The sequence below is a fragment of the Niastella sp. OAS944 genome (genome assembly GCA_024809215.1).
Classification (GTDB): Bacteria; Bacteroidota; Bacteroidia; order Chitinophagales; family Chitinophagaceae; genus Niastella.
In genome coordinates this window covers 404,636-507,066 of record JANUBW010000006.1, presented here as the reverse complement: position 1 = coordinate 507,066, position 102,431 = coordinate 404,636, and the positions used below count along the sequence as shown (strand labels likewise).

Below are 102,431 nucleotides of genomic sequence, written 5' to 3'. Positions count from 1 at the left end.
TACGCTCCGCCTCACTTCGCTTCACCTGCCCGGGGGATTAATCTCTCTAATACAGTTACTTATATTTTATTTACACAAAGAATTAGACACTTCCAAATTATATGAACTAAGTGAATTAATAATTAGTTGATTGATATCAATTTATATCCTACCCCTTCCTCCAACTCATTATTTGACAGGCCCGTTAAGGTTATTGCCTCCACTGATTCATTTTTTGAAAGCTTTGTTCAGGTTGAAGCTTACCCCAACTCATTATTTGAAAGGTTTTGCGAAATGCTTGACTTCATAAGTTATTTTTTCACGCCACCAACTTAGTTTTGACCTCCACAAAGTTTGTTTTCACCTTCCCCAGGTTATTTTCAACTTACAATAACTCATTTTTTACCTTCACTAACTTACTTTCAGCGTTCACAGAGCTGGTTTACCTCAATACTAACTTCATGCATGGGTAAACTTGAGTTGTGGACGCCTAAACCTGATTCATGCACGCCCTATTTTGATTAATGGTCACCTAAAGTTGATTGGTGATAGCTTTAAATCGTTTGATGATGGCCTTCAATTATTCGGGGACGGTCAAAAACAAGTTGCTGACGCCAAAAATAACTTTTGGCGCCACAAAACTAATTAAGGGAGGCATGAACCTGAGTTGTGAAAGCAAAAACAAACCTGGTGAGGTATTAAATTGAGTTAGGGAACCGTGAAAATGAGTTGGAGAACACACATATTGTGTTGGAGAAGCCAGAAAAAGAGTTATGGAAGTCAAAACCTGCGTCGGGCAAAGCAGAAAATGAGTTGGGCAACCCACATATTGCTCCGGGGAGTAGAAAATGAGTTATGGGAAGCAAAAAATGCGTTGGCAACTCAGAAAAAGAGTTGGGCAGCTCATATATTGCGCTGGCGAACCCGGAAAATGAGTTGGGCAATTCACATAATGCTCTGGGACATTCAAAAATGAGTTATGAAAAGCAAAACCTGCGTTGGGCAACTCAGAAAAAGAGTTAGGCAGCTCACATATTGCTCTGGGCAACTCAGAAAAAGAGTTTTGGAAGTCAAAACCAGCGTTGGCAGACCTGGAAAAGAGATATGGATGGCAAATTCGCAATACACCCATGTCATATAATAAAAAAATCCATCTAAAGAAAACAATAGTCCATCTACAGCTCGCCACAACCCGGTAAATTTGTTATTGTTACATTTACACTTAACGATTACTGTTTCCAAAATACGAGAACATATGAGAAAACAACGACAGCTTTCCATCTGCCGGTTGGCAACATTTCTATTCCTATTTATTTCTTCTTCACTGATTGCCACGGCACAGCAAAAAACAATTTCCGGTAAAATTACCGATGCCAAAACAAATGATCCGGTAACCAACGCTTCCATCATTATTAAAGGTAAAAAAACCGGTACCAGTACCGATGAGAACGGCGCCTTTACCATTACCGCATCACCCGGCGACCGCTTGCAAATCACCTCTACCGAATACACAACGGTTGAAGTAGCAGTGGGCGATGCCAATACCCTTTCCATTACAATGAACCGCCTTGTTTCGAACCTCAATGAAGTGGTGGTGATAGGCTATGGTACAGTGCGTAAAAAGGACCTTACAGGCGCCGTGTCTTCATTAAAAGGCAGTGACCTGAAATCTGAAGGCATTATTAACGTAAGCCGCGCCATGCAGGGAAAAATGCCTGGTGTTACCATTGAATCGGCTGGCGGCGACCCCGGCAGCGGAACACGTATACTCGTAAGAGGTGTGGGAACCATGAGAACGCAAAATCCGTTATACATTGTAGACGGCGTACAGGTAGGAGGTATCAATAATATTTCACCAGCCGACATTGAATCAATTGATGTACTGAAAGACGCTTCTGCCGCCTCCATATATGGTAGCCGCGCAGCCAATGGCGTAGTGCTCATTACCACCAAAACCGGAAAACCCGGTAAACCCATCATAACGTTTAACACCAACCTGGGTGTTCAAAAGCTGGCTAAGAAATACGATGTACTTAATGCCGAAGAATGGGCTAATGTAAGCAATGCAGCGCACGATGCGGCTAAACTGGCCCGCTTACCCATGGCGGCCAATCCTTCACAACTGGGCGCTGGTACCGACTGGCAGGACGCTATTTTTAGAAGCGCAACCATGCAGCAATATAACTTATCGGCCGGCGGTGGCACTCAAAACAGCCGGTACAGTATTTCGGGCGAATACAACGACCAACAGGGTATTGTTGATATCACCGGTTATAAACGCTATGGCATGCGCGCCAAATCAGAAACCACATTGGGCAGGTTGAAGGTTGGCGAAACTATAATACTTAGCCGCGAAAAGTTCACCAGGATGCCCGGTGGCTGGGGCGGACAAGGTGGTAATCCTGTTGGTTCTGCGGTAAAAATGATACCGGTGTTTGATATATATGATACATCTGCCATTGGCGGTTATGGCGGCGCCTATGGCTCTGTGGTAAACGTAGCCAATCCGGTAGCGCAACTGAACCTCGAAAGCATTACGTATGAGCTCACCTCGTTACTGGCCAATGCATATGCAGAAGTTACCATTCTGCCTTCGCTGAAATATAAATTTAACCTGGGTTATACCGGATCGTTCAGCGAAACCAATGATTATTATAAGCGGCACAAAACAGGGGGGCTGTTTTCTCATACCACCAACGACCTGAGCCAGGCCAAAACCCGCGATCTGCTGGCACAACTGGAAAACACCCTGCATTATAACCACGATTTTGGTAAACACTCCGTGCAGGCGCTGGCCGGTTATGCCTATCAACGATATAAATATTATTACTGGAATGCCGCCAAAACCAATTTACCCGATGGCCTGCAGGTGCTTGATGTTGGTTCCGGCACTGCTACGGTAAACGGCAACCGCACAGAGAATGTGCTTTTATCCTTACTCGGTCGCGTTATATATTCATACGATAACCGTTATCTGTTAACGGCCAGCTTCAGACGCGATGGTTCATCGCGCTTTGGCCGGGCCAACCGTTTTGGTAATTTTCCATCAGTAGCATTGGGCTGGAACATCTCGAACGAATCATTCTTTAAAAACGCCCCCAAAGTATTGTCAACATTAAAGCTCAGGGGCAGCTTTGGTGTTTTGGGTAACCAGGAGATCCCCGATTATATGTACAGCGCAGCCATTGCTTCCAATATAAATTATGTGACCGGTGAAGACCAGCAAAAATGGTTTGGCGCCATTCAAACTGCGTTCGCTTCGCCCGATATTAAATGGGAAAATACGGAAACATATAATGTAGGCATCGACGCCGGTTTGTTCAACAACAGCCTGAATATTACAGCAGACTATTTCATAAAGAAAACAACCGACGTATTACTTGAAGTACCGGTACCGGGCTCTGCCGGCTCCGCTACAAGCCCTACTGTAAATGCCGGCACCCTGCAAAATAAAGGGCTTGAGCTGGGTTTGAATTACAGCAATTCGCTGGGTAAAATTAACTATTCAGTATATGGCACGTTTACCGCAGTAAAGAATAAAGTATTAAAACTGGGCACTGGTACGCAACAGATCTTTGGTGGCCAGCCAACGCACCACGGCGCACAAACCACCCTTACCCAGGCCGGTGGTGAAGTAAGCGGCTTCTATTTGATAAAAGCATTAGGTATTTTTCAAAGCCAGCAGGAAGTAGATGCCTATGTTGATAAGAACGGAAAGAAAATACAGCCTGCAGCCATGCCCGGCGATATAAAATTCCTCGACGCCAATGGCGACGGTATGATAAGTAATACCGATCGTGTAGATGGTGGCAGTCCCTTCCCTAACTTCGACTATGGTTTCGGAATAAAAGCCAATGCCTACCACTTCGACATCAATATGTACCTGCAGGGCACATCGGGTAACAAGATCTACAATGGCTTACGTCAGGATATGGAAGGCATGAACCTGGAGATCAATTACAGCAGGGCTACACTCAATGCCTGGACACCGCAAAACCATTCTAACATACCCCGTGCCGTTATCGACGATCCAAACTTTAATGCACAAACCTCAAGCCGGTTTCTTGAAAACGGCTCTTACCTGCGGATGCGCACGTTACAAATAGGTTATACCATACCCGAAACACTGGTACAGAAATTAAAGATCACTTCGCTACGGGCTTATTTCAGCGCCGACAACTTATTTACCATTACCAACTATAGTGGGTTCAATCCGGATATTGGACGTTCAGGCAGTATTCTTGACCGTGGTGTTGATTATGGTCACGTAGCCTACCCTATTGCCCGCACATTGTCGGTAGGTATTCAATTGTCGCTGTAACGGTGTTTTTTATTCAATGAAAAAATGTAAGCCAAATGAAAAAGATCATTATTCATACAACCATATTATTGTTGCTGGTAAGCTGTTCGAAAAAGAACCTTGAATTAACCAACCCAAATAACATTACCACAGATACCTACTGGAAAACAGAAGCCGATGTACAAAGCGCACTAGGCGCAACGTATGGCCTGCTTAAAAATGTAGATGGCGGCTTATGGGGCGTACGTGGGGTTGAACTCTCAAACGGCCGGGGCGATGATTTCTTTATCCGCAATGATGTTTCGTATTTATACCAGCTTTCTACCTATACCAATACCCCCGATAATTCGGCGGCCACCAACTTATGGAACATTGCCTATCGCGCCATCTTCAGAGCGAACCAGATACTGGAGAACATCGATAAAGTAACCTCGCTGAGCGACCAGGCAAAAAAAGGCTATATAGCTGAAGCAAAGTTCCTGCGTGGACTGAACTATTTCACCCTGGTTACCAATTTTGGCGATGTGCCATTGCGCAACACGTTGCCCAAAGCAACAGATGATTATTTTGTGCCCAAATCGCCGGAAGCAGATGTTTGGAAGCAGATCATCCAGGATTTTCAGGAATCCCAGGCAGACCTGCCTCTTTCTTATGAGAAAAAATGGGTTGGGCGTGCCACCAGGGGCGCAGCCATAGCGTATTGGGGAAAAGCTTATTTGTATACCAAAGATTATGCAAAGGCCGAGGCAACGCTGTTACAATTAACACAGGCGCCGTTCAATTACCAGTTGATGACCGATTATGGCGATAACTTTATGTCGGCCAAAGAAAAAGAAAACAACCAGGAGTCGGTTTTTGAAATACAGTTGAGCGATGTAGGCGGCACCAACCCCTGGGCCGGCGAAAATACCAATGAAAGCCTGGGTGTTACTACCGCACAGGAATTTGCACCATCGGAGGTGGCAGGTTGGTTTGAAGTGAGCCCCACCGACAAACTCTTTAATGAATTTCAGGTAGAAAAGACCGTTAGTAATGATTTTGACCCGCGCATGTACGCTACGCTGGTATGGAATTACCCGGGCGCTACTTTTTATACCAAACCATTCACAGGGTTCGCATTGCAATTTGGCTATAAATCAATGTACAAGAAATACCAGAACTACTGGCAGGCCAATGAGCTAACCGGCGCCAACGGGGGCAGCTACACCTCCAGCAACAACGAAAGGGCCATGCGGTATGCCGATGTGCTGTTAATGCTGGCCGAAGCCATCACCATGCAGCAACGGCCGGCCGCAGCGTATACGCATGTTAATGCCATTCGCAGCCGGGCGCAATTAAGTCCTTTAACAGCAGGTTTTTCCACTACGCAAATGATGGCGGAAATAAGACACCAGCGAATGCTGGAATTTGCCCGCGAAGGTTTACGATTTTACGACCTCAAAAGATGGGGTTTGTTACAACAGGAAATTACGAATAGCGACAAAGTTGGAAAACAATTCTATAACCCAACCAAACATGAATACTTTCCAATACCACAGTCGGAGCTAAACGCTAACCCCAAAATGGTACAAAGCGATCCATGGAAATAAAGCTAAGGGGGAGCGCTCTTGCAGAGCGGCTCCCCTTTATTTCACTGCAGGGCGAGCACCCTTTGACAAGGGTACCCGCCCTAAATATAAAAAAGGCACCCCGCGGAATTGCGGGATGCCTCTCTTTTCAACATAATCCTAAAAATCGATAATTAGTTTTGCGGCTATGCCTTGCAGTGCATTAACGTTACACCGTGTTATTTATTACTAAAAATTATTGAGCTAATGGTTTGCCTGTAGAAAGTATTGTCTGAAAACAAAACCGCCCCCGTATTTACCCCAACGGTTTGCAACCAGGCGGCTTGTTTTCAGAACAATGTGATCCTTAGTTTCCTGTACCTCCCAATAAGACGTTGGGACTACCCGTATACACTCTTCACAGGCCGGGGCCTGAATTATATTAGTATTTTTACTTGCCGGTAGAATGGTATCAATTGAGCGAGTGTGAAATTAATAGTCAAATCATATACCTATGGTACAGGAACGTATAATTGAGGGTATCAAAATGTTGACGGGGTGTGATCAAATGTATTTTTAAAGGGTATAATTTGTCAACTTAAGCCTTTTTTTATCTCAGCCTGAAAAGCAGAGGGCAGTTTTCCGTATTCTGCCTTGAAGTATTTGGAGAAATATTTAGGGTTGTTAAAGCCGGTTTCATACGCCACCTCAGCAACGGTCATATTTGACTTTTCCAATAATTGTGCCGCTCTTTGTAAACGCAATTGTCGTATAAATTCTATCGGAGTTTTCCCCGTAAGCACAAACAGCCGTTTATATACTGCCGCCCGGCTCAGTAATAATGCCCGGCTTAATTCCTCTACCGAAAAATCGGCATTTGAAATATTGCGTTCTACTATAGCAAGCGCTTCCTGAACAAACCGCTGGTTGGGGTCTTCTACCTTTATATCGGTGGTTTTTACCGCCACCTGTTTGGTAAAAGCCTGTTTAAGCGATTGCTGCTGCCGCAACAGGTTCTTTATTTTACTTACCAGTATTTCAAAATTGAACGGTTTGGTTATGTAATCGGCGGCGCCCGTTTCAAGCCCGCGCAATTGTTGCTCTTCGCAAGTAAGCGCGGTAAGCAAAACCACCGGTATGTGTTTGGTGCGTGGGTCCTGTTTTATTTTTTCGCATAGTTCTATCCCATTCATTACAGGCATACTTATATCACTTACGATAATGTCGGGATGTGCCGATAATGTTTTTTGCCAGCCTTCTTTGCCATTCACGGCGTCAACAATATTGTAATACTCGCGCAGATTCTCTTTTAGGTAGAACAGAAAATCTTCATTGTCTTCGACCAGCAGGATCGTGTGTTCTTTTTTTCCGGTTGTTACCGGCGTTATGGCTGCCACCTCCTGTATGGCAGGCTGTACAATACAAGGCACAGCCTTTGTAACAGGCAGTATTACAGTAAACACCGATCCCCTGCCCTCTTCACTCTCCACAACAATAACACCCTCCATAAGGCTTATAAACTCCCTGGTGATAGCCAGTCCAATACCACTTCCCTGGTTCACCATTGTGCCCGGTAAATCGTGCTGAAAGAACCGTTCAAAGATCTTGTCGTGCCGGTTGTACGGGATCCCAATACCGGTGTCGCGGATCTTTATTTCAAGTGCGGTGCCTGCCTCACTTGTGGTAGTGCCTACCTCAACGGCCACCTGTCCTTTTTCGCCCGTAAACTTAAAGGCATTGGAAAGCAGGTTGAAGATAATGCGTTCAAGTTTATCGTGGTCGAAATGGGCGTACAGGCTTTTTAAAGTAGCGGAATACGAGAATTTGATCTGTTTCTTTTCGGCGATATCGGTAAACGAGCCGGCGGCTTCTTCAATGAACTGAACAATATCGCCGTCGGTGGCATGCAGCTTCAGCTCATTCACTTCCATTCTGCGAAAATCAAGTAGTTGATTTACCAGGTTCAACAAACGGCGGGCATTGCGATGAATTAACTGGTATTGCGAACGGCGCGCCGGTTCTTCTGCCGCTGCTATCATTCGCTCAAGCGGGGTAAGTATAAGCGAAAGCGGGGTGCGAAATTCATGGCTCACATTGGTAAAAAAACGGGTCTTCATAAGGTCGAGCTCGCGGGCCTGCTCCAATGCAAAACGCATTTTTGCTTGTTGAATAACCACCCGCCGCGCAAAGAAGAGGATAGCCAACCCCGCTAATACATATATGAAATAGGCCAGCGGCGTACGCCAGAACGGGGCCATCACAATGATCTTTACGGCTAAAGGTTGTTCGTTCCAAACACCCTGATCGTTCGATGCTTTTACATAAAAAGTATACGTACCGGGGTCCAGGTTGGTGTAAGTCACTTTGCGTGTACTTCCATCGGTGATCAGCCAGTTCTTATTAAATCCTCCAAGGCGGTAGGCGTATTTTATCTTTTGTGAATTGGTATACCCAAGCGCTGCAAATTCAATAGAGAAAATATTTTCATCATAACGCAGCCTGATGTCTTCCGTTTCTGCAATTGCCTTTTGCAGTATCACCTGGCTGTTGAGCTTATCGCCGGGTGCAATGTGCTGGTTAAACACCTGTAAACCGGTAAGCACTACCCGGGGCGCGGGTGTCCTGAATTTTAAATTTGCCGGGTTGAACAGGTTGAACCCATTAGGGCCGCCAAAAACAATTTCACCATTCCTTGTTTTTAAAGCTGCATTTTCATTGAACTCTTTGCCCTGCAACCCGTCGAGGCGGTCGTAGTTGACGCAATTGATGCAAATACCTGTTTTCAATGTACCGAAACAGCTTACACGGCTGATGCCATTGGGCGTACTGATCCACAGGTCATGCGCATTGTCTTCCACAATATTCAGGATCGTATTGTCGGGCAGGCCTTCTTCTTTTCTGAAAACCTGAAAGGTTTTTGTTTGCGGGTTGTAAATATTCAACCCATCGCGCGTACCCACCCAGGTATAACCACGGCTGTCGTTACATATGCTTATGACATTGTCATTGCTGAGTTTTGTTTCGCGGCCCAGCAGCTGATTAAATACACCGGTATTTTTATCGCGTACATCTATGCCATAAGAAGTACCTACCCATAAATTGCCCTGTTTATCTTCCTCAATGGCTGCTATATAATCCATATGCACCGAGTTGGGCGCCATTGGTTTGAAATGAATGAACCGGTTGCCGGCGCGATCGTATTTTTCCATTCCGTACCCCAACGTTCCTACCCATAAGTTTTTATTATGGTCTTCATAAATTTCCCAAACCCGGTTATCAGCAATACTGTTGCTGTCTTTTTCATTATGCCTATGATGGGTAAACGACCGGCCATCGTAACTATCAAGACCGCCAAAATAAGTACCGATCCATAAAACATTGGCATGGTCAATAAACAGGCTTACAATAACATCATTGGCCAGGCTGTTGTCGCTGGCCGGGTTATGCCGGTATTGTTTAAACGTATTATTTGCGCGGTTGAAATAAATAAGTCCGCCCCCATTGGTGCCAATCCATAAATTCCCTTTCGCATCTTCTACAAACCTGTTCACATCATTATAGGGCAATGTGGCATTATTGGTAACATCGTGGCGGTATATTGGGAATTGAATAATGCTTTCGTGATAATAGTTGATGCCCTGCTTAAACGTTCCTACCCATATAATACCCAGATCATCTTTGTACAGATCAGTTAAACTGTTTTGGGCCAAACTGCCGCTGTTGGCGGCATCGTTCAGCAGCACCTGCACCTTCATAGTGTTTTTGTCAAGAAGGTTAATGCCGCCATGATCGGTAGCGATCCACATCAGCCCTTTATTATCCTGTACTATGCTTTCAATGGTGTTGCTGCTGAGAATAGCCAGGCCTTCATTATTCGCTATTTGCTGCAGCGAATAACCGGCAGGGTTAAAGCGGTAAACCCCATTAACGATGCCGCTGCCATACACCCATAATTCGTTTTGCGAATCGATGTACAGCTGGTACAGGTGTTTATTTACGCCTTGTTTTATTTGTACCAAATTGCTGCGACTGATGGCTTTCTTCGACCTGCCATCATATTGCTCCATTAACCCATTACAATAAACCACCCAAAAATTGCTATTCGAATCTGCTTTCACATCGGCAATCACATTCACCTCGCGGCTGGTGTTATTGATGACAGGTATCACCGGTTTGTTTTCTTCGAAATAGAAAATACCCTGGTCGCGGTAAACGAATAAAAAGCCTTTGTCCAGGGGAACTATATCGGTAAGATCATACCCGGGCATGCCCAGCTTTTGTAAATATTTGGGAGCTGCCCGATCAAATTTTTCCGTAGCAGGATCGTAAATATTGAAACCTAAGCGGGTTTCGATCCATAATTGGTTGAAAGGGCCTGCTACGATCTTTGAAATATAATCATCTATAAGAGAAGTAGTATCCTGAATAGAATGGCGAAAAGATCTTATTGTATAACCATCGAAACGGTTCAGTCCGCTCATAGTACCAAACCACATAAATCCTTTGGTCCCTTTGAAAATGCAATTTATTTGGTTGTTGGAAAGTCCCTGATTAAAATCGAGGTGAGCAAAATGATAAGGTATTGATTGTTGTGCCTGTAAAAGAACAACAAAAAAAATACAAACAGGCAGTACAACCAGTTTTCTGGTAACAGATTTCACAAACAGTAGCATAGGAATGGCAAGTATAGTAAAAGAACCCCGGCATTAAAAACTTTTATAAAGTTAAGTTTTTTTCCACCCAGGCAATAAAAAAGGTGGGCCACCCTCGATCGCGTCGCTTTCGAGGGTGGCCCACCTTATATTCCGGCTATTTTTTTACATTTTAAAAATTTCTGCCAGTTTTTTGTTCAATTCTTCACCGCGAACGTTGGTGGCGATGATGGTGCCTTTGGGATCTAACAAAAAATTCTGCGGAATGGCGTTGATGCCATACAGCTTTGCCACCGCATTGTCCCAGAATTTAAGATCAGAAACGTGTGTCCAGGTAAGACCGTCTTTGTGAATAGCTCCAAGCCAGGCGTCTTTTTTATCTTCCTTATCGAGCGAAATGCCCAGCACGGTAAAACCTTTGTCTTTGTATTGGGTAAATGCCTTAACCACGTGTGGGTTTTCCTGGCGGCAGGGCCCGCACCAGCTTGCCCAAAAGTCAACCAGCACGTATTTACCACGGAAGTCAGACAGTTTTACCATATTCCCCAGCGTATCGGGTTGTTGAAACTCCGGCGCAGTTTTTCCTATAGCAGTTATTTTCGCCGACTGAATTTTATCGGCAAGGCGTTGGCCAAAACTGGTGGTTTTATAACCGGCGCCAAGCAACTCGTACATTGATTCAAGTTTTGCCGCATCGAGACCATTGGCAGAAACAGATAACACGTACAAAGCTGCGAATGAGTTTTTATTGGTTGAAATAAACTGCTCAAGCCGTGCCTGATCTGCAGGTTGATTTTCTTTTGCCAATGCCTGGTAATCGGCTACCAGCTCTTTATACCGTGGATCTTTTGCATCAGGACTGTTCACGAAATCGGCTCCATACTTTTCACTCAGCTTACTCATGATCTTTTTCATGGCTTCATTGCTGGCTGCAGCATAGGAATTGTACAACTCATTTTCGGGCGCACCGTTTACAACGGTTGCCTGTATGCTATCCATGGCCATTTTCAAATTCACATCACCGGCTTTTGTTATCAGAATGCCCCAGGGGCTGTAGCCTTTCTTTTTCTTTGCCTCAGCCTTGCTATAAAACATATAGCGGTTGGGTTCTTTAAAGGGTGCGGTAATGGTGAATTGGCCGTTTTGTACGGTAACAGAATCGTAAACGCCTATTGCACGGTTGTAAATAACGATCTCCTCGCCATTAAATGCCGGGTCGGTAGTACCGTTGAATTTTATCAGTGCTACATCTTTGAACACTTCAGCCAGCTTTGTATCCATTGCTTTAACAGAAGCAGCCCCCTCATCGTAACGGCCAATGATCTTACCGGTTGGGTCAATGAGTATTTGTGTAGGCAGTGAATGAACACCAAACAGATCGCTGATATCATTGGTGCGGTCGTACCCTTTTACGGGATCGAATTTCATACCACGCAAAACATGCCGCCAGGGAAGCCCGTCTTTTTCAACGGCTTTGCGCCAGGCATCGTGATCGCGATCGTCGTCGGAGATGCCAATGATCTCCAAACCTTTGGGTTTGTACATCGCATACAGTTCTTTCAGGTGTGGGTTGCCTTTACGGCAAGGCACACACCAGCTGGCCCAAAAATCAACCAGCACGTAACGGCCTTTAAAATCGGTCAGACTTAACTGTTTGCCGTTGATATCGGTTGTGGTAAAATTCTTTGCCATGCTGCCGGGCGAACCGCCTTCCAGTTTGGCTATTTCACTGGCCAGCAGTTTTCCATAACCTGTTTGCTGCGTTTTACCCAGGCGGTTATAAAACAGTTTTAATGAATCGAGCGACAGGCTGGTAACATAAAAGCGCAAATAGAACGCTGTTACAACGGATGCCGGATGTTTTTCAAAGAACCGGAGGGTACAGGCCTTCATGCGTTCATTATATGGTGTGAACAGATCATGGATGGCCGCCGCCCTGTACTTGAGCGTATCGAGTTCATTTTCGGGTGCATTGTTCTTTTTCGCATCGTTGTATGCCTTTGTAGCCACACTGTATTGTGCCGATAATGGCTCCATCTGTTTTCTGATAGGTTCCTGCTCGGCCTGTAACTGTTCATATTCTTTTTGTGTGGCCGAACCGGTTACTACAGGTTTATTGAAATCGCCGTTTATTTTAACCGTAATGGTCTTTTGTGGCTCTAAAAAAAACTGGGCGCTGCTGCGGGCGTTACCCGACGCTTTGGGGTATAGATAGCCCATGCGAGGTTCGCTAACTGACCCTTTAAAAGTAAATGCGCCGTTTTTTAATACGCTGCTGTCCTTTACCTGCTGATCGTTATCATTAGTGTAACCAAAGTATACTACATCAACGGCAGGGCCGCTGTATTTGCCGTTCACTACAAACTCCCCGGGCTTTGTTTGCGCCCGGGCCTGCAGCAACGAAGTTGCTGCCAGGCTCAGTGCTATAATTCTTTTTTGTAACATCATAACAATAATGGTTATTGGTTGTTTTGAGTAATATTTCCGTTTTCTATCAATATATCGTCTGAAATGCGCAACACTACTTTGGGGTCGGTTGGGCTAATGGTCAAAGGCGCCGAATTGAACGAGCTGTAACTGCGTACCATTGGCAAACCGTTACGGAAATAATCGTAACTGTTATGGCCTTCAAATGCCAGTTCCAGGCGGCGTTGTGTAAGTATTTCATCAAACAATGCCTGGCCGCTCAACCCTAATGCAGGCAGTAAACCGGCCCGTTGCCTGATGATATTCACATCGCTCAACGCACCGCCGTTATCTCCTGCTTTTACTCTGGCCTCTGCCCTGTTCAGGTACATTTCGGCCAGGCGCAGGTAATGAATGGGTGCATTGCTGGTATACACCGCCGTGTATTTATACATGTATTTTCGGCAGCTCAACGTATCGGTATTATTACCGGGATATTTATCTTTTACGTAAAAGCTTAACCGCAGATCGGCAGCGCTCATTAAACTCAACAGATCGGGTGATGGTTTAACCTGCCCCGTTGAATAGCTTGAACTACCTGTATATTGCCCGGTTGGCTGATACAGCAGAGTTGGCAGACTGGTAACTATATTGTCGTGGTTCACCGCCCAAATGGTTTCGGCATTGGCCTGGTTGCTGTTGTTATAATAGGCAGTATATGTCGCTCCCTGTAACAAGGAGTAACCGCCGTTTACAATAACCGAATCGGCATATTGGGCAGCCAGCTGCGCATATTGCGTGTTGGGTTGTGCAAACGGCCCGCTCATATAAAGGTATACCCTCGAGAGCAAGGCATAGGCCGCATACTTGCTGGCAAAGCTGTTTACCTTGGTATAGCGAAAATTCTTTATCGACTCTGTTAAATCGGAAATTATCTGCTGGTAGGTTTCCTCTACCGTTGCTCTTGTTGGTTTATCGGCCGCGGTCTCAATGGGCTTCAGGATCAATGAAACACCCAAATTACTGGTTGGCGATTGATAATAAGGCCGGCCATACAACCGAATAAGATTAAAGTACACCACGGCCCGCAGGAACAGGTTCTCTGCTTTTGCCTGCAATATAGTACTGTCAGATTCGGTATCATTTATATGCTTTAACACGATATTGATGCCCAACAGCGCTTTGTACGATGCTTTCCAGAATGCATCGGAACGGCCAAAATCCTTTGAACTGGAGTTAGTGAAATTAAAAGCGTCCACATCTTGCGAAGCTGTCAGGTTCGCGGAGCTGGTATTATCTATTGTACGAACGTTGTTGCCCCTGAATTCGCTTAAGTTAAACCAGTTGTAATCATAACCGCCGGTGGCACCCGACGTGGTTAAACTGTTGTAATTGGCAATGGTTGCTTTTGTATAACCAGCCGGTGTACCAAATTGCTGATCTTCGAACAACACATTATGGGGTTTTATTTCATCGAGCTTTTTGTTGCAGGCCCCCAGCAATGCCCAGGTAAGAAAGATAACAGTTCCTTTTATATAGTTTGTTGTGTTTGGCATGTTGTTGATTTTTCAATTAAAACCCTACGTTTACCCCCGCCATGAACCGGCGCGGCTGCGCGCTGTAAATTCCTGTACCGCCATAGGAGTTTGCTGTGCTGGTACCAACCTGTGCGCCTTCGGGATCGGCCGCATACAGATCCTTGCTCTTGATCACAAACACATTATCGGCACTCACATATACATTCACCGAACGTACTTTCACTTTGCTTACCAGGTTAGTTGGCAATTCGTAGCCCAAGCGTGCATTACGCAGGCGAATGTAGCTGGCATCCTGGTAAATCAATGAAGAGTTCAGGTTGGTGGCACCTCTTGTTCCCCAGGTGCTTCCCCGCGCATCTATCTCGTAATAGTTGGGGTAGTTTGCTTTGGTATCGCCAGGCCCCTGCCACAAACGGACCGCTTTATCGGGCTGCACCGTGTTTTGACCAAAAGTCCACGTATCGGGTGAAATAAAATTGCGCAGGGCGTTATTGAAGATCTTATTGCCATACACAAAATTAAACAGCACACTTAAAGTAATATTCTTATAGCTGAACGTATTGGTAATACCACCAAAGAATTTGGGCGTGGCCGAGCCTACATTCCTGTAACTGCGTAACCCATCTTGTTTTACCAGGGGAATACTGTCAACCAGTACTACGCTTTTATCGGCCAGCACCCGCTCAAACAGGGGGCGTCCATTATCGGGGTTCACACCTGCATACGTAATGGCGCGCAGTGAGTTTACATCTTCGCCTTTGTAACGGTAATAAGAATTTGTATACGCATCTATCAGCGAATCACCATAAATTTTTGTGAGTTTGTTTTTATTGAAGCTGATATTGAAGTCGGTAGTCCAGGTGAAAGCGCGCGACTGAATATTTACCGAGCTCAATTGCAGATCGATGCCCCTGTTAGTGAGTTCGCCCACATTTCTTATCTGCGACAATGAACCCTGGTAGCTCGGCAAAATAGTATTTTGTAACAAGCCGGAGCTACGTCGGTTATACAAGTCAATAGTCAAATTTATCCGTTTCCATAAGCCAAGGTCCAAACCAATATCAGTGGTGTAGGTTGTTTCCCAGGTTATTTCGTCATTGGCCAGGCGTTGAATAGCGGCGCCGGTTGTGGTAGCCGTATTATAACCGTAACTGATGCTTTCCTGGTATACCGTAAAGTTGAGGTTATCGGCGCCTGCTTCGCGGCCCGACGTTCCATAAGAGGCACGCAGTTTCAGGTTGCTAATGGGACGTACGGTGTTCATGAAACTTTCTTTGCTGATAAGCCATGCGCCACTCAATGAATAAAAATTACCATAGCGCTTCAACCGGCCAAAGTTGGTACTTGCATCGCGGCGTAGCGACAACGAACCAAAATATTTGCCTTTATAATTATCATTGAGTTCGGAGAACAATGAGAACGAAGCTTTGTCAATTGCGGGTGGGGTGGTTTGCGGCAAAACCGATCCGCTTCTTAAATAGATCCACGTATTTGGGCCATTACCGTAATTGGTAAAGGCGCCCAGGTTCCGTTCGCCGGGATACGGCGTATTATAACCTGAAGTGATTATTGTTTCAGCATGGGTCTTACTATACTCCTGCCCTGCCAGTGCCGACACCTGGTGATTGCCAAATTGTTTATTGAAGGTGATAAGGTTTGAAGTAAGATAATACGTGTTCTTTGTATCGGTAAGGAACAATTCCCCATTCATATAAAACGGACTGCTGGCCGGCCCGTTGTATTTACCGCGATAAGTTCGGGGATCGCGATACGTGTTCACATTATTATAAACGTAGTTAAAGGTGTTTGTGCTTTGCAACGACAACCAGGGTGTAACTGCATATTTAATTACACCGGTACCCAGGTAACTGTGCCGTTGGGTAATGGTTGTGTTCCATTCATGATGGTACAAAGGATTGCTGTACCAGCTTTGTGAACGTGTTCCCGCTGCTCTGTAAGTATAGTTGGGGATAGAATCGGCCAATTGTCCGTCGGCTTTATACGGACTTACAAATGGCAGGATAACATACGACTGGTTTTCGCCGCTTGAAGAAGTGTATTTATCGAGAAGGGCATTCGCATTGATGCTTACAGATAATTTATTATTTATCTTCTGATCAATATTAAAACGAATGTTCTTCCGGTTAAGGTTATCATCGAGCAGTGTGCCATCCTGTTTAAGCCAGTTTACCGATCCGTAGAATTTTGTTTTATCGGTTCCGCTGGCAAGTGAGAGATTGATATTGCTTTGGCGGCCATCGGGGAACAGCGCATCGTTCGACCAGTCGTAGTTTGTATTGGCTTCATCGTCGGTAAAGATGCGGGTGGTTTTATAATAGTTATCGAAGCTGCCATAAGTTGTTTGCAGGGTGGGCGTAGCGTTGTACAGGGCCTGCATGTATTTGGTCATATGATCAATCAGCTGCGGTGTATTCATGTAGCCCACAAGCCGGTTGTTCTGCACTTTGCCATGACTCATGGCCAGGTTTACCGACAATTTACCTACTGCTCCACGACGGGTAGTAACTACTATAACACCCTGCGCAGCTCTTGAACCATAAATGGCGGTAGAAGCTGCATCTTTTAATAAAGTGATGCTTTCAACATCGCTGGCGTCAACAATATCCTGTAAGTTGGAGGCTGTGGTAATAACGCCATCGAGCACAATCAATGGACCGAAATTGGCATTGTTGGGATCGGGCAAACTGGCCTGGCCACGCATGATCACCTGGCCGCGGTTAGCCACGCTACCCGCACTGCTGGAACTTTTATTTATATATAACCCACCTATTTTGCCTTTCAACATGGCAAGGGTGTTGGCGGTTGAAATACCGCTCCGCAGATCGTTGCCGCTAAGGGTTTGTACAGAACCGGTTATTTCTCTAACTCTTTTGGTTGAATAACCGGTGATCACCAGTTCGTCGAGTTTGGTTTCTTCAATAGACAAAGTAATACGCAGGTTTCTCGTTTGATCGTTGATGACCATTTCTTTGGTTGAATAACCTACTGATGAAACCGACAGGGTTACCTGGCCCGAAAAAAGCGGCAGTGTAAACTCGCCCTGCATATTTGTTTGTGTTCCTTGGGTGGGGTGCGTAACGCCGGTGGCATCGGCTTTAGACCATATTACAACAACAGATGCATTGGGAACCGGAGCGCCTTTACTATCAAGCACCATCCCCTTTATGGGATCGTTAAAAATAGTTACCCCCGCAGGCGCAGGCTTACGGGGAGGCTCCGGCGCTTTAGGACTGATGACAATGGTTTTTCCGAAGATCACATAAGTAAGCGGTTTGTCTTTCAGGCAAAGCCGTAGTACCTGATCGAGCGAAGCATTGTGAACATCTACTGTTACAGCGCCTGCATTTTGCAGTACTTCGGGACTGTATACAAAGTCGCAGGCTACCTGTTTTTGTATTTGTTTAAATACTTTTTGCAAAGGCACATTCTTCTCGGAAATAGTGATCGTTTGCGCTATTCCATTTGCACCCACCTGTAAACAGGCCACCACGAGTAAGAACGCAGTCAACTTCATAAATAGCAGTGTTTGAATGATCTTTCTGCCGGGGGCATGCCTCCGGCTAACAACAGCCAAAAAATGCATAGCTTTGTTTGTGTTTTGGTTAATAATTACAGTCTGTGCTGATTGTATATCTCAATTAGCCAAACATCCGCCGCTTCGTCTCTCACCACGAGGCGGTTTTTGTTTTTAGGTAATTGTCTAGTTCATTATTACTTCAACCGTTTTCCCTTCCACATTAAAATCGGCCACACCGGTTGTTTTAAGCAATTGTAACAGCAGGCCCAGGTTTACATTGCGCGATATGGTACCACTTATATGTTTATTGGTGGCGCCTTTATAAACCACATTCACATTATACCAGTCGGCCACCTGGTTCATTACACTATGTATATCGGCCGTTTCACCAAAGCTGAATTTGCCGTTCTTCCAGGCTACCGCTTGTTCCAAGTCTGGTGAATGGTCAATGGTCAATGGTGAATGGCCCACCGCCATTACAGCCTGCTCGCCTGGTCTTAGGACAACTGAACGCTCTGCATTATTTGCCGATTGCTCCCGCTTTGAGGCGGGACCGATTGCCGATTGACTCACTTTTACCGATCCTTCCAACAGGGTAACCCGCCGGGCATTTTCATAGGCATAAGCGTTTACGTTGAAGTGAGTACCAAGCACCGTTACATTTGTGCCATTTGCTGTTACCACAAAAGGCATTTTTTTATTATGAGTAACTTCAAAGTAGGCCTCGCCGGTTATTTCCACTCTTCTTTCTGTGCCGGTGAAGCTGGCTGGGTACGTGATCGATGAAACCGCATTCAGCCATACCTTACTACCATCGGGCAAAACCAGTTGGTATTGTCCGCCACGCGGGGTGGCTAGCGTGTTAAAAGCAAGTGGTGAGTGGTGAGTGGTGAGTGGGCCGCCCGAATTTTGAGTCTGTGCGTAAATCAGCTCTCCGTTCTTCGTTTTTTTAATTTGTGAATTGCCTTGTTGCGCAATGGCTCCATTGGCCGCACTGTCAAGTACGATCACCGAGCCATCGCCCAGGGTAAGGGTTGCCTTATTGCCACCAGGTAATATATTGGCAGCCGGTCCTAATGAAGCAACCGTTTCTTTCTTTACCGGTTTTAGCCAGCTATAGTACGCCACACTACCCATTAATAACAGTATGGCGGCAGCTGCTGTTATCTTAACCCAGCTTCGCCGTAAGAAATGTACCCGGTGAACGGGCCCCTGTGGTTTAACGGCTATCTTTTCAAAGATCAGGGTGTTCAAACGCGCTTTTCTTTCCGCTGTTTCGGTACCCTCAAACTCATCATCCATAAAGCTGCGTTCAAGCTCCGCTTCCAGCATAGCCTGGTATTCGGGCTTTTCCAATAGCATGGCAAACGTTGATTGGTTTTCATGGCTGAGCCGGCCAGTTATATACTGGTCTAACAGCTCTTTAAAGGCTTGTTCATTCATTCGTAAAAATTAGGATCATTAATAAAGACGCGGTACGCAGCTTGCCGGGACAGGGTAAAATGAAAATATTTTTAAAATAGCCAAACAATCAGCAACAGCCCGGGGTAACGTAAATATTCGCGCAGGAAATTGAGGGCCTGAACCAGGTGAAACTTCACCGTTCTTTTTGAAATACCCAACCGTTCGCCTATTTCGGCATGGCTCAGGTTTTCCATGCGGCTTAATGTAAATACCGCCTTCTGTTGCGGCGGCAGGCGATCTAACCCGTTTATAAGATGGCGATAGGTTTCTTTATACTCAACCTGGGTATCGGGCAGTAATAAGGTGCCGGGGATATCTTCTTCGTCATTATTGGAAATGGTATCCATCACTTTCTTTCTAATGGCCGATACAAGATGGTTGCGGCCGAGGATAAAAAGATAGTTCTTAAAATCTTTCACTTCGGGCAACCGGTGCCGGTTCGCCCATACTTTTACAAATATATCCTGGGTAATTTCTTCGGCCTCTTCGTAACTCTTTACAAACGTAAGCGCATGAGAAAACACTTTGTTCCGGTACAAATTCACCAACCGGGAAAAAGCCTCTTCATTGCCGGCAGCTACGCCAATAAGCAATTCTTTTTCTGTATGTGACGGGTTTTGGTTCAATAACTATTATAAAATAAAGACAACTATCACAGTACAAACATAAATAAAAGGTTATTCAATAAAGCAATTATTCGATCAGTGAACAATTTACCCTTCTTTGAACATGAGTGGTTGGTTCAAGAATGCATTTTAAAATTGAGCAGATAGTGCTATTATTGGAACTAAATTCTAAATATGCGGTCGCTTTTATTCGCCATGGTGGGCGGTTTGGTTTTATGGAGTTGTAATTCGGAAGATACAGATGCTGAATTTGGCTCAGCAGTGCCCGCCGGTACACCAGCCATTCAGTTTAGCGAGGAAAATTACTTCCTTCACGATAATTCACTGTACACCGAAGGGCTGTTGATGCACAACGGCCAGTTATTTGAAAGTACGGGTTCACCCGATACCAGCCGCAAATCACTTATTGGCATCAGCGATCTGAAAACCGGTAAATTCACTAAAAAGGTGCAATTGACAGATACAAGCTTTTTTGGCGAGGGCATCGTTTTCTTTAAAGACAAATTGTACCAGCTTACCTATAAGAACAAAACCGGGTTTATTTATGACGCCAACACCTTTAAACGCACCGGTGAGTTTACGTATACCAATAAAGAAGGCTGGGGACTTACTACCGATGGTACAAATTTGATCATGAGCGATGGTACCGATACCTTAACCTGGTTAAACCCCAATACGCTGAAACCCGTTAAAAGATTACCGGTAACAGAGAACGGCGCACGGCGCGACAGCCTGAATGAGCTTGAATACATCAAAGGATACATTTATGCCAACGTATGGGTAACAGATCATATAGTGAAAATAAACCCGGCCGATGGTAAAGTGGTGGGCAAACTCGATTGCAGTGCACTGGCCATGAAAGCTGCTATGGCAAAACCCAATTGTGGCGAAATGAATGGCATTGCGTACGACAGTACCAGCGGCGCCCTATATGTAACCGGCAAACACTGGCCTCACATTTACCAGATAAAACTTAAGCAGGAATGATCACTTTTTCGCCCAGGAACTTTGGCTTTTTACCCAGCAGGTAATCGACAAACACTTTTACCCGCGCAAATTTTTCGCGCATTTGAGTAACAAAGCCATAATGAGCGCTTACATCTTTCGCGTTAAAGGCAATAGCTGTAATGCCTTCTTTACGCGCCATATACAATGCCCGTTCGTTATGGAACTGTTGTGAAATAATGGTCACCGAATCCTGGCCGAAGATCTCCTTCAGGCGAACCATAGAATCAAATGTTCTGAACCCGGCATAATCGAGGAAGATCACAGTAGAATCGATACCGGCAGCTATAAGATCGGCACGCATATCTTCGGGCTCGCTGTATTCCTTGCGGCTATTGTCGCCACTGATAACAAGGTATTTTATTTTTCCTTCTTTCAACAATTGCGTAGCAGCTTCAATGCGATAGTTATAATACAGGTTGCCATAACCAGAGTGCAGCTTTTTAGAAGTGCCAAGCAGTAAACCCACTTTATTAAACGGAATTGTTTTGGCATCGGTAAACAACTTACCCTTTGCAGTTTTATTGATAATATAGTTACAGGCAATAACGGTTATTAGGCAAATGGGGATAAGCGCTAACAGGCTAAACCAAAGGATCTTTCTTTTACGCATGGGGTGAAATTACATTATTTGTAGTTGTCGTCATATTACAATCAGGCGTTAAGTGTTTGTATAACAATAAGCAACATCACATTAAAAGAGCTTTAAAAGCACCCATGATGGGGTTATCGTTCATTAAAAATACCTTTCTTTTGTGGATTTTTTTACCCGACATCCTGTGGAATGTAGATTGTACGAATATAAGCTATGTTAATACAAGGGACCGCAGGCAGGGTCAATAACATAGACCAAAAATACCTGTAGCTAACAGGGATTCCAAGCTCAAATAATAATTATTTTTTATAAACACAGGAATTGTTCATATGATTCAGCCCCGTAGTTTTTTGCTCGTTGATGATGACATTGACGACATTATTATTTTCCAGGAAACCCTGCGGAAAGTGGATGATAAAATTCAGCTCTTTTACGTGCATGACGGAAAAGACGCAATTGACTTTTTGAGTGGAAGCAAAGGTCATTTACCAAGTCTTATTTTTTTAGATATCAATATGCCCCGTATGGATGGCAAGGAGTGTTTGAGACATCTGAAAAATGATGAAAGATTAAAACAGGTGCCCGTGCTTATGTATACTACCTCATCGCAGTCGACAGATATTGAAGAAACGATGATGACGGGGGCGATGGCCTTTATCACCAAGCCCTGGGGCATTAATGAACTAAACACATTATTAACGGCCATTGCAAAAACACCTGTTGCAAAACTGCCGGCAGCTTTACAATCACTTCAAAAAAACATCAGCTGTTTTATCGTTTGTTAGAACATTTTGAATTGCTATGATCCTTATCGTTGATGATAAATATGAGAATCTGTTTTCTTTAAAATCATTACTACAATTATACGCTTATGAAACCGACACAGCCGCTTCGGGCGAAGAAGCACTGAAAAAGATCTTAAAGAATGAATATTCCGTAATAATCCTCGATGTGCAAATGCCCGACATGGATGGCTATGAAGTAGCGGAAGCCATTTCGGGTCTTAACAAAACAAAGGATATACCCATCATCTTCCTTTCGGCAGTAAACATCGACAAACGTTTTATTGCCAAAGGATACGATTCGGGCGGCGTTGAATACCTCACCAAACCATTCGACAATGAGCTGTTGCTGATGAAAGTAAAAACCTTTCACCGGCTGTATACGCAACGGCAGGAGTTGAAACAGGTAGAAGAAGCATTGCGCCGGGAAATTGAGATCAGAAAAAGATCGCAACAGGAAGTAGAGCAGATCAATTCGCTGCTGGAGTTTAAAGTAGAGGAACGCACCAGGGACCTGTTGCAACTAAACAAAGACCTGGAGAACAGGAACGCAGAACTGGCGCAATATGCGTACCTGGCCTCGCACGACCTGCAGGAACCACTGCGTAAGATCATCACCTTTATAAAGATCATAGAAGAAAAATACCTGAAAGACATTCCCGAAGCAAAACTCGAAATGTCGAAAGTGATCACCTCTTCAGAAAGGATGAGAAATTTGATCAACGCATTATTAAGTTACTCAAAACTATCTGCCGTTTCGCTTTATACCCTGGTAAATTTAAATGATGTAGTAAAAGACACGCTGGCCGATCTGGAAATAACCATAAAAGAAAAACAGGCCGTCATTAATGTAAGCCAGCTTCCCGAGCTGGAAGCCATTCCCGGGCAAATGCGGCAAATGTTTCAGAACCTGTTAAGCAATGCGCTGAAGTTCTCAAAAACCGATACCCGCCCCATTATAAATATATCAAGCGAGCCAGTGAACGAACTATTGCTGGAAGCTGTGCCCGATAAAAATGGAACATATGTACGCATCGATATTTCGGACAATGGCATTGGCCTCGATGAATCGTATATAGATAAGATCTTCGTGATCTTTCAACGTTTGCATGGAAAAACACAATATGAAGGCACTGGTATTGGCCTGGCTATTGTAAAAAAGATCATAGAAAAACACAATGGCATTATTGGCGTGAAAAGCAAAGAGGGCGAAGGCGCCACCTTCACCATTGTGCTACCGGTTAAACAAAGCAACAATACAACTGGCGTTTCAATAAATTAAAACATTTGGAATAAGATGAATGCTTTTAAGCGTAATCTCATCATTGGTTATGGTATTACTTTGTTACTGCTCGTTATAAGTGCTGTAGCGTCATATATCAGCATTACCAATTTGCTCAGCAGCGCCGAACTGGTAAATCATACCAACGAGGTGCAGAAAAAAGTGGAAAAGGTAATAGCCAGCCTGGTAGATGCAGAAACCGGTCAGCGCGGTTTTCTGATAACCGGCCAGCCCCAGTTCCTCGATCCCTTCAATAACGCCATGGAGCGCACCACCCTGCTGTTAAATGATGTAAAAAACCTTACTACAGATAATATTCTGCAACAACGCGATTGCGATCTGCTGAAAAGCCAGGCCCTTACCCGTTTGAATTTCCTGGGTGAACTGGTAAAGAAAAAAAAGAATAATGAGATCATCCCCGACAGCTTACTGGTAGTTGGTAAAGAGCATATGGATAGTGTGCGGGTAATTGTTAAACGTATTCAGGACCGGGAAGAAGGTTTGTTAAAAATAAGAACACAAAACCTGAACCGTTTTGCTACCAGCACTCCTACACTCATTATTGCAGCCTGCCTGCTGGGCATACTGGTAACCATTATCTCGTTTATGCGGGTGCTAAGCGATCATAATAAAAGAGACGCGCTGCAGAAAGAATTACTGGAAAAAGACGAACAGATCTCGCGCCGCATTGAGCTTATAAATGACATTGCAACGGAAATATCCGGCGGTAATTACGATGTGCAGGTAGAAGACACCGGTAGTGATGCGCTGGCCGGTATTGCCGGTTCACTTAACAGAATGACGCAATCGTTACACGTATCATTTAACCACCTGAAAGATCAGCAATGGTTGCAAACCGGGGTTGCGCAACTGAACGAGATCATGATCGGCAAAAAAGAACTGGAAGTGCTTAGCTACCATGTTATAGAGTTTGTGACCAGTTACACCGGTTCTATACAAGGCGCATTTTACCTTCGCTCAGATGAGGAAGAATTGAAATTTGCCGCCGGTATTGCCGTGAACCAACTGGCAAAAGAACGAATTCATTTTGGCGAAGGCATAGCGGGTCAGTGCGCAAAATCGGGCCGCCAGGTATACCTGGAAAATGTTCCCGAATCGCAAATACTGGTTGACTTTACAGGAGGATTAATAAAACCCGCTTCACTGCTGGCTATACCCATATTTCATGAAAGCAAACTGAAAGGTGTAATAGAGATCGCTGCACTTGATGCATACACCCAGGTAAAGCTCGACTTTTTACGTTTGGCCGGTTATAACATAGGCATGGCCATACACAGCGCCCGCGATCATCAGCGCCTGCATGAGCTGTTGGCTGAAACACAAGCCCAATCGGAAGAATTACAGGCACAACATACCGAACTGGAAAATATAAACGCCGAACTGGAAGCACAGGCCGAGAAATTACAAACCAGCGAGGAAGAGTTGCGGGTACAACAGGAAGAACTGCAACACGCCAACCAGGAACTGGAAGAAAGAAGCCGCCTGCTGGAAGAAAAGAATGAACTGATACTGGAAAGAAACCTCGAAATACAGGCCCGCGCCGAAGAGCTGGCCCAAAGCACCAGATACAAATCGGAGTTTCTGGCCAACATGAGCCACGAACTGCGTACACCGCTCAATTCAATTTTATTATTATCGCGGTTGCTTACCGAAAACCATACCAGCAATTTAAACAGCGAACAAATTGAGTATGCCAACGTAATTCAAAGCTCGGGCAAAGGATTGCTTACACTGATAGATGAAATACTCGACCTGTCGAAGATAGAGGCCGGTAAAATGGAGCTGGAGTACACCGATATTCGCATACCCGAACTGGCAAAAGAACTGCAATCACTGTTTCAACCGCTGGCAACAGAAAAGGGAATAGAATTCACTGTTGAGCAGGAGAACGACCTGCCACTTTCTATTGAAACCGATCGCTTACGACTGAATCAGATATTACGAAACCTGTTATCAAACGCATTAAAGTTTACCAAAAAAGGTTCCGTAAAAATGAACATTCAAAAGAAGGATGGCGATCTCTGGTTCACCGTTAAGGATACCGGCATTGGTATTCCCGAAGAAAAACAGGCCATCATCTTTGAAGCGTTTCAACAGGCAGATGGCAGTACACGCAGGCAATATGGCGGCACGGGGCTGGGACTTTCCATTAGCCGCAAACTGGCCCAATTGCTTAATGGTGAAATTATACTTACCAGCGAAACCGGTAAGGGAAGCGAGTTTAGCCTTATACTTCCTGCGGTAAAAAATAATAAGATCCAACAACCAAATGCTACAAACGATACCATACCTGCCAGGGAGCAGGCGGAAAAGCCAGCTATTACCATGCCCTTGCGCGATAGCGAGTTCCTGTCACCCGTTATTCCCTCCCCTGTTGAAGACGACCGCGGCAGCATAGAAGCTGGTGATAAAGTGATATTGATAATAGAAGATGATACCGCATTTGCAAAATCATTACTCGATTATACCCGCGCCAAAGGTTACAAAGGTATTGTAGCCGTGCGGGGCGATGAAGGCATTGCGCTGGCCAAACAATACATTCCACTAGGTATTTTACTCGATCTGCAATTACCGGTGCTTAGCGGCTGGCAGGTTATGGATGAATTGAAATCAGATGTAAATACCCGTCCTATTCCGGTGCATATTATGTCGGCCTACCAGGCAAAGACCAAGAGCCTTTCGAAAGGTGCCGTTGACTTCATTAACAAACCGGTAGCGTTTGAGAAGCTGGGCGAAATGTTCTCGAAGATAGAAAGCGCATTGAACCGTCATCCGAAAAAAGTATTGATCGTTGAAGAGAATACACAACACGCCAAAGCGCTGGCATTTTTCCTCAGCAATCACCAGGTAGCGTCTGAAATAAAAGACACGGTAGAAGAAGGAATAAAATCGCTTAACAAACAGGAAGTAGATTGTGTAATACTCGACATGGGCATTCCTGCTCAACGCTCATACGACACATTAGAAGAAGTGAAAAAAACGCCGGGGCTCGAAGAAGTGCCCATCATTATCTTTACCGGCAAGAACCTGTCGCAAAACGAAGAAGTAAAAATAAAACAGTATGCCGATTCAATAGTGGTGAAAACAGCCCACTCGTACCAACGCATACTCGATGAGGTTTCGCTGTTCCTGCATCTTGTTGAAGAAAACCAAACCGAAAGCCGTTCGTATCGCCGTACCCGTAAAGTAGAAACCGGCGAAGTATTGAAAGGCAAAACGGTGCTGGTAGTTGATGATGATGTACGTAACATATTTTCATTGAGCAAATCGCTTGAAAGCTATGGCATGAACGTTATTAGCGCCATAGATGGCAAAGAAGCGTTGCGCCAGCTGGAAGCCCATGCAAAGATCGACATGGTGTTAATGGATATGATGATGCCCGAACTGGACGGTTATGAAACCACCAAACAACTGCGCACTATGCCCAGGTTCCGTAACCTGCCGGTGATAGCAGTTACCGCAAAAGCCATGACGGGCGACCGGGAAAAATGTATTGCGGCAGGCGCATCTGATTATATTACCAAACCCGTTGATGTTGACCAGCTCATATCCCTGTTGCGTGTTTGGCTTTATCAATAACTTTAACCAATGATCAAAGAGCACGAGCTGGACCTGCTTATTGCCACCCTGTTTGAGCTATATGGCTATGATTTTGGCAATTACGCAAAGGCTTCATTAAAAAGAAGAGTGAACCGGGTAATGGTTATAGACCGCATTCCCAGTTTTGCAGAATTGTTATATAAAGTAAAGAGCGACGCAGGGTACTTCAATCATCTTGTACAGCAACTTACAGTAAATGTAACCGAAATGTTCCGCGACCCGATGGTCTTTAAGGCCATCAGGGAACAGATACTTCCAGTGCTGGCCACTCACCCGTTTATAAGGATCTGGCATGCCGGTTGCTCAACAGGCGAAGAAGTGTACTCTATGGCCATTATGCTGGAAGAAGCCAACCTGTTGCACAAATCATTGCTATACGCTACCGACCTCAACCCTGCTGTAATAGAAAATATAAACCTGGGTATTTTTCCGCTGTCGCAAATGAAACAGTATTCCGAGAACTATATTGCTGCCGGCGGTAAAAAAGATTTCTCAACTTATTATACCGCCAAATACGAATGGGCCAAATTTGATGACCGCTTTCGAACCAAAATGGTGGTGGCTACACACAACCTGGCCTCAGACAGATCGTTCAACGAATTCCAGATCATCATTTGCCGCAATGTGCTTATATACTTCGATAAAGTACTTCAGGATAAAGTGCTCACCTTGTTCGATAACAGCCTCGAAAAACTGGGCTATCTGATACTGGGCTCAAAAGAAAGCCTGCGCTTTTCAGCCGTAGCATCTAAATATACCCCGTTTGCGCAAAAGGAAAAGATCTGGCGTAAAATGGACCGTTAACATTACATGGTTGTTTTCTCCGGCGTTTGTGATCTTTGCTCAAGCATGGGACAATACTTATTTATAACCGCATATATTTCTTCCAGCTTGAAAGGTTTTGAAATATAATCGTTCATGCCCGATTCCAAACAGCGTTCTTTATCTTCCTTCATGGCATCGGCCGTTAACGCAACAACAGGTACATGTCGGTGATGCGTAGGTAAATTTCTAATATTCTCAGTTGCCATAAAGCCATCTACCTCCGGCATATTGATATCCATAAAGATCAGGGCCGGGTTATGCTCCAATAGCATATCTACCGCTTCGTTCCCATCACCGGCCGTTATAACCTCTGCACCCATTTTTCGCAACACTTCAGAGATCAGGAACAGGTTCACCGGCTCATCTTCCACTACCAGTATTTTTGTTGTAGCCGAAAACTCCTGAATGGCAGGAATATGTTCCTTGTGATCGCCGGCCCTGGCTTTGTTAAAGCTAGCAGCCAGCAGCTTGTTCAGATCATTCAACTTCACTGGTTTCGACAGGAACTTATCAATACCAATACTTTCCGCCTCATGCTGAAACACGGTTTTCTCCAACGACGATAACATTAAGATAAAAGGTTCAGTACGCCCTTTCAATAGCACCTTTATTTCTTTCACCAGGGTTATGCCATCCATTACCGGCATTTGGTGATCGGTAATAATGAGATCGTATGGCTCATTTTTATCAATAGCTTCCGCTATCAATAACAGGGCTTCGGGCCCGTTGGTACAAACTTTACAAGGTATTTGCAGGTGATCGAAAATACCCCGCATCAGTTTGCAGTTGGTTTCATTGTCATCTATGATCAACACTTCGCGTAACAATGGCTTCGATTCAAACGCAACCTGCGATGCTTCATTCATTACCTGCAGCGACAGGCTGAACGAAAATGAACTACCTACTACCGGTTCGCTTTCCACGCTTAATGCGCCACCCATAAGATCTACCAGGCTTTTTGAAATGGTTAACCCTAAACCCGTACCGCCATACTTGCGGGTGGTTGAATTATCGGCCTGGGTAAAACTTTCAAAAATAGCATCGAGCTTATCCCTTGCAATACCGATACCGGTATCTTTTACCGTAATACTTACATCAGTATAAGTAAGATCGTTCTTTATATACTTTGTGCCCGATTGCAAATGCACCACTACTTCGCCCTGGTTAGTAAATTTTACCGCATTGCCCATCAGGTTTGTCAATACCTGTTTTATGCGAATAGGGTCGCCCAGCAACTGTGACGGCAACAACGGGTCAACATAACAAACCAGCTCAAGACCCTTTTCCTCTGCTTTTATTGAAATAAGGTCAACGGTATCTTCTACCAGCTCTGCCAGGTTAAAAGGCACTTCATCTATCAACAGCTTACCCGCTTCAATTTTAGAGAAGTCGAGAATGTCATTGATAATATTCAACAGGCTGTAGGCCGACTTACTTACATTTCTTAAATACTCACGCTGCCCTTTTTGCAGATCGGTTGTAAGCACCAGATCGGTAAACCCAATAATACCATTCATGGGCGTACGCAGCTCATGGCTCATATTGGCCATAAATTCGCTTTTTGCTTTGCTGGCGGCTTCGGCATTGTCCTTTGCCACTATCAGTTGTTTTTCCATGCGAATACGCCCGATGGCTGTACCCATGGTAACGGCAAATGATTTAAGAATAGAGAATTCGGTTTCCGTCCACACCCGCTCATAATTATTGCTTAAAGCAATAAAGCCCCAAAACTGGTCCATTACAAAAACAGGCAATGCAGCTACCGACTTAATGTTCCTGCTTTCGAATAACTGACGCAAATCGTCATCATCCACATCCCTGGTAAGGCGCGAGAACACCTCATTATTGCCAAGTGCTTTTATGGCGTTGGGCATATGCCGGGTATCGTAATAAAAAGGCGATTTAAATTCAACTTCATCGGTAGTTTGCAACCAGCGCATAAACGAATCGGCATACAACTTATTTTCTCCATCATCAACACGAATGGTGTAGATGTTTATACCATCGGCATTGATGCCTTTACCCAATGAACGCATAGCCTTTTCAATGGCCTTATTGGGATCATTATTACTTATGAGCTCATGCGTAGCTTCAGCAACAGTTTGTAAAAGATGGTCTTTCTTTTGCAGACGCCAGTTGGCAGCCAGCAATTCCTTTTCGCTGGTCTTCAGGTTGTCGCGCATGGCAATAAGCGCCTTGCCCAATGTATCTTCTTCGCTCAATGGGTCAAAAGGCATATTAAAATTGCGCATACCTATTTCATGTGCAAACAGGCTGGTGACCTGTAATTTCTCCGACAGGTTGTTCACCGCCACCATCATTTCACCTATTTCATTATCGGCATTCTTATAGTTGAGTTTACTGGTTATACCCTTGCCCAGGTCGTTCACTATGTTGCGTATGCGGGCTATGGGCTCAATGATCTTTTTTGAAAAATACAGGGAAAGCAGAAAGCCGATCATTACAATGCACACGGATAATACTATAATAAACGCCCGCAAATTGTACCGCGACTCTGCCAGTTTTTTATTCTGCTGCGCCAGGTACATTTCGCCCATGGCATGAATATCATTAAGCGAATGCATAATAGCCGCAGATTGCGGCAGTACCTCGTCTTCTATCTTTCTTTCAGCTTCCAGTTTGGTCACAGGGTCGTCATAGTCACTAAACTTTTGCAGGGCGCTCATGATCTCCTTTTCAACAACAAGTAATTGTTCAAAACGAACAAACACCTTTTGCAGGCTGTCATTGATCTTTTTCTGCCCCCAGTTGCTGGTATAACTGGCTATCGTTTTCTTTATATCATAATATTCCGTTTCATGGATCTTTTTCAGCTGCGTTTTATCTTCCTGGCCCGATCGCAGGAACACCCAGTTACTGGTGTACATTTTCGACTTCAACAACACTGTATTGAGGTCTTCGATACTTTGCAGCCCAGGCAGTACTACATTCGATATTTTTTCAGAATGTTTATGGTTCCTGATAAGTGTAACGATGGTAATAAACCCGTTTATTATAAATATGCCGCCCAAAAACCAGAAACTAAAAGCTATTCTTTGTTTGATACTTAATTTCATAGGATCTTTCAATAGGATTTATGGCAACTTGTAACTAAAACCGCCCATCAGCATAAGCGGCACTTTATCGGTATAATAAAACTCACGGACAGTTTGATTCAATAGGTTCCTGCCGGCACAGAATAACATAAGCCCTTTAACCGGTTCATACGATACATTTGCATTCAGAATAAATTTCCCTGCTATCCTGTCGGTACCCTGTACTGAATTATTCAATAGAATTCCGGAAATATGATGATACTCCTGTTTGGTAAAGAAATAGGTGCTGAGATTTACATTCAGTTTTCTGGCTAATTTATAATCAACTGTTGCGCCTCCATATAATGCAGGTGTGCTATTAAGTACGCTGCTGTTACCAATACCTGAATAAATATCGGTTGCACCGGGTACCACGTTTGGCATAAGATCAGAAGCCACGAAATCTTTTATGATCGTTTGCTGCCAGGTTACAAACGGTTTTATCTTCAACTTGCGAACATCAATTGTAACAGACACCGTAACACCCGTTTGATTTAATTGCATGGGTAAATTGGTGGTCATAATAGGCGACATGTTCACCGTATCGGCGCCATAGATGATATCATAAGGATTGTGATAAACCTGTAAACTATAGTTATGTGAATGAATACGGAACAATTCTGCATCAACACTTACATGACGGCTAATTTCACTGCGATATCCCAGTTCGATCATTTTTGCAGTAAGTAATTTCAGGTCTTTGTTACCAATTATGGCCATTGATTCCCAGCGGTTAACTCCTGTTGGAATTGTATAAAAGGCCTGGGCCACATAGGTATTGTAAACAGTTGATGAGCGTGGCGCGCTTGAGAACACCGCCCTTACCAGGTTATTCTTGTTCAGCTTAAAGGTGGCAGCCAGCTGGTACGACAAATACGCCGTATCGGGATAATTGAATTTGCTTATAGCCAATCCGCCCACCAGCCTCAGTGCATTATTGAACAGTTTGTATTCACTGCGCAGGTAAGCCGTTGCTGTGGTGATCAGTCCGCGGGCATTGAACAAACCGTTCTTAAGCATTGTATCGGCATACTTTCCGTCATCATAAACCGCACTTTGATAGCTGAAGCCAGGTTTTATTGAAAGAGTTCTTTTTATATAATTGTATTCAACATTCCCATGAAAGATGCTGAAATCATATTTATTACCAGGCGTAAACTCAACGTTTTGTGTACCGCTGTTGTGCGACAGCTGAATGGAGAAATCTTTTATGTTCCCACGCAGGTCGGCATACCGGGTATCTGATTGTACAAATGACAGTGGTGTAAACCCGTTCTCAACAGAAACCCGTTGAGATATGGAGTGTTGCATACCGGTAGAAAGACTGAGTTTATCTTTCGCCGACAGACGATAATTCACAAATAAATTACCGGCAAGTTTCTCCATCGAGGTATTGTGATGGGGATAATGGGTCTGCAGGTCTTTTACCGTATCGGTTGTCATTTTGATCATATAGTCAGGATGCTCAAACCATTGATCCCTGTAATATTCATAGTAGCCAGATTGCGAGCGGTCGCGATGCTGGTAGTTACCAGAGGCGATAATGCTAACCTTGTTAAACTTATATCCAACTGAAGCATTGTTGAGGTAAGTATGATTAGTGCCCTGGCGATTGTTTACCGTTGCATACCAGCCCCGTTTATCAAGGTCCTTTGTAATGATATTGATAACGCCGTTCACCGCATTAGGCCCATATAAAGCCGCCGCGGGGCCGCGCACTACTTCTATCCTTTCTACATCGTTCATGCCAATGGGCAGGGTTTCCCAAAAGGTGCCGCCATGCAGGTAACTGTATATGGGGTGATTGTCGATCATTACCAGCGTAGTGGTATTGGAGGTAAGCGAAAAAGAGGCATAGGGCGGAACATTATCCATACCCCGCAAATGAATATCGTAATTGCCATTGCTTTGTTCCCGAACGATAAAGCCCGGCACCAGGCGCAATGCCTCCATAATAGAGGTGGCGCCGCTTTTCATGATATCCTCCTTCATAATTACTGAGGCCGACAATGGCGCATCGAACAACGACTCGGCCGATTTGGATGCCGAAACGATCTTTACATTCAACAGGTCCTTCAGGCTCATGCCATCATAGGTGTTATGGAAAGCAGTATCGGCCTGCCCCCTGGCAGTTATTATTAAACAACTTACAGCAATAGATACCGAAAATAATTTCCGGCTTACAGATTGTATCATGGTTTTGTTAAACTCTTTATTTTACTATAATACCCAGGCTCAAAAGTTCCGAAGCAATGTCGAGGCTGCGACTTTCAATATTGGTTTTATTGATCTCCAGCTTCAGCCGATCATCGACCAGCACAAAATTGATACAGGCCCCTTTGCGCGATAACCCTTCCGATTCGGTAACAAGCAGTGTAGGTGTATTGGCCGTAGTGGCGGCTATGCGTTTAATATTACTGCTCGATTCGTCGGCAACAAAAAGTATATGGCAATTGTAGAGTGAGGCGTTTGTTGAGAATCTTTTGACAACGATGGGCTGCCCGGCCGCAGATCTTTTAGAGGTGAAATTCTTCAGCTCGTCGTATAAAGGCGTATCCCCAACTACACCAATTACAAACTCGCCCGTTTTTCTGTCGTCGGGCCAGTTGATGTATTTGGTAAAGTGGTAAATTATATTGGCGTGAACGGCGTAGGCATTTTGCGCCCAGGCCTCGTACAGGTGAGAGAACAATAGAATGGTAACTATTATTATTGCTTTATAACGCCGTTTAACAAGTCGCTTTTGTTTATGCCTATCCGCATAATTTAATGACAAGGTTGTTGGCCCCTCATGTGCATAATGGTTGTTCATAGTACTGGACTTGGATATTTGACTGCCGGTATCCCCACTGGCAGGCTGTGCATTTTGAAATATGTCGCAATTACGTTTATAACAGCTGCAAGTGCCTGAGCAGGAATGAACTTAATTGTAATTATAAACAAATAACATATAAGAAATTTAAGGTATACACTTAGATGTTACCTTCCTAAAAAGATCGATGTTTATGGGGGGAGATTTTTAAATTTGCATATTATGTACAAACTTGTAATACTGTTTTGCCTCATTCAGGCTACTGACAAATGATAAAAAAAGTATTCATCCTCATTTTCTTCCTTATTGCAGTTACATTGCTGGCCTATATTTTACAACCAGTTAAAACAGGTAAAGGCAATGATACCACCCAATATGAACTTGTAAAGAACTGGCCTGCGCTGCCGCGAGAACTACTTTTGGGCAACCCCACCGGCATAGACCTAGACACTAATGAGAACATAGTTGTTTTTCATAGGGCAAACAGGAAATGGCCATTACTAGGGCCTATGCCTTCCGAAACAATAAAGACCAAAACGATATTGATCATTGACAGAAATACAGGAAAACTATTGAACAGCTGGGGTGACAGTCTTTTTATAATGCCGCATGGGCTTGCGGTAGATAAAGAGAATAACATTTGGGTAACAGATGTTGGCCTTCACCAGGTATTCAAGTTCAGTCATGAAGGGCAGCTGTTGATGAAACTTGGAGAAGCAAAAGTTTCGGGGAACGACAGCTCGCATTTTAATAAACCCACAGACGTAGCCGTTGCACGTGATGGCTTCTTTTATGTTAGCGACGGCTATGGCAATAACAGAGTAATAAAATTTTCGTCAACCGGTAGATACCTGTTTCAATGGGGTAAGAAAGGAAACGGCGAAGGCGAATTTGATCTACCACATGGTATTTGTTTGAACGAAAAAGGCAATGTATATGTGGCCGACCGCGAAAACAACCGCATACAGCAGTTTGATTCAAACGGAAACTTTATAAAACAAATAACCGACCCCTCCTTTGGAAACATTTGTGCAGTAAGTTTAAACAAGACAAAATTATATGCGGTTGATGATTTTTCCTTTTTGAAACTAAAGCACCGGGGATCAGACGTATTTATTTTCAATACAGGCGGTGATATTCAAACGAGATTTGGCAGAAGTGGTAATTACAAGGGCAATACCTGCTGGTACCACGATTTGGCCATAGATACCGAAGAAAACATTTACACTTGCGATATACTGGGTAATACCTTACAAAAATTTAGTAAGGTACCAGAACATTGATCTATTTTTGTCTATATGCAACCAACAAACGTAACAATACTCTATCGCCCGGTAGGACCGCAGGAACTGGTATTGATTGAACAATCAGGCTGGAAGGAATTTCCACCCCGGCTGCCGGAGCAGCCTATTTTTTATCCTGTAATGAATGAAGAATACGCCATTCAAATATCAAGAGATTGGAATGTACCTGCATACGGCGCTGGCTATGTAACAAAATTTGCAGTCAACAGCGACTATTTAAGTAAGTTCGAGATCCAAAACGTAGGTGGTGAAATACACGATGAACTATGGGTGCCTGCCGAAGAAATGGATGAGTTCAACAGTAATATAGTGGGGTTGATTGAGATTACTAAGGAGTTTAAATAGAAGCCATGAATTTAAAAGCACTTTTCACGTTTACGCTTATCTTGATAGCAGGGAGCGCCAGTATGCGCTTTTCAACCGGCCGGCAAGACAGCGACTTATTTGTAACTTATAACGTCGATGTAAAGAAAAGTGATCTGAGATTATATTGGAAAAACGACAAAAACGAACTGTTCAACAGTCTTGGCAACTTGAAAACCTGGGTTGAAAGCAAAAACAAGAAGCTGCTTTTTGCCATGAATGGCGGCATGTATATATGGAAGACCGCAGTCCCTTAGGGCTTTATATAGAAAATACAAAACAGTTAAGGCAATTGAACACGGCCCGGGGAAGTGGCAACTTTTACCTGCAACCCAATGGCGTGTTTTACATTACTACCGATAACAAGGCCGTAATTTGTAAAACCAGTGACTTTAAGAAAAGCAGTAAAACAAAATACGCCACCCAATCTGGCCCATTGCTTATTGTAGATGGCGCCATTAATTCAGTTTTTACAAAAGGCTCTTCTAATACGAACGTAAGGAACGGCGTTGGTATTTTACCCAATGGTGAAGTGGTATTCGCCATGTCGAAAGACAATGTCAACTTCTACGATTTCGCCAAATACTTTCAGGATATGGGTTGTAAATATGCCCTCTATCTCGATGGTTTTGTTTCCCGTACTTACTGTCCTGAAAAGAACTGGACACAAACCGATGGCGACTTTGGGGTGATCATTGGAGTGACGAAATAGAGATCCAACCTCTAATGCGTCCAGATCATACCCTGCGGATTGATATTCCAGTGATATTTTTGCGCCTCGCCAAATGAGGCAAAATCCATTCGTTCACCGAGAATAATTTCCTTATACGCCTGAAACATTTGGCGGGCGGCAATCATTGGTTGCATACGCCCTACGCCGGTACAAAGACCGGGAATGGCAACCGATGATATGCGATCATCGCCTTTTGCCTTTATCAAAATGGCCTTCATGGCCAGATAGGCATTTACCGAAGTATCTATATTGAAATTGGTGGGTATACGCATAGTTGGGGCCGAAATAAGCAAGCGCACCATTTTATCACCCGTTTCCAGCACCATAGCCTGCCCTACCAGCAATTCACCTTCCGGCAGGTCTTTGATCATTTGTTGAAGCTGTTTTTCAAGGTCCCACCCAAATCTTTCTGATAGCGCATAGTCGAGCCCGCCATCCATAAACCCAAATGAATTGGCCGGACTAACAATAGCATCACACGCCACCGTTGTAATGTCGCCTTCCAGTATTACAACATCCTTTTCTTCGGAAAAAAATTGACGCCAGGCCTCAACCAGTTTGGCTTCCAGCCCACACAGAATGATCTTCATACAAACGAGATAATTAGTTTAACACCTAAGGCGATCAGCGCCGGCAGCGCCTGTATAAAAAATATCTTTTTACTGGCAGTAATGGCGCCATACACTCCGGCAACAATAACGCAACTTAGAAAGAAGATAGCCACATTATTACTCCAGGCCTTATCAGTTATAAAAAACGACCAAATAAGACCTGCGGCCAGAAAGCCATTATATAAACCCTGATTGGCTGCCAACGTTTTGGTGGGCGCAAATAACTCCGGACGCAATGAACCCTTAAATGCTTTTTTGCCCATTGTTTCCCAGGCAAACATTTCGAGGTACAAAATAAATAAATGCTCAAGGGCAACTACGCCCACCAAAATGTTAGCTAATACTTCCATATTTAAAAGGTTTCGTCAACCAGTTCTTTATTGATGAACGCGCCCGCTAAATTACCTGCTGAAACTGCCAGTGCAACCGATCGCATCATATTTATATTATCGCCGGCGGCAAAAACGCCAGGCACCGTTGTTTTGTAAAAATTATCTACCGAAAGATACCCCTGTTCATTTAACGCACAGCCCAATTGCATCGGAATATCGCAATGCTGTACAAAAGGCAGCTTCGAATATACAGCTTTCATTGGCATGGCGCTGCCATCTTTAAACAATACTTGGTTTATATAACCGTTTGTATGATCAAATGCAGCAATCTCCTTCTCTACAATGGAAATATTGTGCTTCGCCAACTTTTCGGTTTGCTCAGGCGTTAAGGTCGATTTACCATTAGTGAAAAGGGTGAGCTCTTTCGTCCAGTTATTAATGAGTTTGGTATATTCATACCCAAGGTCTCCATTAGTTATGACACCGGTTTTTTCATGTCTTACTTCATAACCATGACAATACGGACAATGTATTGCCGTAATACCCCAACAGGCGGCAAAACCGTCAATTGCGGGCATCTGGTCCTTAATACCGGTTGCAAATAATATTTTCTTTGCTGAGAATGCTTCGCCGGCAGCAGTTTTTACTTCAAAACCATCGTTGAGTTTGGTAGCCGACACAGCAATTCCCTGTAAGAATGACACGGTATCATATTTCGACACCTGTTCTTTGGCCTGCAGGGAAATCGCTTTTGGCGTATTGCCGTCGTGCGTAATAAAATTGTGCGAATGCGGGGTTTGCCGGTTACAGGGTTCGCCCCCATCGATGATCAGGGTTTTTCGTAAACTCCTGCCCAATGCCATGGCGGCCGACAAGCCTGCATAGCTGCCGCCTACAATGATCACATCGTATTGCTTTTCCATATATGTCTTTTTTCGTCTGAAGTAATGAAGCAAATGTAAGGAATGTTTTACATTTGCAACAATGTTGCATGCAATTGCAAGTACAATAAGACATACCAATAAACTTCCATGTTTGCGGTTTTAATTGGCTCTTGGATCTTGGGATTTAGATTTTCGTATACGCGTTATGTTACTGAAATCGTAAATCAATTTCCTGATCGCGTAAGCAAGTTTTTGCCGCCAACACTTTTCTTTGCACTTCAATTTTTTTTCTCCTTCCATTGTAACAATTAGTATTTGATATTCAATTAATGGCCTGTGATGAAGAGGTAAGTGAACAAAACTGTTACAAACCTTTTCCAACTTTTTACCTGTTTATCGTACCTGCGCTGTAACGGAAGGAGAACCAGACACAGCGCAGTGCCTAAACAGGTTCTTTTTATTGATACTATACGATTCCCTGCCAGTACAACAAGTCACTTTAAATAAAATCGACATACTATAGCACTTTGCATTTAATAAATGAAAAACAATGAAAATTAAGCTTCGTCTTACACTGTTATTAATCCTGACCACCGGCTTTCAAATTGTTCTGCAGGCACAACAACAAAGCGCCTTGCAGGGAAAGGTAACCACTGCCGATGGCCAGCCGGCCGATGGTATTACGGTTACGCTTACCAACACAAAAAAAACTACAGCAACCAATAAACAAGGGGAATATAAGATCACGGGCATAAAACCCGGCAGTTATACCATACGTGTAACCGCTGTTGGACTAAAACCAGTTGACAAAACCATTACTATAAACGAAGGTGAGATCATAGTGACCGATTTTGTGCTCACTGAAAACCATTCGGAGCTGCAGGAAGTAGTGATCGCAGCCGGAAAGAACAAACCAGCAGCCAGCAGTGAAACCGTTGCCAAAATGCCATTGAGCCGTTTGGAAAACCCACAGATGTATACTACGTTGGGTAAAGACCTGATAGAAGAACAGGTAACTACCGATTTTGGTAGTCTTATAAAGAACACGCCCGGTGTATATAAAATTCAGGGTAACCGTGGAATAAATACCGATGGCGCAGCTGTATACAGCATTCGTGGTTTTCGTACTGAAGTATCGATGATCGATGGAATGCCCGGACAAACAAATGGCGAAATGGACCCTGCGAATGTAGAAAGAGTTGAAGTGCTGAAAGGCCCATCTGCTACTTTATTTGGAAATGTGGTAACCTCCCTGGGTGGGGCTGTTAATATTGTAACTAAAAAACCTATCGACACGTTTGGCGGCCAGGTAGCATATACCATGGGTAGCTATAACCTTAACCGTGTTACCGCCGATATTTATGGCCCTGCCAATAAAGCGGGAAATGTTTTGTTCCGGTTGAATGCCGCTTACCAAAACCAGCAAAGTTTTCAGGATGCCGGTTTTAGAAAATCATTGTTGCTCGCTCCCGCCCTTGAGTTCCGCGCCAGCGATAAACTCAAGATCAATTTGAACGCTGAGTTTTATAATGCAGAAATGACCAGCCCATCGACCATTTTCCTGAACCGTACCCGTCCCTTTATTTATGATTCACCAGATAAAATGGGTTTCAACTGGAAACGGAGTTATACTACGAACGATATAACCATGAAAATGCCTACCACCAATGTGCGGGCCGTTGCCACCTATAAAATTACCAACAACTGGACCTCACAAACCATTGTTAGCAACAATACCCGCAAATCTGATGGATATTATCAATACCAGTTCGTACGTATGGCAAAATCAGACGATACGCTGGAACGTAATTTCTCGCTGTACAACACTATAAATTCAACGTTGGGTGTTCAGCAAAACTTTACCGGCACGTTTACTACCGGCGCCATCAAACACCGTTTACTTGTAGGGCTCGACTATGTTCGTTTTACAATGAACAACGACATTTCGAACACCGGGCTCGACACCATAAATGGCACGTACTTCGACGACCGCAACTATGCAAAAATATCCCGCGCTATAGTTGATCAGAAAATACTGGCCGGCAAATCGGGCGCCGTACACAATCATACTATAACTGAAGTGTATAGCGCATACGCATCGGATGTAATAAACATTACCGATAATTTACTGGCTATGCTAAGCCTGCGTGTTGATGGTTTCGACAGCAAAGGTACCCGCAACCATATAGCCGATACCATTGCCGCTTTCACCAGCTACCACCAAACAAGTGTATCACCAAAACTGGGACTGGTATACCAGGTAGTCAAAAATAAAGTGTCAGTGTTTGCAAACTATATGAATGGTTTTATTAACGTAGCGCCCGTTTCACAGCCAACAAACGAAGTATCGGGTGTATTTAAACCACAACAGGCTAATCAAGTTGAAGGTGGAGTAAAAGCTACCCTGTTCAATGATAAGCTGAACTTTACCGCCAGTTATTATGACATCAGGCTTACCAATGTAACGCGTCCCGGAAGTTATACTTCAGAAAGAGATGGCAAAACATATAATGTAACGGTGCAGGATGGCAGCCAGACAAGCAAAGGTTTTGAACTGGATGTACAGGCCACGCCTATTACAGGTTTGAACATTTTGGCCGGCTATGGCTATAACGACAGTAAATTTACAAAGTCCACAGCAGCCTTAGAAGGAAGACGCCCACCAGCTGCCGGTCCCCGCAACCTGTTCACTAGTTGGTTTACCTATACATTACCAAAAGGTAAGTTGAAAGGCTTTGGCCTCGGTGCAGGTGGTAATTATGTTGATGAGCACATGACCTCAAATGCACTGGCTACCGGTGTATTCACCCTGCCTTCATATACATTATTGAACGGTACCATTTTTTATGAAGCCCGCAGTTACCGCCTGGCTGTAAAGGTCGACAATGCCACCAACGAAACATACTTTGTTGGCCAGGGAACATTAACACCGCAAATGCCACGTAGCATTTCGGCTAATGTAACCATTAAGTTCTAGTCTCTTTTTCCATGTGTTAATAAAGCAGCATTTTCATTGTCAACGGCTTTCCCATAAAACGGGAGAGCCGTTTTTATTTTGTAGACCTGTAAGGTCCATCATAGGGTGCTGCGCTATTATTAAGTATAATTGGACCTGACAGGTCTGCTTTTATTGCCGACCTGTCAGGACCGCATTTACCACTTGTGAATGCCAGCTCAGATGGCGTACCTTACAGGTCTGTGATTAAGTGAAAATTATTTTTCCTCATCGCGTAACCTAATAATTGATTTAGTTTATAAATTGCGTACTCATTTTACTTCTCCTTCCAATTCACCCAATGCTCGCATATGCAGAGCATTATGTTCACACTGTTAATGGCCGATCTTGAAACGCGTAAAACCTAACGCAATTCTCTAAAACTGTTTTTAGCTGAATGATCTGTGCTGTACACGAATGCCGTTGCAGCATAAAGGAATGCTATTGCCTTAGCGAAAAGCATATTGCAAAACGCACTGATCTGGCGTATAGGGAAACCTATGCCTCTACCGAAAAGCAACCTTCGGATGGAGATGAAAATATATTGCCCAAAACGTAAAGAACAACCTTAATATAAAACCATTAAACTATCACAAAATGGAAGCCATTACCACAGCAGCCCGGCAAAAAACAATACCGGCGCACATTACAGGGCCAGGCGTATTACCACCGCCAATGAGCCCATTGATCATTGACGTTACACCAAAAGAAAGAATTGCACTATCAAACGTGGCCAATATTCTCACAAAAGCATTTGGCCATTATGAACACCCCGATTATATTTCTTCACTTCACCTGAATGCATTTCAGTTATTACCCGAACGTATTGCAGGTATACTAAGCCGTTTTGGGGCCGATTTCTCGGGCAACCAATTTGGCGCTTTAGTATTAAGAGGACTTACCGATGTTGATCATGATGCCCTTGGCCCTACCCCACCCTCGTGGAAGGAAACCGATTACAGCAAACTGATCAAATATGGTTTTATTTGTTCCCTGTTGCACGGCGCCATACCTTCCAAACCTGTTCAATATTACGCGCAAAGGAAAGGCGGCGGCTTATTGCATGCCGTTATACCCGATGAGAAAATGAACTTTACACAAACCGGTTCCGGCTCCCGTACCGATCTGTACGTTCATACCGAAGATGCCTTCCTGTTTAACCAGGCCGATTTTCTCAGCTTCCTTTTTCTGCGTAATGAAGAACAAGTGCCTTCTACCCTGTATTCTATCCGGTCGCATGGCGAAACAAATGAAATAATGGAAGCCCTGTTCAAGCCTATTTACAAATGCCCCAAAGATGCCAATTACGCCGATGACGAAAATGCCGGCGAAGAAGTGACCACTTCTATATTATATGGCAACCGCAAATGGCCGTTCATTCGCTTTGATGCTGCAGAGCAGATCTATAATGAAAAAGCAGGGCAAACCCCGGAAGCTATGAATAACCTGGTGCGTTTTTGGGAAGAAGCCCGTCAATTCATTTACAATGATTTTATCCCCGAATCGGGCGATCTCATTTTTGTAAACAACCACCTGTGCGCACATGGAAGAAACTCCTTTGTGGCCGGTTATCGTAATGAAAACGGGAAGCTGGTGAAATGCGAACGCCGGCTTATGCTGCGCATGATGAGCAAAACCAGCCTCATCAACATCAGTTCGGTTGCCCACACCGATGATCCTTACTTCATTATGGAAGAACATTATGGTAAGCTTTTTCACAACGATCCTTCACATCAATAACCGAGTCACTAATGGAAAAACAGACCCTGATCTCAATTTACGCTACGGAGTTACCCGAAAACGAAACAGACGACACCTCCTGTAATGATATTTTTCATGAAGGAACGGAAACCGAATACCGCCTGGCCATTAGAGCGGCAGCGGAACAGATCTCCGGATTTTTAAAGAATACCAATAAACCATTCAGTGGTATAAAACCAGCCGCCTTGTTGGCTGAGTTTGACAGTATCAGTCTTGACAATCCTTTGCCCGATTACAAAAGCCTGTTTGCTGAGATAAATGACTTATATATTAAACATGCCACTGCTTTTCATTTGCCCGAATATATTGCACACCTCAACTGCCCGGTGGTAATTCCGGCACTGGCGGCCGAAGTGATCATCAGCGCCATCAATTCATCGCAAGACACCTACGACCAAAGCGCCGGCGGCACATTCATTGAACGCCGTCTTATTGACTGGACGGGTCAACAACTCGGTTACAGCTCCCAGTGCGATGGCGTGTTCACCGGTGGCGGTTCGCAAAGTAATTTAATGGGCTTATTAGTGGCCCGCGATTATTATGCGCTTACTTATTTGGACCATAATATTAAGTTAGATGGCCACCCGGCCACTGCCCATAAATTCAGAATATTTGTGTCGGAAAAAGCGCATTTCAGTAATCAAAAGAATGCTTCATTAATGGGGCTGGGCGAACAGGCAATAATTAAAGTAGCAACCGATGAACGCTTTCGCATGGATGCTGTTAAACTGAAGCTTGCCATTCAGCAGGAAATAGAAAAAGGAAATATTCCTATTGCCATTGTTGCCACTGCCGGCACTACCGATTTTGGGAACATCGATCCGCTTACGGCCATTGCCCACATTGCCAAACAGCATAACATGTGGATGCATGTTGACGCCGCCTATGGTTGTGGATTATTATTGTCTGAAAAATACCGCCACCTGTTGAACGGTATTGAGCTGGCCGATTCGGTAACCATCGATTATCACAAATCGTTCTTTCAACCCATCAGCAGCAGCGCCTTCCTGGTAAGGAACAAACTTCATCTTAAAATAATTAAACACCATGCAGATTACCTGAACCCCAAAGAACAGGATTATGATGAACTGCCTGCGCAGATCAATAAATCTATTACCCAAAGTACCCGCCGTTTCGATGCACTTAAACTATGGTTCACCTTGCGCTTAATGGGTAAACAAAAACTGGGGCATTATACCGATAAGATCATAGATACCACCGAACAGGCAGCCTGTCTTATTGAAGGCTCGCATCACTTTGAGCTATTAAGCCATTCAGACCTGGGCGTATTGGTATTCCGATATATTCCGCAAAATTCTGCCGGCACGGATATCTGCGCCATGAACCTGTACATAAAACAAACAATGTTCTTCAATGGCGAGGTACTGGTGGCAAGCACTAAAGTTAATGACCGGTTCTACCTGAAGTTTACCATCCTGAACCCGCTCACAACTATTCAACACATTCAAAACATTTTAACAATCATAAAGAAACATGGAAAAGACTATGAGCAACGCTGTCACGATACGGCAAACAGCTGAGCATATTAATTACACGGCGCTCATCAACAGCTTTTGCCGTGAGTTCAATAACTGGAGCCGCTATGAAGGCATTCCTAAATACGATGAGGTGCTGGCCGACTGGTTTGCACATACCGGTCATACCATGCATATCCGTATTGATCTTACAACCATTGGTTCAGAAGTATATATACCATTGCAGTATTATTCAGAAACCGGTATTCACAGCTTTTATTTCCCCGTAGCGGAAAGAGAATTATCAACCAATTGCATAAGCGACATAAGCGCCACCCGTTTTCTGCAACTGGTAACCGAATATGCAAAAACTACCTATCCGGATGCAGAGGCCAGCCGCACCGTTTACCTGATGCAGAATAGCATCCATAACCTGGAGATCTTCCTCGACAGGTTTGAAGTAAATAAACCCGGCATTTTCAATGCGCAACAAACGTTTATTGAGTCCGAGCAATCGTTACTATCAGGCCATAGCCTGCACCCGCTTACAAAAACAAGAGAGGGGTTCAGCACCGATGATCTGTTGCATTATTCACCCGAAACACAGTCGAGTTTTCCATTGCATTACTTCCTGGTACACCCCGATTATGTAACAGAGAAAAGTACGGAAGCTACCCTGCCCTGCGATGTATTGAAAATGGAATTACTGGCAGGCAATGAAAACCTTACCATCAGGTCTATGATCAGGGAGTATTACGATTATAAAGTAGTGCCGGTACATCCCTGGGAAATGCTACATCTTATACAACAACCAGCGGTGCAGGAAATGATGACAAAAGGTCTGTTGTTCAGCCTGGGTGAGGCCGGCGTATTATATGCCGCCACCTCAAGTGTACGTACCGTATATAACGAACAAAGCGACTTTATGTACAAGCTGTCGTTGCATGTAAAGATCACCAATTCGTACCGGGTTAACTATCCGCATGAACTATACCGTGGTCATGATGCAGCGCGGTTGATGAATACAAGCTGGGGGCAAAAATTACATAAACAATACCCTGGGGTGGAATTTATAACCGATCCCGCCTATATTATGGTTAGCTATAATGGTGAGGTGATTGATGGTTTTACTACCAGCATTCGCAAAAATGTATTTAAAGGCGCCAATGCGCAAAAGAATGTATCGCTGGTAGCCGCCTTATGCCAGGATGGAATTGCAGGTAATACGCCGCGCATAGTGAACATCATTGAACAGGCGGCAAAATATCGTAATAAAACAGTAAGCGAAACCGCGCTCGACTGGTTTGCGCAATACCTGCACGTTTGTGTAAAACCATTGATAGGTATTTTCAATGAGTTTGGACTGGGAAGCGAATACCATCAACAGAACGTTTTGCTGGAAATGGATGCCCAATTGTTCCCCGCCAAAATATACTTCCGCGATAACCAGGGCTTTTTCTTTAGAGAAGGAAAAGTAGATGAGCTGTTACAAGTAATCCCCGATTTCGGAAACAACAGCCGCTCATTTATCCCTGAAGAAAGAATGTACCGGTATTGGGACCACTACCTTCTTTCCAACAACCTGTTTGGGTTGGTGAATGCATTAGGTAAAAATCAACTGGCCAATGAAGTTACACTGCTGCGCATGGTGTATGAATTGCTTGAATCAATAAAAGATACCGACAGTACGGGCCTGGTGAACCATTTCTTAACCAGTTTCAAACTAAACACCAAGGGCAACCTGCTTACCAGCATCAACAATATGGATGAAGCCAGTGCACCGCGCACCAACCCGGCCGTGTATCGCACCTACTACAATCCATTGCATAAATACCATTTTAGTAATACACTGATCTATCCGGCATCGAAGGAGATCTTTTACAGCAGGTATTTCCCCAAGGAAGATGTAACCATCAGCCTGCGGCCTGTTGACCTAAACCGCGACCTTAACATGTTACACGAATGGTTTCACCGGGAGCATGCGTTAAAGATCTGGCAAATGAACTGGCCCATTAGTAAACTGGAAACCTATTACCGCACACTGCTGGCCGGCGATATGTTATACGCCTATATAGGCGAAGCCAACGGTGAGCCTTCTTTTTACTTCGAAGTATACTGGGCTGTACGCGATATGGTGGGCGAATATTACGATGTTTTACCAACCGACTATGGCACACACCAATACATAGCATCCATTGATCCTAAAAAGAAATACGTCTCTCCTTCTACCCAATGTATGGTTGATTATGTATTTGCACAACCACAGGTAGGTAAAATGGTAGGCGAAGGTTCGGTTGATTCATTGGCTTCTCTTATGAATAAACTACATGTAGGTTTTAAAGTAGAAAAGACAATAGAGATGCCGCATAAAAAAGCCAATCTGAACTTCTGTTATAGAGAATGGTTCTGGGCAAAATTCCCACAATATAAACCGAACGTTTAATCAGACATTATTTAAAAGAAAACCAAGATGAAAATATATTCCCTCATAGGCATAGGTATTGGTCCGTTTAATTTAGGCCTGGCGGCTTTAACGGAACCAATAACAGAGATAAACACACTCTTCTTCGACCAGTCTGAATCGTTCGACTGGCACCCGGGGCTCATGCTCCCCAACGCTACGTTGCAGGTTCCCTTTATGGCCGACCTGGTTACCCTGGCCGATCCTACCAACAAATACAGCTTTCTGAATTATTGTAAACAAACCAATAGGCTTTACCCATTCTACATAAGAGAGAATTTTAATGTTTTACGTAAGGAGTACAATTTTTATTGCCAATGGGTAGCCGCACAACTCACCAATGTTCGGTTTGGCCATGAAGTAATGAAGATTGAATACAATAACAACCTGTATGAAGTAGCCGTACGCCGTTCAAAAACCGGCAAGACGGAAATATATTATGCAGAACGGCTGGCATTAGGTACCGGTACGCAACCATACCTACCGGCGTTTATCGATCGCAATCAAACGCCTAATGTAATTCACACTTCGCAATACCTGCTTCATAAAAAGCAATTGCAGAAAAGTGGCTCTGTTGCCGTGATCGGTTCGGGACAAAGCGCGGCAGAGATCTTCCAGGACCTGTTGCCATACACCGAACAGGGCATGCAGCTAAGCTGGTTCACCCGTTCGCCACGCTTCTACCCCATGGAATATTCAAAACTTACGCTTGAATTAACATCGCCGGAGTATGTAGATTATTTCTTTAACCTGCCGGAAGAAAAGCGAAGGAAATTGTTATTAAAACAAAACGCTTTATATAAAGGCATCAACTACGACCTCATCAACAACATTTTTGACCAGTTGTATGAAATGAGTGTTGACAATACTTCGCTGCCCGTAAACATAAGATCGAACATGCGGCTTGAGAACATTTTACCCGGTGAGGAAAGCGCTTATGAATTATTGTTTACAGAAACCGAACAGCAGGAGCCGTACACATGCCCGGCCCACTATGTAGTTCTGGCAACAGGCTACAAATATAAGGAGCCGGCTTTTTTACAGGGAATAGCAGCACGTATAAACCGCCAGCCCGATGGGTTGTTCCAGGTGCAGCGCGATTATACCATTGACATAAACGACAATGAAATATTTGTACAGAATGCAGAATTGCATACGCATGGTTTTGTAACCCCCGATCTGGGCATGGGTGCTTATAGAAATGCGCACATCATTAATAAGGTTACCGGACGCGAAGTATACCAGGTTGAAAAAAGGATCGCGTTCCAAACATTCGGAACAACAAAAGCAATTAACAATGAATTTGAAACCACATACAGGCACACTACCGTTGGATAAAACCGTGTGGCAAAAAGTAAACAGCCGCTTGCTGGCAAAAAGTATTGCCGAATTAATGCATGAACAGGTGGCACAACCAGCCATCGTTTCGGAAGATGAAGATGGCAAAACGCATTTCCTGTTATCAACCGATGAGCCCGGTGTTTATTACACCTTCGCCGGTTACAAACGCCAACTCGATTACTGGCATATAGAGCCAAACAGTATACAACGACACAGCAACGATGGCATTGGCTTAGCAACAGATGCACCCTTGTTCTTTATAGAACTACAAACCACATTCGGCATTAACTCATTTACGCTTGCGCATTATGTAGAGGAGCTTTTGCACACACTGTATGCCGATGCCTTTATGCATACCCGGGGCCGCCCAATGGCAAGCGAACTGGCTGTTGCCGGTTACCAAACAGTAGAACACCAAATGGATGGCCACCCATGGGTAATTGTAAACAAAAGCCGGTTAGGTTTTAATTATGAAGATCACAGGCTGTATGCGCCAGAAGCCGATGAACCCGTTCAACTACTTTGGGTAGCCGCGCATAAAAGCCGTGCCGGCTTTCGCAGTCTCCATCATATTGATGAGCGATCTTTCTTTGAGCAGGAACTAAGTACGGAGAAAATTAAAGATTTTGAAAGAACGCTTTTTGCTCAGGGTGTAAATGCAAGTGATTATACATTTATGCCGGTGCATCCCTGGCAATGGAACAACAAACTGTTATTGCAATATGCCGGTGATATTGCCGGCAAGCTGTTGATACCATTGGGTGCCGGCGCAGACAATTATCTGCCCCAGCAAAGCATTCGTACATTTTACAACACCAGCCAACCGTATAAACATTACGTAAAAACGGCTATCTCTATTTTAAGCACCGGCAATATCCGAGGGCTTTCTCCCAAGCAAATGGCTATTGCGCCGCGGGTAACAGAATGGGTAATGAACATGCTACAGGAAGACGCTTACCTGCAAAGCCTGGGCCTGGTATTACTGGGCGAAGTGGCCACAGTAAGCTATACCCATCCTTACTACCATGCTATTATTGACCCGCCATACCAATACAAAGAGTTTTTGGGTGTATTATGGCGCGAAAGCGCAGAGAAATACCTGAAAGCGGGTGAACGCATCATTACCATGGCGTCGCTGTTGTATGTTGATGACGAAGGCAACCCGCTTGTTGGTGAACTGGCAAAACGGAGTGGCCTTACAATAGAAACATGGTTACAAGCTTACCTGCAGGCTTACCTGAGACCTCTGTTACACATCTATTACCAGCATTCGCTTTGCGTAACCCCGCATGGAGAAAACATCATTTTGGTATTGAAGAACGACGTTCCCGTGCGCATTATAATCAAGGATTTTGTTGATGACATTGTACTTACAGAAGAGGCCAAAGAAAAATTGCCTAAAGATCTGGCAGCGGGCATGATCGCTTCTTCCAATAAAGACAATGTACCGCTTTTCATTCTGCTCGGCGTTTTTGACGCTTTCTTCCGTTACCTAAGCAATGTACTGCACACCTATACATCGTATAATGAACAGGCGTTCTGGCAACAGGTATATGATGTGATCATTGAATACCAAACGGCTCACCCGGCGCTGGCGCATAAGTTTGAAAAATACGACCTGTTTACGCCGGAGTTCAAACGCTTTTACATAAACAGTGTTCGTTTGCTGGGTAATGCGTATGAAGAAAAGACCAGCTTTGCCATTCCGCGCAAAGGCGGCACTTTACAAAATCCCCTGGCGCTCATCAGGCAACAGAGGCTCAATGAAACCATTAATGTACAGGCAGCTTTATGAAACAAAAAATAAAAGCGGCCCTTTTGTACAGCGCATCACTCATCGATCTGTTAAAGCTGGCCGTATCGGGCAAAGAAAAAAAGTTCACAACCGGTAGTATTAACCGGGCCATTGTATTACTGGCTGTGCCCATGGTACTGGAACTGGTAATGGAATCGCTTTTTGTTTGCGCCAACCTGTTTTTTGTAAGCCGGTTGGGCGCCAATGCTATTTCCATTGCCGGCACTACAGAATCGGTAATTACCTTTTCGTATTCCGTAGCCATTGGGTTAAGCGTTTCGGCTTCTTCCCTTATTTCACGAAGGACAGGTGAAAAGAAACCCAAAACCGCCGGGCTTACCGCCATGCAGGTGATCTATACCGGGCTGGCCGTTTCATTGATCATCAGCATTGTTTCGTGTGTATTTTACCGGGAAATATTGCATTGGATGGGGCTCTCGTCATTGCTCATTAATGAAGGCGCCTTGTTTTGCCGGCTTATGTTTGGCAGTAGTTTATTTCTGCTGCTACGCATTTCCATTAACGGCATATTCAGAGGTTCCGGCGATGCAGCCCTGGCCATGAGAACACTTTGGTTATCGAATGGTATTAATATTGTGCTCTGTCCACTCCTCATCTTTGGTTGGGGCCCCATACCGGCATTAGGATTAACCGGCGCTGCATTGGCCACAGTTATAGCGCGCATTGCCGGTGTAGGTTATCAGGGCTGGTACCTGTTGCGCGGCAAAACAATAATTACAATTGGCCGGGCGCAGTTACTTATTGTACCGGCTATCATTGGTAAAATAGTAAAACAAGCGGCCGGCGGCACGTTGCAATATATGATACCAGCCAGCAGCTGGATGTTCATGATAAAGATCGTTTCGCATTTTGGCGCCAATGCACTGGCTGGTTATATCATTGCCCAGCGTGTTGCATCTGTTGCTACCATGCCTGCCTGGGGTATTGGTAATGCAGCAGGTGTATTAACGGGGCAAAACCTGGGCGCCAAACAACCGGAGCGGGCCGTGCAAACTGTTTGGAAAGCCGGTTCGGTAAATATGTGCTTTCTTATACTGGTCGCCATCTTCTGGTTCTTCGCAGCCAAACCAGTAGTAAGTCTTTTCTCCGATGTGCCCGAAGTGATCGGTTTTAGTATCATGTACATTCAGTTTATTTCCATGGCCTACATCCTGCTCGGTTATACCATGGTGATATCCCGGTCGCTGAATGCCGCAGGTGACATTAAACAGGTTTCGCTGTTGTACATCCTCATGTTTTATATAACACAATTGCCATTGGCCTGGCTGCTGAGCATTGTGTTTAACTGGGGTCCCAGGGGAATCTTTATTGCCATTCTTATTTCAGAACTGGTGCTGGCCATAGCCTGTATATATGTATTCAAACAAGGTCGGTGGAAACAAATTAAGTTATAAAATAAGCCCCTTTCCAACCGGAGGGGGGTATGGGGGGGAGGCATTAAGTCTCAACTCAAACATTAAATCATTAAATCAATAAAAATGAATTTAAATCAAAATTTACAGGAAGTTATAGCCAAAGCATTTGGCATTGCCCCCAACGATGTTACCGATGAGCTGGAATATCAAAGCATTCCCGAGTGGGATTCCGTATCACACCTGGTGCTGGTAACCGAACTCGAAGCCGCCTATGGCATTACCATCGATATGGAAGATGTACTTACCATGGGCAGCGTAGCAAAAGTAAGAGAGCTGCTAAAGAAGTATAATGTAGAAGCAGCAGCCTAAGATCATTTACCATTAACCATTAATACCATGTTGTTATACGAATTAATCCAAAAGAACAAGGACCTTTTCTTTATAGATGCGCAAACCGGTCATGCGAAATCTATAAATACAATGCATCAATCCCTGCACATCGACAGCACGCAGGGACTGGTGTTTATTTATAACGATAACCTCATTGGGTCGGTAGAAGTATTGCTGAATTTCCTCAACAGTAAATTCACCGTTGTATTATTAAGTGCGCAATTACATCTTTCATTCAAACAAAACCTGGAAGCGTTGTACACGCCCTATTATATTTATGATCCGGCGCGCACTGCCGTTGAAGGTTATAAAGGCACACAGGCATCCGCATCTGTTAAATTGTTTAAACGAAAAGAAACACCGGTCTATCTTATTCATTCCAATATAAAAATGCTGTTAAGCACCTCGGGTACAACCGGATCGCCCAAGTTCGTAAAATTATCGAATGAGAACCTGGTGCAAAACGCCTACTCCATCCTCGACTATATGCCTATCAAAAGCGATGATGTAGTACCGTTGAACGTACCCATCGTTTTTGTGTATGGCTTAAGCATCTTCACCACTAATTGTATGGCGGCCGGCGCCATCCTGTGCACCAATAACGACATTTTGCAACCCGCCTTCTGGACAGATTTTTCTAAATACAACTGTAGCACCATCGGCGGCGTGCCCTATGTATATGAAATGCTGCACCGCATAGGGTTCTTCAAAAAAGATCATCCTTCATTGCGTTATATGACGCAAACCGGTGGCATTCTTAACCAGGCCCTGCGCACCGACATCATGCGATATATTTCTACCTATAACAAACAGTTCTTTGCGCAATACGGACAAACTGAAGCAGCCGGGCGTATGGCTTTTCTTCCCCAGCAACACCTTATTGAAAAAGCCGCGTCCATTGGCAAGCCCATCAAAAACGGCCGCTTTGAAATTGATGACGATACCAATGAGCTTATTTATTTCGGCCCCAATGTATTCGGTGGCTATGCCACCGGCCCCGGTGATTTAAGTACCTGGCAACAGACCAACAAATTGTACACCGGCGACGTGGCCCGTGTGGATGCCGACGGTTATTACTATATAACGGGTAGAATAAAACGCATTATAAAACTGTTTGGCACCCGCCTGAACCTCGATGAAGTAGAACTTATACTCAAGAACTCACTGGGTGGTCAAACCATTGTATGCACCGGTATTAATGACAAGCACCTGCTGGTATCTCATGTAAATGAACAACTGGAAGAAAGCGCCATTAAGCAAATACTGAAAGAAAAGCTACAGATACATACATCAGCAGTTCAGGTAAAATACATTCCCAGCATGCCGCTTACCCCTAATGGAAAGATCGACTATCCGGCCGTTATGGGTTTTGCCCAGGTTCTACCTTTGTCAAGGTCTTGTTAACTTTAACTACATACCAACAATGTGTAAAAAGGGTACCAAGTACGTTATAAGTACGGACTTGGTACGGAGATGGTACGGACTTGGTACGGAGATGAGGTTGAGATGGGTATAACCAGGGGTTAAGAAAAAGGCCATAAGACTTTTCACAAACACCCGGCGAACATTCCACTCGGCGGGTGTTCTCTTTATGCGCTATTGAAAATAAACTTTGACAAGGCCCTTACTATCAATAACTTTACAAACCATTTTCAACATTAAACGCACCCTTATCCTGCTGCCGGCATTTTATAAAACAACGCCGGCACCGATTTTTGGTTATTAATAAGGAGGGTTGACGAACAATTCACCAAATACAGATACAGCGATACTTACAGCACTGGCGAACGATGATGAACAGGCATTTGCAGCCCTTTATCATAAATATCACCAGAAGCTTTTCTATTTTGTATTGAACCTCACCCAATCGCAGCAAACAGCTGAAGACACACTGCAGGAAGTATTTGTAAAGATCTGGGCCGACAGAAAACAACTCGCCGGCATTGCCAACTTCAACGCCTGGATATTTCGCGTTACCAAAAACCATGTATTGAACGGGCTTCGCAGAATGGCCCAGGAAACGCTTATTCTGGCTGAAATTGCCCGCGACATAAACCCCGGCACCGATGATACTTACGCCATTTTGAGCTATAAAGACGTACACGCCGTTTTAAAAGCCGGCATGGATGAACTGCCGCCGCAACAAAAGCGGGTAATGGAGCTAAGTCGCGATGAGGGCATGAAATATGAGGAGATAGGCGCCCGCCTGAACATTTCACCATTGACGGTAAAGAAGCATGCTGCACAGGCCCTGCAATACCTGCGCGAAAAAATAAGAAAGCACTATGCCCTGCCCACGTCGTTGTTTTATGCATTTACCCTGCTCCAAAACTTTTTTTAATATTCACTACTCCCACCGCCTTCACCATTTGTCTTAATAGTATTCTTGCCATTAACAGATCATTACCTTTCCATTAACCTTTTGTAAACGAACCATATATGTCAAAACAGGAGTTAACCAGCCTGCTTCAGCAATATTTATCAAAGGATATTAGTGCCGCCCAAAAGCAGGCGCTTGCCGCCCTTATTGCCAATGCCACCGATGAAGAACAAATAAGGTCGTCGCTGGAAGAAATTTGGAATGAATACCAGCCGGCAGATGCCCTATCGACCCAAAACAGTGAGGCCTATTATAACCGTATTCTACAACAAATAAAACAGCAACCCGCAGCACCTGTTCACCGCGTACATTTCCTGCGGCGCTCATGGTTCCGGATTGCAGCAGCGGCCGTTGTAATTATTGCAGCAGGTGTTATTTCATACTGGTTATTGCCTTCAAAACCGGCCGGGCAGCAACAGGCAAAAACCAATACGCCGGCTAATGAAAAGAATATAAACAAATACCTTACCCTGGCCGATGGCAGTAAAGTTTTACTTCATGCAGGCAGCCGGTTATCGTACCCGCCGGCATTCAACGGTTCAACCCGCGAAGTTACCCTTACCGGCGAAGCCTTTTTTGATGTAGCCCATAATGATGCAATGCCATTTATTATTCACAGCGGCAATATAAAAACCACTGTACTGGGTACCGCTTTCAATATAAAAGCCTGGCCGGCCGAAACCGAAGTGACCGTAACCGTAACCCGCGGTAAAGTGAAGGTAGAAAATGAACGTGGCGTATTGGGCATTATTACCCCCGATCAGCAGTTAAGCGTAAATACGCAAAATAACCAGTTGAAACAGGAGGCGGTGAATGCAGAATTAGAGCTGCCGTGGAAGAACAAGGAATATACGATGGACAATGTTACCATCGATGAAGCCATTACCGAATTAGCCTTCCGGTACAACATTATTATAGAAACAGGCGCCAATGAAAAACCCGGCAACTGCCGGTTCACAGCATCATTTAAACAGGATGAATCACTGGAGTATGTGCTGAACGTGGTGTGCAAAATATACCAGGCCTCCTGGAAGCGGGTTAACGACAAAATAGTAATAACAAATATCAATTGCACAGAATAAAACACAAACCAAACAACCAGCTAATGAGATGGATCAATAGTTCGTAGCACCGCAGCCTTGCGTACAAACGTACAGGTAACCAAAACATAAAAAAACCGCTTCGGCTGGAACCCGAAACGGTTGGAATGTTCAAATAATCGTCGAATCATTTAAACTACCAAATGTATGAATTTTTCAGGATTTGGTTCATGGGCATCGTACGCCCATGAATGGACCAAGAATCAACTGCTTTTTCAAAAAAAATTCTTTTACTTCTGTATGCGTGTGAGTTTTGTATGGATAGTAAGTATGGTTTGTTGCCTGCAGGTAATTTGGGCAAACCATACACATGCACAAACTTTAGACGAGGTAAACATTTCCCTTTCATTGAAAGATGAAAGCCTGGAACAGGCCTTTAAAAAAATAGAAAAACTCACTCCCTTCAGGTTTGCCTATAAAAAAAGCGACATAAGCGTCATCAGCCGCCTGAACCTGGACACCCGCCTTACCCCGGTTGACAAGATCTTACAAACACTACTCGAAGGCACACCTTTACAATTTGAGCAATCGAACTATACCATCTTTATTTCAAGCCGTATTCCACCCGACGGTGAAAAGATAACCCAGAAAGGCATCACCAGTGATACCGCCATTACCATTAGAGGTAAAATAGTATCACCCGAGGGCTCGCCATTAGGTGGTGCGGTGATCACGGTTAAAGGCACCCGCTTTGGCACTGCCGCCGGCAGCAATGGGAATTTTGAAATTCGCGATGTACCCACACCTTCTACCCTGGTAATTTCTTTTGTAGGTTATGAAACAAGCGAAATGCGCGTTACCGGCGAAACCGATTATTTTCTGGTAAAACTTACCCCAACAAAAGAAACGCTCGATGAAGTAACCGTATCTGTAGTAAATACCGGTTACCAGAAATTGCCAAAAGAAAGATCAACCGGTTCGTATAGCATTATTACTGCCAAAGACCTGGAGAAAATGCCAGTAGCCAACCTGATACAACGGATAGAAGGCCTGGCCACCGGCTTACAGCCAAAGATCACAGCAGGTGATAACAGCTTCGTGTATCAGGGTCTAACACAAGGCATCAGCAGCCCAACCCGTAACATTGGTCAAAACGACTACGATATTAATGTACGGGGCAATACCACCATGCGTGGTGAAAGAATGCCGCTGATAGTGGTTGATGGGTTCCCAACTGAATTTGATATAAAGACCCTTAACCCGGCCGACATTGAGCAGATCACTATTTTGAAAGATGCTGCAGCTGCTTCTATCTGGGGCGCACGCGCAGCCAATGGGGTAATTGTCATTGATACAAAAAAAGGCCGTAGCAAAGCAGCGCCAACCGTCAACTTCCTGGCCAATTACACAGCATATGGTTCGCCCCGCTTAAATTACCTGCCCCTGGCAAACAGCGCCGCCATCATTAACTATGATGAAGAGGTGATCAATAAAAACCTGAACCTGTACAACCCCATCACCGGCGCTCCGCCGTTTAAATTATATAAAAGCGATGCAGGCGCCCTGGTATATAAACTAAAAGCCGGCATCATTGATTCTGCCACTTATAAAGCAGAAAGGGCCCGGCTCAGTGCTATCAACGGGTACGATCAGTATAAGGAGTATCTTTTACAACCAGCCAATGCACAAACCTACAATCTGTCGGTAAGCGGCGGCAACGATTATCACACCTACTTTTTCTCAGCATCGTATTCACGCGAAGTTACCAGCGCCATAGGCAATAATGGTGACCGGTTTACCGCAACTGCCAACCAGAGTTTTAAACTGCTGAAAAAAGCTACGCTTGGCATTAGTTTAAAAACCGCTTTGTTCAATTACAAGAACAACGGTATTGGCATATCAAAACTGGGCATTGGCAACAGCGCCTTTCTGCCCTATAACCAGATCGTTGATGAAAATGGCAATAAGGTAAACTATTCTTACAACCTGTACCAGGGAAGAGCCGACACGCTGGTGAATCTTCGCGGCTATTTGCCCTGGGGTTTTAACTACCAGGATGAGCTAACCGCAAACGATAGAACCACGAAAGACAATACCTACAGCGGTACCATCAACCTGAATGTGCCCCTGTTCAAAGGTTTATCGGCAAACGGCGAGTTCATGATGGAAAAATATAGTCAGCAATGGAGTAGCTGGAACAGTCCGGAGTCATGGGCTGCCCGCGATGCGGTAAACACTGCTACCAGCGTAAACTATGCCACCGGCACTTTAATATACGGTATACCCAGGGGAGGCATACTTTCTCAAAACTCCACAAACAACACCAACTACAGCGCCCGGGGTCAATTGTTATATAATGAAAGTTTTGGCGGCATACACCAGATCAATGCTATTGCCGGTACCGAAATAAGGCAAACAAAACAAGGCCAAACAGCCCCGCCCGCTATATACGGTTACAATATGCAAACCGGCAACGGCCAGCAGGTATTGGCCAGTTATGTAAATGTTAATGGGCAAACCATGTCAATTTACGGCGTGCCCACTACCGATCAAAAAGATAAAACAAGACGTTATCTGTCGTACTATGCCAATGCCGCCTATACGCTCATGAACAAATATTCTATTTCTGGTAGCGTTCGGTACGATGATTATAACAATTTTGGTGTAGACAGAAAATACCGCGCAACGCCTCTATGGAGCGCCGGCGCCAAGTGGAATATTGCAGGCGAGAAATTTATGCAACCGGCCAACTTCATCAATGCACTTGCCCTGCGGGCCACCTATGGCTTCAACGGTAACATTGTATCGGATGTTTATCCATTTACCGCCATCAGCATAAGCGATAACTGGAGTACAGCCCAGCCATCGGCCTCCATTTTTCAGCCTGCCAACCCGGCTTTACGCTGGGAAAAAACAGGCGTATTTAACATAGGGCTCGATTATGCCGTACTGAATAATCGTTTATCGGGTAGTGTTGAATGGTATACCAAAAGAGGGAAAGACATTATGTATACCTTCCCAATTGACCCAACGTATGGTAATTCAACCTTAACCACCAACAATACCCGTATTAATGCCAAAGGCTTTGAAACCAGCATTACGGGCGCCTTTATTCGTAAAAAAGACATTGACTGGTCGGCCACCTTTATTTTCTCCTATAACAAGAACAAGATCGTAGACAACCGGTTTATTGCCACCCCGGCCACCTATTCTTCCCTGAGCGGTGCCAATATCGCCGGCTATCCTACAACGTCTTTATGGGTTTACCGTTTTGCCGGGCTCGATAATACAGGTATGACGCAGGTGTATGCTGCAGATAAACAAACCAAACTGCTGCCATCACAAAATCCAACCAGCATAGATGCCTTATATTATGCAGGTACCACCCAGGCGCCATATTATGGAAGCCTTAGCCAAACCTTCCGGTACAAACATTTCACTTTGTTTGCACTGGGTACATATAGCTTTGGTTCTGTATTCCGCCGCCCAACGGTTTCAGTATATACAAGCACCCGCCAACAGACTGTAGTATACGACCTGAACAAGGACATTGATAAACGCTGGCGCGTACCAGGAGATGAGGCCAATACTAATGTACCAGGTATTGCTGGTGCATATGCGGGCCAAAGCCTGTTCAGATATGCAAACTCCGACATCAATATACTCGATGGAAGTTATATCAGGCTGCGTGAAGTTTCACTGAGTTATGGCCTGCCTGCTTCCCTGGCCAAAAAGATCACAGCAAGAAGCATAGACTTTACATTTACAGTAAGAAACCCGGGATTATTGTGGACGAAGAACAAAGAGAAAATAGATCCGGATTTTATTCCTTACCTGAGTGCTAATACAATTGCACTGCCGCCTTCTGCATCTTACAACCTGGCGCTTGGAATTAATTTCTAACTGAAAAAGAGAAGATCACAATGAAACAAGTATTCAACATAATAACCTCCATAATACTTTTATCGGCTGTTACCGGTTGTAAAAAATATGTAGATATAAAAACCCAGGGCAGCCTGGTGCCGCAGGAAACCTATAACTTCAGATACCTGCTCAACAATACATATACATTTGAAGCCACTGTACGCATGCCCGACATGGCTGCCGATGATATCAATATCATAGACAGTGCACAAATGGCGCAACTGGCAACATCTACCTTTTATACGTATTTTGTAAATGCCTATACCTGGCAACCGGCCGTGTACACTGTTTTAGGTGAATCGGACGCTGAGTGGGACAGGATGTACAACCTGATATACAACTGTAATGTGATCATTACAGAAACGCCAGGTAGTACAGGCGGCACCGATAGCCTGAAAAACGTGATCATTGCTGAAGCAAAAGTGCACCGGGCAGATGCGTACCTGACCCTGGTAAATATGTATGCCAAACCATACAATGCGGCTACAGCCAATACAGATGAAGGCGTTCCCCTGGTTACCGCGCCAACGCTTGATGCAAAATTAAGCCGCGCCCCGGTGGCAGAAGTTTATAAGCTCATCATTGACGACCTAACCTCGGCATATGCTTACTTACCAAAACAGAACCTCTTCAACACCCTGCCTTCACGGGCAGCTGCATTTGCCATACTGGCAAGGGCCAACCTGTATATGGGCAATTATGAACAGGCCGGTAATTGGGCCGATAGTTCACTGGCCATTCAAAACACATTGAATAATCTCTCCACATTAACAACGTTCTCTTATCCTGCCCGCTTAAAAGACCCGGAGATCATTTTATCGAAAATTTCTCATGCCAGCAGCAATGCATGGATGCCTACTGCTTTCCGGCTTAGCGACTCTTTACTGAACCTGCTGGGCACTAATGATCTGCGGTATAGCTTTTTTACCATACCGGCCAGCGACTTTTCATCTACCCTGTACACAGGCAGGTTCTTTAGTAAAGAACGCATAGGATCATACGACAATCGTAACCTGGGCCCATCGGTACCTGAAATGATATTGATAAAGGCAGAAGCGCTGGCAAGAAAAGGCGACGTAAGCGGCGCTTTGGCAAAAGCCAACACCTTACGCCAAAACCGCTTTACCACTGCCGCCTATACACCTTTAACAGCAACAACAGCCAATGAAGCATTGGTACAGGTTATTAAAGAACGCCAACGGGAATTCTTCTGTCGCGGTTTGCGCTGGTTCGATATGCGTCGCCTGAAGAATGATCCACTGTTCACCCAAACCATTACCCGTAAATTCAGGGGCGTTACCTATACGCTTGAGCCCAACAGCAACAGGTATGTATTCCCTATTTCAGATTACTATCGACAGTTTAATCCAGGCATTACAGCCAATCCGTAATATAGCCATCAGAAACACCTATTAACAAGGTGTGCCGCACTTTTGATGTGTGGCACACCTAACATACCTTTTTACCATGAAACTCGTGACTTTGATTAGTTGCCTGCTCACATTGCAGGCCGCAGCTCAGAACTATGTGCCCGTTTTTGCCGTATCGCCGCAACGCCCTTTGCCTGGCAGCACCGTTAGCATTACCTATAAGGATAAAGGCACCATGCTGGAAGGCCGAAAGAACATCAGGGGAATTGTTTATTATTTTTCGCAATGGAAATGGCATGCCGATGATATGCCCATGACATGGAAAGACACTGCCTGGGCAGGCAATTATCGTTTACCGAAAGGCTGTGCATTTATCACCTGTATATTTCAGGCCGATTCGCTTATTGACAGAGGCGGTAAGCTAACATACAGCTGGCTGTTGTGCGATTCAACCGGCAAACAAATACCCAGCGCTTATTATGCATGGGGCACCTTGCGCAGCAGAACTTTCAGACAGAACCAACCTTTTCAGGTTGACACCACAGCGTTTATCGAAGATGAAGTAACACGTATGTGGTTGCGTAACGAGGCCACTTACTTTCCTGAAAGCAAACCCTACTTCTTCAAAAAGGCATTGACCTTGTATAAAAGAACAAGCAATGACAGCGCCGTTGAATTGAACATCAGGAAAGAAGTGAGCAATATTCTCAACATGCCTAATTTACCAGAACAGGCATGGATAGATGCAGCAGATGTATATTCCACCATACTGAACGACAAAAGCGCCGCCGATAGCATTCAAAAGCTTATTCTGCAAAAATTCCCCAAGGGCATTTCTGCAAGAGATAAAGCGATGCTCACTCTTAACCGGGAGACCGACCAGTCGAAGAAAATAAAAGATTTCGACCAGTTTATCCTTGACTTTCCGCCCGCTGCCTTTGAAGGCGTAGATACTGATATTACCAACCTGTGGTATAATAAATTATTTCGTGCAGCAGTATATATGCCCATTATTAAAGACAGTAACTACAGTAATTTCTTTAAGTATATGCCTGTAGTACCAACCATTGAACTTAGCACCTGGTACCATCATATGGTAGAGATACCGCATGAAAAGAAAAATATGCCATTAACAACGCTGATGCTTTTGTCTGATGCGCTTATAAAAGAGATCATGAGCCGCCCGCCCAATGGCGTTTACAGCGCCTCACAATGGAAAGAGGTGAGCATCCGCATGAATTACATAAACTATTTCATTCATGCAGAATTGTTGTTTGAAAGCAAACAACCTAAAAAAGCGTTGGAATTTGCCAGCCTGGCAAACCCTATATACAATTTCAAAAAAGGTGAGTTTAACGAACTGTATGTACGGTTACTTTTTGCCAATGGCAGAAAACAGGAAGCGATGTCCTACATACTGAAAGCAGCCAATGAAAATGCCCTTACTCCCTACATGCTCGATGTGTTGAAAAAAGATTACATAGCTAAAAAGAATAAAAAAGGCGAAGGGTTTGAAGCCTGGATAGAATCGCTGAAATCGAAAGACAAGATAGCCGCCGATGAAGAAGAGCTGAAACAAAACCTGGTAAGCCTGCCTATGGCTAACTTTCAATTGGAAAGCAGCAAAGGCGGTACTGTGAGCCTGGAAGGTTTAAAAGGAAAGATAGTGATCATTGACTTTTGGGCCACCTGGTGCGGCCCCTGTAAAGCAGCCATGCCTGGTATGCAAATGGCAGTAAATAAATACAAGGCCGATACCAATGTGGCATTCTATTTTATTGCCACCCAGGAAACAACGGCTGATTATAAAGAACAGATCAAAAAATTTCTGGCCGAAAAGAAATACAACTTCGAAGTATTATACGATGGCTACAATGCCGAAAGTAAACATCTTGATATAGCTTATGCCCGTTGTGCTAAAGACTACCACAGCTCAGGCATTCCTATGAAACTGATCATCGATCAGCAGGGAAAACTTCGCTGGGTGAACAACGGGTACAAAGGCAGCCCAAGCGCCCTGGCCGATGAAATTTCATATATAATCGAAACCCTTAAGAAAGAAGAGAAGTCTGAACCCAAAACAGGAGCTGTGAATACCACAGCTCCTTATTCAAGCGAAACAGTTTTTTTTTGCCCCGCCGATAGTAGTATCCGGTTTGCAGGCACACTAACAAAACCAACAGCACAAAAAATAACCAAAGCCATTGTGCTGGTATCGGGTACCGGCAAACAAGACCGTGATGGCACTATGGCCGGTCATAAATTCTTTGCCGTTATTGCCGATCATTTAACCCGCCAGGGAATTGCTGTTTTACGGGTAGACGACAGGGGGACTGGTGAAACCACCGGCAAATATGAAGATGCTACCACTGCCGATTTCGCAAATGACGCTTTATGCGCTCTTTCTTATCTGGAAAACAGACAAGACCTAAAAGGAATTCCCGTAGGATTACTGGGGCACAGTGAAGGTGGCGCCGCCATTGCCATAGCTGCTGCAAAATCAAATAAAGTAAAATTCATTATCAGTCTTTCGGGGCTGGCCACCAAGGGCCTCGATGCACTGCTTGAACAAAACAGGCAATTGGTTGCTGTAGCCAATATTCCGCAACACGATAAAGACCGATATAACGACATTAACGAAAGAATGTTTAACATCGCCTTTCAATATGCCAATGATACGGCTATGGAAACAAAGCTGAACACTACCTATGCCGACTGGAAGAAAAAAGATGATAAACTGGTAGACAGTCTGAAGATCCAATACGATCATTTCCGTTTTCCTATATATTCGTACGTACGGCAGGCCACGGGCAAATGGTACCGTTATCATATTCAGTTTGACCCTGCCCAATATATTTCTAAAATACATGTGCCCATACTATCTATTTATGGCGAAAAAGATATTATGCTGAACGCGCGTAACAATACACAGAACTGGGAGAAATATACTGCTGCCGCTCATAACAAAAACATCACTACAAAAATATTCCCTGGTATTAACCACTTACTGCAACATTGCAAAACCTGTACTACTACAGAATACGCACAGCTTACAGAAACTATTGATCCGGCTGTTTTAGAGGAGATAACAAGCTGGCTGAAAAGGATCTGATAAAAAAAGTCCCAACCCGGAGAACCGGGTCGGGACGCTGTGCAGAGCGTCAAGCTCGCATCATGATCACATCTAGGGCGTTATTCAAAGAGTTAGTGCTGTACCATAAACCTGATTGTTTGTATTTTTCCATCGTCCCCTACTCCATGCAGTGTGTATACGCCGTTTGCAACCGTTGCCAGGTTTACATCAACGTCATTCACACCAGGGATCGAAGAAGTGGTGAATCGCTTTACCGTTTTACCGGCTGCATCCAGTACCGACCAGCTTATTTTCATTGTTCGCGGACTGCTTATTCGCAGTTTGGCGCTGCTGCCTGTAACCAGCGTTGGCAATAACTGAACACTAAATTCATGCACCGCCTGTTTTAACATTCCCTGGTTGGCTAGTACTATATTTCCTAATAAAGTGGTTGATAATGTAACCAGGCGCGCCGCCGATGTTCCTGTTGGCGTAACACCGCCTGCAGGTGAAATGAGCGCCCAGGTTGCTCCATTGTAAGCGCCGGCATCCATAATGGCAGATGGTACACAACCGGGGTTGGCATCGGCATCAGCGTACTGCAACGTGATGCTTACAGGCGCTGCAGGAACAGCAGTGGTTGTTACATTCCAGGTGCGGTTGATGGCCTTGTTGTCGTCGATAACGTTAGCTATTAAACCTTCCTTCACCCGAACGGTATAGGTCATACCCTGCCCGTTTGCAATAGTAACCGGGTTATATCCAGCGGCCGAATGACCAACCGGCACTGTGATAGTGGTTACATTGGTGGCAATAACTGAACCTGTGCCATTGGTGATGATGTGGCTAGCTGTACTCCCACTTGCAGCGTTTTGCAGGTAGAGATCAAAAGAGCCAAGTGTTATATTTCCATTCATTAATGTAAGTGTATTGCCTATAGATAAATTACCATTTAGTGTAACACCACCTGCCCCATTCATAATGGCATTACCAACAGACATAGCTGCAATGGTTTGGTTGGTGGCGCCACGGAAGGCGATAGTACCCGACGTTGCATTAAGTGTACCATCATTTACAAAATCCCCATACAGATTTAATGTACCGTTGGCATTGATTGTAAGTGTAGCTCCTTTGCCGATAGTAATTGTATTAGCATTGGCAACACCACCGATCACCGGGCTGAAAGGCGTACCGGCATTTATGCTAACATTAGTGGTTGCTACTGGTACTCCACCACACCAGTTGGCAGCCGTATTCCAATCGCTGCTTACCTGACCAACCCAGTTGTTTGAAGACTGAACCGATAAGTTTGCCACATTTGAAACCACAATACCGCACGGATTGGTAATTACCACATCGTACTGACCAGCATCGGCCCCAACAGCATTTGCAATTGAATAAGTAGCACCGGTAGCATTGGCAATGTTCACGCCATTTTTTCTCCATTGATAAGTAAGCGCCGAACCGGTAGCATTAATACTAAATGTAACAGCGCTGCCCATACATACACCCTGGCCCTGCGGTTGCGCAGCAATGGCTATTCTGTCATTAACCGTAGCCACTACCGCCGTACGGGCGCTTTGGCAACTGCCTTCCACAGCCATTACATAATAAGTGGTTGTATCGTTAATAGACGGCGTTGTATAGCCTGAACCAATACCAATAGGTGTAGTTGAAGTAGCATCGGCATACCAGTACAGCGAAGCGCCGGGTGTACCTGTAGCCTGTAAGTTTACCACGCCAGCACTACAACGGGTAGCCGGCGATGTTGCCGTAATAGCCGGACTACTGATAACCACTTTTACAGCTGGGGTATACAACGTGTCGCTTACACAGCCGGCCGCCAAACGGTAATACAAGGTTTGCGTAGCCGCTGTTGTCGAAAATGGCGTTGTAGTGGCATTGGTGATATTTGTATATGTAGCAGAATCGGTGCTTTGTTGCCATTGAAGATCAGAGAACCCATTACCTCCCGTCATGGAAAGCACAGGCGCCCCGTTAAAGCAATAACTGGTTTGCGAAGCGCTGATGGTCCCAGGTGTTAAGGCTACTTTAGTGCGGGTAACTATAGCCATAGCATCATTAGATACTTTTACATCACCGGTCACTGTTGTTTTGGCTGCAAAAATATAGGTACCAGCCGCGCTCATATCAACAGAATCAGTTACTCCGGCCAATTTAACGTCCATAGTTGCGCCGGCGGCAAGTGTACCTGTGTTTATTGTTGAAATAATATTTGCCGTAGCAGCGCCGGTAACATTAACCGTCACCGTCATGGGGTTTACCGCAAAGTCCAAAGGCACAGAACTGTTATTTCGCACTTTAATAGCAACTACTTCTTTACCATAACAGCCTTTGCCGGCAACAGGAGTTTCCAATGAAACGGCCTGCATATCTATACCATTCGATTGCGTGAATTCATCGGCGCCCACATCAGGTGTAAGCAGGTCGCGGGTTTCGCCTTCAATATCATCTGTTACCAGGGCAACCGGTACACCGGCTGCATTGGCAGGCGAAGCTGCCGAAGTAATAATATGAAGGTCAACCGTAGCCGCAGAGCCGGTAGCGTCAACAAACAAAGGATCAACTACCAAACTGGTGCTATCCTTGCCCAGTATCCATTTGCTGGTATATGTTGCGGCGAAAGGCGTACCGGTTGTTCCATTGGTAGAAACAAATTTCCCGCCGGTTCCACCATAGCCATAGATATTATGCTCAATAGTAAAATTTAACTGATTATCGAACCACAACGAGTAATGCGTACCACCCGTTGTTGTTGCATTCGAACGGTTATTGATGAAAATATTGTTACGTACATCGTCGGCACCCGTAGTGGTTTCTTTACGGAAGGCAGACGTATTCTTTACTGTATTGCCCACACCGGTACCGCCAATGTAAACACTGTTGTACACGATGTTACCATTAAGGCCCGATCCTTTCATAATACCATCTATACGAATGGCATTGGTAAGCGAAGTGCCATCGGGACGAATACCCAGGCGTACCATGTTATTATACACATCTACCTTGCCCTGGTTTATTTCAATACCACGCATATTGGCATTTGTATTGGCAGTAGTTACATCAAAGCTATGCACCTTGTTTCTTGCAACGGTATTGGTAACTGCGGTAGAATTATTACCCCAGAAGAAGACACCTTCTATATAAACCCCGGCTGTTGCTGCACCAGATACCAGGCTATGAACGGTATTACCAACTACCCTAACAGGGTTGGCAGTTGAAGCGCCCATATAAATACCCAATACAGCCGAGCTACCGCTACCAAACGTATAGGTAGAAGCGCTGTACAGGTTACGCACTGTATTGTCCGAAACAGTTGTCACTATTGAACTGGCCGACCCGATATTGATACCCGCTGTTTGACAGGCACTGGAATTGGCACCGGCATTATTGGTAAGATTAGCAATCGTGTTATTCGTAATAGCAAATGTACCCGCACCCCCAGAGATATTAATACCCCTTACAAAAATGGGGGTGGTTGTGGATGTATTCACCGCATTGATACTATTGGCCGTTGTTAAACTACCAATAAGGTTACCATCGATATTTACTATACCAACCTGGTTATCGAAAATACCCGAGAAGTTATTTCCGGCGCCTGCCAATGTAATGCCACCCGCTATATTCTGTTTTAAATTGATCACAGAAGTTGCACCACCACTATTGGAGATAAAATACGGAATGGTGTGCGAACCGCTGCCGCCCGAAATTGTAATGGCGCCGGTTGCGGTAGCAGAACCCACTGTATTTGCGGTTACGGTACCAATATTTACATTACCATTTGAATTGGTAACTGCTATACCATGGAACACATCGTTGGCTGTTGTAACCGTACTGTTAATAGAAATATTGGTGATCGTATTACCCTGTACCGAACTTGCCATAACCGGTAAACCTTCGGCCACCTCAAGCCTGATACCATCGAAGTAATTACCAAAGGATGTTAATGTATAAGCAGTACCCGCACAAGCCGGGGCAGAACCGCCAACGTAGTTATCTGTAACGGTGAAGCCATTACCTATACTGCCTACATTTATGTTTGTTGCTATCCAGACACCACGGTTAAACCCATTCGCAGTATAAGCACGTGTGCCGGTTTGAAAGAAGCTGTTACCCTTAATAACCCAGCCACTTGCACCCTGAACAACTTCTATACCAGCTGAGTTGTTACCTGCCAGAAAGAAATCGTAGATATTACAATTAGAGACGGTGTCATTGTTATTGAAATTGCTGTTAGCGCCCGTATTATTGGCGCCCAGTGAATACACGCCAATAGAAGGAACGTCTGCATTGGTGCCGCTTGAGTGAATGTTACAATGATCGATGGTATTGTTATCGTTACCATTTGCGCCATTGTTACCAAAATACACCACCCCGGCCATTTGGGTTGGCTTGTCGCCCCCAACAGCATTCATGCCCTGCAGATCGCAATACATAACTTTATTGAAAGAAGCCTGGTTATCGAAACGGATAGCCGCCCCAATAGCGCTTGTATTAACAATGTTCAAATTGGTTGCATTAAGGCTGCCTGCAGCAGTTACTCCAATTGTTGAACCTACGCCACCGGGTCTTCCATCGATAGTAACATAAGTACCACCGCTAAAGTCAATGGCAGGCACGGGGTACGGGCAAGTAATAACCAGTCCGTTTGCATTGGCTGCCGGGCGAATAAGTACTGTGTTCACCGGGCTCAAACATGCATTTGAACCAATGGTTATAGGCCAGGTTTCTGCAGTGCTTACATAATCACTTTGCAATTCTACAATTACCGCACCGCTGATACCGCCATTGAGGGATGCGAGGGCAGCAGTTAATGTTTTATAAGCAGCATTAGGGCCAACGGTAATAAGTCCGCTGGGACCACTACAGCCGCCTGTTGCTTTGGAAGCAGTTATACCTGCGCTGTATTTAATAGCACTAATACAAGCGTTATTATAAGCATATACATAGTAATCATAAGTTGTACTGGCCAATAAACCGGCGCTGTTAAAGTTGGTAGCAGAACCGGATGCCACCACTGTACCTGTGCCCAGTGAAGTACCTAACTGGTAAGTAATACCATCAACAGGGGCAACAGGTGTTGCACCAGCGGGGTAACGAACTACGAGGTAACCGTTGGCGCCACCCGGTGATGCAGTGAATGAACCATTGATCTGAGTTGCTGAAATAGTAGTGAGCACCAACCCTGCAGGTGTATTGGGTGTAGTACAATTTGCAGGCGGCGCTACAAAATTACCGGCATCGGCCCCAATATCAACAGGGGTTAAACCACTGCGGGTATCGCCGTCATAATCGTCGGTAATTGACGCAATAGCCGTACCTGTACCTTCCGCTACCGATGTACCTGTTGTATTTATATGCAGGTTAATTGCTGACAGGTTACCGGTAGGATTAATGAAATTAGGATCGCCGGTAACACTGTTTATATCGCCACTGAGCCAGCCGGCAGTCGGTGAACCGCCATTGAGATAATTACTCACTTCAGTAGTACCGCTATAAGCAAACTTACCACCGGTGCCACTATACTGGTACACGTTATAATTAACAGCAGCGCCTGCATTGGAACCAGCAAAGGAAATACTGAAATGTTTACCACCACCAGTTGCATTTGAACGAGTGTTGGAAAAAATATTATTTCGAATATCGTGTGTGCCCGATGTAGTAATGCGGGTAAAAGCATATGAGTTAGCCACATTGGAGCCTACGCCAGTTCCACCAACATATACGCTGTTATGATAAAAACCGTTATTGGCAGTTGTATTCACAACAATACCATTAATACCAAGCGCTGTGACGAGCGAAGCGCCATCGGGCTTTATACCCAAGCGCACCATATTATTGCTGTAAACAGCAGAACCGCCACCGATGTAGATACCGTTCAATACCGCGCCGGTATTGGCGGTATTGGCGTCAAAACTATGAATGAAGTTTTTGGCTATGATATTACTTACAGCTGTTGATCCTGTAACATACAACCCGGTTACGCTTACAGCGGCAACAGTACTTGTAGTTGCCACCAGCGAATCGATGCTATTTCCGGTTATAAAAGTACCGGCAGCATTGGTGCTGGCGCTGGCAATACCAATAATGGCGCTGGAGCCGGCGGTAGCCGTGCTCTGCGTGGCATTCGCCAGGTTGGCAATTGTGTTATTGGTTATACCACCACTCAAATTGGCGGTAGTAGAAGTAATATTGATACCTACCACCTGCGATGTAGCAGTGCCCGTAGTGGCATAGTTACAGGTAAGGTTTTTAATGATATTATTCGCAATAGTCAAAACAGCCGCCGCAGTTGTAACCTGAATACCATTTATAAACCGGCCGGTTGTTGTGCCGTTGTTCGAAGCCGTAATATTGGCAATGGTATTATTGCTGAAATTACCCGTAATAGCAGCATTGGTGAATATACCCGAGAAGTAATTGCCCGCAGCGGTGAGCAGCACATTACCAATGAAATTGTTTTTAACAGTTGCATTGTAGGTACCCGTTAAAAAGATCATATGACTGGCAATGGAACCGGTGGCATTGATGGTAATTCCGCCATCGGTAGTACCATTTATACCGTTTACCGAGCCAATGGTATTACCGGTAATAGTACCCACTTCTACATTGCCTGTACCATTTACAACCGCAATGGCATGCATGGCATCGGTAGTAGTTGTAGCCGTGCTTGTATTAATACTGATATTGGTGATCATATTACCCTGTACCGAAGAAGCAGCCTGTGGTGTAGCGGCATCAGCCACTTCAAGCCTGATGCCTTCAAAAAAGCCAGCGGAGCCAGCGGCCATAGTATATGGAGCGCCGCCACAATTGGGCGCACTACCACCTATAAAGTTAGACACAATGATAAACCCATTCCCTATTTCACCGGCACTGGATGTGCGGAAAGGAGCGATCCAGATGGCCCGGTTGAAAGCATTGGAAGTAGTGACCGAAATGGCTTCCGTTTGAAAGAAACTGTTGGCAGCGATCGTAAAACCCGTATTACCCAGGTTCACTTCAAGGCCAGCGGCATTACCGGCATTGAAATAATCGTAAATATTACAACCAATCACCGCATTGCGATCGTTGAACTGGGGCACGTATGAAGCCGTAGCGCTTGAGTTATCGTACCCCAGCGAATAAATACCAATGGTAGGTTTTGTAGAACCGGCGCCTGTAGAGTGGATATTACAATGATCAAAAGTATTATTATCGTTTCCATTGGCCCCATTATTACCTATATACACCACACCAGCAATGCCTGTGGGCTGATTGGCTGCAGTAGTGTTCTGCCCCTGCAGGTCGCAATATTTTATTGTATTATTAGAAGCACCATAGTCGAGCCTGAGCGCAGTGCCCGCCACATTGGTGTTGATGATATTCAGATTAGTTGTATTAGTTGTACCGGCAGCAGTAACCGCAATAACAGCGCCCGTTCCACCGGGGCGGCCATCGATGGTTACATAATTAGCGCCAGAAAGATCAATAGTAGGGCCAACAGCCGAACTGGTAATAACCAATCCGTTGGCACCTGCTTCGGGACGTATAGTTAACGTACGGGTTGCATTCAAACATGCATTGGTAGCAATAACAAGAGGGAATGTTTCGGCGCTACTGGTATAAGTACTTTGCAATTCAAGTATCACTGAGCCGCTCACACCACTTTGCAAAGCAGCCAGCGCTGCCGTTAATGTAGGATAGGTTCCGGTTGGGCCCACGGGAATAATGCCACTGGGGCCCGTACAGGTATTTGTTGTTTGTGTTGCAGTTAATGGCGCTGTAGTATTATAAACAGGGCCAATACAACCGGTATTATTATAGCCATATACATAATAGTCATAAGCCGTGCCACCGGTAAGGCCGGTTGAAGAAAACGACGTAGCCGAATTTATTTGTATTACTGTACCTGTTCCCAGCGTTGACCCAACAGTGTAAGTAGTACCATTTACCGGGTTAACAGGTGTAGCCCCCGCAGGATAACGAACAACCAGGTAAGCATTTGCAGCAGGTGATGAAGCTATAAATGTACCAGTGATCTGGCTGGTAGAGGCAGCCGTAAGCACCAGCGAGGCTGGTTGTGCAGCAGGCGGTACACAGGAATTCATGGCACTTACCGCCATGACCTGTGTAATACCTCTTGAGCTTGTGCGGGTAAAAGTAACGGAAGAAATAAGTTTTGTATAGTTAGGCCCATTCACGGGAACGGCTACCTGGTATATGCGTGGATTATTAGCGCCGCCGCCATTATCCAGTACCTGACCGTTTCCATTCACACGCCCTATACCCCGTATGGCGAATGAAGTACCATCGTACCAGTCGGGCACATTGATGCCGGTAACGGTTTGTGTTGTTCCATCGGCAAAATTCAGGGTTACATTAATAGTAGCCGCCGAGCCGCCAGAAGTGGCCAGCAGGTAAACGATAGCGGCCGTACGGGGAGTAACAAATGTCAATGTTCCGGTTTTACCAATGGTATCGAGGCGCAGTGAGTTATTCACCGATGCATCAGCCATTTGAAAAGAGACCAAAGCGGAGGCCGCACTAATAAAAGAGCCGGAGTTTGGCAGATAATTAGCAGGGGTACCAAACGCAGTAAAGCTTTGGTTCAGGAAGTAATAACCACCACTATCAACATCGGCAGTAACAGAGCCGGCGAATGTAGGGCCATTGGCTATTACATCGGCAGTAAAACCGGTAACGGGAACCGTTGTTACCGTTTGTGCCGTACCGGTAAGCGATAACAACATCAGTGCGATACCCACATAAACCTTCCGGATCATTGACGCAGAATTTCTCATAATTCAATATTGTGAATGTTAAATCAATTGGCAATTAAATCAATTGGCAACCGGCAATTTGCAATTGGCAAGGGTGGCTGAACTTTGAGCTTTGCCTATTGTCCATTGCCTATTGTCTATTGTCTATTGCCTATTGCCTATTGTCTATTGCCCATTGTCTATTGTCTATTGCCTATTGTCTATTGCCTATTTGTTAATAAGGGGCCGCCCCGGAAGAGGCAACCCGATTTACATTTTATGAAACAATCGGGAAGTTATCCCCGACTGTTGCAGCCAGGGAAAGACTAGTCTTTCAACCCGAGATAAGCTTTCACCGCATTATAATCATCCCAGTTAACTGTAGAAGTACGGGCAGAAACACCGCCAGGAATAATTACATAACGATATTGAAAAATCTTTTCATTTGTGTTTGGATCGGTGCGTGAGCTTACATTGTAAGTTGACTCCAAAAAGATACTACCTGACTGAATGATCGGGAAGATCAGGAAATCCTTCAAACGGAAGATCAAACCATTATCGGCATAAGGTAAAGCAACAATAGTTGGAGCAGCAGGCGTATTGATATTCCAATACACTTTAACCTCACCTTTTTGCACAATACTATCAACGATCTTGGGAGCTTCGATAACACCTTCAAAAGAGGTATCAACAGCGTTGAATGTAACATCTATCCAGGGCGAATAAATAACATTGGCGCTTCCATTTTTACCGGTAGCACCTGTAGCGCCGGTAGCACCTTTTTCACCAGCATCGCCTTTTTCACCAGCAGGGCCGGTATCGCCTTTCTTACACGCAGTAAACAGTAAAGCAGCAGTAAACACTAATACATAAGAGCTCCTCAGGAACATGTGTTTCATAATTGAATTTTTGATTTTATTGAAAGATTTACAATACGTTTATCTGATCACTGCTACCCAGCCATTGTAATTGCGGGTGACAGTCTTTATTATGTAGTAGAAAGTTCCAACCGGAACCTGTTTGCCTTTCCAGGTGCCATCCCAGGGATTACTATATCCATGACTGCCATATACCTGTTGACCGTAGCGGTTAAAGATCTCTACCGTACAATTAGTAACTCCACGCAAACCGGCTATTTCCCAGGTATCATTGGTACCGTCGCCATTTGGACTGAAAACATTGGGAATGACCAGTACCTTATCGGGTATCACCATCATAAACTCACGTACAGCAGTATCTTCACAACCAATATCATTGTAGGCATGCAGGGTTACTACATAATTACCGGGATACTGATAATGATGCGAAGCGTTTGCACTCACTGAAGTATCGCCATCACCGAACTCCCATTTGTAAGAGGCGGCCCCCTGTGAACTGTTTGTGAAATTGAAATTGGCATCGTGCAATTCCAATGGCACGTTCTCCAACGGATTAACTGTAAAGGAGGCCGTGGGATATGTTTTTACATTGATAATATTGGTCCTTACCAGCGTATCGTGACACATACCCTGTGCAGAAGCGATGAGGCTCACGCTATAAACACCTGTATTGTTATAGGTAAATGAGGGGCTTAAACTATTGTTGGTGTAGCCACTGCCATCTCCCAAATCCCACCGCCATGAATCGCTGTTCTTTGATGTGTTATTGAAGGTTACAGAATGCGGCACACAGCCCGTTGATTTATTGGGCGAAAAATCTGCCACCGGCATAGGCACTACGGTAATCAAACTGGAAGGGGCATTTGAAGTACAGGCACCATCTTTTGCCGACAAACTAATGATGCCGGTTTTGTCGTATTTAACGGTATAGGGCCCAAATCCGCTGCCCTGCAATACGTTTCCCCCACCCCAGCCCCAGGTAGCGGCGGCAGTATTTGCCCCACTACCTGTATATGTAACGGTAATGGTTGAACCGGCACATATTAATGACTCACTGACGGTAAAGGACGCTGAAACCGGGGTAGAAATAACAACCGGACTTGTTGTTATTGTTGACACGCAACCGTTATCGGTTACCTGCAATTGCAGGTTATGATTTCCTGTATTATTAAACACTATTGAGTAAGGCCCCTGGCCGCTGCCGTTTTGCACGGTAGCCCCGGCCATATTAAACCAGTTATAAGTAGCCGAAGCAGCTGCATTACCTGTATAAGTAACTGTTTGCACCGTGCCCAAACAACCATTGGCTGGCGATACTGTAAAAGTTGAAGTTGGAGAAGGCTTTACGGTTACCGGAACGGTGGCCGACACCGCACAGCCATTATTATCGGTTCCACTTACCGTATAGGTAGTGGTAGTGGTTGGTGTAACCTGCACGCTGCTACCGGTTACATTACCCGGGCTCCATGTATAGGTAGCAACTGTACCGCCACTTGCGCTTACCGATAAAGTGGCCACATCGCCAACACATACAGCAGTTGGGTTAGCCGAAGCTGTTAACACCGCAACAGCAGTAGATGTAACCGCGCCGGAATAATTAACAGTACAATTATCAGCTTCGGTAATAGTACATGAATACGTACCAGGTGTAAGGCCGCTTGCAATAGCAGTTGTTTGCACCGGCGTTGTGCTCCACGCATAGGTAAAAGGAGCTGCGCCATTAGCTACCGTTAATGCAATACTGCCATTGGCATTGTTACAGGTAGCCTGGGTAATTGCAGGCGTAACCGTTGGCGGCGTATACCCCACACCCGACATGGCCAACACTACACACCTGCCCGGCGCCGTTGTACCTGATAAATAACTAATAGTTGCCGATTGCAGTAACTTGTTCTTGTTCACACAACTCAGCGGTATGTCAACCTCGTAAAAACGGGGATTATTTGTAATCACCCCATCTGTTACATACGGCGGCATGCTTTCACGTGTGGTTCTTCCATAGCCCGAATAAACAAATGGTGTTCCGCCAAACCAGTCGGCAATAAACTTATTACCTGCATTATAAGTACTACCATCGGTAAAGGTCAGTACAATATTGATATTGCTTTCTCTTTCCGTTGAGAACAACAACAGGTTCACTGCCGAATACCTGGCTGGTGTTGCTAAATTAAATGTACCGAAGGCCATGGTATTGGCCTGTGAGCCGCCGGCAGACAAGTACATTACATTGTTACCGGTATACGGCTGCAATTGCCAGGTTTTATTACCATTTACAATAAGGCCGTTACTGGGTAAGCCACCCTGTAAACCAACTATCGCCGCAAAGATGTCGGAATACATAATATTCCTGGAAAGATCAAGCCCGGTTGTGGTTACAGCTGTGGCATCGATACCCGACTCGGCAATACCATCCTGGTTAAAACCGCTGGTAATGTCAATAGGCGTATAGGTTTGACCCTGGGAACCGGTTGCAATAACCAACCCACCAAATAAGAGGCAGATATGTAATCCGATTTTGATCATTTCTTCGCGTTTAGTGTTTAGTGCAACAGGTTCACCGATCCTTTCCTGTTACTTTCTGTACCATTTACTAATTTTACTTTTATCACGTAGAAGTAAACACCCATTGGTTGCAATTTCCCTTTGTGTTTTCCATCCCAACCAGTAGTATACTCGCTGCCTTCATATATAAGCTCACCCCATTGATTGAAGATCTTCATATTGGCGCTTGCGATGGCATTACCATATGGCCTGAAGGTTTCGTTCTTGCCATCACCATTTGGCGAGAAAGAGTTTGGGATAAATACTTCATCGGTCAACGTTGTGCCCTCCCCTTTTCCGATGGCGCTGTTGCGGCACACTTCAACACCTAGTGCAATTACACTGATCACCATTTTCTCAACCGGTTGCAGATTTATTATGCTATGCGTAGTTCCAAGGCTGCCCGAAGTAGGAGTGATATATGGACTGCCATTAACCGACACTATATAACCAATAGCGCCGGGCACCGGCAGCCAGCTAAACGAAATAGTGCTGGTTGTTACAGAAGCCACCGTAACAACCGGCGTTGCCAGCGGTGCGTCAATATGCACTTGTTTGGTAGCGGTTGTTGTACAGCCACTCACTGTAACCTGTAATTGAATATTATATGTACCGGACTGACTGTATACAATGCTATAGGGGCCTGCACCTGCGCCGTATTGTAAGGAGGCGCCGCCAAAGCTGTTCCAGTTATAAGTAGCTGTAGCGGTGCCATTACCCGTATAGGTAACGATCTGCGGGGTATTAGGACAAACCGGATCGGGGCTCACCGTGAAAGCAGCAGTAGCCGCCGGTTTTACGGTAACCTCCACCGTATCGGAAGAAGGACAACCATATTTATCTTCGGCATCAACATAATATTTTGTAGTGGCGCCGGGTGTTACCACAATGGCTGAGCCATTTGCACTACCGGGGTTCCAGGTATAGGTGCCACCGGGGGCAACATAAGTGGTGTCAGCATATAATGTAACGGGCGTTCCGGCGCAAACCTGTAAAGTGGTTGCTTTGGCAATAACCGGCGCCGGTGTAATGAGTGTAACAGTAGCCGTATACGGTCTTATACAACCGTTTGAATCTTTTACATTGACGGTATAAGTACCCGCAGGCAATCCCGCCGCAAATGGTGTAGTTTGAGCCGGTGTAGTATTCCACTGATACCTGAATGGTTTAACACCGCCTGTTACACTCAATGAGATATAACCATTGTCAGTAATGCCGCAACGGGCAGGCAATACAGCAGAACTGATATTATACGGCTGAATGCTTTCGCCCGATAAAGCCAGCACCACAACCCGTGAGCCTGCGCTCGCGCTTGTATCTAAAATGGTAACAGATTTTACCATTTTGTTTTGATTGAGACAACTGGTTATAAAATCGTGTGAAAAGAATTTTGGCCAGATGCCTACGCCATCGACTGAGAATGGCGGCACCGTATCACGGCCAATACGGCCCGGGCCGGTTAACACTACATTGGTAGTGCCTACATACCAGTCGGCCAACGGGGCATTCGTCATGGCACGTTCAGAAGAACCATCGGTATAGTTGATATTGATATTGAGGCTGCTTGAGCCCTCGGTTGAAAAAGCCACCAGACTTAACCGCGCATAATAACCAGGCGTTACCAAACTAAGCGTGCCCTCGGTTTTAGTACTGTCAACCGTACCATTCCGTGATAAATACAACGCATTCTTTCCTATGTACGGCGCCAGCTGATAAGTACGTTTTCCGCTTATAATAGTGCCATTGTCGGCTAAGCCGCCCGTAAGACCATTATTTGCAGCAAAGGTTGCCGAATACAAAACGTGACGGGCAACAAACGGGCTTCCATCGATCATGGTAGTAGTTGTAGCCAGCACACTTTTTCCCGTATCAGCAATAACATCATGTTGAAAACCGGTTACAGCAATAGGGTTATACGTTGGTTGCGCATAGCTTTTGCCATGCATCATCAGCAAACCGAGCAACATTCCAATGTAAATGGGAATTATGCTATTTCTCCTGAATTGGTTATTAATGCGCTGTGTGTTCATCAGTCAAGGCTTTGCTTTTATAATATTTTTGAAAAATTATTTTCTAATGATCTTCCTGGATACTGTATGATCACTATATACCAACCGAACTACATAAACGCCGCTTGCATACCGGGTCAAACTGAACCGATAAAGCGTAGCTGGTGTATTGTTGCTAATTATTTCCTCTGCTATCTTTTGGCCAAGGCTGTTGTACAGAGAAATGCCTTTTAGATTTACCGGGGTTGTACCAAACTGTATTGTAAGCGGCCCATTGGAAGGGTTTGGTGTAATTACATACTCCTGCCCGTTTAAATCAGCATGGCTTCCCTTCTTATATAAATTGATATCGTCTATGTAAACATTATTTTCATTACCATTTGAATTGGCGAAAGCGATCATGACAGACCCTTTGTTGATGTATGGGGTAAGATTTACCGAATCTTTTCTCCATTCACCGGCCGATGGTATAAACTCGCTTTTGGTAATGCCATTACGGGTGATGAGCGCCCCGCCCCATTTCTTGTATAAGCTGGTCCAGGTGCTACCACAATTGGTACTAACAAGTACCTGTAATGTATCCCAGCTATTCAGCAATGTTCCGGCGTTGGTTTGCATAGCAGCAGCTACCTGAAAAGAGAGGAAAGCAGAATCAGCACCGGTAATAGCAACCTGTGGCATACGCAGGTAATCTATTTGACCGTTTTGGGTATAGGAATAATTACGGGCAACCATTGCAGCGCTGCCTGTTTTGGCAACACCTGCTACCCGTTCCCAGGTAAATGAATTATCGGCATTGATAATATCCCAACCGGCAGGCGGAAAGGCATCCGATTCAAAACCTTCAGCAACAGGAGGCGCAAGCGCAGCGGGATAAATAAATGCTTTGCTCAGCGTATCGGTGGCCGGTACCATATCGGCAGTGGCATTAGGCGAACTGAGTTGTATTTTAAGCGCATGCAATCCATTGACACCGGCAGCAATAGCATTCAAGGTAATGGCAACTGTAGATAAACTGGGTAAGGATCCCGTCCAGTGGGTCAATACAGGAGTACCGCCATCAACGCTTGCACTGATATCGATCGAAGTAAGCGGTAATGCGCCGTAATTACGAATAGTAATTATGGGTTGAAATTTTGTATCGCACACGCGATTAAGCGGGTTATCGATGCTTATCATTTGCGCATCAACATCTTTAAGTGGCGACACGGCCGCATTAGAGGTCAGCAGCGAAGCCCGGCTATTATTCAGGGTTGTTTCCATACGGTTCACCTGTAACAAGGTGAACATGGCCATACAACCATCGCTGCTATAATCCATATAATTCTGGTACATGATGCCCGGCGCCGATTTTGAACAGGCATCGGTAAGCACACCGGAGTGGCAGCCAGAAGAAGCATCGGCCTGGTCGGGCGTATCATTAATTCTATCACTACCCTCACAGGTGCCATCATCATCGCCCCAGATATGATAAAGGTTAAAGAAATGACCGGCTTCATGGGTAAGCGTACGACCATCATTGTAACCAGCCAGGGAGCCTCCGGGCATAGTTACATTATATATTACAATACCCTGTTCATCGGCCGAAGCGCTGTTAGTAAATGTAGAATAACCCAAAATGCCACCTGCCAGCGTACACACCCAAATATTGAGGTAACGCGACGAGCTCCATACATTGGCGCCGCCGGTACTGACGTGCTTTACGTAATTGTCGTTTGGCGTAAACGAAGGCACGCTTGTAACTACCCGTTCAATACCGCTGGTTGGCAAATTAGCAGGCGTACGTTTGGCCAGTACAAACTGGATCTTTGAATGACCGAATAAAGGTTTGAAGGCGGCAGGGACGTTTATAGAATCAGCATTTAAGCCGGCAAAATCGGTGTTCAGCACTTTCAGCTGGTCCTCTACCATCTTATCGGTAACTGCTGCAGGATCGGGCAGTACAATATGAAATACAACAGGGATGTACACCGCACTGGCCATTTCCCGCGCCTGCGGATTGCTGGCACGTTGAGCAGCCAATTGATCAATACGAAGCAGATCCTGCTCATATCTCTCTTTAAGGGATGGGTCTTTCTCAAACGAGCTTTTTAACAGCTCCATGGTTGCACAGCGCTTAATGGGAACAACCTGCGCCTTTACACTGTACAAAAAACCTTGCAACAACACCAGCGCTGCTATACAACCATATCTTTTTAAAAGCATTATTAAATTATTTCTGATTTGCTAATGGATTTTAATTTCGTTCACCAAACATTTCTGGGGCAGCCATCATCGTATTTGTTTCCAATGGTAAAGCCTATTAATAATTCATGCGTACCATGACTGTAATTATTCAGGGTTGTTGTAGAATAATCATAGGAGTAACCTACATGAACTGTATTGGATAAATTGATACCCGCCATGGCAGCATAACCATATTTCAGGCGATAGCTGGCGCCCAGCCATAGAAAATCGAGGTATTGCAGCTTGGCGTTAAAATCTACCTGCACGGGCAGCGGGTCAATATATTTTACCAATACAGAAGGTGTAAGATTGAAGTCTTCACCCAGCAAAAAACGGTAGCCGGCCGTCGTGAACACATGAGGGACGAGCCGGCCCCCGGTTTTCTTAACAGTATTATCTACAAAATCAATTTTCTGTGGAATGATCTGCTGGGCTGAAACACCAACAAAATAATCAGCGGAATACAGGTACACGCCCGCACTAACATCGGGTTTCCATTTATTGATGGTACCGCTGCTATAAACAGCAGGATCAACAGCAGTAGCAAACTGCAGCTTATCGGTTTGCAGTCCTAATTTGGTAAACCCGGCGCCAAACCCAGCGGCAATGCTTGTACGCGGACTAATACCAATATGATAGGCATACGTAACATTAGCGGTGAATTGATTTAATGGCCCCGCCTTATCATTGATAACCTGTAACCCGATACCATGATGTGGTTCTGCTGCTGTATATTCTTCCCAGTACCGCTCCCCTCTTGGATTTTCGCCGGGCATTGAAAAAGAAGTAGCCGTTGTTTTGTAGTCTTTTTTACCTAATGGCGTATGTACAGTAAGGTAAGAAGTAACAGGCGACCCGTCGATGCCTACCCACTGATGCCGGTGACTCACCTTTACATCGGTATAATTCTCAATACCGGTTAATGCCGGGTTCAGAATATACTGATTCAGGATGTATTGGGTGTAGTGAGGTTTTTGCTGGGCCTGTGTGTGGGAGCAGGCAGCTAAAATCACCAAACATACTATTGTTATCTTTTTCATGCCCTGGATTTAAAACGATGATAGTTGACTAGTTAACTTGTTAACGAGTCAACTCGTAACCTATTTACTCAATACTTTAAACTCAGTCCTGCGGTTCTTTTGCCGCCCCTCAGGATCATCGCTGCCATCATCCTTCTTATTCGGCGCAACCGGCATACTGGCACCATAACCTTTGCTTTGTAAACGAACCTTATCAATGCCCTTGCTTACCAGGTAATTCACAACAACCTGTGCCCGGGCATCAGATAAGGTCATATTGTACTTATCGTCACCCCTATTATCGGTATGCGCTCTTATTTCGATAACCATAGAGGGATACTGCTTCAACAAACCAACCAGTTTATCCAATGCAGCAAATGATTCCTGCTGTAGTGACGACCTATCAAAATCGTAATACACATTATCAAGCACGATCACTGCTTCAACTTTTGGTTCCTCTTTTACCAGTTCAGTAACAGGCGGAGGTACAGGATCTGGCAGACGTTGTTTTTTAAGTGTAAATAGTTCCAAACAACAATCGGCAGAACGATCAGAGCTCAACATCACATCGTCGAGAATATTTTTACTGCCGCCCCGGCTGGTGAAATAGATATCGTCTTTTATTGAATTAACCGGGTAGCCAAGGTTTTCGGGCGTGGCCCAGGCATCAATAGTGCCTTTGCTAAAAAAGAAATCGAAACCGCCCATGCCTATACGACCGTTGCTGGAGAAAACCAATGTACCGGTTGAATCATGATAGTAAGGGGCCTGTTCATCATTGATCGTATTTATAGTAGCACCAAGATTAGCTGACTTCTCGGGTTTTAAACTGGCATCAAGTGTGGCATACCAAAGATCAAAGCCGCCGCTACCACCCGGTTTATCGCTGGAGAATAATAAAGTTTTCCCGTCTGACATTAAATATGGCTGTTGTGCGTTATAACCAGGTGTATTCACCAACGCATCAAACAACACAGGTTCACTCCAACTATTATCAGTCTTTTTGCTGGTATATATGGCAGAAGTTTTCTTACCACCCACTAGTGACCAGCGGGTAAGAAACATTGTTTTTCCATCGGAAGAAATACAGGCTACACCCTGATGAATACCGGCGCCCTGAGGTATTTCAATTTTATTTACGCTCTTTGCTTCACCATTTTCATACACTGCTTCATACAACCGGTTTAGAAAAGGTTTGTTTGAAGAATCACCTTCTGTTCGGGTAGACGTAAACAACAAGGTATTTCCGTTCAACCAAACCGGCGAATAGTTGGCGCCCATAGGATTCATTTGTACGCCCTGTTTTACTTCAGTATATAATTTGAGATCCTCCCTATTCAATTGTTCTCTTATAAAGTGCAGGTTCAGCACCTCGCTTTTGGCAGAATTGACGTAAACGTCCTCCGTTTTATATTCATCGAGGAACTGTTGAAATGCCCTTTCCGCGCCCTCGTAATCACCTAATGCCCGTAACGTGCCGGCATAATAATATTGCGCCAACGGAAGCTGGCTGTTCTGATAACTTAAAGCCTTTTCATAGTAAGCAACTGCTTTTACCGGGTAGTTTAACTGGCGATAACTTTCAGCCAGGTTGTATACGGCAAGTTGTGCATTGGGGGCAACACTTTTGCCGCCGGCTGCAGGTTTAACATTATATGGATTATAATCTTCAGGTTTGGCCTTTGTTGTTTTTGAATTCAGGTATTTTTCATAATACTGCGCAGCAGAATAGTAATCTCCTTTTTTATAGTATGCATCGGCAGCCTTTAGATAATCTGTCACAAACTGGCCCCTGGCCCAAATGGAACCAGTAAATGAAACCAGTATTACAAGTATCTTTTTCATTGTAATAGTTTTGGTCGATGGTGAATTATAACCTTGGACAAATGAAATGCGCTTCAGGTGTTTTGATCGATCGTCGTCCCGTAAAGGATAGAGATAATTCGAAACTGTTTGAGCCATGCGCCATTTTGCCCAGATCGGAAGTGTTCACGTCGTAGCTGATGCCCAACACCATATTATGATGGGCAAAGCCTACAAATGGCGATATGGCATCTTTTATTCTGTAGTTGGCGCCAAGCATTACATCGGTTCCCGGCGCGGCATTCATTTGAACATATGCACCGGCCATTTTCTCTTCGGCAGTACCCTGTTTTGAATACAATACATTGGGCGTAACACTCAGCACTTCTGAAAAAGTAAGTCTTACACCGGCATGACCGGTATACCGTATGGGCAGGTTTGCATTGCCGTTTGTGCTGAAATAATCTTTGGGTTTGGTAAGATGCGATACAGAAAACCCGGCGTATAGATTAGCCTTTTTACCAGGTGTTGCATCGAAGTATAACAACCCGGCGCCGGCATCGAAAGAAGACGTTTTTGTTTTATTAAATCCATCTGTTGTATTGCCAGGGTTAAAACCGGTAATAGGGTCCCACTGATCGCCAAATGTAAATTTGGAAGAATTGAACCCACGCCAGATCATTCCAAGTTGCAGGCCCATTACAATGCGATGATTTTCTGCTGCACCCAGTCGAACGCCAGTATAAGCAAGATTGGCGTAGCCGGTAGTATAATAGTAACCGCCATCACCAGCTGTTTGGTTAAGCAGATTAATGCCAATGTTCACATTGTTATTGGTAACAAACTCGCCGCCAAGCCCAATAGTTCTGAAAGGTTTGCTGATATTACCCCACTGGCTTCTATAAATACCCGATACGCGATAGTCGCCATCGAACGAACCGGTTAACGCCGGATTCAACCACGAAGGATATACGTAGTACTGCGTAAAATGCGGATCTACCTGCGCCTGCAACGCCTTATCGGCGCCGGTTAAAAGAAGCAACAGCGTCAACAATCGGCTGATAAATGGTCTTCTCATAGCAGTTCTTTATTTAAATAGTTTTTGTTAGCGGGGCGGACGATTTATTTACTGTATAAAGTGTGATTTCATAGGGCCGTATTAACAGTGGTTTTTCTTCTAATATTTTAAAACTGCCAGTTGATCCAGGCCTTGCCATCTTTCGCACTTACCATATCGTAAGTAGTTGAATCGAGGCGTATGAGGTAATACCCACTGGCGTCAGAAAATTGAATACGGGTCTTTGCCACCGGTATTGAATCAGCTGTGGGTATTGTACCCAACTGACCGAGATAAGGGAATGTTACGCGGCCATCTGACGAAAAGTTTGGCTGCCGGTAACCAAAACCGTAAGGCAACGACAGGGAATTATTAACCAGCTTTACACTCCCAAGCAGATCATATGTAATGTTGCCGCTGACACCACGTTTTGGCCAGTACGTAAGGAAATAAAAATTGGCTGTTTTGGTAATACCATAAGCATCATCTACACCGTTTACATGAAAACCTTCGGGAGAGATCCAGTAACCGCCCTGGCTTACAGCATACTGCCACCAGCGCATGGGCGCATCCAGGTCAACTTTTATGGGCTGGGCAGAACCTATAATTGAAGAAGCGGTACCATTTACACTGAATGAAAGTGTAGTAGTATTCGCGTTCCAGCTGATATTATTTAATGACGAAATGGTTGTTTTGCCATCTGAAAATGCCGGTGATAAAGCTATACCATCTGGTGTATAATAATAACCGGTAGTGTACGTATGAATAACGCCATCGGCATCAACCCATGTAAATGTGATGGTACGGGTCAATTGGTTAACCTGTATTTCATACTGGGATCCACCTACCACCAGTCTTTTAAAGTAAGTGAGGTATTTGCTGATGTTATTGAAGATCCGGTTTGAATACTTCTTATCATAATAGCTTTGCATTTCCTGCTGTGTGGCTTTCACCAGCACAGCTTTGCTTTTATTGAACCGGCCAGTCAATTTTATTGAATCGCCGGTAATACCATCAATAGCAAATTCAAAATCGGAGATCAGTCCGGCGCCATAGCTGCCGCCGTTCACCGCTGCATCAGGATCAGCCAGTACATGTACATATGAATAGGTATCGAATAACAATGCGGGTTGTTGTAATGCTTTCAACCGGTAGCTTGCCGTCATAGGTGTTACTGCAGAAGCAGAATCAAAATCGGAGAACATTTCTACCCGGTTGGTTTCATTGAATTTGAAATAGAATGCTACTACCCCGCCTTCCAATCCGGCCGGATAGATCAATCCTTTCCAACCATATTGCGAAGCAGTAAGGGCCGATTGATAAGTTGCCAGCGCCTCATTTACCCGCTTATCGGGAGACTTGTCAAATACATCCTCGTGTTTTTTGCAACCATAGAAACCGATCGTTGCAGCAGCTATATATATAAGTGTCTTTCTCATAAGTTGAATGTTTGTAAACTTTTACTTTATCAGATTAACCACCTGCGCACGTACTCTTGTTTGCAGTCTGTAGAAATCAATTCCCCAGGTTTCTTTGAAATAGGAAACTACAGTGGCTTCTTTCTGCCGCAGGCGGCTTATAGCTTGTGCCTGCGTTGTATTATTGGCGCTGGTACCGGTAGGGATACTATTAATTATAGCTTCAAAACCAGCCTTTCCTTCAATAAGCATCATGGCCACCATTTCTACAAAATCCTCATCGGGCGATGATTCGGCATAAGCAGTTACAAAACCATCTCTACGGGCATTGGCATCAGACACATTATTCCAATTGGAAGTATAAAACCCAACTGAAATTGATTTATACTCTTTTGGGTACATGATGGTTTGATGAAGGATGTGTGCAAACTCGTGTTCGATGGTATGGAACATTTGTTTGATGTTGAAGGAATCTGAAGCCACATAACCGCTCATACCTCTTGTTCTGAAATCGTTCAAAACATACAACACCACTTTTCTGCCACCTTCGGCTGTACCAAGGGTTATGGTACCGTCTGTATTCCAGCTGGCGCTACCGCAAAGCGCAAAGAACTTGGGCACATATTTCTTCATGAACAAAGAATCTGTTTCAGCAATATAGGTGTCTATCCATACCTTCTTTACAGCGCTCAGTGCCGGAATGATCTTATCTTCTTTTGGAGGCACCAGCGTTTTGTTCAGGCTTAATTCAAACTGGTCCCATTTATATTTTACGGCTATATTGAAGGGTTCGGTTAAACTGTCGCTGATCCAGGTATCTATATAGCTTGTTTCCCAGGCATCGCCGCCAAGTCCGGGGATGTCATTTACATTATCAAGCGATTCCTTTTTGCAGGAGGCCAGCGATAAAATGATGAATGAAAAGAAGAGTAATTTTTGAATATTATTCACCAGGAAATTTTTTAAATGTTTAAGCCGGTTGAGTAAAGGCACCAGCCAACCGGGCACCCTGCTATCAATGACTACATCGTTGTACGATTTGAATACAGGCCACCAGCCGCTGGCGGCCGATATAGGTATTACCTTGGCTGTTGCTTTTTGCTGTGTGTGCGTTTCGTTCATCATGCAAAAGGGTTTAACGAGGATTTAATTGAACACCCGACAACCGTGCCGATTCCGGGATCTGAAACACCCTGCGCTTATCGCCTGGCTCCAGCACCATGGTTTGCCCATCGGTGGTAGTATGTGTAACCGGCAGGTCGTAGCGCAACAGATCGAACCAGCGCATACCTTCCTGAACAAACTCAGCCCGTTTAAAATCGAGCAGGGCGTATATTAAGGCCATGCGCATATCCTGCGTACCATAATAAGTTTGCAGCTTACTATTGGTGATCGTGTGCGCAGTGGCATCATAATTATAGATCCTTGTAGAAGCATATGTATTTAAATCCTGTAGCGCTTCATTGAGATTACCGAGATAAATGTTCGCTTCAATCTTGTTGAACAAACATTCTTCCATGGTTAACAGTGGCACCATTACATAAGGATAACCAATGGTAGCATTAACCGACAAACGCACAAAGTATTCATTGATCTTTGGCAACATGTAATTATTGGTACCAGATGTATAAGTTTGCCGCGTGAATGCATATGTACCGCCGGTAACATTTGAATTCAGGATCTCCGTTCTTTTATTGGCATCCATAGCATACCGCTCGGTGAAATAATTTCTGGCCCATACCGATGAAGTTTCAACCAATAACAAATTGGCGGGTTCAGAAGCCTTGGCATAACGGGCCCACAATTCTTTATAGGTAACAGTGAGGTATGTTGTATTCCAGGGACGCAAACCGGCAGTAATATTGGTTGTTGAAAAAACCGCATTGGCATAGCTGAGCGCCTTTTCATAGTCTTGTTTATACAGAAAGAAACGTGCAGCGAACGCACTGGCAGCAGCTTTGGTGAAATGGTAACGTGGTACCGTATACCGCGTATCATCGAGCAATGGCAAACCAGCCAGCAGGTCCTTTTCTATCATCTCATACACATACCCAACTGATTTGCGTGTATAATTCTCAAAGATCACTTTCTCGGGCGTAAGTACATAAGGAATACCAGGCGATGTGTACGGATCACCGGGATCATAAGGTTTCGAAAACAAAGTAACCAGCATAAAGTGCGCATAAGCACGGCATAATAATGCCTCTCCTTTTTGTGAAGAAAAGCTGGCCGCATCTGAGGCATTATTGCAGGCCTCCAACGCCTGATTAGCTGCAGAGATAGCGCTATAACATGAATTCCAGTAGCCCTCAGGCGAATCCTGCTCGTTCTCGGTTACGTCTTTGAAAAAATAAGGTTGTACTACGGTAAGATCGAGGCCACCTGTTCCTTTATCAGAAACATTGTCTGATATAGATTCACAGAAAGCCATGTAATTCCCCTGCGGATATGCAGTAGTGAGCAATTGCGACACCTGGTCAGGCGTCTCCAGCGACGCCCGGTTATCAGGATTCTTTTCTAGGAACTTACCACAACTGGTTGCTGAGCCTACCAGTGTTATAAATATTGTATATGATAGTAGTTTTTGCATGTCAACTTTAGTTACGGGTTTCAACTTGCCTTTTTATTACAATCCTACTTTAAGCGCCAGCGTTACTTGTTTTTGAACAGGCTGCGCTACGCCCCCGGAATTAAAGAACTCAGGGTCTTGTCCACGAAGTCTTTCATCGCTATATATTAACCAGGGGTTGGTAGCAGCAGCAGTAACAGATGCATTGTTCAAACCAAATTTCTTTACCATTGGCAGTGGTAACTGATAAGCCAGTGATACGGTCTTCAATCTGATAAGGTCGCCTTTAGCCACCCGTTGTGTTGAATAGTTATAGTTATTGTAAGGATATGCGCCATTCAATTGCGACTGGGCAAAGGCATCGAGTATTGAAGGAATGTTGGTATACTTTTCATCACCAGGTATGCTCCAACGATCGTAAAACTCTTTGGGCATGGCATCCAGATCAGAGTAACTGGTCCTAAATGCCGGGTACAACCGGATGGTATTACCGGCCTGATAAGTAACAAATATGTTTAATGATAAAGCTTTGTAATGAAAGGTGTTTGAAAAACCACCGGTGATAGTAGGATCAACCGGACCTTCGTATTGCAGGTTACCTACCGATTGAGATTGCATATACACGGTTGCACTTGTCTTTCCGCTCTCGTCTACAAAGGTTGGGTAGCCGGTAAAAGGTTCAAGTCCTTTGTATTTTATAGAGAACAAACTGCGTACGGGGTACCCTTGTTTGTTACCGCCCTCAGCACCTACAAGGCTGAAAATATTGGGCAGGTCTTTTGCGTTGGTGATCTTGGTTGTATTGTAACCAAACGTGAGTGTACTCTTCCAACCCCAATCTTTTTTACGAATAACCTCGCCACCAAGCAATACCTCAATACCTCTTGAATCCATATCGGCATTGTTGGCTTGTTTATAAGGCTCGCCGCCGATACCCGATGTTTTTACCTGATTAATAAGATCAAAGCTTTTACGTTGGTATACATCCAGGCTTACATTCACCCGTTTATTAAGTAATCCCGCATCAACACCCAGATTGGTTGTATATAATTTCTCCCAGGTAAGATCACTGTTCTCGAGGTTTGTTAATTGTATCGCCGATTCCATTTCGTTTGAGTACGGGCGATTGGTTGTAATATTCTTTAATACAATGCTTGAGTTGGTAGCAGGCCCCATACTGGCCGTTAAACCATAAGTGCCACGCAGGGTGAGGTAGTCAACAAAGCCAAGGTCCTGTATAAACGCCTCCTGATCTACGTTCCATGAACCGGCAACACTCCAGGTAGGCAGCCAGCGGGCCGTAGGCGATTTACCCATACGATTTGAACCATCGTATCGTACTGTTCCGGTAAAATTATATTTGGAATCATATGTGTAAGTACCCGAAGCATACAATGCCACAAAGCGATCGTATTCTTTGCTCATGGCATAATAGGGAAAATTCGTTTCGATGGTTTGTTTCAGAATGCGGTAATCGATAAACGGCACACCACCATTCTCGTATTGATATCCATAACCAGTATTCGAATAATGTTGTCTGTCGGCATATTTTACCTGTTGACCAACCAGCCCATTGATAACGTGTTTACCGGCTATTGTTTTGGTATAGTTAAGGCTGTTACGGATATCGAAGTTCACCAGGGCGTCTTCCGAGCGATTGTAGAAACCACCATAAGGCAATACTACCTCTGGTAATGCTTCAGGATCATCTGGATTGGTGTACAGGAATTTATTGGCATTACGAATGGTAGATGTTTGTGCAGCACGGTAGGCATTTGCCATATTCGACTTCTCGGTAATATTGTGCTCACGGGTTGACTTCACATATCGCATGGCGCCTACAAATTCATAGCGAAAATTGTTGGCAAACTTGTAAGCCAGGTCGCCCTGCAAACGCAGATCAATGATATTAAGATCGAGATAGTTGTTCTTTAATTCTGTAAGCACATTGAAGGGGGCGAAATTCCGTCTGAAATATTCCAGGTTGCCCTTTTCGTCGTAAGCAGTGAGCGTACGGCTGGTATTCAGCGCATAGCTGAATGGGTTGATATCAAAATCACGGTCATATTTCCCTTCTACCGGGTTACCGCTGCGTGAAAGTGATCCCGGTGCTTTTTGCTGACGTACCGAGCCTACGGTGGCAAAACCAGCGCTCAATTTATCGTTGAACTTATAGTTATTACGATAGTTCAGGGTGTAACGGCTTACTTTGTCGGCTACCGTCCAACCGTTGTCGCCATAATAGCTTGTAGAAAAATAAGATTGTGTTTTATCGGTACCGGAAGATATGGCTAATGAATGCTCCTGCATGAAGTTATTACGGAACAACAGATCGAACCAATCGGTATTGGCTTTTGCATACCGTAAGAGGAAGGCTTTTTGAGACGCCTGGTTATTTTTCAATACGAACCGGCCATTTGAATCAAGTGTACTCAACTCCTCATACATTTTACCATATACGCCTATATCACTTCTATCGAGCAGATCTGAGTTAAGAATACCTTTACGCCACAATTCAGCCAGCACCGACATTTGCTCGGCAGAGTTCATGATATTATAATCATTGTAGGTTGGCTTGAACTGGGTACTGTAGTTGCCGGTATAATTAACTGAGGTTCTGCCGGCGCGTCCTTTTTTAGTAGTTATCACCACCACCCCATTCATGGCGCGGGCGCCGTATAAGGCCGTAGCAGCCGCATCTTTCAGAATGTCGAAGCTTTCAATATCATTGGCATTTAAACCGGCTACAGCAGAACCTAATAAGGTAGTAGGGTCGCCACTCGATAACTGGTCGTTTGATATGTTCACGATATCTTCAAGCACTACACCATCTACAACCCATAAAGGCTTGTTATCGCCATTAATTGAGGTAGCGCCACGAATACGTACTTTGGGCGCGGCGCCAAAAACGCCGGATACGTTTTGTACCGATACACCGGCAGCACGGCCTTCCAGCATCTTGCTTACATCGGTAGTACCATCCATTTTTATTTCATCCATTTTTAGGCGTACAGAAGAACCGGAGAACTTTTTCTTATCTACGTTCTGATAACCGGTTACAACTACCTGGTCCATATTGGTAGCTTCTTCCTTTAACCTTACCTGTATAAAACCATTTTTATAATCACTTACTTTGATCTCCTCGGTAGCGAATCCAGTAACGGAGAATACCAGCACCGCTTCGCTGCTGATATTTTTAAATTCAAACTCTCCTTTTTCATTGGTAGCCACTCCGCGGGAGGTTCCCCGCACTATGATCGAAACACCTGCCAGGGGCGCCCCCTTTTCGGAGGTCACAACTCCCTTTACGGTGATATCATTGTTTACAGTAGTTGTTTCGCTGGGTGCAACAATTGCCTGCCGTAGCGGCACGCTATATTCGGGCCGTACAATAATACGGTCATCAACTACGATATAAGAAAGTGCATAGGGCGAAAGGATCTTCTTCAACACCTCACCTACCGTTTGTTTATGGACCGATACACTTACTTTATTCTTAAGCAGTATATCACTATTAGCATGAACGAAAAATACTTTTGCAGTGCTGCCTATTCTGTCGAGGGCATCTTTCAACACTACATTCTTTAACTCGATGGAGATTATTTTATCCAATACATTCTGGCGTTTATCTGCATGTACGCCCCCAGCCAGTAACGGGGCAACATGGCCACACAAAAGCAGCATCAAAAGCAATAGGGTCTTTACACTTTTCCCGGCAGGGCAAAAAGATTCATGTGGTATTGTTTTGTACATACCGTTTCTGGGTTAATTTTAGGTAATAGGCAGCTGTGTCGCCGGTTTTACCCGAACAACCATGTGCTGCCATAACATTAAATGGCAAGAATGCTTTACTGTGAATTTTGTACGCTGAGTGAGTTACCGGCAGCTGCCGCCGGTAATAAGATATCCTTTACTGGTACTTTTCTTTTTAACCGTTGCATTTAATGAAAGCGCTACAAGGCTCAAAGCTCTTTCAACATTGTCATTCACCTGGAAGTAGCCATAGAAAACACAACCACTCATATCTCCTTCAATCGTAACCGGGGTGTGATAATACCGTTCCATTTCCTGTACCACTTTTGCAACGGGCACGCCTGCATAACTAAATTTACCGTTTCGTCGCTGTTTGTAATAAACCGCATCTTCCGGGGCGTTCCGTTTTTCAATTTCGTTGATAGTGATATTATACGCTACGCTTTGATTGGCGTTAATGATCACCGCCTGCAATTCGTTAGAGGCATTTACGGTCTCAACCTTTACCCGCCCTGTTGTTACTACTACCCTGGCCACGCCATTTGGATAAGCTTCTACATTAAACGAAGTGCCCAGTACGGTAGCGACAATGTAAGGCGTTTGAACAATAAAAGGTTTTTCATGATTGGGTTTTACTTCAAAATAGGCTTCACCGGTTAAATGAACTTCCCTGGTATTACCGGTGAAGCGTTGCGGGTACGTGAGCTTGCTATTTTGCTCCAGCGTTATCAATGAACCATCAGGCAATTTGACTGTTTTTCTTTTACCTGTAGCTACTATCTCCTTGTTCGCCGGCGCTAATAACACACTACTATTCATAAACCAATATCCCACTCCTGCAATTATTATGATCAGGGCTGCAACGGCAATTTTCAACTGATGCAATCGTAAAACCTGTAAAAAGGTTGGGGCCGGAACATATATACGGCTGTGAATTTTTTCAAGGATCTCTTCCGATTGCTTCCTGTCCAAACTCTTCTTCATGTATGTAATATCAGTCTCAAAATCCTCAGCCGCTATTTTTTGAATGTCTGAAATATCATGATCATTCAGATAATTCAGCAACCATTCTTCTTCTTCACTGGTCAATTTTTTCTGAGCTAACAAGTATTTTAAATAATCCTGCTTGTCTTTCACCAGTTAGATTTTATATATTATAAAGACGGTTTATTGACGAATTCGGGGGGATGCTTAGATGCATTTTATTCAAACGATGCATCCAATACCTGAAACCTTATTGGCATGCTGCCGCACATACTCGCTTAAACTGGCCATAGCAGCCGATAGATATTCCTTTACGGTATGTCGTGAGATCTTCATCTCAGCAGCGGCCTCCTCGTAGGTCATACCTTCCAGCTTGCACAGTTTTACGATCCTTTGTTTTTGGGGCGACAGCTGCTCTATAGCGCGTTTCAGCAACTGGTAATAATCTTCATATACAGAACCATTCTGCGGAATGGCATTGGTGTCTGCCAGCAGTTTCCGGTGCAGTTCCTGTTCCCGTAGCTTTTTACGGGTATAGTCAATCGATAAATTAAAACTGATAACAAAGATCCAGTTAACTACAGGCTGTTCGAAATTGATATCCTGCCGTTTTTCCCATAACCTTATGAAAACTTCCTGCAGGATATCCTCCGACACCAAAGGATCTTTTGTAAGCTTGAGAATGTTGCGATACACCACCTGGTAATACCGCCAATACAAACTATCAAAGGCTGACACATCGCCGGCCCGCATTTTTACTACTAATTTAGAATCAGGGCTCTTCATAAAATGTACGTTTTAGTGTTATATCAGAATAAGGTTGAACAAAAACTCTTTCATATGGTGGCAACCAGAATAATGTATTATTGTTTTACTATTTTCCTGGCAACCTTTTGCCCGCCTGATGATTGAATAACGATCGTATACAAACCCGCAGCAAAACGACGCCCATCTATTGGCACCACATTCAATCCGGTATTGAGGCTGCTGTTCTTATTGAACAAAAGCCGCCCCTGTATATCATAGATTGAAATGCCGGCCGTTTGCGGGCTGGGTGAAGTAATACGAACTTTTAATTCATCATCAAATGGATTGGGTCGTACTTCAACTGCATATTCACTACTGGCAACCGGCGAAAGCGTTACCTTATTACTGTATTTCCAGGAGCCGTCTGCGTAATACAGCTTCAACCGGTAGTAGTAAAATGCAGCATGTACTGAGGGTTTATGTTTGATGCTATAGAATGATCTTGATGTAGTGCCGCCATTTGCCTTTACTTCGGCAATGGCGTTGTAGGCGGTATCATTAGCTGAATATTCCACAATAAAACGATCGGTATTAACCTCCAGCCCTGTTTCCCAGGTAAGCAGGTTTGCCGTGTCTTTTGCCTCGCCGCGTAACAGTAACTGATCGGCAGGCAGTGTATTAGCAACCCGAAAGTATTGCGTAAAACCGCAACCGAAATCCGAAGCCAGGGTGGCCGGGTAAGCAGGTAACCCATTGGTGAAATTGATTAACGTGCCATCGCGTTTTGTTGCATACAGGTAACCTTTGCCGGCTGCTGTATTAGCCCACCAGTACAACCCATCACAATTAGCATCGGTAACAACCAGCCGGTAACAGCCATCGGGCAGCTCAAGCGAATCGGTATAAACGGTAAGAGCTGCGGTCGGGCTGCGTTGTTTTAATACCGTTCCGTTCAGATCTTCAATACGCCATTTGGTTTGAGCCGCATTATTGTTGCTTTTAATGATCATTGCAAACTGGCCTGGCCAGTCGGGCGCAGTTACAAAGGATGAGTACATACTATTATTAACAGTATAGCCGTCATTACTTCCGTTTATTTTATCAATAGCAACCTGAAACCTGCTTTCTGTTGTGTTCTTGTATGTTGTCAATGAAGAAAGGTCGGGCAAAGTGATGGTGGTATCTTTACCGGGAGCCAATGCCATACCCGATGCCGAATAGGTTTGTAAGGTTTCACCTGCAATACCATATTGTAACGAAAGCGAATTAATGGTTGTGGCACCTGTGTTCTTTATAACCACTATGGGATTACCGCAAATGGGGTTTGTTCTAAAATTGCCTTCATAATTATTGGGAGCAATGATATTCTCAACCGAAGCATCGAGTGTTTGATTGTAGGGCCCATAACAGAACAGTGCAGATTCTATTATATAAGATGCGCTGCCATTGCCCGTGTACGATTGAAAATTTACATCTACATTAAGGTTGTCGCCGGCAGTTACTGCGCCCAATTTATGCACATTGGGGCTCACCAGTTCACCGGGGCACCAGCCTGCACGGTTATACACCCATGTACCCGACTGCGGATATAAATTGTTGCTACCGCAATTATCTTTCCATACGGTTTTTGTTTCCTTTAAACTATTGTTGGTATATACCTGGTAATATTTACTGCAAAATTCTGAGCAACCGGTATTGTCACTGCCATGCCCAGTTACGGTAAAGTTCATTTCGGCCTGTTGGGTATTGGCCGGCGCCATTACGTTTGTGGCTGGCAGGTGATTTTCAATGGGGTCTGCGGTGTTGCCAAACGGGAAAGCCCCATGCCAGAGTCTTTTGATTCCGGTTACATTCCGTGGCGGAATACCTTCTATAAAGGCAAACCTTATATTGCCTGTAAAACCACCTGAGTAGTTATGATAGCTCAGCCTGATGGTAGCTGCATTTTTTAATACGGGGTAATAATCAGTTACATCAAAATAATATCGTTGTTTCCAGCTCCAGGGAGTTCGGGGGTACGAAGCATTGGCATAAGGAGTAATAAGTCGCGACAATTCGAAGGTGTCGGTAGGCGTCATTAAAAAATTCTGAACAGTGTAATCCCAATCGCCACAATATTGGGTACCCGAAGGGCATTGGTATTTACCCAGGGTAAATATCATAATGATCTTGCGATAGGAAACGGAACCTGAAGGAAAAGTAACGGGGGCATCGAAGTCGTTGTACCAGTCGAGCTGTACATCATTTTGTGCCTGTACCCAGGTAGTGTCGCCGGGGTTGGCTAAACCATTTGCAGAAATAAAACCTAAAACAAATAATAATACAAATGCCCGTACAAAATATCTCATTTGTTGCAGTTGATTTTGGTTGTCTAACTTTTAAGTCCGGTCTTGCGATCTTAACCTGTCAATTGATCACGGTCAGGTTACGGTAGTGTTTTTCAGCGGATATTGGAAGCCTATATTAATATTACGTTAAGAGCCTAAAAAAAGGGGGAGACCGGAGGGTCGCTACACCGGGACAACAGCGGGACAAACGCGTTTATCCACAATAATTCATACTTCCAGACTCAAAATCAATGGTGCTAACAGTAAAACGGTGGAATATTCAACATAAAACACTTCATGCGAATACATTTTAAAATGTAGCATAAGTGTAAGTGTGTCATAGTTGATGCTATGACACACTTCACCCCTGCCCTCATATGAGGGGTAAGTGTTGCGCATTCGCATTAGGTATTTCGCATTTATAATGCGTCTACCAGTTCTTCCAATGCAGTATCATCCTGCACATTGATCTTTTTGCGAATACGCTGCCGTGTTTTTTTGATGGAGTCGGGTGCAATACCCAGCATACCGGCCATTTCGCGTTTCGACAGCTTTAATTTCATTAAGGCCAGTAAGCGTTGTTCCGAAGGTGTTAGATCGGGAAACTGTTGTTTGAGTTTATCGAAAAATCCTATTTGTACTTTTTCAAATAAGTTCCTGAATTCATTCCAGTCATCTTCTGTTAAAATAGAGTACTGACGCAACTTAACAGCTATCTCTTCTTTTTCCTGCAACATCGTATACTGTTCCGGTTGAGCGTTTAAATATTCTATTTCCTGTTTAAACTGGTCTATCAGCTGGTTCTTTTCCCGCACACTATCAATATAATAGTTCAATTGTGTTACGGCATTACTCAGCAATTCCTTATTCTTTCTTTGTTTTAACTGTTGCCTGAAAATAAGCTGGGCAGCAATTACCAGCACCAACAATATTACCACTATGATAAAGTTGCGTACCAGCAGGCTCTTGCTTTTTTCGCTTTCGAGCAGTTTCATTTCAGACAAATGCAATTCTATCGCTACCTTTTGTTCGGCCTGACTGAACACCAATGCATCGCGCCGCTGGCTTAAATTATTGGCAACCCGCCGGGCAGTATCGAGATAAGCAAAAGCACTGTCGTACCGTTTCAGGTATTTGTACAGCCGGGCCCGCTGCAAAGCATAATATACAAATGGCCGGGTATCGGCCTGCCGGGTAATTACTTCATAAGCTTCATCGAGTTTTGCAGCTGCCGCCTGTAGCAGCTTTCTATCCAGGTCAAGATCGGCCAGCATACAAATAGTATTAGCCGCGCTGGCCCATTCCCTGCTATCCATACTCAATGTATAATCGATCTTCAATAAAGGAATGGCCTTATCATATTCTTCCAAAAAATAATACACCGAACCCAGATTACCAGAGAGAATGCCAGTCCAGGGAATATTTTGCACTGCAGTAGCGGTATCGAGCCCCATTTTAAAATACAGAATGGCGCTGTCATATTGTTTCAATTCCCTATAGGCAAGCCCCAAGGTGTTCAATGTGCGAATTGCGTATAAAGAATTAGTGTAGGTATACTTGATAGCCTGTGTGAGGTATTGTTTGGCCTTTTCATAATTACCAAAATCGCAATAAATATAACCCAGATCATATAAGTAGCGGCTTGCATATGGATAATGCGCATATCCTATTTTCTGGATAATATTATTAGCCCTTATCATATACTCAAAGGCCTGGGGAAATTTATCCTGCTTATAATACAGCCACCCCATATTATTATAGATCTCCGCTTCCCTTTCTTTCATCTCAGCCGCCAAAGCCATATTCATTGCAGTAGTAAAAAACTGAAGAGCCTTATCGCCGGCATCAATGTAATGTTCTTTATGGTAATCGCCCATAGCAATAACCGAGAACAGCTTTAAAGAAACATCGTTGGTGGAGGAAGCCCAATTATTGATGCGGTTGAGCGCAATCATGGCATGGGTACTGTCGAAGTGAATGATCTGGTCGTTGTAGATCTTTCGGGCAATATTCAGCCGTTCATTGGGGGCGGCCTTTTGCAGCACAGCCAGGTAATCAGTTTGTCCGGGCCAGGCTATGGCCATAATAGGTAGCAGTAAGCACATTAGTGCAACGGTAGTTCTCATGTTCAGTCAAGTTCAGAGGTTTTGGTTTTATAACGTTATTATCGAAATTAATAACAACGTTGCGCCCTGCCTGCTTAAGAAAACAAGTACCCTTCAAAAAAGTATGAATACTCTTTTGCACATAGCTTCGGGTGCATTGCAGGCAAAAAGGCTGCAGCAAACATTTCGTTAAATGGTTAATGCAGGCAAGAAATCAGCTTCAAATACAATCAATTTCTGAGGAGATAACAGGGTTGAAAAACAGTCATTAGTATAATGCGATAATAAAAAATTATTCCCAATATAAAAAACTATTTTTTAATCTAGTACTATCCAGATAGATATAACGTCATTGAAGTAGGCAGCCAATTCTGCTAAACGTTAAGCAACATTTAGTTCACACACGGGTAACAATTAGTTCATATTCAAATTTTGTAACACCAAATTATATTCGCGCCTCGTTGAAATTATTTAGTATGAAGAAATTACTTTTTGCGGCTTACACATTACTATTGTGCAGTTCACACTTAAAAGCCCAGGATGAGCATGTTATATTAATTAGTATCGATGGATTACGTCCTGAATTTTATAAAGACCCTTCATGGAACATGGTGCATTTGCGTCAGGCCATGGAAGGTGGTTCTTATGCCGACGGAGTTGAGGGCGTATTCCCCACCGTTACCTACCCTTCTCACACTACTATGATCTCGGGTGTAAAGCCACTGAAACACGGTGTATATTACAATACCCCATCTGAACCGCTGGGCGTAACCGGCAACTGGATCTGGAAATACGAAAACATTAAAGTGCCTACCCTTTTCAGCGTTGCAAAAGAAAAAGGTTTAAAAACCGCATCCGTTTTCTGGCCAGTGTCGGTAGGCGGTCCGGCCACTTATAACATTCCTGAATACTGGTACCTGCCCACAGAAAAAGGCAAAGACCGTACAATGAGAAAAGCTTTGCAGGAAAATGCCATCCCTGCCGGACTGTATGAAGAGGTTGAACAAAACGCAACCGGTAAATTAAGCGAGCTTGACTGGAATGGCGATTACCTGGGCATGGACGAGAACCTGGCCCGAATGAGCTGTTACCTCATTCGCCAATACAAACCTGCATTGCTGGCCGTACACCTGGTAACAGTAGATCATTTTGAGCACGAACAGGGTCGCAATGGCGATAAAGTAAGAGCTGCCATTGCGGGCGTTGACAGAGCGATCAAGAGCATACGTGAAGCAGTACAAAAAGCAGGTATTGCCGATAAAACCACATTTATTGTTACAGGCGATCATGGCTTTGTAGATATTCACTCAAGTATTTCTCCCAACGTGCTGCTGGCAAAAGCCGGCTTGTACGACCCGCAAAAGCCAGAGATCTGGAAAGCCTATTTTCATCAATCGGGCGGTGCGGCATTTCTGCAATTAAAAGACAAAAACGACAAACAAACCAGGGACAAAGTAATACAACTACTGAAAAGCCTGCCAGCCCAGCAACAAAACACTTTTTATATAAAAACGCGTGAAGAACTGGATGCTGTAGGCGCCGATGCTACTGCCGCATTCGCTTTAGCCGGAAAACAGGGTTATACTTTTAATAACGCAGCTACCGGTGAATTCATTCGCGCTGCTAAAGGTGGTACCCACGGCTTCTTCCCCGATTTTAAAGAAATTCAAACCGGGTTTGTAGCATTTGGCTATGGTATAAAGAAAGGTGTCGTAATTCCGCAAATGGGGCTGGTAGACATTGCGCCACTGATCAGCAAATTATTAAAACTCGATATGCCCGCCGGCGATGGCGTGCTTCTGGAAGGTTTATTAAAATAAGTTTATACGCTCTGTTGATCATTGACAAAGCCCTGACTGAACCGTCAGGGCTTTTTATCATATTTTACTAACTCATTACGGCAGCAGTTCTTTCAATTTTATCTGCTGAAAAGCCAGATCACACTGGCTGCTTTCGTATAAGATCCCAATTGTATCATTATCTATACTCGTTAGGCATGAATAGCCGCGGCTTTTCCATTCATCGAGCAGGATCTTTTTGTTGACCGGCCAGGTAAGTCCATCATCATAACTCACTTTTATGGTCATGTGATGGCGAAGCGTTTTTGAATCGGGATTACTAAATAATAAAATCGACTTCTTTTGTTTATTCAGGCTATAATCGTGTCTGATAATACTAGCCATGCAAACCGGCTCCTGTAAAGCACCACGGCTGGCAGGATGTTCAGTCCAGTCCTCCCCCAGGTTGCGGGTTATGGCAATTACCCGGCCGTTGGTGTCACCAGTATCTGTTTTATTTTTATTATAGCGCATGTTCAACATAATGGCTCCGCCGCTCAATTCAACCGCCATATTTTCGGTGGTTGATTCATTAAATGCGCGGTTGCTGGTATGCCAGGTATTGCCGCCATCTTTGCTGTAAGTAATATTAGAAAATGCTTTACCAGTTTTATCGCGGCCCTGTGTAGGGAAAACAATTGTGCCATCGCGTAAGGTAATACCCGCTCCCGGCGCCGGCGCCCACAACCACCACTCTTCTTTTTTACATTGGCGGGTTATGTTTACCGGCTGGCTCCAGGTTTTGCCATTGTCTTCACTTTTTACGATCATGAATTGAGCAGTTTGTTTTACATCATAACCTGCCTGCGAGCCCCTGCCCTTCCATTGATGATTCCAGTCCTTACTTTCCTCATTCAGCCCTTCTATCCATCTGCCTTGCTCATTTAATACACCGTGCATCCAAAGACCGGCAATAAAAATGGTTCCGGTATTTTTATCAACCAGGATGTTTGCGTCAGAAACGCCATTGAATTTTTCCGGCAACCCGCCCCAGGTTTTCATATCAATAGCTATCTGCATGGGCAACCAGTTGTTGCCCCCATCGGTGCTACGGTTAACACCGATATCAATATTACCTTGCAGATCGCGACCGTTTTCCCGGCGTGCATCATATACTGCCAGCAGCGAACCATCTTTAGCAGTAGCAAGGCCTGGTATACGACAGGTATGTACACTATCCTGATTGTGCTGACGCAATGCAACACCTGTACGCTGTTGCATTTTAGATTGTCCGGCAATTTTGCTTGGCTTACCATTCAGCACAGCACTAACGGCATTGATCGTTATTACATGTACCAAAGAAGCACCATCATTTAATTCCACCGATAACCAGAAGTAATGATCACCTGGTGATAATGACTGATCGCCTTTGATCGTTAGCTTTGGACCTAATTCATCAGCGCTACCGGTCAAGTGTATTTTATCAACACTACCCAGGTTCCTATAGCCTGAATCGGCGCCGGCATAATACAGCCTGAGTTGTTTTATATCTTTCAGGTCTGTGGTGCCTGTTGTACTGAACGTCATTTGCGACAATAGTACAGGCTTACCTCCAGCATCAATATGAATATGAATGCGCGCCACCGGGTTATCTTTCTTTAATTTCAACACCGGTACATTATAACGCTGTTGGGTAATTTGTTGTGCACAAACAGCCACAGGAAGCATACAAACAATGAAACAATACAAAACGATCTTTCTAATACCCGTATTCATCTATAAAATTTATAAACTTCTTAATATCCCGGCGCCTGCACCATAACAAAATTCTTATTCAACTCACTTTGCGGCACAGGGAAGATGTAAAATTTATCATCCCAGTTGCGCGTAGAGGTCCTGGTTCTTGTATAGAATGCCACGTCGCCTAATTTATCACCGGCGAACACATTCATGCCGGTAAAATCGCCCCCCTGCCGGCCTTCGGTTGTATTGACAATTTTCCATCGGCGAACATCAAAGAAACGGCAGCCTTCATAAGCCATTTCAATAGTACGTTCCGTTTGAATAAGCTTACGCATTTCAGCCTGAGTAAAACTACCGGTCTTGGGCAGCTCGGGAATACCGCCACGGTTACGAATGGGATTCAAATAGTCGAGTACTTCTGTAACAGGAGCACCTGATTCATTTAAAGCTTCGGCGCAATTTAAATACAACTCAGCCAACCGAATATACATGGCAGGTCTAACTGTATTGCCGCTATTATTTGACAGGTTCTTTGCCGGATTGGTATTCTTACGCACCAGATAACCTGTTCTGGGAAATTTCGGCTCACTACCGTTACCATTACCGGAATTACCTGTTGGCCAGAATTGTACATGAGTTTGACCCGTTCTGGCTACAAACGGAACCGTAGCGCCATTAAAGGTGATCGTATTATAGAAACGAGGCTCGCGGTTAACATACATATTGGACGTACCGGCCACATAGAAGCCTGTTTTTGCCGTTGTAGTAAACCCGGTTTCGGTATACGTGCTGCCGTTTTCATTTATGATTTTACCATTGGCCATTCTGAATTTATCAACAAACTCCTGTGGCACTGACAATGAGGCGTTGAATGTAGTTCCATTGGCAGCCCTTGGCGCCGCATCATTTTCCCAGGTACCATAAGCAGTTACAGCACGCGTCCATATGCCCTCTGTGTTCCAGCCGGTAAGGAACAGATCACGGTAATTATTAAACGCACGAACAAACAGATCCGAAGGGGTAGACGGGTTATAGAT

58 protein-coding genes (1 of these 58 cut by a window edge) are annotated in these 102,431 nt (G+C 44.5%); 27 read left to right on the top strand and 31 right to left on the bottom strand.

Annotated elements, in window-relative coordinates:
• The first annotated feature begins 834 nt into the window (after window positions 1-834).
• The 3 genes from GGD38_RS24455 to GGD38_RS24445 all read left to right on the top strand — a co-directional run bounded on the left by GGD38_RS24455 (window position 835) and on the right by GGD38_RS24445 (window position 5,868).
• Window positions 835-1,002, top strand: coding sequence for a hypothetical protein (locus GGD38_RS24455; protein WP_375301509.1), 168 nt, complete (start codon window positions 835-837; stop codon window positions 1,000-1,002).
• A 232-nt stretch (window positions 1,003-1,234) separates the two neighbouring features.
• Window positions 1,235-4,300 (top strand): SusC/RagA family TonB-linked outer membrane protein, encoded by a 3,066-nt coding sequence (locus GGD38_RS24450; RefSeq protein WP_375301510.1) that lies wholly within the window; start codon window positions 1,235-1,237, stop codon window positions 4,298-4,300.
• Between the two features lie 35 nt (window positions 4,301-4,335).
• On the top strand, window positions 4,336-5,868 hold the full coding sequence (locus GGD38_RS24445) for a RagB/SusD family nutrient uptake outer membrane protein (protein ID WP_375301511.1): 1,533 nt from the start codon (window positions 4,336-4,338) through the stop codon (window positions 5,866-5,868).
• Between the two features lie 551 nt (window positions 5,869-6,419).
• Here GGD38_RS24445 and GGD38_RS24440 read toward each other — a convergent pair.
• From GGD38_RS24440 to GGD38_RS24415, 6 genes are all read right to left on the bottom strand, one after another.
• On the bottom strand, window positions 6,420-10,499 hold the full coding sequence (locus tag GGD38_RS24440; RefSeq protein ID WP_375301512.1) for a two-component regulator propeller domain-containing protein: 4,080 nt from the start codon (window positions 10,497-10,499) through the stop codon (window positions 6,420-6,422).
• Between the two features lie 144 nt (window positions 10,500-10,643).
• Entirely contained in the window at window positions 10,644-12,926 is a 2,283-nt protein-coding gene (locus GGD38_RS24435; RefSeq protein ID WP_375301513.1) for a redoxin domain-containing protein, read from the bottom strand.
• Window positions 12,927-12,937: 11 nt separating this feature from the next.
• Window positions 12,938-14,440 (bottom strand): RagB/SusD family nutrient uptake outer membrane protein, encoded by a 1,503-nt coding sequence (locus tag GGD38_RS24430; protein ID WP_375301514.1) that lies wholly within the window; start codon window positions 14,438-14,440, stop codon window positions 12,938-12,940.
• A gap of 16 nt (window positions 14,441-14,456) precedes the next feature.
• On the bottom strand, window positions 14,457-17,957 hold the full coding sequence (locus tag GGD38_RS24425; protein WP_375301515.1) for a SusC/RagA family TonB-linked outer membrane protein: 3,501 nt from the start codon (window positions 17,955-17,957) through the stop codon (window positions 14,457-14,459).
• Window positions 17,958-18,143: 186 nt separating this feature from the next.
• Complete coding sequence (locus tag GGD38_RS24420; protein ID WP_375301516.1) at window positions 18,144-19,403, bottom strand: FecR domain-containing protein; 1,260 nt, start codon at window positions 19,401-19,403, stop codon at window positions 18,144-18,146.
• 71 nt (window positions 19,404-19,474) lie between these two features.
• Entirely contained in the window at window positions 19,475-20,050 is a 576-nt protein-coding gene (locus GGD38_RS24415) for an RNA polymerase sigma factor (protein WP_375301517.1), read from the bottom strand.
• Between the two features lie 174 nt (window positions 20,051-20,224).
• Here GGD38_RS24415 and GGD38_RS24410 point away from each other — a divergent pair, with 174 nt between their 5' ends.
• Entirely contained in the window at window positions 20,225-21,037 is an 813-nt protein-coding gene (locus tag GGD38_RS24410) for a glutaminyl-peptide cyclotransferase (RefSeq protein WP_375301518.1), read from the top strand.
• Here the strand turns inward: GGD38_RS24410 and GGD38_RS24405 are convergent.
• A complete protein-coding gene (locus GGD38_RS24405) occupies window positions 21,024-21,668 on the bottom strand; it encodes a vancomycin high temperature exclusion protein (RefSeq protein WP_375301519.1) in 645 nt (214 codons plus the stop codon). The two genes, GGD38_RS24410 and GGD38_RS24405, sit on opposite strands and share 14 nt — an antisense overlap.
• Before the next feature lie 311 nt (window positions 21,669-21,979).
• On the opposite strand from GGD38_RS24405, the gene GGD38_RS24400 reads away from it, so the two are divergent.
• From GGD38_RS24400 to GGD38_RS24385, 4 genes are read left to right on the top strand one after another with little or no spacing between them, the layout of a single operon-like run.
• Entirely contained in the window at window positions 21,980-22,435 is a 456-nt protein-coding gene (locus GGD38_RS24400; RefSeq protein ID WP_375301520.1) for a response regulator, read from the top strand.
• A 16-nt stretch (window positions 22,436-22,451) separates the two neighbouring features.
• Window positions 22,452-23,714, top strand: coding sequence for a response regulator (locus GGD38_RS24395; RefSeq protein WP_375301521.1), 1,263 nt, complete (start codon window positions 22,452-22,454; stop codon window positions 23,712-23,714).
• Window positions 23,715-23,729: 15 nt separating this feature from the next.
• Entirely contained in the window at window positions 23,730-27,314 is a 3,585-nt protein-coding gene (locus GGD38_RS24390; protein WP_375301522.1) for a response regulator, read from the top strand.
• A 9-nt stretch (window positions 27,315-27,323) separates the two neighbouring features.
• Entirely contained in the window at window positions 27,324-28,139 is an 816-nt protein-coding gene (locus tag GGD38_RS24385; protein ID WP_375301523.1) for a CheR family methyltransferase, read from the top strand.
• Window positions 28,140-28,141: 2 nt separating this feature from the next.
• On the opposite strand, the gene GGD38_RS24380 is transcribed toward GGD38_RS24385, so the two are convergent.
• From GGD38_RS24380 to GGD38_RS24370, 3 genes are read right to left on the bottom strand one after another with little or no spacing between them, the layout of a single operon-like run.
• Complete coding sequence (locus GGD38_RS24380; RefSeq protein WP_375303897.1) at window positions 28,142-31,237, bottom strand: response regulator; 3,096 nt, start codon at window positions 31,235-31,237, stop codon at window positions 28,142-28,144.
• A gap of 18 nt (window positions 31,238-31,255) precedes the next feature.
• Window positions 31,256-33,451: a TonB-dependent receptor plug domain-containing protein gene (locus tag GGD38_RS24375; protein WP_375301526.1), complete on the bottom strand. Its 2,196-nt coding sequence runs from the start codon at window positions 33,449-33,451 to the stop codon at window positions 31,256-31,258.
• 16 nt (window positions 33,452-33,467) lie between these two features.
• Complete coding sequence (locus tag GGD38_RS24370; protein WP_375301527.1) at window positions 33,468-34,067, bottom strand: YfiR family protein; 600 nt, start codon at window positions 34,065-34,067, stop codon at window positions 33,468-33,470.
• Between the two features lie 269 nt (window positions 34,068-34,336).
• On the opposite strand from GGD38_RS24370, the gene GGD38_RS24365 reads away from it, so the two are divergent.
• The 4 genes from GGD38_RS24365 to GGD38_RS24350 are packed head-to-tail and all read left to right on the top strand — an operon-like array spanning window position 34,337 to window position 36,446.
• Window positions 34,337-35,350, top strand: a complete 1,014-nt coding sequence (locus GGD38_RS24365; RefSeq protein ID WP_375301528.1) for a peptidyl-alpha-hydroxyglycine alpha-amidating lyase family protein — start codon at window positions 34,337-34,339, stop codon at window positions 35,348-35,350.
• Window positions 35,351-35,365: 15 nt separating this feature from the next.
• Complete coding sequence (locus GGD38_RS24360) at window positions 35,366-35,716, top strand: ADP-ribosylation/crystallin J1 (protein WP_375301529.1); 351 nt, start codon at window positions 35,366-35,368, stop codon at window positions 35,714-35,716.
• 5 nt (window positions 35,717-35,721) lie between these two features.
• A complete protein-coding gene (locus GGD38_RS24355; protein ID WP_375301530.1) occupies window positions 35,722-35,991 on the top strand; it encodes a hypothetical protein in 270 nt (89 codons plus the stop codon).
• A complete protein-coding gene (locus GGD38_RS24350; RefSeq protein WP_375303896.1) occupies window positions 35,970-36,446 on the top strand; it encodes a phosphodiester glycosidase family protein in 477 nt (158 codons plus the stop codon). The genes GGD38_RS24355 and GGD38_RS24350 overlap by 22 nt, the downstream gene beginning before the upstream one ends.
• 11 nt (window positions 36,447-36,457) lie before the next feature.
• On the opposite strand, the gene GGD38_RS24345 is transcribed toward GGD38_RS24350, so the two are convergent.
• The 3 genes from GGD38_RS24345 to GGD38_RS24335 are packed head-to-tail and all read right to left on the bottom strand — an operon-like array spanning window position 36,458 to window position 38,333.
• Window positions 36,458-37,057: a macro domain-containing protein gene (locus tag GGD38_RS24345; RefSeq protein ID WP_375301532.1), complete on the bottom strand. Its 600-nt coding sequence runs from the start codon at window positions 37,055-37,057 to the stop codon at window positions 36,458-36,460.
• On the bottom strand, window positions 37,054-37,428 hold the full coding sequence (locus GGD38_RS24340) for a DUF1304 domain-containing protein (RefSeq protein ID WP_375301533.1): 375 nt from the start codon (window positions 37,426-37,428) through the stop codon (window positions 37,054-37,056). Before GGD38_RS24340 ends, GGD38_RS24345 begins: the two co-directional genes overlap by 4 nt.
• Window positions 37,429-37,430: 2 nt before the next feature.
• The gene (locus tag GGD38_RS24335) at window positions 37,431-38,333 is read right to left on the bottom strand and encodes an NAD(P)/FAD-dependent oxidoreductase (protein ID WP_375301534.1); all 903 of its coding nucleotides are present in this window, start codon (window positions 38,331-38,333) and stop codon (window positions 37,431-37,433) included.
• A 511-nt stretch (window positions 38,334-38,844) separates the two neighbouring features.
• On the opposite strand from GGD38_RS24335, the gene GGD38_RS24330 reads away from it, so the two are divergent.
• The 14 genes from GGD38_RS24330 (at window position 38,845) to GGD38_RS24265 (ending at window position 63,714) form a co-directional block, all read left to right on the top strand.
• A complete protein-coding gene (locus tag GGD38_RS24330) occupies window positions 38,845-41,271 on the top strand; it encodes a TonB-dependent siderophore receptor (protein WP_375301535.1) in 2,427 nt (808 codons plus the stop codon).
• Between the two features lie 615 nt (window positions 41,272-41,886).
• On the top strand, window positions 41,887-43,029 hold the full coding sequence (locus tag GGD38_RS24325) for a taurine catabolism dioxygenase TauD (protein WP_375301536.1): 1,143 nt from the start codon (window positions 41,887-41,889) through the stop codon (window positions 43,027-43,029).
• An 11-nt stretch (window positions 43,030-43,040) separates the two neighbouring features.
• On the top strand, window positions 43,041-44,591 hold the full coding sequence (locus GGD38_RS24320; RefSeq protein WP_375301537.1) for a pyridoxal phosphate-dependent decarboxylase family protein: 1,551 nt from the start codon (window positions 43,041-43,043) through the stop codon (window positions 44,589-44,591).
• A complete protein-coding gene (locus tag GGD38_RS24315) occupies window positions 44,557-46,968 on the top strand; it encodes a GNAT family N-acetyltransferase (protein ID WP_375301538.1) in 2,412 nt (803 codons plus the stop codon). Before GGD38_RS24320 ends, GGD38_RS24315 begins: the two co-directional genes overlap by 35 nt.
• 27 nt (window positions 46,969-46,995) lie before the next feature.
• The gene (locus tag GGD38_RS24310; protein WP_375301539.1) at window positions 46,996-48,324 is read left to right on the top strand and encodes a lysine N(6)-hydroxylase/L-ornithine N(5)-oxygenase family protein; all 1,329 of its coding nucleotides are present in this window, start codon (window positions 46,996-46,998) and stop codon (window positions 48,322-48,324) included.
• The gene (locus GGD38_RS24305) at window positions 48,284-50,122 is read left to right on the top strand and encodes an IucA/IucC family protein (RefSeq protein ID WP_375301540.1); all 1,839 of its coding nucleotides are present in this window, start codon (window positions 48,284-48,286) and stop codon (window positions 50,120-50,122) included. The genes GGD38_RS24310 and GGD38_RS24305 overlap by 41 nt, the downstream gene beginning before the upstream one ends.
• Window positions 50,119-51,537 (top strand): MATE family efflux transporter, encoded by a 1,419-nt coding sequence (locus GGD38_RS24300; protein ID WP_375301541.1) that lies wholly within the window; start codon window positions 50,119-50,121, stop codon window positions 51,535-51,537. Before GGD38_RS24305 ends, GGD38_RS24300 begins: the two co-directional genes overlap by 4 nt.
• A gap of 84 nt (window positions 51,538-51,621) precedes the next feature.
• Window positions 51,622-51,867 carry an acyl carrier protein gene (locus GGD38_RS24295; protein WP_375301542.1) on the top strand — a complete coding sequence of 82 codons (246 nt, stop codon included), beginning with the start codon at window positions 51,622-51,624 and terminating at the stop codon, window positions 51,865-51,867.
• A 27-nt stretch (window positions 51,868-51,894) separates the two neighbouring features.
• Window positions 51,895-53,292, top strand: coding sequence for an AMP-binding protein (locus GGD38_RS24290; RefSeq protein ID WP_375301543.1), 1,398 nt, complete (start codon window positions 51,895-51,897; stop codon window positions 53,290-53,292).
• Window positions 53,293-53,623: 331 nt separating this feature from the next.
• On the top strand, window positions 53,624-54,229 hold the full coding sequence (locus tag GGD38_RS24285) for an RNA polymerase sigma factor (RefSeq protein ID WP_375301544.1): 606 nt from the start codon (window positions 53,624-53,626) through the stop codon (window positions 54,227-54,229).
• A gap of 98 nt (window positions 54,230-54,327) precedes the next feature.
• A complete protein-coding gene (locus GGD38_RS24280) occupies window positions 54,328-55,350 on the top strand; it encodes a FecR family protein (protein WP_375301545.1) in 1,023 nt (340 codons plus the stop codon).
• Between the two features lie 165 nt (window positions 55,351-55,515).
• Window positions 55,516-59,211, top strand: coding sequence for a SusC/RagA family TonB-linked outer membrane protein (locus GGD38_RS24275; protein ID WP_375301546.1), 3,696 nt, complete (start codon window positions 55,516-55,518; stop codon window positions 59,209-59,211).
• Between the two features lie 20 nt (window positions 59,212-59,231).
• Entirely contained in the window at window positions 59,232-60,623 is a 1,392-nt protein-coding gene (locus GGD38_RS24270) for a RagB/SusD family nutrient uptake outer membrane protein (protein WP_375301547.1), read from the top strand.
• A 76-nt stretch (window positions 60,624-60,699) separates the two neighbouring features.
• Window positions 60,700-63,714, top strand: coding sequence for an alpha/beta fold hydrolase (locus GGD38_RS24265; protein ID WP_375301548.1), 3,015 nt, complete (start codon window positions 60,700-60,702; stop codon window positions 63,712-63,714).
• A gap of 92 nt (window positions 63,715-63,806) precedes the next feature.
• Here GGD38_RS24265 and GGD38_RS24260 read toward each other — a convergent pair whose 3' ends face one another.
• The 16 genes from GGD38_RS24260 to GGD38_RS24185 all read right to left on the bottom strand — a co-directional run bounded on the left by GGD38_RS24260 (window position 63,807) and on the right by GGD38_RS24185 (window position 97,894).
• Window positions 63,807-72,461 (bottom strand): hypothetical protein, encoded by an 8,655-nt coding sequence (locus GGD38_RS24260; protein WP_375301549.1) that lies wholly within the window; start codon window positions 72,459-72,461, stop codon window positions 63,807-63,809.
• Window positions 72,462-72,763: 302 nt separating this feature from the next.
• Complete coding sequence (locus GGD38_RS24255) at window positions 72,764-73,336, bottom strand: hypothetical protein (RefSeq protein WP_375301550.1); 573 nt, start codon at window positions 73,334-73,336, stop codon at window positions 72,764-72,766.
• Window positions 73,337-73,375: 39 nt separating this feature from the next.
• A complete protein-coding gene (locus GGD38_RS24250; RefSeq protein ID WP_375301551.1) occupies window positions 73,376-75,838 on the bottom strand; it encodes a gliding motility-associated C-terminal domain-containing protein in 2,463 nt (820 codons plus the stop codon).
• A gap of 17 nt (window positions 75,839-75,855) precedes the next feature.
• Window positions 75,856-77,886, bottom strand: coding sequence for a gliding motility-associated C-terminal domain-containing protein (locus GGD38_RS24245; RefSeq protein WP_375301552.1), 2,031 nt, complete (start codon window positions 77,884-77,886; stop codon window positions 75,856-75,858).
• 36 nt (window positions 77,887-77,922) lie between these two features.
• Window positions 77,923-80,070, bottom strand: coding sequence for a M43 family zinc metalloprotease (locus GGD38_RS24240; protein ID WP_375301553.1), 2,148 nt, complete (start codon window positions 80,068-80,070; stop codon window positions 77,923-77,925).
• A 41-nt stretch (window positions 80,071-80,111) separates the two neighbouring features.
• Window positions 80,112-81,131, bottom strand: coding sequence for a type IX secretion system membrane protein PorP/SprF (locus GGD38_RS24235; RefSeq protein WP_375301554.1), 1,020 nt, complete (start codon window positions 81,129-81,131; stop codon window positions 80,112-80,114).
• Between the two features lie 60 nt (window positions 81,132-81,191).
• Entirely contained in the window at window positions 81,192-82,955 is a 1,764-nt protein-coding gene (locus GGD38_RS24230; protein WP_375301555.1) for an OmpA family protein, read from the bottom strand.
• Between the two features lie 25 nt (window positions 82,956-82,980).
• Window positions 82,981-83,991 (bottom strand): type IX secretion system membrane protein PorP/SprF, encoded by a 1,011-nt coding sequence (locus GGD38_RS24225; RefSeq protein WP_375303895.1) that lies wholly within the window; start codon window positions 83,989-83,991, stop codon window positions 82,981-82,983.
• A 107-nt stretch (window positions 83,992-84,098) separates the two neighbouring features.
• Window positions 84,099-85,409 (bottom strand): DUF4302 domain-containing protein, encoded by a 1,311-nt coding sequence (locus GGD38_RS24220; protein WP_375301558.1) that lies wholly within the window; start codon window positions 85,407-85,409, stop codon window positions 84,099-84,101.
• 21 nt (window positions 85,410-85,430) lie between these two features.
• Window positions 85,431-86,513, bottom strand: a complete 1,083-nt coding sequence (locus GGD38_RS24215; protein ID WP_375301559.1) for a putative zinc-binding metallopeptidase — start codon at window positions 86,511-86,513, stop codon at window positions 85,431-85,433.
• 10 nt (window positions 86,514-86,523) lie between these two features.
• Entirely contained in the window at window positions 86,524-87,978 is a 1,455-nt protein-coding gene (locus GGD38_RS24210; protein ID WP_375301560.1) for a RagB/SusD family nutrient uptake outer membrane protein, read from the bottom strand.
• A gap of 36 nt (window positions 87,979-88,014) precedes the next feature.
• The gene (locus GGD38_RS24205) at window positions 88,015-91,710 is read right to left on the bottom strand and encodes a SusC/RagA family TonB-linked outer membrane protein (protein ID WP_375301561.1); all 3,696 of its coding nucleotides are present in this window, start codon (window positions 91,708-91,710) and stop codon (window positions 88,015-88,017) included.
• Between the two features lie 123 nt (window positions 91,711-91,833).
• Window positions 91,834-92,847, bottom strand: coding sequence for a FecR domain-containing protein (locus GGD38_RS24200; RefSeq protein ID WP_375301562.1), 1,014 nt, complete (start codon window positions 92,845-92,847; stop codon window positions 91,834-91,836).
• Between the two features lie 69 nt (window positions 92,848-92,916).
• On the bottom strand, window positions 92,917-93,480 hold the full coding sequence (locus GGD38_RS24195) for an RNA polymerase sigma factor (RefSeq protein ID WP_375301563.1): 564 nt from the start codon (window positions 93,478-93,480) through the stop codon (window positions 92,917-92,919).
• A 77-nt stretch (window positions 93,481-93,557) separates the two neighbouring features.
• Window positions 93,558-95,789: a peptide-N-glycosidase F-related protein gene (locus GGD38_RS24190; RefSeq protein ID WP_375301564.1), complete on the bottom strand. Its 2,232-nt coding sequence runs from the start codon at window positions 95,787-95,789 to the stop codon at window positions 93,558-93,560.
• A gap of 398 nt (window positions 95,790-96,187) precedes the next feature.
• Window positions 96,188-97,894: a tetratricopeptide repeat protein gene (locus tag GGD38_RS24185; RefSeq protein WP_375301565.1), complete on the bottom strand. Its 1,707-nt coding sequence runs from the start codon at window positions 97,892-97,894 to the stop codon at window positions 96,188-96,190.
• 455 nt (window positions 97,895-98,349) lie between these two features.
• Here GGD38_RS24185 and GGD38_RS24180 point away from each other — a divergent pair, with 455 nt between their 5' ends.
• Window positions 98,350-99,693, top strand: a complete 1,344-nt coding sequence (locus tag GGD38_RS24180; RefSeq protein WP_375301566.1) for an alkaline phosphatase family protein — start codon at window positions 98,350-98,352, stop codon at window positions 99,691-99,693.
• Between the two features lie 75 nt (window positions 99,694-99,768).
• Here the strand turns inward: GGD38_RS24180 and GGD38_RS24175 are convergent, their stop codons facing one another.
• Entirely contained in the window at window positions 99,769-101,427 is a 1,659-nt protein-coding gene (locus tag GGD38_RS24175) for a BNR-repeat neuraminidase N-terminal domain-containing protein (protein ID WP_375301567.1), read from the bottom strand.
• A 20-nt stretch (window positions 101,428-101,447) separates the two neighbouring features.
• Window positions 101,448-102,431: the 3' portion of a RagB/SusD family nutrient uptake outer membrane protein gene (locus GGD38_RS24170; RefSeq protein ID WP_375301568.1), read on the bottom strand. The gene runs 843 nt beyond the window's last position; the window shows 984 of its 1,827 coding nt (coding positions 844-1,827); its start codon lies beyond the right edge, outside the window — the gene reads right to left on this strand; the stop codon is at window positions 101,448-101,450.

Excerpts from the sequence above, each read along its gene's own strand:
- GGD38_RS24190 (WP_375301564.1), bottom strand. The coding sequence starts at position 95,789 with ATGAGATATTTTGTACGGGCATTTGTATTATTATTTGTTTTAGGTTTT.
- GGD38_RS24455 (WP_375301509.1), top strand. The coding sequence starts at position 835 with ATGGGAAGCAAAAAATGCGTTGGCAACTCAGAAAAAGAGTTGGGCAGC.
- GGD38_RS24235 (WP_375301554.1), bottom strand. The coding sequence starts at position 81,131 with ATGAAAAAGATAACAATAGTATGTTTGGTGATTTTAGCTGCCTGCTCC.
- GGD38_RS24370 (WP_375301527.1), bottom strand. The coding sequence starts at position 34,067 with ATGAACAACCATTATGCACATGAGGGGCCAACAACCTTGTCATTAAAT.
- GGD38_RS24380 (WP_375303897.1), bottom strand. The coding sequence starts at position 31,237 with ATGAAATTAAGTATCAAACAAAGAATAGCTTTTAGTTTCTGGTTTTTG.
- GGD38_RS24180 (WP_375301566.1), top strand. The coding sequence starts at position 98,350 with ATGAAGAAATTACTTTTTGCGGCTTACACATTACTATTGTGCAGTTCA.
- GGD38_RS24270 (WP_375301547.1), top strand. The coding sequence starts at position 59,232 with ATGAAACAAGTATTCAACATAATAACCTCCATAATACTTTTATCGGCT.
- GGD38_RS24305 (WP_375301540.1), top strand. The coding sequence starts at position 48,284 with ATGAATTTGAAACCACATACAGGCACACTACCGTTGGATAAAACCGTG.
- GGD38_RS24275 (WP_375301546.1), top strand. The coding sequence starts at position 55,516 with ATGAATTTTTCAGGATTTGGTTCATGGGCATCGTACGCCCATGAATGG.
- GGD38_RS24335 (WP_375301534.1), bottom strand. The coding sequence starts at position 38,333 with ATGGAAAAGCAATACGATGTGATCATTGTAGGCGGCAGCTATGCAGGC.
- GGD38_RS24435 (WP_375301513.1), bottom strand. The coding sequence starts at position 12,926 with ATGATGTTACAAAAAAGAATTATAGCACTGAGCCTGGCAGCAACTTCG.
- GGD38_RS24250 (WP_375301551.1), bottom strand. The coding sequence starts at position 75,838 with ATGATCAAAATCGGATTACATATCTGCCTCTTATTTGGTGGGTTGGTT.
- GGD38_RS24290 (WP_375301543.1), top strand. The coding sequence starts at position 51,895 with ATGTTGTTATACGAATTAATCCAAAAGAACAAGGACCTTTTCTTTATA.
- GGD38_RS24340 (WP_375301533.1), bottom strand. The coding sequence starts at position 37,428 with ATGGAAGTATTAGCTAACATTTTGGTGGGCGTAGTTGCCCTTGAGCAT.
- GGD38_RS24420 (WP_375301516.1), bottom strand. The coding sequence starts at position 19,403 with ATGAATGAACAAGCCTTTAAAGAGCTGTTAGACCAGTATATAACTGGC.
- GGD38_RS24355 (WP_375301530.1), top strand. The coding sequence starts at position 35,722 with ATGAATTTAAAAGCACTTTTCACGTTTACGCTTATCTTGATAGCAGGG.
- GGD38_RS24220 (WP_375301558.1), bottom strand. The coding sequence starts at position 85,409 with ATGAGAAAGACACTTATATATATAGCTGCTGCAACGATCGGTTTCTAT.
- GGD38_RS24245 (WP_375301552.1), bottom strand. The coding sequence starts at position 77,886 with ATGAACACACAGCGCATTAATAACCAATTCAGGAGAAATAGCATAATT.
- GGD38_RS24445 (WP_375301511.1), top strand. The coding sequence starts at position 4,336 with ATGAAAAAGATCATTATTCATACAACCATATTATTGTTGCTGGTAAGC.
- GGD38_RS24205 (WP_375301561.1), bottom strand. The coding sequence starts at position 91,710 with ATGTACAAAACAATACCACATGAATCTTTTTGCCCTGCCGGGAAAAGT.
- GGD38_RS24425 (WP_375301515.1), bottom strand. The coding sequence starts at position 17,957 with ATGAAGTTGACTGCGTTCTTACTCGTGGTGGCCTGTTTACAGGTGGGT.
- GGD38_RS24310 (WP_375301539.1), top strand. The coding sequence starts at position 46,996 with ATGAAAATATATTCCCTCATAGGCATAGGTATTGGTCCGTTTAATTTA.
- GGD38_RS24230 (WP_375301555.1), bottom strand. The coding sequence starts at position 82,955 with ATGAAAAAGATACTTGTAATACTGGTTTCATTTACTGGTTCCATTTGG.
- GGD38_RS24240 (WP_375301553.1), bottom strand. The coding sequence starts at position 80,070 with ATGCTTTTAAAAAGATATGGTTGTATAGCAGCGCTGGTGTTGTTGCAA.
- GGD38_RS24375 (WP_375301526.1), bottom strand. The coding sequence starts at position 33,451 with ATGATACAATCTGTAAGCCGGAAATTATTTTCGGTATCTATTGCTGTA.
- GGD38_RS24215 (WP_375301559.1), bottom strand. The coding sequence starts at position 86,513 with ATGATGAACGAAACGCACACACAGCAAAAAGCAACAGCCAAGGTAATA.
- GGD38_RS24300 (WP_375301541.1), top strand. The coding sequence starts at position 50,119 with ATGAAACAAAAAATAAAAGCGGCCCTTTTGTACAGCGCATCACTCATC.
- GGD38_RS24210 (WP_375301560.1), bottom strand. The coding sequence starts at position 87,978 with ATGCAAAAACTACTATCATATACAATATTTATAACACTGGTAGGCTCA.
- GGD38_RS24295 (WP_375301542.1), top strand. The coding sequence starts at position 51,622 with ATGAATTTAAATCAAAATTTACAGGAAGTTATAGCCAAAGCATTTGGC.
- GGD38_RS24385 (WP_375301523.1), top strand. The coding sequence starts at position 27,324 with ATGATCAAAGAGCACGAGCTGGACCTGCTTATTGCCACCCTGTTTGAG.
- GGD38_RS24365 (WP_375301528.1), top strand. The coding sequence starts at position 34,337 with ATGATAAAAAAAGTATTCATCCTCATTTTCTTCCTTATTGCAGTTACA.
- GGD38_RS24360 (WP_375301529.1), top strand. The coding sequence starts at position 35,366 with ATGCAACCAACAAACGTAACAATACTCTATCGCCCGGTAGGACCGCAG.
- GGD38_RS24320 (WP_375301537.1), top strand. The coding sequence starts at position 43,041 with ATGGAAAAACAGACCCTGATCTCAATTTACGCTACGGAGTTACCCGAA.
- GGD38_RS24195 (WP_375301563.1), bottom strand. The coding sequence starts at position 93,480 with ATGAAGAGCCCTGATTCTAAATTAGTAGTAAAAATGCGGGCCGGCGAT.
- GGD38_RS24440 (WP_375301512.1), bottom strand. The coding sequence starts at position 10,499 with ATGCTACTGTTTGTGAAATCTGTTACCAGAAAACTGGTTGTACTGCCT.
- GGD38_RS24175 (WP_375301567.1), bottom strand. The coding sequence starts at position 101,427 with ATGAATACGGGTATTAGAAAGATCGTTTTGTATTGTTTCATTGTTTGT.
- GGD38_RS24260 (WP_375301549.1), bottom strand. The coding sequence starts at position 72,461 with ATGATCCGGAAGGTTTATGTGGGTATCGCACTGATGTTGTTATCGCTT.
- GGD38_RS24350 (WP_375303896.1), top strand. The coding sequence starts at position 35,970 with ATGGAAGACCGCAGTCCCTTAGGGCTTTATATAGAAAATACAAAACAG.
- GGD38_RS24430 (WP_375301514.1), bottom strand. The coding sequence starts at position 14,440 with ATGCCAAACACAACAAACTATATAAAAGGAACTGTTATCTTTCTTACC.
- GGD38_RS24390 (WP_375301522.1), top strand. The coding sequence starts at position 23,730 with ATGAATGCTTTTAAGCGTAATCTCATCATTGGTTATGGTATTACTTTG.
- GGD38_RS24325 (WP_375301536.1), top strand. The coding sequence starts at position 41,887 with ATGGAAGCCATTACCACAGCAGCCCGGCAAAAAACAATACCGGCGCAC.
- GGD38_RS24405 (WP_375301519.1), bottom strand. The coding sequence starts at position 21,668 with ATGCGTAAAAGAAAGATCCTTTGGTTTAGCCTGTTAGCGCTTATCCCC.
- GGD38_RS24410 (WP_375301518.1), top strand. The coding sequence starts at position 20,225 with ATGCGGTCGCTTTTATTCGCCATGGTGGGCGGTTTGGTTTTATGGAGT.
- GGD38_RS24400 (WP_375301520.1), top strand. The coding sequence starts at position 21,980 with ATGATTCAGCCCCGTAGTTTTTTGCTCGTTGATGATGACATTGACGAC.
- GGD38_RS24255 (WP_375301550.1), bottom strand. The coding sequence starts at position 73,336 with ATGAAACACATGTTCCTGAGGAGCTCTTATGTATTAGTGTTTACTGCT.
- GGD38_RS24185 (WP_375301565.1), bottom strand. The coding sequence starts at position 97,894 with ATGAGAACTACCGTTGCACTAATGTGCTTACTGCTACCTATTATGGCC.
- GGD38_RS24315 (WP_375301538.1), top strand. The coding sequence starts at position 44,557 with ATGAGCAACGCTGTCACGATACGGCAAACAGCTGAGCATATTAATTAC.
- GGD38_RS24450 (WP_375301510.1), top strand. The coding sequence starts at position 1,235 with ATGAGAAAACAACGACAGCTTTCCATCTGCCGGTTGGCAACATTTCTA.
- GGD38_RS24280 (WP_375301545.1), top strand. The coding sequence starts at position 54,328 with ATGTCAAAACAGGAGTTAACCAGCCTGCTTCAGCAATATTTATCAAAG.
- GGD38_RS24330 (WP_375301535.1), top strand. The coding sequence starts at position 38,845 with ATGAAAATTAAGCTTCGTCTTACACTGTTATTAATCCTGACCACCGGC.
- GGD38_RS24265 (WP_375301548.1), top strand. The coding sequence starts at position 60,700 with ATGAAACTCGTGACTTTGATTAGTTGCCTGCTCACATTGCAGGCCGCA.
- GGD38_RS24225 (WP_375303895.1), bottom strand. The coding sequence starts at position 83,991 with ATGAGAAGACCATTTATCAGCCGATTGTTGACGCTGTTGCTTCTTTTA.
- GGD38_RS24345 (WP_375301532.1), bottom strand. The coding sequence starts at position 37,057 with ATGAAGATCATTCTGTGTGGGCTGGAAGCCAAACTGGTTGAGGCCTGG.
- GGD38_RS24395 (WP_375301521.1), top strand. The coding sequence starts at position 22,452 with ATGATCCTTATCGTTGATGATAAATATGAGAATCTGTTTTCTTTAAAA.